Source organism: Rhizobium sp. USDA 3886 (assembly GCF_056279785.1).
Map to the genome: position 1 here is coordinate 2958547 of NZ_JBWCDC010000001.1, position 83954 is coordinate 3042500.

Below are 83954 nucleotides of genomic sequence, written 5' to 3' on the forward strand. Positions count from 1 at the left end.
AGGCAGCCGCGGCCGGCAAATGCGACAGCGCCACTAGCGCTACAGTCACGACGGCAAGGCGGCCGAAAATGCTCATACTCATCTCCCCTAAATCACTGTCCGCGCGCGAAGCGCTGCAGCCAAAGTCCCCTCGTCGAGGTAGTCGAGTTCGCCGCCGACCGGCACGCCATGCGCCAGCCGCGTGATCTTCACGTCCAACCCCGCCAGCTGGTCCGTTATATAGTGCGCTGTGGTTTGACCCTCGACGGTCGCGTTGACGGCGATGATGAGTTCGCCAATACCACCCTCCCCGACGCGATCGATCAGTCCGCGAATGTTCAGGTCATCCGGCCCGACGCCATCGAGCGGCGAAAGCGTGCCGCCGAGAACATGATATGCAGCGTTCATCACCCCGGCGCGTTCCAATGCCCAGAGATCGGAAACATCCTCGACGACGATGATGACGGACTGGTCGCGGCGCTCATCGGTGCAGACCGTGCAGGGATCGACTGTATCGACATTGCCGCAGCGCGAGCAGATTTTCACCTTCTCGTAGGCTTCGCCCATCGCGCTCGACAGCGGTCCGAGCAGCTGGTCCTTCTTCTTGATCAGGTGTAGCGCCGCGCGCCGGGCCGAGCGAGGCCCGAGACCCGGCACCTTCGCCAGAAGCTGGATGAGTTTTTCAATTTCGGGGCCGGTGACTCGCTTTGCCATTTGCCGTTCTTAGCTCATATGTTGCCAAAACGGAATCGCGGAAAGAATCGGCCTTATGCTGAAAATATGCGCCGTCTGCACCGGCAACCCCGAATGGCTGCCTGGCAATTAAGATCAGCGCATCGCGATTGCTACAGCGGCACCGGCCATGGTTCCGGCGCTGGCACGGTTCGCGATCCGAACCGCACGGCGGCTTTTCAGGAAGCCGCGGGCTTTTGCGGCAAGCAGTGCCCAGCTAACGTCGATCAGGATCAGCACGACGAACATGGTCGCGACGAGTTCTGCCCAACCAATAATCGTCACCGAATGGATATCGATGATCGATGGCAGCAGGGCGACGTAGAACATCATGATCTTCGGATTGCCAAGCGTCACCGTCATGCCCGCAAAGAAGAGTTTTGCGGCGGATTGCGCTTCAGGCAGCTTTTCCTCGCTCGTATCAGACGAGGCGAACCACATCTTCCAGGCGAGATAAAGTAGGTAGCAGACACCGAGCCATTTGATGGCGACGAAGGCCCAATGGAAGGTTTCGGCAACGGCAGCAAGGCCCGCCACCGCGCAAGTCAGCCAGATCGCCTCGCCGATCCACATGGCGGCGAGAAAGGGCAGAACATCGCGGGCACCCTTCGACAGCACGCGGGCGACAAGCGCCGCGACACTCGGCCCCGGCGAGCCGGCGGCCATGAAAAGAGCGCCGGCAAAAACAATGAGACTGGTCAGCGTCATCGCCGGTCTCCTCCGTGAAGATGGCTGCTAAGCTCAGAACGGCATCTTGAAGCCGGGCGGGATCGGCAGGCCGGCGGTGAGCGCCTTGGTCTTTTCGGCTGCGGCGGCCTCCGCCTTGTCCTTGGCGTCCTTATGAGCGGCAACGATCAGGTCTTCGAGGATCTCGACGTCGTCTTCTTTGAAGAGCGACGGGTCGATTTTCAGGCTCTTCAGTTCACCCTTGCCGCTGATGACAACGGTCACGAGACCGCCGCCCGCCTTGCCTTCGGCCTGAAGCTCGGCGATTTCCGCCTGCATCTGCTCCATCTTGGCCTGCATTTCCTTGACTTTGCCCATCATGCCCATGATGTCGCGCATCGCCTGCTCCCTTCTTCAACTCTTAGAATTCTATGTCGTCGCCCGGCAGAATGTCGCCCTCTTCGGATTCGGCGGCCGCGGGCGGCTTCGCCTCGCCCTCCTCTTCCGGTTCGGATGCTCTCACCCTAACATCGATGATCTTTGCGCCCGGGAACTGAGCGAGGATCGCTGCCACATCCGGATCCTGCCGGGCGTCGCTTACCTGCTGCTCCTTGGCCTTGGCTTCCGTCTCGACCATCGTCGGATCGCCGGCCTCGCGGCTGAGGCTGACGATCCAGTGGATGCCGGTCCACTCCTTCAGTTTGACAGCCAGTTCGTTGAGCAGCGTCGTCGGTGCGCCCTCAATGAGGTTCACGTCGAGGCGGCCTTTCTCGATCTTCACCGGCCGAACGAAATTGCGGACCAGCGCCTTCAGCTTCGGATCGCGCTTCTCGGTCGCGAGATTGACGATATCGGCGATCGAATTGACGGGAACAAGCGGCGTCGGCGCTTCCGTCGGCTTCGTCTCGATGCGGCCTGCCTGCATCGGCTGCGGATCGGAATTGGGTACAGCACGCAACATCGTGGCCGCTCCCCCCGAAGGCTGCGGCCTCGGCGTACTCTCCGTCGCGCGTGTGGCTATTGCCGATTGATATGGTACATGGGCGCCATTGCCGCCGTTACCCGACGGCGTAGGCGAGGGACGTGAGCCGCCATTCTCGGAGAGCTCGGCGAGCCGCCGTGCTGCATCTTCGGGTGCCGGCAAATGTGCTGCATGCGCAAGCCGGATCAGCACCATTTCCGCGGCACCGGCCGTGCGCGAAGAGTTTTCGGTTTCGGGAATGCCTTTCAACAGCATCTGCCAGATGCGCGACAGCGTCGTCACCGCAATTCCTTTAGCGAACTCGGAAGCCCTGGTGCGCTCGACTTCGCTAAGCGATGGGTCATTAGCGGCGTCCGGCACATATTTCAACCGGGTGACGAGATGGGTGAAATCGGCAAGATCGGTCAATACGACGACAGGATTTGCGCCGGCCTCATACTGCGCCTGGAATTCGGCAAGCGCTGCGGCGACATCGCCTCTGGCGACATGCTGGAAGAGATCAACGATACGGGCGCGGTCGGCAAGGCCGAGCATGCCGCGCACCGCTTCCGCCTGGACTGCGCCGCTGCCATGGGCAATTGCCTGGTCGAGCAGCGAAAGACCATCCCGTGCCGAGCCTTCGGCAGCGCGCGCGATCATCGCCAGCGCATCCGGCTCCGCATCGATGCCTTCCTTCGCCGCGATGACCGAGAACAGGCCGACGAGATCCGACGCACTGATACGGCGCAGATCGAAGCGCTGGCAGCGCGACAGAACGGTAATCGGAACCTTGCGGATTTCGGTGGTCGCGAAAATGAACTTCACATGCTCCGGCGGCTCTTCGAGAGTCTTCAGCAAGCCGTTGAAAGCCTGCGTCGAAAGCATGTGCACTTCATCGATGATATAGACCTTGTAGCGCGCAGACACCGGGCGGTAACGCACCTGCTCGATGATTTCGCGGATATCGTCGATACCGGTATGAGAAGCAGCGTCCATCTCGATCACATCGACATGACGGCCTTCCATGATCGCCTGGCAATGCTCGCCCGGCACGCGCAGGTCGATCGTCGGCTTGTCGATGTCCGGCGTCTTGTAATTCAGCGCGCGCGCCAGAATACGGGCCGTCGTCGTCTTGCCGACCCCGCGAACGCCGGTCAGCATGTAAGCCTGCGCAATCCGGCCGGTCTCGAAGGCATTGGTTAGCGTGCGGACCATCGGCTCCTGGCCGACCATGAGGTCCGTGAAATCCTTGGGGCGGTATTTGCGTGCCAGCACCCGGTATCCGGTGCCCGTCGAGGCGGCATCTTGTGACTGTCGCTCGGTGTCGCTCATCGCCCTGCTTATCGCCCGGAACGCCGGGCATTTTTGGAAGAGAGAAGGGTGGGAGGCTGGCACGATGACCCGTGCCGGGCTCGTTAGGGCTGCTTCCTTCCGGACCTGACCCGGTTGGCGAGTGGCTCGTCCACCACCAACCTCCCGAATGCACATATCGGCAATATCGCCATCAAAAGCAAGCCAAGCTCAAAAAAAACTGCTAATCATAGGAAAAACATGGAGGAATGCCTGTTGGACGATTTCATTCTCGACCGCCGGCTCGAGAGCGACAGCGACCGCGTCATGCAGACCGGTCTGTGCGATCTTCGACTGTCGAAAGACGCTCGCTGGCCGTGGTTGATCCTGGTGCCGCGCAGGGCCAACATCACGGAGCTCTTCGAACTCACGCCGCTCGATCAGGTGCTCCTCACCTTCGAAACGGAAATGACCGCCGCTGCGCTGAAGAAAATCACTGGTGCCACAAAAATCAATATCGGGGCCCTTGGCAATATCGTGCGTCAGCTTCATGTTCATGTCATTGCCCGCGTCGAAGGCGATGCCAACTGGCCAGGCCCTGTCTGGAGCTTCGGTAAGGCCGAACCCTACGAAGCCGGCAAGAGAGATGAATTCATAGCGAAGTTGCGGGAAGCCCTTTCATCATGAACCGTTCGCTTTTCGATTCGGATGTTCCACATCCGGAACCCAGCAATCTCACGGCCTTCGCCGCAAACGACCTCAACCGCGATTCCGAACATCGCGATGAGCAGTCCGTCGAAGGGGCGCTGGCGAAGGACGGCACGCATATCTTCGCCTTCGCCAAGGACAAGCTCGTCCTGAAGCATGATGGCCAAGTGCTCGATCCGCTGTTCGCCCGTTACGAACTGCAGGAGCTGCAGCCGCATTGGGACGAGACGATCTTGCTCGGCTACCGCAAGACAGGCGAACCGCGACTCGCCGTTCCTGTCGGGATTCCTGCTGAGGATCTCGAAAGCCACTACAAGCCTGCCGACGGCCGAACCCTCTACCGCGACCAACTCGTTGACGAAGTACTGTTGGGTGAATTCGCCCAGGCCGCAAGCCTCATCCGCTGGAACGGCGACAACCGCTTCTGCGGCCGCTGCGGCGGCACGATGGAGATGCGCATTGGCGGCTATAAGCGGGTGTGCACGGCCTGCGAACACATGATCTTCCCGCGCACCGACCCTGTGGTCATCATGCTGACGATCGACGAACAGCGCGACCTTTGCCTGCTCGGCCGCAGCCATCATTTTACACCGGGCATGTATTCCTGCCTCGCCGGTTTCGTCGAACCCGGCGAAACCATCGAAAATGCCGTGCGCCGCGAGACGCTGGAGGAATCCGGCATCAGGACTGGCCGGATTCGCTACCACGCTTCGCAACCGTGGCCGATGCCGCATACGCTGATGATCGGCTGCTATGCCGAAGCTAAATCGACGGAGGTCCATCGCGACGAATCGGAACTGGACGATTGCCGCTGGTTCACCCGCGAGGAAACACTTGAAATGCTCGAACGCCCCGGCGCCAACGGCCAGGCTTCGCCGCCCAAAGGCGCTATCGCGCACCGCCTGATGCGCGATTGGGTGGAGTGGAAAAAGCAATAGGCTGATGCGATGGCGCGCTCGGAACGCCTTCTGACCCTGCTTCAGACGTTGCGGCGCTACCGCCGTCCGGTGAGCGGTGCCGTCTTGGCGACGGAAACAGGCGTCAGCATCCGCACACTCTATCGCGATATCGCCAGCCTCCAGGGGCAGGGCGCCCTGATCGAAGGCGAACCGGGCATCGGCTACGTTTTGAAGCCCGGCTTCATGCTGCCGCCGATGATGTTTTCGCAGGACGAAATCGAGGCGCTAGTCCTCGGTTCGCGCTGGGTCGCCCGCGCCGCCGATCCGCGTCTTGCTGCCGCCGGCGCCGACGCGCTGGCGAAGATTGCGGACGTCCTGCCGCGCGAGATGCGCGACGAGATCGACACCTCGACGCTGCTGGTCAATTTCCGTCCTCGCTTTGAGGACAAGGCCGATCTCGGCATCATCCGCAAAGCGATCCGGGCCGAACGTATTCTTAAACTGACCTACACGGACGAAAGCGGCGCGGTCACCGTCCGCCGCGTCTGGCCTTTCGCGATCAGCTTTTTCGAGCAAGTCCGCGTCATGGTCGCCTGGTGCGAGTTGCGGCAGGATTACCGCCACTTCCGCACTGACCGCATTGTCGAAATAGCGCCCCAGGAGCTGCGCTATCCGCGACGGCGTGCCGTTCTTCTCAAGGAATGGCGCGAGCAGCAGGACGTTCCAGCAGAGACCTGAGGATACTGCCATAAACTGACAGTGGTCAGCGTTATTATCGGACCAATCCCAAACCGGAGGACCGATGATGACGAGCCTGAACCCCACCCGATCGACGCACAGAAATCGAGTTGCCGAGGACACATCCAGACAAGCGAGATATCCGCAATCTCTGATGCTGCGAATGATGCTCAACGCATCGCGCAGGATGGTGCGGAGCCGCTATCCTCAGCTCGATCTCGATGCGATGTCCGATTACATGAAGCGCGATATCGGTTTCATGGACTGGAACCACCCGCACCACGAGAGCAACTGAATTCACCACGCCGCCTAGCCGACGTAGCGCCGCCGCATCAACGGCGGGTTCAGCGCTTGCCATGGCCAATCGCCGGCAAGCGCTGAACCTGTCCAAACAATTCGAAATACGAGGGACAACGATATGACCAGCCCGAATCTCATCATTCTTTACGTCAAGGATCCCGCGGAAAGTGCGACCTTTTACCAGGATCTACTCGGCCGCGAACCCGGTGTCGCCGCACCGAATTTCGTCGCGTTTCCGCTCGACGGCGGCTTCACGCTCGGCCTCTGGCGGCGCAGCACGGTCGCGCCGCAACCTTCCGCGATCGGCAATCGCGGCGAGGTTGCCTTCATGGTGACCGGCGAGAATGCTGTTGCCAAACAATACGAGGATTGGCGAAGACGCGGCCTGCCGATTGCTCAGGAGCTGACCGATCTCGATTTCGGCCCGACCTTTGTCGCGCTCGATCCGGACGGCCACCGGTTGCGCGTTTGCGAACCGGACAAGTGAAAGACAGGAAGAAGGGCGCCCGCTGGCGCCCTTCTGTCACTTGTGCAGTTGGCCCCGCATCGGATGGCCCGTGTAGACGCCGAGAATGCGGACATTCTCCGAAAAGAACCGCAACTCTTCCAAAGCCCGGCGCACATGGGCATCGTTCGGATGGCCTTCGATATCTGCATAAAACTGCGTCGCCACGAATTTGCCGCCGAGCTGATAGCTTTCGAGCTTCGTCATGTTGATATTGTTCGTCGCGAAACCGCCGAGCGCCTTATAGAGTGCAGCCGGAATGTTTCGGACGTTGAAGACGAAGGTCGTGACGATCTTTTCTTCGTCGGAGCCGCGGTTTGCCCATTCTTCGTCGCGGGAGAGCACGACGAAGCGGGTAACATTGCTCTCCGTGTCCTCGACATTTTCGGCAACGATGTCAAGGTGATAGAGCTCGGCTGCAAGGCGCGGCGCAAGCGCCGCCATGGTCCGATCGCCGGTTTCCTTGACGAGCTTCGCGGCACCAGCCGTATCTCCTGCGATCACCGGCTTCCAGCCATTTGCGCGCACGATCTTCCGGCATTGGCCTAGCGCATGGATGTGGCTATGCACGGTGCGTATCTCGTCCTTCAAAACGCCGGGCAGCACCATCAGCTGAAAGCGGATCGGCATGAAGTATTCGGCGATGATGTGCAGCCGCGACTCGGGTAGGAGATGATGAATATCGGCGACCCGGCCCGCGATCGTGTTTTCGATCGGGATCATCGCAATATCGGCGTCGCCATTGTCGACCGCCATGAAGGCGTCTTCAAAAGTCTGGCAAGGCAACGGCTCCATTGTCGGAAACATGTCACGGCAGGCCATGTCGGAATTCGCGCCGAATTCGCCTTGAAAAGAGATTCGGTTGGTCTTGATGTTCATGACGATGTCCTTCATGCCTTCCTTGCCGAAAGAATGCGGCGGGCTTTCTCGAGATCGGCTGGCGTATCGACCCCAAGCGGAACGGTTTTAACGATCTCCACGTCGATGCGCATGCCTGCTTCCAGCGCGCGAAGCTGCTCCAGCGATTCGCGTTTTTCGAGGACCGACGGGCCAAGTGAAACATAGCGTTCGAGCGCTGCCCGGCGATAGGTATAGAGCCCGATATGGTGATAGAGGGGACCGTTGCCGTATGGCGCCGTTGCTCGGGTAAAATAGAGCGATCGTAGCCGCGTCTCGGAGATCGGCGATCCCACGACCTTGACAATATGCGGCGCAGTCTTGTCCGCTTCATCGTCTATGACCACCGCGAGCGTTGCGATGTCAGTCGTCTCGTTTTCCAATGGACGCAGCGACGCACGCACTGTCTCGCGATCGACGGTTGGCAGATCGCCCTGAACATTGACGATGAATTTCGCGCGGCCTTCAGGATCCACCTTCGTCAGAGCCTCATAGATACGATCGGACCCTACCTGATGGTCCTTGCTGGTCATGACGACTTCAAAACCGGCTTTCGCGACAACGTCAAATACCCGCTGATCATCGACCGCGACGACGACGCGTCCGATCTCCGCTTCCTTCGCCCGCAAAGCCACCTGGACGATCATCGGCAGTCCGCAAATATCGGCCAGCGGCTTGCCGGGAAGGCGGGTGGACGCCATGCGGGCGGGAATCAGAACCAGCACGTCATCTAAATTTGAACCAGTCATCGTTCGGACCTTCTATTCCAGGCAGGAAAGTGTCAAAAAGTCTCACGTACAAGACCATTTAGACAGTTGCAACGAATTGCCAAAAGACATAGGTTCCGCGCGATTTCAAGATGGTGCCTTTTTAGGGTCTGCCGACTGCACGGGGAGCATTGCAGATGAATTCTTATGTCAATATGGGCGTTGGGGCGCTGCTCGGAACGATTTTCGTCCTGATGTCAGTGTCGATCGCGTCCGAAGGGATCTTCCACTCCGAAGCGCCGGAGAAGGAAGGTTTCGCCATCGTCGCAGAAGAGGCGCCTGCTGCTGGCGGTGGCGGTGAGGCTGCACCCGCGGCTGTAACTCCGATCGCCAAGCTTCTTGCCAGCGCGGATGCCAAGGCTGGCGAAACGGTATTCAAGAAGTGTCAGTCCTGTCATGACGCGACGAAGGGAGGGCCGAACAAAGTCGGCCCGAACCTCTATGGTCTCGTCGATCGCCCGATCGCTTCGCATGAAGGCTTTGCCTTTTCTTCCGCCATGAAGGATTTCTCCAAGGGCGGCAGCGAAAAGTGGACCTTCGATCACCTGAACCACTTCCTGCTGGCACCGAAGAAGCAGGTTCCGGGCACGGCCATGGGCTTTGCCGGTCTGCCAAAGGAACAGGACCGCGCGAACGTGATCCTCTACCTGCAAACCCTTGCAGACGCACCCGTTGCGTTGCCGGATCCGAACGCGCCGGATACCGTTACGCAGTAGTCCTGCAAGCTTTCCGTCGGAATCGAGAGCCCGGCCGACGCCGGGCTTTTTTGTTGCAGTCAAGCGCCGAGCAGGTAGGCCCAGAGGGAAACCGAAATGGCGCCGAGTGCCGTCGTAACCGTAATTGTGGAGGCTGCAAGGCTGTGGCCAACGCCGAAACGATTGGCGATCAGCCAGGCATTGACACCGGTTGGAACAGCGGCGATCAACACCAGTGCAGCGGTCCAGCTGGCGGTCAGTCCAACCAGATGGCTTGCAGCCCAAACGCAGCATGGAAGCAACAGCAGTTTGAAGGCAGATGTGACGCTGGCAATGCCGACATTGCCGGAGACACCGTATCTTTCAAGCGCCATGCCCAGCGAGACCAGGGCGACAGGTCCAGCGACGCCCGCCAGCTGGTCGATAATGGATTCCACCGGAGCCGGCATTGGGAGGCCTGCAAGGTGCACCGCGGCACCTGCGGCGAGACCGATAACGAGCGGATTGCGGACAAGATTGAGACCGATCTGGCGAAAGAGGTTGAGTATGTTGCGTTCGCCCTTGCCCGCAATCTTGCGCTCTGCCCGCTCCATCATGATCGTGCCGATGATCATCATGACGGGCAGGTGCACGGCGATCAGAATGGAAAGCGGCACGAGGCCCTCATTGCCGACGGTGCGTTGAACAAGCGGCAGGCCGACAAAAATAGTATTGGCAAATGCCGACGAAACGCCGGCGAGCACGCCGATGCGATCATCACGGCCAAAAAAACGTGTCGCAGCGATGTGGCCCGCGGTCCAGGTCACCGCAACGCCGGAGAAATACGCGATCCAGAGGCGAAACGGCGAAGCGCCATGAAAATCCGCTTCGGCAATCGTGCGGAAAAGGAGCAGCGGGACGGCAATCTTGAAAACGAACTCGCTCAAGGCGTCGCCGACATCCGCCTTCATCAGTCCGGTTTTGACGATCAACCAGCCGATCAGGATCATGATGAAGATGGGAAGGACGTCGAAGATGATGGCTGTCATGCGGAGGGATGCCTTGCGCGGGGATACCCTGCTCTAGCAGCAAAACTTCTTCGTTGACAAATGGATTGGCAAAGAGATGTGCGGATGCTGGCGGCACAAACAAAAAAAGCGGGCACGGCCCGCTTTTTCGCATCCGGACTTGCCGGATACCCGGTTCCGGTGCTGCCAGTTCATCCGTGGTCAGCGCCTGCTCCGGTACAGTCGAAGGGCGTCATTCCCTTCTCATCCGGCTGCAACCCAAAGGTTGCTCATGCCGGCCTGCTTCTGAAGATATTTAGAAACCCAAAGTGACAGTGGCATGACGGATCGGCGCCATTTTTGCGAAGAAATAGGCCGCCGGCCTGCGTTTTTTCTTCCAAAGCCCGGAAATTCCGGTAAGACCGGACCCCGGCTATCATCTAATCCGGAACCTTCCCTTTCATGACCAAATTCGATGTTCTGACTGTCGGCAACGCCATCGTCGATATCATCGCGCGCTGCAACGACCAGTTCCTCATTGACAACAACATCACCAAGGCGGCGATGAACCTTATCGACGCCGAACGCGCCGAACTTCTCTATTCGCGTATGGGACCGGCACTCGAAGCTTCGGGCGGCAGCGCCGGCAATACGGCCGCGGGCGTTGCAAGCCTCGGCGGCAGGGCCGCCTATTTCGGCAAGGTCGCGGAAGATCAGCTCGGCGAGATTTTCGCCCACGACATCCGGGCGCAGGGCGTACACTACCAGACGAAACCAAAGGGCACGTTCCCGCCGACCGCCCGCTCAATGATCTTCGTCACCGACGATGGCGAACGCTCGATGAATACCTATCTCGGCGCCTGCGTCGAGCTCGGCCCGGAAGACGTCGAACCCGATGTCGTGGCGCAAGCCAAGGTGACATACTTCGAAGGCTACCTCTGGGATCCGCCGCGCGCCAAGGAAGCGATTCGCGAATGCGCCCGTATCGCACATGAGAACGGCCGCGAAGTCTCCATGACGCTTTCGGACAGCTTCTGCGTCGATCGCTACCGTGCCGAGTTCCTCGAACTTATGCGATCCGGCACCGTCGACATCGTGTTCGCCAACCGGCAAGAAGTGCTCGCACTCTACGAAACGGACGATTTCGAGGAAGCGCTCAACAAGATCACCAAGGATTGCAAGATCGCGGCCGTGACGATGAGCGAAAACGGCGCCGTTATGCTCAAGGGCAACGAGCGCTGGTATGTCGATGCAATCCGCATCAAGGAAGTGGTCGATACGACCGGTGCCGGCGATCTCTTCGCGTCAGGTTTCCTTTATGGCTATACACAGGGGCGGACGCTGGAAGATTGCGGCAAGCTTGGCTGCCTTGCAGCTGGGATCGTCATCCAGCAGATCGGACCGCGGCCGATGAAATCGCTTTCCGAAGCCGCCCGCGACGCGCAGCTTACTTGAAGGCTTCGCCCGGGTAAGCGCCCCAGATTTCCGACTGCGCCACCCAACCTTCGGCGCCGTCGGCTTCGGCATGACACCAATCGCCATTGCATTCGGCGATATGGATCATCACACCCGGCTCCAGCTTGGCGACGACCGTCGCCGACGACTGCGGCTCACGGCGCATGTTGACATAGACGAACTTGCCCTTGCCCTTCATCCACGGTGCAGCAACCGCCGCGCGCTGACCAGACAGCAGCGATTGGTTGACCCAGCCTTCCGTGCCATCCGCATCGCGGATACGGCGCCAGTTGTCGTATTCCTGGATAATCTCGACCGGCAGGCCTGCCTTCAGATACATCCACGACGCGGCGTAATCCGTGCCGGGGCCGATGCGCAGATTGACACGCTTCGACTTCAACGTGACGAACCGCGGAAGCGGTAAGCCGCTCGGGCCTTTTGCCACTTGCGCATACGCAGGTTCGACGGCTTCCGCCGCAAACATCAGACCAACCGCAAAGACGAGGCAGACCTTCAGATATTTTCCACGCATAGAGGCTTCCGTTCGCTCAAGTTCGCCAGCAGATCCAGCCTGCTTGCCCCCCGGTTTGACATTCACCTAACGCTACCCGCGAGTTTTGTTTGTCTTCGCGTGCGGGTCTGGTAGAAATTGCCCGAGACGGGAAAATTATCCCCCGTCTTGGTTAAGGACCTCTGAACAAGGCATGGCCGAGCCGCGATGACATCGAAGAAAAAACCGAAGGTTTACATCACCCGGAAACTGCCGGATGCGGTGGAAACCCGCATGCGGGAGCTTTTCGACGCCGAGCTCAATATCGACGATTCGCCGCGCTCCGTTGTCGAGCTTATCGAGGCTGTAAAAACAGCCGATGTTCTTGTGCCGACGGTAACGGACCGAATCGATGCGGCTCTTATCGAGCAGGCCGGGCCGCAGATGAAGCTCATCGCGAGCTTTTCGAATGGCACCGACCACATCGACGTCGAGGCGGCAGCCCGCAAGGGCATTACTGTCACCAACACGCCGAATGTTCTGACCGAGGACACGGCCGACATGACCATGGCGCTCATCCTCGCGGTACCGCGGCGTCTCGGTGAAGGTGCACGGGTGCTTACCGACAAACCCGGCGAATGGGCGGGATGGTCACCGACCTGGATGCTCGGCCGGCGCATTCACGGCAAGCGCATCGGCATTGTCGGCATGGGCCGGATAGGCACGGCTGTCGCGCGCCGCGCCAAGGCATTCGGCCTGTCGATCCACTATCACAACCGCAAGCGGGTGAGCCCGGCGACCGAGGACGAACTTGAGGCGACTTATTGGGAAAGCCTCGACCAGATGCTGGCGCGGGTCGATATCGTCTCCATCAATTGCCCTTCGACGCCGGCGACCTTCCATCTGATTTCCGCGCGGCGCCTCGCATTGCTGCAGCCAACGGCCTATATCGTCAACACGGCGCGCGGCGACGTCGTGGATGAAGCCGCCTTGATCAAATGCTTGAGGGAAGGAAAGATCGCCGGCGCCGGCCTCGACGTTTTCGAAAACGAACCTGCCGTTAACCTGAAGCTCGTCAAGCTTGCGAACGAGGGCAAGGTGGTGCTGCTCCCGCATATGAGTTCGGCGACGATTGAAGGCCGCATCGACATGGGCGACAAGGTGATCATCAACATCCGCGCCTTCATCGATGGCCACCGCCCGCCGAACCGCGTGCTGCCCGGCCGTTAAGTGCCGAGAACCTTGCGCATTTCGATATAGGTAACGCGATCGAAGCCCGGATGGGATTTTTCGGCCGTCTTCACAAAACCCCAGGCGGCAAAGACGGTATGGTTGTCGGTCAATTCGATACGCGTGTCGAGCCGCAGCGTGGGCAAACTGCGCTCTCTCGCAATAGCTTCTGCGAGCTGCAGCAGCTTCCTGCCAACGCTCTTACCTTGCGCCTTCGGCGCGACTGCGAGTTTGCCGAGGTAAAGACACTCCGGTTCAGGCCTCAGAAACATGCTGCCAAGCAAATCCTCATCTTCAAGCGCAACGTAGCCGATTTCGGTTGTCGCCTTTTCGGCAAGCGATTGCAGTGTCAGGCTGAGGGCCGAAGACGGCGGGTTGATACGGCCATTCATGTAGGCGAAGGACGAGAGGATCAGTTGCAGCAATTCGTTCCAGCGACTGAAACTCTCATCGATCCGGGCGATCTTCATGAAACGCCCGGCTCTTTCGTGCGGCGGCGTTTGTAACGGACGGTCTCGAAGCGGGCGGCAAGCGCATCATAGAGCAGCAATCGGCCAACCAGCGGCTCGCCAGCGCCGGTGACGAGCTTGATCGCCTCCATTGCCATCAGCGTTCCGATGACGCCGGTGAGAGCGCCGATGATGCCGGTTTCGGCGCAGGCGGGAATGAGACCCTCCGGCGGGATTTCGGGAAAGAGATCGCGATAGGTCGGGTTGAGCGCGCCATCTTCAGCTCGTTCGTAAGGTTTCAACACAGTCAAAGAACCGTCGAAACGGCCGACAGCGCCGCTGACGAGCGGAATTTCCGCCTTCTCGGCTGCATCGGCTGCAGCGTAGCGCGTTTCGAAATTGTCAGATGCATCGATGAGGAGATCGAAGCCTGAGAGATGGCGGCGGGCGGACTCCGGCGAAAAGCGCTCTTCGAAGCGGATGATCTTCACATGCGGGTTCAGCCGCGCAATTGCAAAGGCGGCACTCTGCGTCTTCAATTCGCCGATGGTGCCGGAATCATGGATGACCTGGCGCTGGAGGTTGGAAAGCGAAACGCGATCATCATCGGCAATGCCGAGCGTGCCGACCCCGGCGGCTGCCAGATACTGCAAAACTGGTGCGCCAAGACCGCCTGCACCTATCACCAGCACACGGGCGGCCTTCAGTCTTTGCTGGCCCGTCCCGCCGATTTCCGGCAGCAGGATATGGCGTTGGTATCGGGCGATTTCTTCCGGGCTCAGAGGTTCCATGGGCGCGATGCTATCATGGCCGGAAGGCGCGAGGAAAGCAGCATCGGTCATTCGAAAACCCGGCTATCGGCAACGGTGAAAAATTGTGCGCGGTCGCCAAGGACAGAAAACATCGAGCGATCGGTGCCGGTCATGAAGGCTTGGCCGCCAAGCGCATCGATGAGATCGAAGAGCGCGGCGCGGCGCCCCTCGTCGAGATGGGCAGCGATTTCGTCGAGAAGCAGAACCGGCGCATGCCCGGTGAGATTGGCGACAAGCTTGGCATGCGCGAGGATCAGGCCGACCAGCAGCGCCTTCTGTTCGCCGGTCGAGCAGCGCTCGGCTTCCATCTGTTTCTCGCGATGTCGGACGAGAAGGTCGGCCCGGTGCGGACCGTCAAGTGTGCGGCCAGCGCCGGCGTCGCGATAACGGCTCTCGGCAAGCATTGCAGCATATTCGTCTTCGAGATCGACGGAAGGCCGCCCGAGCTGGCCATCCATGAAGCCGGAAAGCTCGAGCGCGGCGGAGGGAAAGGGCGAGGTTTCGCGCGTTTCCTCGATGAGGCGGGCAATCAGGCCGAGCATTTCCTGACGTGCAAGCGCCATGGCGATACCGAGGCTCGCCATCTGCTCTTCGATGCCAGAGAGCCAGGAGGGGTCGAACCGACCTTCGTCCAGGAGCTTGTTGCGGCTGCGCATGGCGCGCTCGAAATCGCTGGCACGGCGCCCATGCGCCGGGTCAAGCGACAGCACGAGCCGGTCGAGAAAGCGGCGCCGGTCTGAAGATCCGCCGGTAAAAAGGCCATCCATGGCAGGCGTCAACCAGAGCACACGCAGGTGATCCGTCAGCTCGTCGACCGTTTTGGCTGGCGTGCCGTTGATGCGCAGCTTGCGGCCGGTATTCTCGTCACTGATGTCTGCCCCGGTGCCGATTTCGACCTGGCCTTCCATGCCATTAAGCTCAGCGAAGACCGAAAACCCGGACGAGGCCCCGACGCGGGTAACATCGGAATAAGTGGCGCGGCGAAGACCGCGCCCCGGCGAGAGGAAGGAAATCGCCTCCATGAGATTGGTCTTGCCGGCACCATTGTTCCCCGTCAGCACGACATGCCGCTCGTCGAGCACGAGCGAAGCTGCAGCATAATTGCGAAAATCGGTCAGCTTCAGGCGGGAAAGAGAGACCTTGTGGGGCATCGAATATCCGGATTCAGGGCGTCGGGGCAGAGCTATGCCGAAGTGGGGTGAATGGCAAGGGTTGGAGGTGACGGCCGCGTGCTTGACCGTTGCGAAGATCATCCGCCGAAGGCCACCGCCTGGACAGCCGGCCGATCATCTTGTGTCTCGGCACAGAACCTTAAATAGCGGCAATTTGAGAGCTGTTCAGTTGATGCTGAGGCTCGAACTCGAAAACTGAGCCCAAATCAAGCACAAGCGTCACCTGCGTCCAGTATACGGCTATTACCGCTACTAGTGGCGAGGCATCTGCTGCGGGCTACAGTCAGCAAAGGCACGTGTTCAGAAGTGTTAAATCGATTCGGTAGGAATTGGTGGAGCTAAGCGGGATCGAACCGCTGACCTCTTGCATGCCATGCAAGCGCTCTCCCAGCTGAGCTATAGCCCCATCAGGGTGGTCCGGCATTTTTCCGGTCCTGGGATACTTCGGAGGCGTTTGCCGTTCGAAGTGGCGGCTTCATACTTGCGGTTTTCGCAGATGGCAAGCCTAAAAAGCCGGCCCGGAGTTTTTTTGTCGTCCGGGCCGCGCATTACGATCAGACTTCGTCTTCGTCGCCGGTGACGCCGATGATGTCGCTCATGTCGTCATCTTCGTCATCTTCGTCGGCTTCGAGGAAGGTGTCGTCGTCATCGCCTTCGATTTCGACGTCGTCATCGCCGATATCGGGGATATCGTCGCCGGATGCGCCTTCATCAGCGTCCTCCAGTGATACGAGTTCGACTTCCGTGCTCTCGGTATCGACTTCCTGCACCTCGTCTTCTTCTGCGAGCTCGGCCGCCGCAGCCGAGGTTTCCTGGAAGAAGGACAACGGATAGGACTTGCCTGTATAAGGAGAAACGATCGGATCCCGGTTCAGGTCATAGAATTTCTTGCCGGTTTCCGGATCGGTACGCTTGGTTCCAAGTTCCGCTTTCGCCACTATAAGCCTCGTGAGAATGGCCGAATGCTAAATTCGGCAAATGCCGTTCAAACCGGCGTTCCATCGGAATTTATAAGCCGGTCCCCATAATCGTTGCTGCTAATGATGTCAAAGCCAAATTTCACACAGCAATCAGCATCGTGAAATGAACGTCCGATGACCGGCAAATAACATTGTGTTAGGTAGCGCCAGAAACGACAAGCCAGCGAGAAGCAGATGTATCAACCGTCCCATTTCAGGGAAGATGATCTGGCGACCCGGCACCAGCTGATCGGCAGCCTGAAAGGAAACCATTGAGCAGGACATTTACGATCGCCATCGACGGACCGGCAGCGGCGGGCAAAGGCACGCTTTCGCGGCAGATTGCGGATGAATACGGCTTCCACCATCTGGATACTGGACTGACGTATCGGGCGACAGCGAAGGCGTTGCTCGATGCGGGACTGGCGCTTGATGACGAACAGGTCGCAGAAAAGATGGCGCGCGAGGTTGAACTTGGCGGGCTGGATCGCGATATACTTTCGAAACACGAGATCGGCGAAGCCGCCTCGAAGATTGCCGTGATGCCTACAGTACGCCGGGCGCTGGTGGAGGCGCAGCGGCGTTTTTCGGAGAAGGCTCCGGGAACAGTGCTCGACGGACGGGATATCGGCACCGTCGTGTGCCCGGCTGCGACGGTGAAGCTCTATGTGACGGCTTCCCCGGAGGTGCGCGCCAAGCGCCGCTACGACGAGATCATCGGCAAGGGCGAAACGGCGGATTTCGATGCGATCTTCGAGGACGTGAAGCGGCGCGACGAACGCGATATGGGACGGGCTGACAGCCCCTTGAAACCAGCGGAAGACGCGCACTTGCTTGATACGTCGGAAATGAGTATAGAGGCCGCGTTTCAAGCTGCGAAATCGATCATCGACGCGGCATTGAGCCGAAATAACTGAATTCGAGCGATTTGCCGTGCTTTTGCCGGGAAGCGCTTTACTAAAAGCCTGAAATTCCGTCCAAGCGCCGGATTGCTTCCTTGCAGGGAAGCGGACTGGGTTCAGGCCCGTTCAACACGAACCAACCGGCGCATACGTGGGCCTTGTCAGTATCAAAGGTCACGCAGGAGATTTTATGTCAGTAGCTACTCCCTCTCGCGAGGATTTCGCGGCCCTTCTCGAAGAGTCCTTTGCCAAGAACGATCTGGCTGAAGGCTATGTCACCAAGGGCATCGTCACCGGCATCGAAAAGGATGTCGCCGTTGTCGACGTCGGCCTGAAGGTCGAAGGCCGCATCGCGCTCAAGGAATTCGGCGCGAAAGCCAAGGACGGTTCGCTGAAGGTCGGCGACGAAGTCGAAGTTTATGTCGAGCGCATCGAAAACGCGCTTGGCGAAGCGGTTCTGTCGCGCGAGAAGGCTCGCCGCGAAGAAAGCTGGATCAAGCTTGAAGCCAAGTTCGAAGCCGGCGAGCGCGTCGAAGGCGTGATCTTCAACCAGGTCAAGGGCGGCTTCACGGTCGACCTCGACGGTGCGATCGCCTTCCTGCCGCGTTCTCAGGTCGATATCCGCCCGATCCGCGACGTTTCCCCGCTGATGCACAATCCGCAGCCCTTCGAAATCCTCAAGATGGACAAGCGTCGCGGCAACATCGTGGTTTCGCGCCGTACGGTTCTGGAGGAATCCCGTGCCGAGCAGCGTTCTGAAATCGTTCAGAACCTTGAAGAAGGTCAGGTTGTCGACGGCGTCGTCAAGAACATCACCGATTACGGTGCATTCGTTGACCTCGGCGGCATCGACGGCCTGCTGCACGTCACCGACATGGCATGGCGCCGTGTGAACCATCCGTCGGAAATCCTGAACATTGGCCAGCAGGTCAAGGTTCAGATCATCCGCATCAACCAGGAAACCCACCGCATCTCGCTCGGCATGAAGCAGCTCGAGAGCGATCCGTGGGATGGCATCCAGGCCAAGTATCCGGAAGGCAAGAAGATTTCCGGCACCGTCACGAACATCACCGACTACGGTGCGTTCGTTGAGCTGGAGCCGGGTATCGAAGGCCTGATCCACATTTCGGAAATGTCCTGGACCAAGAAGAACGTACACCCCGGCAAGATCTTGTCCACGAGCCAGGAAGTCGAAGTCGTCGTTCTCGAGGTCGATCCGTCCAAGCGCCGTATTTCGCTCGGCCTCAAGCAGACGCTGGAAAATCCGTGGGCAGCATTCGCCCGTAACCATCCGGCTGGCACTGAAGTCGAAGGCGAAGTCAAGAACAAGACCGAATTTGGCCTGTTCATCGGCCTCGACGGCGACGTTGACGGCATGGTGCACCTCTCCGACCTCGACTGGAACCGTCCAGGCGAACAGGTCATCGAAGAGTTCAACAAGGGCGACGTCGTCAAGGCTGTCGTTCTCGATGTTGACGTCGAAAAGGAGCGCATCTCGCTCGGCATTAAGCAGCTCGGCAAGGATGCAGTTGGCGAAGCCGCGGCTTCTGGCGACTTGCGCAAGAATGCAGTCGTTTCCTGCGAAGTCATCGCGGTCAACGACGGTGGCATCGAAGTGAAGCTCGTCGACCACGAAGACATCACCTCGTTCATCCGCCGCGCAGACCTCTCGCGCGACCGCGACGAGCAGCGTCCGGAACGCTTCTCGGTTGGCCAGGTTGTTGACGCCCGCGTCACCAACTTCTCCAAGAAGGACCGCAAGATCATGCTGTCCATCAAGGCTTTGGAAATCGCAGAAGAGAAGGAAGCTGTCGCTCAGTTCGGTTCATCCGATAGCGGTGCTTCGCTCGGCGACATCCTTGGCGCGGCTCTGAAGAACCGCGGCGAGTAATCGCTACAAGCCTTTCGAAATGAAGGAACCCGCCGGAGCGATCCGGCGGGTTTTTTGTTTGTTTGAAGTGCTTACTATTCCCAGCCGGCCATGCGCTGGTAGAGTGCGTAAACCGGATCGGCAACGGTGTCGCCGGATGCTCTTGCATCGACCTCGGGCAAATCCTCCGGCGCGACGCCTTCCGCTCGTTGTTCGCGTTCGCCCTCCGCGTCCTGATGCTCGCTGCCGGTGTTGGCTTGCTGCTCGCCCTCGGAGCCACTGCCTTCGTAGTCGCGGCGATGCATTTCGCCGTCACGGCGTTCGTTGCCACTTTTGGCGAACTGGTAAGGATGCTGGGCGTACGGCATCCCGTCAATTGGCTTCAGCAAACCTGACTTCTGCGCGGCCTCGACAATATCGGCAGGAAGAACCTGCGGCTGCGCCACGATTTCTTTCTGTTGACGAATGGTCTGCGGGGCATCGGCAACCGGCAGCCGCGCAGTCACCTCTGTCTGATGCAGCTTCGCGGGGATCGCGGCCTCGGGAATATCCGCCTGCACCAGTTCTTCCCTTGCTGCCACTTCTGCGGCCACCGCCTCGATTGTCTCTGGCGCGGCTGCCAGATCTTCCAGGGGTGTCGACGTTTGCTGCTCGCCGATAATAGCGACGATGAGTTCCGACGCTTCTTCAGTCATCGAGGCAAGAACACCGGTCCAGACCCTCGGAATGACCGGTTCCGTATGATCGGAGTCCACCGCCGCCATGCGAGCTTCAATGTCTATTGGCTCGTCGATCAGCTTCGGCGTATCCGCCGAAGCCTGATCTTCGGCCTGCAGATCAACCGCGTCGCGGAATTCGAGAGGGTTGTGCTCTGCGCGCGCAGGCTCGTCAAACGCCGCCTCGACGATTTTGACCGGCTGCTCTGCCAATTCGGCAATGAGCACAGCTGGCGCAAGCGGCAGCACTCTCTTGGTTGGCAGGGACGCCTGAGCTTCCCGTGCGGGCGATTGCTGCGCCTTTGCGATTGGTAGCAGTTTTTCTTCCTGGATTGGAATGTTTGGCCGTGGGTCCGGGCGCAGAGGCGAAGCATCGTTCTGGCGATAGGAGCGAACGACGGCGCGAGCCGCCAGGTCACGATCCTTATAACGGTTCGTCTCCAGATAGGCGATCACGCGGGCTGCTTCCGGACCGGCCGGATTCTTCAGCGCCTCGGCAATCAACCGCAGCGGCAGGGTATGGCCCTCGTCCGCAAGTTGAGTTTCGATCTCGTTGATCCGGGCAGCCGGAAGCTTCTGGATGGCTTCTGCCAGGCGCGATGCAAAAACGAGGTTGCTTTCCTCTTCCCGGCGCGGCAGCGGCAGCGCGCGGGAGGCGGCATTGATGGCATCGAGCAGCGCATCGAACATGCGCTCGCGAGCGGCTGCGAGAAGGATATTGAGCTTGCCGGCAATCGCTGAATTGAGGTCTGTGGCTTCGACGGCCTGGACAGGGGTCGGCGCAACGACCGAGCGGCCGAGCCCGCTGGCAACGATCACCGCTGTCTGGCCGTGGGAGGAAAGGCTTGTGTTCGACGATGCACGAACCGGAGTCAACATGGCATGCTCCTTCTTTCACAAAGTGACGATGGAAGCAGATCACAAGAGAACCGCGCTCATCCGGCCCCTCGCATTCTCCCGCAGATCCTCCGGTCCGCATGGCGCATCATCGCGCCGTCGAATGCATAAAAATTAGCGATAATCTTACTTGAGACTCGTTAATAAAACGCTAACGGCCGGGCGGGGACAAAATCCCGGTCCAGCCGCCGCAGCCATGTTCTGGCTTTGAAGACTTCAGCTATGGGCAAAGATATCGGCCTCTTCCCAGCCGAGCAGATCGAGCTTCGCGCGGGTTGGCAGGAATTCGAAGCAGGCATTCGCATGGTCGATGCGGCCGTCGCGGATCAACCGCTCGGTCAGCTTGTCGCGCAACGCATGCAGGTAGAGCACATCGGAGGCGGCATATTCGAGTTGCGCCGGCGACAGGGTTGCCGCTGCCCAATCCGACGATTGCTGCGCCTTGGAGATGTCGACGTCGAGCATTTCCTTGAGATTGTCCTTCAGGCCGTGGCGATCCGTGTAGGTGCGGCATAGGCGCGATGCGATCTTGGTGCAGAAAACCGGCACCGTGGTGACGCCGAAGGTATGGAACAACACGGCGATATCGAAGCGGCCATAGTGAAAAATCTTCTGGCGAGCCGGATCCTTGAGCATGGCGACGAGGTTCGGCGCTTCCTTCTGTCCGGCAGCAACGCGGATGACATCGGCGGTGCCGTCACCCGGCGAAAGCTGCACGACGCAGAGCCGGTCTCGGCGCGGCACGAGGCCGAGCGTTTCGGTATCGATGGCGATCGCGCCGGTGTACCGGTCGGCATCCGCCGAGGAAATATCGCCTTCGTGGTAACGGATGGTGGCGGCCATGGCTGTCTCTATCGTTTCAATGTCTCACGTCGCGCTATAGCGCAAAGGGATGCGGGGCGATACCCGCTTCGGCCCGGCGGATGATCAGAATGTCGGCGGCGTGTTGATCCACAGAAGCACGGTCTCGCCATCATGGCGATTACGCCAGGAGTGATAACGACGGCTTTCGAAATAGAGCGAGTCGCCGGGTCCAAGATCGAAGAACTGGTCGGAATCGAGAACGAGTTCAAGGCGGCCGGAAAGCACATGCATGAATTCCTCGCCTTCATGCCGGTAGGCGCCTTCGCTGGCAGCCCCCGGTGCCAGCACGAAACGATGGCAATCCATCATCCGTCGGCCTTCCGCCAACAGTTGCACCGTGACACCGGGCGTCGTCTGCGGCCAGGTGCGCCATTCGCCGGAGCGGACGATTGCGGGAACGTCTTCGCTCTCCTCGCCGGAAAGGCGCGAGACAGTGGTGCCGTAATATTCCGCAAGGTCGTGCAGCGTCTTGAAGCTGACGCCTTGTGAGGTACGCTCCAGTGTCGAGAGCGTGGAAGAGGTAATGCCCATGTCGCCGGCAACTTGATCAAGCGTCTTGCCTGCGGCATGGCGAAGGCTTCGCAGCTTGCGGCCGATATCGGAAGTGCCGATACTCTCGGCGTTTTCGGCAAGCGGCTCTTCATTCTCGAGCGCCTCGCGGATTGCCGCCGGATTGAGGCCGCGCCCGACCCGATACCACGAAATCCGTTTCAGGCGAGCGACATCTTCGGCGCTATATTGCCTGTGACCCGTCTCCGAGCGACCGGGGACAAGCAGGCCCTGGCTTTCCCAAAGGCGCGCCGTGGAGGCGGAAATGCCTGCCAGCCTTGCCGCTTCGGCCACCTTGTAGCGCACCGGACCGTTATTGTTCATCAACCAATAAATCCCTGATTCCGTTTTGTTTTGGGCGCTCTGCGTCGTCAGGATCTTTTGGCGCGAGCATCCATCAAAAAGCGTGATGTTTGAAGCAAAAAATGCCGCTTGATTTCTTGCAGGAAAAATGTAGGACTTTTCTACATATCTTGCAGAAGTTATGCAAGATAATTCCTTGGCCCTTTCCAGCGCAGGAGCGCAATGATGAACGCGATCACCCTCACGGACCGGAAGAATGCCGCGATTTCGCGCGGCGTCGGCATGACCACGCAGATTTACGCCGACCGAGCGGAGAATGCCGAAATCTGGGACAAGGAGGGACGCCGCTACATCGATTTCGCAGCCGGTATCGCGGTCCTCAACACCGGCCACCGCCATCCGCGGGTGATCGCCGCGGTAAAGGATCAACTCGATCACTTCACTCACACCTGCCACCAGGTCGTGCCCTATGAAAGCTACGTGCATCTGGCCGAGCGTCTGAACGCATTGACCCCCGGCAACTTTACCAAGAAGACAATCTTCGTGACCACGGGTGCCGAGGCCGTCGAAAATGCCGTGAAGATAGCGCGTGCTGCGACCGGCCGCTCCGCCCTCATCGCCTTTGGCGGCGGTTTCCACGGCCGCACCTTCATGGGCATGGCGCTGACCGGCAAGGTGGTGCCTTACAAGGTCGGCTTCGGCGCGATGCCGGGCGATGTCTTCCACGTGCCCTTCCCGGTTGAACTGCATGGCGTGACCGGCGAGCAGTCGCTTGCCGCCCTGAAAAGGCTTTTCGCGGCCGATGTCGATCCGCAGCGCGTGGCGGCTATCATCATCGAGCCGGTTCAGGGCGAAGGCGGTTTCTATCCAGTACCGGTGGCCTTTATGAAGGCGCTGCGCGAGCTTTGCGACCAGCACGGCATTCTGCTGATTGCCGATGAAGTGCAGACCGGCTTTGCGCGTACCGGCAAGATGTTTGCGATGGACCATCATGAAGTTGCTCCCGACCTGATGACCATGGCGAAGAGCCTTGCCGGCGGCTTTCCGCTGGCTGCCGTCACCGGCCGCGCCGAAATCATGGATGCGCCAGGCCCTGGCGGCCTTGGCGGCACCTATGGTGGCAATCCAATCGGCATCGCGGCTGCGCATGCCGTGCTCGATGTCATCAAGGACGAGGATCTCTGTAACCGCGCCAACCAGCTCGGCAGCCGCCTGAAGCAACGGCTGGAATCGCTGCGCGACAAGGTGCCGGAAATCGCCGATATTCGCGGCCCTGGCTTCATGAACGCCGTCGAGTTCAACGACAAGGCGACGAAGCTGCCGAGCGCGGAGTTTGCGAATAAGGTTCGCCTGATCGCGCTTGAAAAAAGTCTCATTCTTTTGACCTGCGGCGTGCACGGAAACGTCATCCGTTTCCTTGCCCCGATTACCATCCAGGACAATATTTTCATCGAAGCGCTCGATATCCTCGAAGCCTCCATCCTTGAAGCAAGTGCGGGCAAGTAACCACCCTCGGAGTAAATGACATGGCATTCACGACTGCACTGACCAAGCATGTGCCCTTTTCCTCGCCGTTCCTCCGCGACTGCGGGTACATCAACGGCGAATGGACGAAGGGCGAAGCAACGAGAATTTTCGATGTCCTGAACCCGGCAACGGGCGAAGTGCTCGCCTCGCTGCCGGACATGGGTGCTGCCGACACCCGCAAAGCGATCGACGCTGCCTATGCTGCGCAGCCTGCATGGGCAGCACGCCCCGCGAAGGAGCGCAGCGCCATCCTGCGCAAATGGTTCGACCTGATGGTTGCCAATGCCGATGAGTTGGCGGCGATCCTGACGGCGGAAATGGGCAAGCCGTTTCCTGAAGCGCGCGGCGAAATCCTTTATGCCGCCGCCTATGTCGAATGGTATGCCGAGGAAGCCAAGCGTATCTATGGCGAAACGATCCCCGCGCCCTCCAATGACAAGCGGATGATCGTCATCAAACAGCCGGTCGGTGTCGTGGGCACCATCACGCCCTGGAATTTCCCGGCGGCGATGATCACCCGCAAGATCGCTCCGGCGCTTGCCGTCGGCTGCACGGTCGTTTCGAAGCCGGCCGAGCAAACCCCGCTTTCGGCGATCGCGCTTGCGGTTCTCGCAGAGCAGGCCGGTGTTCCAACCGGCGTCTTCAACGTCATTGTCGGTGAGGACGGTCCGGCGATCGGCAGGGAGCTCTGCAGCAACGACAAGGTGCGAAAGATCAGCTTCACCGGATCGACGGAAGTCGGCCGCATCCTGATGCGCCAGTGCGCCGATCAGATCAAGAAGGTGAGCCTCGAGCTTGGCGGCAACGCGCCGTTCATCGTTTTCGACGACGCTGATCTCGATGCCGCCGTCGAAGGCGCGATCGCCTCGAAATACCGCAATGCCGGCCAGACCTGCGTTTGCGCCAACCGGCTCTACGTCCAGTCAGGCGTCTATGACGCATTTGCGGCCAAGCTGGCGGCAAAGGTCGAAGCCATGTCCGTCGGGGACGGCTTCGAGGCGGGCGTCACGATCGGCCCGCTGATCGATGCGCAGGGCCTTGCGAAGGTCGAAGATCACGTCAGCGACGCGCTTTCCAAGGGCGCCAAGGTGCTGACCGGTGGCAAGCGTATCGAAGGTGCCGGCACCTTCTTCACGCCGACCGTTCTGACAGGCGTTGCCCGCGGCATGAAGGTGGCGCGTGAGGAGACCTTTGGTCCCGTAGCCCCACTCTTCCGCTTCGATACCGTCGAAGAGGTGATTCAACAGGCGAATGACACCGAGTTCGGCCTTGCGGCCTATTTCTTCGCCGGCGATCTGAAGAAAGTCTGGAAGGTTGCCGAAGCACTGGAATACGGCATGGTCGGCATCAATACCGGCCTGATGTCCACCGAGACGGCACCCTTCGGCGGCGTCAAGCAATCGGGGCACGGTCGCGAAGGTTCGCGGCACGGTGTGGATGACTACCTCGAAATGAAATATCTCTGCATCGGCAATCTCTGAGCCGAACGCAAAAGGGCGCCACGCGCGGCGCCCTTTTTTCTGCCGGTCAATAGTGCGGCGGGCGCGTAACCGGCGGGGCTTCGAGGGATTGCTCCTCGAGCGACAGAAAGCGCTCCGTCAGCCGGTCGAGCTTGGTGCGCATCTGCTCGACCACCTTCCATTGCTCCGCGAGTTGGTCGGAAAGCTCATCGATCGTCTTTGCCTGATGGGCGACCATTTCCTCAAGTTTGGTGATTTGACTCGCTTTGTCAGACATTGGTTTTCTCCCGGCATTTGCTGCCTTTCCAAAGCGGAAATAGGTCTTTGCGTCAATGCTTTCGAGGTTCGCGAATAACGATTCCGAAAGTGAACCGTTTAGTTACTAATAGGGCTTGCCGTCCTTGCTCAGGTGGGGTAGGCCCTGTGCTATCAGGGAGGAAATCTGATGGATGTAGGAAACGGCCTTCTTCATCCGGACCGGCTCTTTCCGGCCGATCCGGCAACGCGGACCATCGCACGCGACCTTTACGAGACGGTTCGCGATCTGCCGATCGTCAGCCCGCACGGACACACCGAACCCTCATGGTTTGCCGAGGACAAGCCTTTCGAGGATGCGGCTTCGTTGCTTGTCATTCCCGATCACTATCTTTTTCGCATGCTACACAGCGTCGGCGTCAAGCTCGACGATCTCGGCGTGCCGCGGCTCGACGGCAAGCCGGTGGCATCGGGTCGGGCGATCTGGCGGGCCTTTGCGGCGCAGTATCACCTTTTCCGCGGCACGCCATCGAGCCTCTGGGTCGATCATGCGATGTCGTCCGTTCTTGGCTGCGACGAACCGCTGACGCCGGAGAATGCCGATAAGCTTTACGACCACATCAACGCACAATTGGCGCTTCCCGAGTTCCGCCCGCGCGCGCTGCACAAGCGCTTCGGGATCGAAACGATTGCGACGACGGAAGGCGCGCTCGATCCGCTGACGCATCACCAGAAGATGGCGGCAGAGGGCTGGATCGGCCGCGTGCGCACCACGTATCGGCCGGACAGTGTCACCGATCCAGATGCCGTCGGCTTCCGCGCTAATCTCCTGCAATTCGGCGAGATCACCGGCGCCGATGTTACCCGGTGGGATGGGATGGTCGATGCGCACCGCAAGCGCCGCGCCTATTTCCGGCAGTTCGGCGCGACAGCCACGGACCATGGCGTGCCGACGGCCTTTACCGCCGATCTCCCGCTTGCCGACAAGCAGGCGCTGCTCGACACAGCGCTGAAAGGCCCTCTTTCTGCCGCAGATGCCGAGCTCTTCCGCGGCCTGATGATGACGGAGATGGCCGGACTCTCCGCCGAAGACGGCATGGTGATGCAAATTCATGCCGGCTCGCGCCGAAACACCGACAGCGGGCTTTTCCAGACGCGCGGCCCGAACATGGGCGCTGACATTCCGACACGCACCGATTGGGTCGGCGGCTTGAACGCCCTGCTTTCGAAATATGGCCACGCGCCGGGTCTCAGGGTTCTGCTCTTCACACTCGACGAGACGACCTATGCCCGGGAACTGGCGCCGATGGCCGGACACTGGGAGTGCCTAATGATCGGCCCGCCCTGGTGGTTCTATGACAGCCCGAACGGCATCCGCCGCTATCTCGACCAGGTCGTTGAAACGGCAGGCTTTGCCAATCTCGCCGGCTTCAACGACGATACGCGGGCACTGCTTTCAATCCCCGCCCGCCACGACGTCTGGCGCCGCGAGGTCTGCCGCTTCCTGGCGCAGCTCGCAGCGGAGTACCGGATTTCAAAGAAGGATGCCGAAATCGTGGCCCGCGAGCTTTCTTATGACAATGCGAAAAAGGCGTACAAGCTGTGACGGAGCGACTGCAAAACCTGACCGGCCTTGCGCCGACGGCAAAGCTTCCGGCCTATGACCGGAGCAAGCTGAAAAGCGGCATCCTGCATCTCGGCCCCGGCGCCTTCTTCCGCGCGCATTTTGCGCCCTTTACTGATAAGGCACTTGCAGCCACCGGCGGCGAATGGGGCATTGAAGTCGCAAGCCTGCGCACGGCAGATGTTGCGGATCACCTCAACGAGCAGAACGGCCTCTATACGATGCTGATCCGCGATACCTCGGGAACGACAGCGCAGGTGATCGGCCCCATCCTGAAGGCGCACGTCGCAACGCGTGATCCGGCAGGGCTGCTTGAGCGGTTGGAAGACCCGGCAATCCGCATCGTCAGCTTGACAGTGACGGAGAAGGCCTATGGTCTGGATACCCTTACTGGGGGTCTCGATCTCAACCATCCTGACATCGCCGCCGATCTTATCCATCCGCATACGCCGCGCGGCGTTGTCGGCTATCTTGTCGAAGGGCTGGCCCGGCGGCGGAAAAAGGGGATCGCACCCTTCACGTCGCTCAGCTGCGACAACCTGCCAAGCAACGGCGCAGTCCTCAAGCGTCTGGTTCTCGAATTCGCGAGCCGCGTCGATCCTTCGCTGCACGACTGGATCGAACAGAAGGTGCCCTTCCCCTCCACGATGGTGGATCGCATCACTCCGGCCAGTACAGACGTTACCTATGCCGATGCCGAGCGCCTGACTGGGCGCCAGGATCTCGCGGCAATCGAGACCGAACCCTTCACGCAATGGGTAATCGAGGACCATTTCGCCAATGGCCGCCCGACCTGGGAGAAGGCTGGTGTGTTGATGGTCGAGGAGGTTTCGGCCTACGAGAAGATGAAGCTTCGGATGCTGAACGGGGCGCATTCCCTGCTCGCTTATCTCGGATATATAGGCGGCTATGAATACGTCCGCGATGTTATGGAAGATGCCGGATTGTCAGCGCTTGCGCGACGGCACATGAGCGCGGCAGCTGCGACCCTCGATCCCGTTCCAGGGATCAATCTCGAGCACTATGCGGACGAACTCATAGCACGCTTTGCAAATAAGGCGATCGCGCACCGCACCTATCAGATCGCCATGGACGGGACGCAGAAACTGCCGCAGCGTCTGCTGGAGCCGGCAACGGAAGCCCTTGCTCAAGGCGGCAAAGCGGAGACTTATGCAATCGCAGTTGCTGCCTGGATGCGCTACGCGCTGGGCATCGACCGGAACGGCAAAGGCTACGAATTGCGTGATCCGCGCGCTGGTGAAATCGCAGCTCTGCTTGCAGATGTGCCACGAAACGGCGGCGCCGTGTCAGGGGCACTTTTCCACTTGCCAGGGCTCTTCCCGGCAGCATTGACGAAGAATGTCGCGTGGACCGAAGACGTGGCGAACAAGCTGGAAATTTTGATCCAGGACAATAGGCTGCCGTTGATTTGAGTGGTTGGCTCATCCGCAATACCTGATCCTCACCTGTGCTTGTCACAGGATGAGGAGCTTGTGGTAGACGTCCCGTCGACATTTGACGGACTGCTGAGTGGCAAGAGCTAAACCTTGATGCGCTTCATCTCCGGATCATAGAGCGGTTTCAGCGACACCGTGCAGGGGACGCGCTCCCTTGCAACGTCCAGTTCATAAGTTCCCGACAGCACGAAATCCTCAGTCACGCCGTCGGGATTGCGGATGTAGCCGTAGCCGATCGGCTTGCCGATCGTGTAGCCGAAGCCACCGCTGGAGAGCCAGCCGACGCGCTTTCCATTCCGATAAATGGTTTCGCGGCCGAGGAGGACGGTCTCCGGATCGTCCGGCACGACGCAGGCGAGCACCTTCTTTACGTCACCAGAGAGCTGGCGCTCAACGGCTTCACGGCCGCGAAAGGCCATATTCTTTTTCGTCTTGACGGCCCAGGCGAGTCCCGCCTCGACTGGCGTGTGATCGGGGCCAATATCCAAGCCCCAGGCACGATAACCTTTTTCTAATCGGCAGCTTTCGATGGCACGGTAGCCGGCATTGATAAGGCCGAAATCACGGCCTGCCGCCATCAAGGAATCATAGACTGTCGTTGCATATTCGACGGGGACATGGAGTTCATAGCCCAATTCGCCGACATAGGTGATCCGCAGCGCCCTGACGGGGCAGCCGGCGATGCCGATGGTCTTTACCCGGCTGAACGGAAAGGCGGTATTGGACACATCACTGGCAGTGATTTTCTCGAGGACAGCGCGCGAATTCGGCCCCATCAAGGAAAGAACCGAATAGGCTGATGTCACATCGACAAGCTCGGCCTGCATATCCGCCGGGATGCTGCGGGAAATCCAATCGAAATCGTGGGTAGCAAAGCCGGTGCCGGTGACGATGTAGAATTCGTTCTCGGCAATGCGAGCGACGGTGACGTCGCATTCGATGCCGCCTTTGTCGTTCAGCATCTGCGTGTAGGTGAGCGATCCGGCCGGCTTTGCGACGTCGTTCGAAGCGATCCACGAAAGGGCGGCCTCCGCATTCCTCCCCTTCAGAACAAACTTTGCAAAAGATGTTTGATCGAAGATGACAGCGGCTTCGCGAACGGCCTTGTGTTCGCGGCCGACGGCGTCGAACCAGTTCTGGCGGCCATAGGTGTAGACATCCTTCGACTCCTCGTTGGCAAAGAGATCGGCAAACCAGTTCGGCCGTTCCCAGCCGAGCTTTTCACCGAAGCAGGCGCCTTGCGCCTTGAGGCGATCGTAAAGCGGCGATTTCCGGCAGGGGCGGCCGCTCAAATGCTCCTCGAAAGGCCAGGCCATCGTATAATGCTTGCCATAGGCTTCGAGCGTCCGGGTGCGCACCCAGTCGGTATCGAAGTGGGGGCGGCCGAAGCGGCGGATGTCGACCGGCCAGAGATCGTAAGGCGGCTCACCTTTGGCCACCCACTCGGCAAGCGCCATGCCGGCACCGCCGCCGGAGGCGATGCCAAAGGCGTTGAAACCGGCGCCGACGAAGAAATTCTTTAGTTCCGGCGCTTCGCCGAGAATGAAATTTCCATCCGGCGTGAAACTCTCAGGCCCGTTCAAGAGTTGTTTGACCCCGGCCTTCTGCAGGCCCGGAACCCGCTCCAACGCCTGTTCCATGATCTGCTCGAAATGATCAAAGTTGCTGTTGAGCAGCGTGTAGTGGAAACCTTCCGGAATACCGTCCACGGCCCAAGGGATCGGGTTCGGCTCATAGCCGCCCATGACGAGGCCGCCGACCTCTTCCTTGTAATAGGTCAGACGATCAGGATCGCGCAGCGTCGGCAAATTCGACGGGACGCCGAAGGATTCGGTGATGATGTATTGGTGCTCGACGGATACGAGCGGCACGTTGACGCCAAAACGAGCAGCGAAAGCCCGGGTCCATTGGCCAGCGCAGACGACGACGCGCTCGCATTCGATGCGACCCTTTTCGGTGATGACGGCGCGGATCTTTCCCTTGTCGACGTCGAGGTCGAGGACTTCCGTATCTTCGAAGATCGAGACGCCGGACATGCGTGCGCCTTTCGCCAGCGCTTGCGTGATATCGGACGGGTTGGCCTGGCCGTCGGTCGGTAGATAGGCCGCGCCGACAAGGTCGTCGATCGTCATCAATGGCCAGAGTTCGAAGGCTTCCTGGGGAGTGAGCAACCGCATGTCGAGGCCGAAGGACTGCGCCGTCGTTGCCTGCCGCTTCACCTCCGTCCAGCGTTCCTCGTTGCAGGCAAGCCGCAAGCCGCCGTTCATCTTCCAGCCGGTGCCGAGACCTGTTTCAGCTTCCAGTTTCTTGTAGAGATCGACGGAATAGCCAAGCAGCTGGGTGATGTTGGCACTGGTGCGCAGCTGGCCGACAAGGCCTGCGGCATGGAAGGTGGTTCCCGAAGTGAGCTTCTTGCGCTCAAGCAGCACCGTATCCGTCCAGCCAAGCTTGCCCAGATGATAGGCAGTCGAGCAGCCGATGATGCCGCCGCCGATGACCACGGCCTTTGCTGTCTTCGGTAATTCCTTCGTCATATTACTGATCCCGTTCAAATGCCTTATAGGCGCGCTCGAAGCGCGCAAGGTTTTCGGCCGTATAGGCGGCGTAGTCGAAATCGATGGTGGAGTGGATTTCCGAGACCATGCTCCACAGCGTCTCGCGCAGCAGCGATGCACACTTCATGGCGTTATAGCGCCGCCAGAGATCCCCCGTCAGCGGCCGGTCGAAATAGGTCTCCAGCATTTGCCGCTCGGCAGCTTTCGAGAGTTCGTTGTTCGACGCGAGACCGCCGAGATCAAAGAGCGGCGTGTTGAAGCCCGCGTAGTCCCAATCGATCAGCCAGAGACGCTTGCCGTCATCGAGGAAGTTCGCAGCAAGAAGGTCGTTATGGCCGAAGGCGATATCGAAAGGCCCGGCGGCCTGCTCGAGCATTTCGGCCTTTTCGAGCAGCGCTGGCAGCATCTGCGCATAGCCGCTTTCGGCGGCAGCCAGAGTGGCGCCATAGTCGCGGATGACATGGAAAACCCAAAAGATCATCGCCTGGCCGCGGAAATGGCGGGCGACGTGCCGATGGCAGGCGCGGACCAGCGGCACGACGCGTGCGAGCACCCGCACATCCTGGATGTCTGCCGCCGTCAAAGCCCGCGCTTCGATGAAATTGAGGACCAGCACGCCGGGTTCATGATGAATAACTGCGGGTGAAAGTCCGGCGGCGTGGGCTGCCAAGCTCGCCGCAAGCTCGTTGCGGCGGCTAATGTGGTGGATCGGGATATCGTCACCGAGGCGCACGACGCGGCGGCAAGCGCGATCCGTTACGAGATAGTTCCGGTTGGTAATGCCGCCGGCAATCGGTGCAATTTCGATCGGGCCCTGCCAGATGCCAAGTGCATGAATCCTATCTTCAGGCGTCACGCTTTCCCCCTCGCAACCCGCCCTCGAAGGATGGGCCAGACCAGGCTTAGCTGTCAAGCAGCACAGGCTTTATATCGTGGCGCCCGAAGCCTCGAAGACGTGACAGCGAGCGGGGTCGAAGGACGCGGTCACATTCGCGCCGCGCTCGACCTTCTGCTGGCCATCCAGAGCCACCGTCATTTGCTGGCTGTCCGGTGTCTTCGTATAGAGCATGGTGGCTCCGCCGAGGTGTTCGACCAGGTCGATATTAACGGTCGCAAGTGCAATTCCACCACCGGCCACCGACAAGTGTTCCGGACGGATGCCGAAGGTAACCTCCTGACCGGCCGAACCTTTCAGGCGGCGCGGCAGGCGGATCGAACCGCCGCAGACGTTGATCGTCGTGTCGCTGTCATTGACCTGCTCGATCTTCGCCTTCAGGAAATTCATCTTTGGGCTGCCGATGAAGCCTGCGACAAAGCGATTTGCCGGATTGTTGTAGAGGTCGAGTGGAGCTCCGACCTGCTCGATACGGCCCGAATTCAGCACAACGATCTTGTCCGCCATGGTCATGGCTTCGACCTGGTCGTGCGTGACGTAGATCATCGTGTTGCCGAGATTGCGGTGCAGGCGGGAAATTTCGACGCGCATCTGGACGCGAAGTTCCGCATCAAGGTTCGACAGCGGCTCGTCGAAAAGGAAGATGCGCGGTTCACGCACGATAGCGCGGCCGATCGCGACGCGCTGGCGCTGACCGCCAGACAAAGCCTTCGGCTTGCGCTCCAAGAGCTTTTCGATCTGCAGGATTTCAGCGGCACGGCGCACCTTCGGCTCGATCTCAGCCTTCTTGTAGCCGGCCGTCTCCAAACCGAAGGCGAGATTTTTGTAGACCGACATATGCGGATAGAGCGCATAGGACTGGAAGACCATGGCGATGCCGCGCTTGGCAGGCGCCACTTCGTTCATGCGCTCGTTGTCGAGCAGCAGGCCGCCGCCGGAAATCTCCTCCAGGCCCGCAATCATACGCAGCAGCGTGGACTTGCCGCAGCCGGACGGGCCGACGAAGACCACGAACTCGCCGGGATCGATCGTGAGGTCGATGCCATGGATGACATCCAGCGACCCGTAGCGCTTTTCGACCTTCTGAAGAACGACACCTGTTGCCATCTTCTAAACCCTCCTGGTCCGTTATCTCGTTTTTGCACGCCAGTCGGCGTACTTCGGGCTGTCGGGTCCGATGGGCAGCGCAATGTCTGCGCCGCTATCGGACGATTGATAAATTGCAGTTACCAGTTCCAGCGCACGCCGCGCATCGGCGCTGGTGACCGGCAACGGACCCTTGCCGCTGAGGTGTTCATGAAAGTGGGCCATCTGCGTGTTGAACCGCGGCGCAACCGGCGGCAAGTCGCCAATGGCAGCGTCGATCCTTGCCTGCACTTCGTCATTCGCGGCGATGATCTGCCACGGCCCCTTGCCCGGCGCGTAGGGATCGTGGTTGCTTTCGAAAGTAACGTTTTCGAAATGCAGCCGCAGCCGGCTGATCTGCTGCTGCGAACCCAGCGTGCAGGAAAGTGAAACGAAAGCGCCATTCTGCATCAAAAGGCTGACGGAGGCGCAATCTTCCACCTCGATGTCATTGACACGAGTGGCAACCCTGCCAAAGACCCGGGCGGCGGGACCTGCGAGATGGAAGAGCATGTCATGCAGGTGCAGCGCATGGGTTACGAGCACGCCGCCGAGTTCAGTCGCCCATTTGCCGCGCCAGGGAACCGCGTAATATTCCGGCTTGCGCAGCCAGAAGGTTTCGACGGCGCCCATGTAGAACTTGCCGGCTATGCCGGCATCGATGATGTGTTTCGCCTTCTGAATGCCATCGCCGTAGCGATACTGAAAGATCGGCATCAGAGTGCCCTTGGCGCCCTTTTCCGCCTCCACGATCTCGTCGACAGCGGCAAGCGAGCCGGTCAGCGGCTTTTCGCAGACGACATGCTTTCCCGCGGCAAGGGCTGCCACCACCTGTTCACGATGGATGCCGGGAGGCGTGCAAATATCGATGATGTCGATACTCTCATCGGCCAGGAGCTCCGCAAAGGAGGTCGTCCGGCGCTCGATTCCAAACTCGTCGCCGACGGCTTTCAGGCGCTCCTCATTGAGATCGCAGACGGCTGCGACCCTGAACTTATCCGGATGCGGCAGATAGCCCTCGACTATATGAGAACGCCCGATACCGCAGCCGACAATGGCGACCGTCTTGATGCTCATCTCACTTCCCATCCGCATCAGCGCTTCATGCCGGTCGTGGCGATGCCTTCGATCAGCAGACGCTGGAAGAAGAGGAAGAAGAAGAAGACGGGCACCAGCGTGAGCGTCGACATGGCGAATAGGCCGCCCCAATCCGATGCACTGGTCGAATCAACGAATGTGCGCAGACCGAGCTGGATCGTGTAGGTGTTCATGTCATTCAGGTAGATCAGCGGGCCGAAGAAATCATCCCAGGTCCAGATGAAGGAGAAGATTGCGGCCGTCGCCAGCACCGGTAGGGAAAGCGGCAGCATGATCTTCCAATAGATGCGCCACGCGCTGCAGCCGTCCATCATCGCGGCCTCATCCAGTTCGCGCGGGATGCCGCGGAAGAACTGCACCATGAGGAAGATGAAAAAGGCGTCGCTTGCCAGGAACTTCGGCACGACTAGCGGCAGGATGGTGTTGACCCAGCCGAGGTTCAGGAAGAGCACATATTGCGGGATCAACGTCACATGATACGGGATCATCAGCGTGCCGAGCATGATCGCGAACCAGAAATTCCGTCCGGCAAAGCGAAGGCGCGCAAAAGCGAAGGCAGCGAGAGAACAGGCAATGACGTTGCCGATCACCGTCAGCACCGAGATCACCAGCGAGTTCCAGAAGAACCGGCCGAAGCTGACATCGAGACCGACCCAGCCACGAAGATAGGATGAGAAATCAATGGACGATGGAAAAATCGACGTTGACGTGAAGATTTCGTTTTCCGGGCGCACCGAAGCCGAAAGCATCCAAAGCAACGGATAAAGCATCAGCAGCGAGCCGCCGATCAGCAGGGCGTGAACCAGGATCGAACCCGGCAGGCTGCGCTTGTTGACGTCCGAGGGCGGCTGCGGGGCGGTGACAATGGCGGTCATCTCAGTCATCGTAGTGCACCCAGTAACGCGAAGACAGGAATGAGAAGGCGGTGAAGATCGCGATGATGATCACCAGGATCCAGGCAAGCGCCGAGGCATAGCCCATGCGGAAGTTGCCGAAGGCTTCCTGATAGAGATAGAGCGTATAGAAGAGTGTCGAATTGATCGGGCCACCGGTGCCGCCGGAAATGATGAAGGCTGGGGTGAAAGCCTTGAAGGCGTCGATCGTCTGCACGACGGCGTTGAAAAAGATGACCGGCGTCAGAAGCGGCAGCGTGATCTTGTAGAACTGCCGGAACTTCGAGGCGCCGTCGAGACTGGCGGCCTCGTACATGTCCTGCGGGATCTGGCGCAAACCGGCGAGGAAGATGATCATCGGCGAGCCGAACTGCCACACGCTGAGCGCAACCAGCGTATAGATCGAATAGCTCGGATGCGAAATCCAGCTCGGCCCCTGAATGCCGAATTGCGCAAGTGCCGCATTGACCAAGCCGTCACCGGCGAAGAGCTGGCGCCAGAGGACGGCGATCGCCACGCTCGCGCCAAGCAACGAGGGCAGGTAGAAGATGGCGCGGTAGATCGGTAGGCCTCGCACGCCGCGGTTCAAGGCCAGCGCGACCATCAGCGCAAAAGCAAGCTTGAAGGGCACCGATAGCATGACATAGGTCAAGGTGACCGACATCGCAGAGGCGAATTTCGGATCGGCGGTGGCGATGCGCACGTAGTTTGCCGCGCCTACCCAGCCCGGCGACCTCAGCATGTCGAAGTCGGTGAAGGATAGGTAGAGCGAGATCAGGGCAGGTCCGAGCGTCAGCCCGAAGAAGCCCAGAAGCCAGGGCAGCAGGAAGAGGTAACCCGGAGCATTGGCATTCCACAGCCGCTTGAACCGGCTGTCGGCCACCACACCCTGATACCGTTCTACCGTCGCTGCCTCTGCAGGCATCGTGCGCATCGCATTATTCATTTGGATCAGCCCCGCGCGAGAATGCGCGTAAGTTCGTCCACGAGCTGCTTGCCTCCATCTGCCGCTGTCAGCTGACCAAAGCCGACCTGCTCAGAGATGTTTCGAAGCGTGAGCTCGCCCTCACCGGCACCCGCAGGCGGCGGCGGCGGCAGCTTGCCGGCGAGATCGCCAAGACCAGAGACGTATTCCAGCGGCACTTTCCCAACAGCGTCGAGCTTGGCTGCTACGACCTCACGCATCGCCGCCGATTCCGGAATGCCGCGTTCAACACCCAGCGCCAGCGCGGCCTCAGGGTTTGTGACGAAGAAATTCACGTAATCGACTGCCTGATCGATCACCTTCGACTGGGATGAAACCGAGAAGAACATAGAAGGCTTGCGGTAATGCCCGCCCTTCGAGTCTTTTGTCACTCGCATGTGGTTTGCCAGAGTGAGCTTGTCCTTGTTCATCTGCTGATATGCCACGAATTGGTTCGAGTGTGCGAAACCAGCGGCTGACTTGCCAAGGGTCAGCGTATTGGTCTCGATGTCGTTCTTGTCCAAAGCCTGAATGTCAGGCGGAACGCATGCGCCGTTTTCACGGAATTTGTTCCACATATCGAACCACTCGGTCGCTTCTTCGACGCCAAAGCCAACTTTCGCATCGGCCGTGTAAAGCGCCTTTCCGCGTTGGCGAAGGTAGTTTTCGAAAAGCGGCTCACCACCACTGCCATCGGCCATTCCGAACAGGCCTTTACGCTTGCCGGCCTTGGTCAGCTCGGCGGCCATCTTGCCGAACTCCTCCCAGGTCGTTGCCTTCGTCGGAAGATCGATGCCCGCTTCCTCGAAGGCGATCGTGTTCAGCATGGTTGCTGCTGAATTTGCACCCAGACTCACGCCATAAAGATGCCCGTCGACGCTGCCGCCCTCGATCTGTGCCTTGTCGAAGTCAGCGAGACTAAGCTTCGAGGGCATATAGGAATCGAGAGGCGCAAGTGCGCCGCGGTGTGCATACTCGACGATGTAGCGGTAATCCATCTGGATAACATCGGGGGCATTCTTGCCAGCGACCTGCGTCGCCAGGCGAGGCCAATAATCACCCCAGCCGAGAAACTCGCCGGTAATCGAAGTACCCGGATTCTTCGCCTTGTAGAGTTCCGATACCTTGTTGGTGCGGTCAGCGCGCGGCTGGGATCCCCACCAGAGCAGTCGCAGGCGCGCATCCTGCGCAAAGGCACTGGAACCCAGTGCCGAAAGCGAGAGAAGCGTTGCCCCGCCCGCCATGAAATTACGTCTGCTTACCCGTAGTGTCATCTGTTTTTCCTCCTCCCTTGGGGAGCGCCTCCACACGCTCCTTGCTGGTTTCTCTTGCAACAAATAACTAATTGGTTACAAGTTATGGACAAGCATCGGGCCTGTCAAGCGGTGATAATTTCGCGAGGTTCTCCTCCCGGATTTTCGCTTTTACAATCTTGCACCGAAGCCTTATGAGCGCAACAGAGCGTCTGGGGAGATGAAGCGGATGGATACTCGCGGCAAAGGCACGGAGAAGAAAAGAATCGCACGGGCTTCCGGTGAACGCGTATTGCAGCGCGACCCCGAAAGAACCAAAGCAGCGATCCTGGAAGCCGCTACCCGCGAGTTTGCAGAAAACGGCATGGGCGGGGCACGCGTCGATGCAATTGCCGAGCGAGCGGGCACCAACAAGCGCATGCTCTATCACTATTTCGGTGACAAGGAGCAGCTCTACCTGCGGGTCCTGGAGGAGGCCTATGTCGGCATCCGTACAGCGGAGCGTGCCCTGCATATCGGCGACCGCAGCCCGGAGGAAGGAATCGGCGAACTCGCTCTCTTCACCTGGCACTATTTCCTCAAGCATCCGGAGTTTCTCAGCCTTCTCGGCACGGAAAACCTGCACCGCGCCCGCTGGCTCCGCCAGTCCGTCCGGCTCAAGGAACTGCATTCGCATCTGATCGGCGAGCTTGCGCAGGTTCTCGAGCGTGGCAAGAAAGCGGGCGTCTTCATCGAGAACGCCGACCCCCTTCACGTCTACCTGACGATCGCGTCGCTCGGCTATTTCTACCTTTCAAACCAGTACACACTTTCGACGATCTTCGGCCGCGAGCTGATCGAGCCCTCAAATCTCGACAGTTGGGAACAGCATATCGTCCACGTGACACTCGCCTCCATCAAGCGCTGAAAATCAGATTGACTATTGACAGCCCCGCTTCCGATCTGCCATCAAGTAACTGTTTAGTTACTGGTTTGGGAGGACCGGGCGACGCCCGCTCCGGCCGTTCGATAATTTGGCAGGGAGGAATGAGATGGCTCGTCTGGGGATCATTTTGCACGGCGTCACAGGCCGCATGGGATACAATCAGCACCTGGTGCGATCGATCCTCGCCATTCGCGATCAGGGCGGCTTGCTCCTGAAATCCGGCGAACGGCTGGAGATCGATCCGATCATCGTCGGACGCAACCGCGACAAGATGGAAGAGCTGGCGAAAAAGCACAGCATCAAGCGCTGGTCGACCGATCTCGATGCCGCACTCGCCAATCCGGACGACCAGATCTTTTTCGATGCCGGAACGACGCTGATGCGCGCTGAGCTGCTTTCCAAGGCGCTCGATGCCGGCAAGCACGTCTACTGCGAAAAGCCGATCTCCGACGACCTGCAGATAGCCGTCGATCTTGCAAGAAAGGCACGAGCCTCCGGCCTCAAGCACGGCGTCGTGCAGGATAAGCTCTTCCTGCCGGGGCTTCAAAAATTGGCCTTGCTGCGCGAATCCGGTTTCTTCGGCAAGATTCTCTCGGTGCGCGGCGAGTTCGGCTACTGGGTTTTCGAGGGCGATTGGGGCGTTCCGGCGCAGCGACCGTCCTGGAACTACCGCAAGGGCGACGGCGGCGGCATCATCCTCGATATGCTGTGCCACTGGCGCTATGTGCTCGACAACCTCTTCGGCGAAGTCAAAGCTGTCTCCTGCCTCGGCGCCACGCACATCGGCAGCCGCATCGACGAGCAGGGCAAGACTTACGACTGCGATACGGATGATGCGGCCTATGCAACCTTCGAGCTCGACGGCGGTGTGATCGCGCAGATCAACTCGTCCTGGGCCGTGCGCGTGCGTCGCGACGACCTCGTCACATTTCAGGTCGATGGCACACATGGTTCCGCTGTCGCCGGCCTTACGAAATGCTGGACTCAGCATCGCGTCAATACGCCGAAGCCAGTGTGGAATCCGGACCAGCCCCAGACGATCGACTTCTACAAGACCTGGGACGAGGTGCCGGATACGCAGGTATTCGACAACGGCTTCAAGGCGCAATGGGAGATGTTCCTGCGCCATGTCGCCGAAGACGCGCCATGGCCCTACGGCCTGGAAGCCGGCGCCAAAGGCGTCCAACTTGCGGAACTGGGCCTGAAATCCTGGGCCGAGCGGCGCTGGCTCGACGTTCCGGCATTGGAGTTCTGATATATGCAAACGATCAATCTCCCCCTCGACGGCAGGATCGCCCCCTATGCGCTGGCTGGGACGCCGATCGAGATCAAGAAGCGCGACGCAAAGGACTTTTCGCGCGTAGTCTTTGCCGCTGCCCATGTCGTTGCCGACCCGTTGGCTGACAACGATCCATGGCTGACGCCTGCCATCGATTGGGAACGGACGCTCGCTTTCCGCCACCGCCTTTGGGATCTCGGCCTCGGCGTTGCAGAAGCAATGGACACGGCACAGCGCGGCATGGGACTTGGCTGGCCGGAGGCCCGCGAGCTCATCCGCCGCGCACTTGCGGAGGCGCGCACTCGCAAGGATGCGCTGATCGCCTGCGGCGCCGGTACCGATCATCTGGCTCCTGGTCCCGACGTGACGATCGACACGATCATCAAGGCCTACGAAGAACAGATCGAAGCTGTCGAGGCAGAGGGCGGGCGGATCATCCTGATGGCAAGCCGCGCACTTGCGGTCGCTGCAAAAGGGCCTGATGATTACATTCGCGTTTATGACCGTATCCTGCGGCAAGTAAGAGAGCCGGTCGTCATCCATTGGCTGGGGGAAATGTTCGACCCGGCACTCGAAGGCTACTGGGGCAATCCGGATCACATCAAGGCCATGTCCACTTGCCTGCAGGTGATCGAAGCCAATGCCGCAAAGGTCGACGGCATCAAGGTGTCGCTGCTGTCGAAAGAAAAGGAAGTGGCAATGCGCCGGCAACTGCCGAAAGGCGTGCGCATGTATACCGGCGACGACTTCAACTATGCCGAATTGATAGCCGGCGACGAACAGGGGCATTCCGATGCGCTGCTCGGCATCTTCGATGCCATTGCTCCGGCGGCCTCCGCCGCCATGGAAGCCCTCGGCCGCAAGGACAACCGCGAGTTCTTCGACTTGCTCGATCCGACCGTTCCGCTTTCACGCCACATCTTCAAGGCGCCGACGCGCTTCTACAAGACCGGCGTCGTCTTCCTGGCTTATCTCAATGGCCTGCAGGACCATTTCACGATGGTCGGCGGCCAGCAGAGCACGCGTTCGCTGACGCATCTCGCCGAGCTTTTCCGGCTAGCGGACAAGGCGCGTGTTCTTGCCGATCCCGATATGGCGGTCAGCCGCATGAAGCAGGTGCTCGCCGTTCACGGCGTTCACTGACGCCGATCGGGAGTGGGAGGAATTTCTATGCAGGTCGAAGGACTTTCGATCAATCTTGCGACGATCCGCGAACAGTGCGGGTTTGCCGAAGCCGTCGACATCTGCCTGAAGCACGGCATCACCAGGATCGCGCCCTGGCGCGAGCAGGTCGCGAAAGCGGGACTCGGCGAGGCCGTTCGTATCGTCAAATCGAATGGATTGAAGCTGACCGGCCTTTGCCGCGGCGGCTTCTTTCCGGCAGCCGACGAGGTGGGATGGCAGAGGAACCTCGACGACAACAGGCGCGCAATCGATGAGGCGGCAGCACTCGGCGCCGATTGCCTTGTCCTTGTCGTGGGCGGCCTGCCGGGAAGCTCGAAGGACATTGGCGCAGCGCGCCAGATGGTGTCCAACGGTATCGAGGCGATATTGCCGCATGCAGAAGCCGCCGGCATGCCACTGGCAATTGAACCCCTGCATCCAATGTATGCCGCCGACCGGGCTTGCGTAAACACGCTCGCTCACGCGCTCGATATATGTGAGCAGCTGGGCGAGAACGTCGGCGTTGCAATCGATGTCTACCACGTCTGGTGGGATCCGGATCTCGCCAACCAGATTGCGCGCGCCGGCCGGATGAAGCGCATCTTCGCGCATCATATCTGCGACTGGCTGGTGCCGACCAAGGACATGCTAACCGACCGCGGCATGATGGGCGACGGCGTGATCGATCTCAAAGGTATCAGGCAAATGGTTGAGAAGGCAGGCTTCTTCGGCGCGCAGGAAGTTGAAATCTTTTCGACAGAGAATTGGTGGAAACGGCCAGCGGACGAGGTCATCGCAACCTGCGTCGAACGGTATCACAGCTGCTGCCGAGCATAATTCGATATATTTCAGGACGCATGAGGAGGATCATCGATGGAGAAACGCCGTTTTGCACTGATCGGGACGGGAAATCGCGGAACCACCATGTGGGGCAAGGACCTGCTCGCCGGTTGGCGCGAGCATGTCGATCTCGTCGCAATCGTTGAAAAGAATTCCCTGCGTGGTGAGCGCGCCCGCACGATGATCGGCAGCAATGCGCCGATCTACGAGGATATCGATGCGATGCTGGCCGAGATCAAACCGGACCTCGTCATCGTCTGCACACCAGATCACACGCATGATGCGATCGTCGTGCGGGCGCTGGAGGCCGGGATCGACGTCATCACCGAAAAACCGATGACGACTGCAGTCGACAAGATTCGCCGGATCATCGACGCGGAGAAGCGGACAGGCAGGCGCGTCGACGTGTCCTTCAACTACCGTTATGCGCCGACGGCCGCCAAAATTAAGGAACTGCTCAATTCCGGCGAGATCGGCCGCGTCATTTCGGTCGATTTCCACTGGTACCTGAACACGAAACACGGCGCAGACTACTTCCGCCGCTGGCACGCCTATACCGAGAATTCCGGCAGCCTCTTCGTCCATAAGGCAACACACCATTTCGATCTGCTGAACTGGTACCTCGACAGCGATCCGGAAGCTGTGACATCCTTCGCCGACTTACAGAATTACGGCCGTAAAGGCCCCTTCCGCGGCCCGCGCTGCAAGCTCTGTCCGCACACGGGTGAATGCGACTACTATCTCGATCTGGAAGCCGATCCCTTCCTGGATACGCTTTACGAGGAACCGTCGAAGATCGACGGATATTTTCGCGACGGGTGCGTCTTCCGTGAAGATATCGACATTCCAGACACCATGGTCGTCAGCATCCGCTACCGAAACAACGTGCATGTCTCCTATTCGCTGAACACCTTCCAGCCGATTGAAGGCCACCATCTGGCGTTCAACGGCACCAAAGGCCGCATCGAAATCCGCCAGCACGAAGCCCAACCTTGGGAGGTAAAAAAAGAGGATGAGATCCTGCTGATCCGGAATTTCCCCAATGGCAAGGAGGCGGTTGAGCGCATCATCGTGCCGCATTTCTCCGGCGGCCACTACGGCGGCGACGACCGGATGCGCAACATGATCTTCAAGCCGGACATGCAGGACAAACTGCATCAGCGCGCCGGAACGCGCGCCGGCGCCATGTCCGTTCTTTGCGGTATTGCAGCGCTGCAGAGTTCCCGCACCGGCAAGGTTGTCAATCTTGCCGATCTGATGCCTGAGCTTACCAATGACGGCTCACCGAATTCCCGCAGAGCCGAATAGGCTCAGGCGATCTTTTCGAGGTCCGCGAGCGTGACGCCGTAAAGCAGCGGCTCGCCCTTCAGGAAACGCTCGATCTCGTCCACCGCCATTTCGCCGAGGCGCATGCGCTCCAATCCGACGGCGCCTGCAATATGGGGCGTCAAGAACACATTCGGCAGATCGTAAAAGGCCGACGACGGCTCGGGGACTTCCGGGTCGGTGACATCGATGATCGCATCGATGCGGCCGGTTGCAAGTGCCGCCAGCAGGGCGGCTTCATCGATGATGGCACCTCGCGCCGTGTTGATGAGCGTTGCGCCATCCTTCATCAGAGCGAACCGGTCCGCATCAATCATATGCCGCGTGGAAGGCAGGGACGGGGCATGAATCGAAACGATGTCCGAGACCTTCATCAGCGTATCCAGATCGAGCTTCTCGGCTCCAAGCCCTCGCGCTTCGGCCATGCTGATCGTCGGGTCAAACAGCACGAGCTTATAGGCGAACGGCTTCAGCAGGTCGATGACGCGGCGGCCGATCCGCGATGCACCGATGATGCCGACAGTACGGCGGTAGTTGCCGATCGCCAGGCGCTGCATCGGATGGGTGCGGTGACGATTGCGGTCTGCTGCGTAGAGGTCGCGGAAGCGGAAAACTCGTTTGCCGGCAAAGAGAATGGCCGCAAGCGTAAACTCCGCGACCGGTATGGCATTGGCCTCCGCCGCGTGGCTGACGGCGATCCCGGCCTTGAAAATCTCTTCGCCGATTATGCCTTTAACCGTGCCTGCCGCATGAGCGACGATCTTCAGGCCACTTGCCGCAGCGAGCACCTCGCTGCCCACCTCGGGCACCCCCCAGCCTGTGATGAGGATTTCCGTCTCCGGAAGCACGCGCCGGGCGCGCTCGTCAGAAAAATTCTGCAGTGGCTCGCGGTCAAGCAGGCGACCGATGCCTTCCAGACGTTGAAGCAACTCATCCGAGACGACATGTTCCGTGCGCTCCGGATGCATGGCAAGCGCGATGCCGAGACGGCTCATGGCATCTGCCCTGGTGCTGCAATGGCGCTGACGGTGACACCGTTTTTCCTTACCTGTTCCTCCAAGGCGTCGATATCCGGCACGCTCGGCGGTTTCGTCCAGATCCCGGAAACGGCTTCCGGATCATCGATTGCAAGCACTGCCGTAACCAGCACCGTTTCGCCTGCCGGGATTTCGCCGCGCAACTGCGGCACCAATGTCTTTGCAACAATCAGGTTGGTATTCGGCAGAGCCTTCTGCGCAAGGCCGGTGCGCTTCACGGATGAACCGAGATCGGCGATGCCGGAAAAATCAGCTTCGCCGATAACATGCGCGGCACCTGCTTCCGCCGAAAGCATATCGAGGTCGAAATCCCGCTTGGCAATCGCGAAGCCGCCTTCAGCCGTCTGCAACACCCGTGGCGTATTGATCCTGTGAACGCGGATATGCCAAGGCGCGGCAGGCACGAGCCATGTCTGGACCGAGACATCTTTGAACGGCGACCACTTCGAGTAAAGCACATTGCCGGCAATCTTGGCTTCCGTATTCGTCTCGCGAACACGGTAGTGCAATCCGTCATCACTGAAAGCCAGCGCCGAATCAAAGGCACCGCCGGCAAAATTGCGCTCGTCGGCTTCAACGCTGAAACCGTATCGCGCTGAATAGGCGAATTTTGCGTATTTTTCCGTTCCAAATCGCATCTGGAGATTTTCCTGGCCAGAGGAAAGCGCCACAACATCGCTGCCTGTCCGCATCACGACCATGCCCGGGTGGCGCTGCGGAGAGACCGCGACCGCTTCCGGCACCTTTTCCTTTGCCGTCCAGAACGGATGATCCCCAGGAATTGCGAGCGGCAGAAAGGCCTTGAAAGCCCAATAGGGCGAGCCTGCGGAATTATAGCTTTCCGACATCAGCAGATTGGGATAGCCGAAACCGATCGACAGGACGCCGTCGCGGTTTGTTATCGGCCTATCCCCCCACCAGCGCAGATGGTGAAGGCAGAGATGCTTGACCTCGCCCCAAGGCAGGGCTTCGAGATCGGCGAAAGCAAGCGCCGACCAGAAACCGGCACAGGCGAAGCGGTATGTGAGGCTGCGGCCAAACGGTACTGTCGCCCCGTCGGCCGCAAACCAGTTCTTGAAATCCTTTGCAAAGAGGACTGCCCGTTCGCGATAGCGCTTGGCATAGTCATCATCGACAAGTTTCGAATAGATCAGGCCGTAAAAGTGCATCGCGAAGGGAATGTAGTGATCGACACGGCGGACATTGCCGTCGCGATACCAGCCGTCGCCAATATAGAAGCCTTCCAGCTCGTCCAGGTATTGCTTGGTGAGGCTGCGGTCGAAGTCCGCACCCAATCGGTTAAGCGCGATATCGACGAAGATGCGGAAGAACTTCCAGTTGTTGTCGGCATAATCGAACTGGCGCGCATGCTTGAAATAGGCGATGACATTGTTCCGGGCACGCGCATCGAGCGGCTCCCAGATCTTTTCCGGGACAAGCGCCAGCGCGAAACCGAGCGCGGCAAGCTCCACCATGCGCTGGTCGCGGCCGTTGACCGCGCCCCAATATTCCGGATGCTCCGGATCGGTGCCGTTGGCGAGGCCTTCAGCGAAGCGATCCCAATGCTCGAAGCGGCCGTTTCCCGCACCCAAAGGAGCAAGACCCCACAGAGGCCGGGCGAAGCCTTCCAAGTCGGCGGCGGCGCGATCGAAATGCGCACCGGCGCCATCTAGCCGCACGCGGGCATTGCCCTTCGAAAAATAAGGCAGCAGCGGATCGAAGAGATCGAGAAGCGCGCGGCTCATATCCTGACGCGTTTCAAGCGGATTGCCTGCAAGCGGATTGGCGCTGGCCGGATCATAAGTCATCGGAATCACTCAAGAGGTTACGACTTCGGGCACGGTACCCCCGGCAACGGGGATGACCGCATGGCATATATGACGGGCGGGGGCCGCCCGGTCGCGGAACCGGGACATCATCAAGCCGATCGCCTCCCGGCCAAGTGCTGCACGATCGACGCGCATGGTGGAAAGCGGCGGATTGGTCATCAGTGCGCAAGGCAGATCGTCAAAACCGACGATTGCGAAGTCTTTCGGCACACGAAGGCCGGCTTCCGTCACAGCCTCCAGCACGCCGACTGCGATAAAATCGTTCATGCAGAAGGCAGCGGTGAAACCGGCGTTCTCCGCGAGGACCGCCGCCGTCAGTTCATGCGCCTCGCGGCTGGCACTGCCGTGAAAGGTCATCGGCACGAGCCTGCTTTCTGCGCCTTGGACTGACGCCACCGCCGCCTCGAAACCGCGGACACGCTCGCGGATCGTATGGCGGTGGGAGCCGGTCAGATGCAGGATGCGCCGGTGACCGGCGTTCAGCAGCCGCTCGGTAGCCTGGAAGGCGCCGAAAAAATTGGAAGGCGAAACACCGTCGAGGCGAAGCTGCGGGTCCGTGCCATTGACGAGGACGACCGGAACCCTCTCATCCTCGATCCAGCCGCGCAAGCCTTCCTTCGGATCGATGCCGACGAGAAAGAGACCCTGGGCATGCGCCAACTTCAAATGGTCTCGAATGACTTCGGGCGTCGCGCGGTCTTCCCGGATCAGCCGAACCTCGAAGGGCATTCCGTTCTCCGCCGCCGCTGCTCGCAGCCCCTCGACGATGGACTCGTAGAAAACGCTCAGTCCGCCCGTGACGCCGTCGCTCGCAATCAGCGCAAGTCCGCCGGGAATCGCTTCTTGAGGGGATCTCACCTGGTATCCATGCTCGGCCGCCACCTTCAGAATATGCTCGCGCACGCTCCCGCTAATGCCGGGCTCGTTGGCAAGCACGCGTGAGACCGTCGAAACGGAGACGCCCGCCAAGGCTGCAATATCGGCCTGACGCGGCCGCCTGGGTTTGATTTCATTCATGACTCAAAATTATGCAAATTACGCAAATTTGCAAGTGAAAGATAAAATGTTGCAAACAGAAATTTTTTGCGTACTCTGCTCGTGACATGCCGGAGAACCGTTGGAGGACGGCGCTGGCAGCCGACAAAGGAGGATAATCATGCAGATCAATCGACGTTCATTTTTGAAGGGCTCGGCCGGTGTGGCTACGGGGCTCGCATTCGGCGCAGGCAGCGCCATTCCGGCTTTCGCCGAAGACACGCAGCTGCGCGCCATGTGGTGGGGCTCGAACGACCGCGCCAAGCGTACGCTGGAAGTCGCAAAACTCTATCAGGCCAAAACGCCGGGCGTCACGATCGTCGGCGAGTCGCTCAGCGGCGACGGTTATTGGACGAAACTCGCGACGCAGATGGCCGGCCGCGCGATCGCCGATGTGTTCCAGCTCGAGCCCAGCACGATCTCCGATTACTCCAAGCGCGGCGCCTGCATGCCCCTCGACGAGTTCGTTCCCTCGGCTCTCAAGGTGGACGCCTTCGGCAAGGACATGCTGAAGCTGACGACTGTCGACAGCAAGCTCTATGGCATCGGCCTCGGCCTGAACTCCTTCGCACTCTTTTTCGACCAGACGGCCTTCGAAAAGGCTGGGTTTGCCTTGCCGACGCCGGACCTCACCTGGGACGAATATGCCAAACTGGCCGTCGAGCTCACAAAGGCCGCCGGCAAGGACAATTACTGGGGTGGCCCCTACGGCGCGCGCTATGCCTATGTCTTCGATGCCTGGCTGCGCCAGCGCGGCAAGAGCCTCTACGCCAATGGCAGCCTGGGTTTCGACGTCGAAGACGCCAAGGAGTGGTACAGCTTCTGGGAGGAACTGCGCAAGAAGGGCGGCACGGTCGCGGCCGATGTCCAGACGCTCGACCAGAACACCATCGACACCAACTGCCTGGCGCTCGGCAAATCGGCGATCGGCATGGCCTACTCGAACCAGCTCGTCGGCTATCAGCTGATCTCGAAGAGCAAACTGGCGATCACCATGTTGCCGCGTGAAAGCAAGAGCGGTCCCTCCGGCCACTATTACCGCCCCGCGCTCATCTGGAGCATCGGGGCGACAACGAAGAACGCCGAAGCGGCCGCCAAGTTCATCGACTTCTTCGTCAACGATACCGAAGCCGGCAAGATCCTCGGCGTGGAACGCGGCGTGCCGATGTCGGCGACCGTCCGCGAAGCAATCCTGCCGAACCTCAACCCAACGGAGCAGGAAACCGTCAAATACGTTGAGCTGCTCAAGGATCAGGTCGGGGACTACCCGGCACCCGCCCCGCTCGGTGCGACGGAATTCGACCAGCGCGTCCTTCGCCCGATCGCGGACGAACTCGCCTTCGAACGCACGACGCCCGCAGACGCCGCGGCCCGCCTGGTGGAACAAGGCAAAGCAACGATCAGAAGCTGAATCGAACCTCTCTTCCTAGAAGGCCCGGTTTCGTGAACTGACCCGTAAAGTTGGACGGATTAAAAGGCTGGGCAGATTTAAGGGCTGGGTTCTGTATTGCACAGGACTCAGCCCGTGGAGTTTCTATGCCGTCCGTGAGGCTTGGATGGTATCAAAGCTGCTCGTGCTGCGGCTCGGGCAAGCTTTCCAAGCTGAGAGAGGAGGTCACCGAACGCTGGAAGTGACCCCGCGCCAGTGGAATCTATAACGGCCGCTGGATGAAAGATTAGTGGCAGGTCAATGTTGATCGGCTTGGTTGAGATCGAGACTTGCTATCACCAATACCGCCACACCATGTGAAAGAGATTCTATGGCAAAATCGCAGAGATGTACGGCGCGTTTATCAAAACGCCTGTGGCCACCGCTGATGTGCATGCATGACAGTTAGAATCTCGATGTCCAGGCTGACGCGGTACGGGATGATATAGGGAATATCCGCCAGTACGATTTCACGGGTGCCCTTGACGCGACCCGGCCGCCCGCTAGCAGGCAGTTCCGCCAACATATCCACGGCCGTCACGATCCGCGCCACCACGCGAGCCGCAGCATCGGGATTGTCTCTCTCGATATACGCGCCGATTTCATCAAGCCGCCGCAACGCCCGAAGCGTCCAGCGAATACGCTTTCCGCTCATGATTGACGGACGGACTTGACGTATTTTCCGACAACTTTCGCCACATCCGCATCGCTGGCGAATTCGCCACGATCGGCTTCGGCCAACCCGGCTTCGATCTCTGCAAGCTGCCATTCCTGTTGCTCAACGAAAGCCTCGATGGCTTCGGCAGCCATGTAGGAGCGGGAACGATCCAGCTTTGCTGCAAGCTGGTCCAGCTTGCTTGCGGTTTCATCCTTCACACGCACGGTAAACGCTGCGGTCATGGCATCTAACTTTCGTTGGTTCACATTGATTATTGGTGAACCAACGTGGTTCGTCAAGATTCTCCTCGTGTGGGACTTTCGTTCAGGTGAATAAATCCCGGCCACACCGCCACCGAACGCAAGTATTTGCGGATCGTAGCGCCAGAGCTGTTCGCGCAACCGATTGACAAGCCGGTTGCGTTCCTGCTGCAGGTCTTCGCTTATGCGCGACCACTCCCGCAACTCGATCACCAGCGGATCATCCAGCGACAAGCTGCGAAAAGCCGGCCGATCGGTGCGCAGGGCACTGGCCAGGACCTGCGCATCGCGCCGATCATCCTTGGCGCCGGCAACGCTGAAGCGATTGCGGAACCGACGATCTGCCACCGTTCCCGCCCCGCATGTTCACGGCAAAGCCGGAACTGGTCCTCGATAGATGCTTCGCGCTGATTGTCGGAGGAATGGGCGTAAAGAGCGGCGCGGCTCATGGGTTCAATCCTCTCTTTGTCGGCTCACTACCGCGACAATGCGGATTGAACATCGGTGAGCGCGAAGTCGTCGCCGACATACAGAAGCGGGGCCGAATGCCGTTTGGCGAGGGCATAGGCAAAGCAATCGCCGAAGTTCAGCCCGCTCCGTGTTCCGAACCCCTTGCCGTAGTCCAGACGCGCCCTAATGGCGGCACGCGCCAGATTTTCATCTGCAGGAGAAATAGCAATACGGAAGTCGGCCAGAAACGCATCCAGATCGGCAATCGCTTCGTGCCGGTCCCCGTCCTTGATCCTGCCCGCCATGACGGTGCCGGCCTCGACATAGTTCACCGCCGATATGAGGCGCGAAGCGTCTGTCTGGAGAGCGGCCATGCAGTCAGGCGCTTCCGCCTGCTCGAACATGATCGCAATGATGGCGGACGCATCGACGACCATCATCGGGAGAAACCAAGCTCTTCGGGCGTGTCGCCGACCGCTTCATCCCATTCCTGTTTCGTGACCGGGCGGCGATCATAGCGGCTGGCGCGTGCGCGGACGAAAGCCTTCATGCGCGAAACGTAGTCGCTCTGCGCCTCCTGTTCGGCGCGCAGCCGTTCCAGCCGCTCGCGTATGGCTTGGGTGATGGCGTCAGTCATGGTCTCGCCGGTCAGGCGGGACAATTCCCGCGCCAGCCGGTCTGCTTCCTCGGTCTTGATGCTCAAGGCCATGCCAGCCTCCTTCTAGATACACAATCTAGATGGCATTTCCATGCCGATCCTTCAATGGAGGAGATCGAAATCCCGCTGCTACAGATCGTCATCGTCGCCCTTCCGCTCACGGCTCACCCGCCAAAGAGGGAAATCCCCACGCCGATTCCGTGTTCAAGGGATGTGCTTTAGAAGCCCATGAACCCCTCGCAGTCGGCCAGTTTTGGAGCCGTCTTCAGCGCCTGCACGTCGACAATGGGAACCCCAAAAATCAGGTCGTCCGCAAAGATCTCCTCAATCGCGGCCGCCACCTGCAGAACGCCGGCGTCATCATGCCGCCTGCCGACGATCTGCAGACCGAAGGGCATGCCGAGCGCGTCTCGGCCGACGGGGATGGTGATCGACGGATGGCCGGCCAGCGTCGAAGCATAGGCCATGGCCAACCAGTGATAGTAGTTTTTCGTCGGCTGACCGTCGATCTCGGTCGGATAAAGCTCGTGCCAGTCGCGTGGGCTGATGGTCACGGCCGGGCAAAGCACATAGTCATGGTCTTCGAAAAACCGCTGCCAATCGCGATAGAACCGGCCCTGTTTCACCAGTGCATCGGCAATATCGAGCGGCCCATAGCTTAGGCCCTCCTCAACATTGGCGCGGACATTCGGGCCGATCTTGTCCGGGTGGGTCTGCAACAGCGTGTGGTGCATACCGAGAAACATCACGCCGCGAAGAACGGAGAAGATGCGATCGGCATCGGTACAATCGGGGTGGGTCTCATCGATCCTGCCGAGATGGTCAGACAGCCGCGCCACCACCCGGCCAAAAGTCTCGCGGATCATCATGGAAGTCGGCGCAAAGCCGAAATCCTCGGTCACGACAATCCGAAGGGCAGCCAGGTCCGGACGCCGGACCTGGCTGAAGCGGTCGGCCCGCCACGGAGTCTGCCCGTCGACGACCACCGTATAGGGGTCGAGCCGATCGGGCCGCGCCATGACCGACAGCATCAGCGCCACATCCGCGACGCTACGCCCCATCGGGCCGCTGGTCGACAGATGCATCAGCGCCATGGCGCGTGTATCGCCGGGAACAACACCGGGAGATGGGCGGAAGCCGACAACACCGCAGAAGGCGGCAGGATTGCGCAGACTGCCGCCAGTGTCCGAACCCGTGGCCAGCGGTGCCATTCGGGCCGCAAGAAGGGCTGCCGAACCGCCCGACGAGCCGGCTGCACTTTTCGTCGTGTCGTGAGGATTGGCCGTGACGCCATAAACGGCGTTGCGGGTATTGCCGCCGGCGCTCCAGTCCGGATTGTTGGTCTTGCCAAGAGGAATGCCGCCGGCCCGGCGCATGGCGGCAACGATGGCATCATCCTTCTCCGCGATATTGTCGCGAAAGATTTCCGAGCCGAAGGTGGTCGGCAGGCCCTGGACGTCGATCATGTCCTTGACGCCAAAAGGCAGGCCGTGCAACGGACCGAGCGCCTTATGACGCATCAAGCTTTGCTCGGCCTGCCGCGCCTCGTCCCGGATACGGTCGAAATCCTGCGCCACCACCGCATTGATCGCGGGATTGATCTGCGTGACGCGCTCGATACAGGCCTCTGCCAGTTCAACCGGAGACAGGCGGCGCTGCCCAATCAGCCGGCGAGCTTCCATAGCATCGAGATCGGCGGGATGGGTCTTGCTCATGGCGATACCTTCTTTACATCGAGAGAGCGACAAGGCCCTTGATCAGCATATTGAGGGCCAACAGCGAGATGAACACGGCGAAAATCCGCTTGAGCGCAGCGGCTGGCAGGTAATGCGCCAGCCGGACGCGAGGGAGACCGTGGTCATCGATATGGCAACGATGACGACCAGAGCCGGCAGGTTGACGAAACCGATCGTGTAGGACGGAAGACCCGGAAGGCCCCAGCCGGCGATCAGAAATCCGGCAAACGATGGCACGGAGATCAACAGCCCGAATCCCGAGGACGTGGCCACCGCCTTCTGCGCCGGCATGCCATAGAGCGTCATGGCCGGCACGCCGAAGGGGCCACCGCCGATGCCCATCATCGCCGAGAAAAAGCCGATGACCAACCCGTAGGCACTGGCCAGCACCCGGCCCGGCATCGTGTCCGACAGTTTCCAGTGCGGCCGGCTGATCAGCATGTAGAGCCCTAGCGCCATACCAATCACCCCGAAGATCACCGACAGATTGGCCGAGCGCAGCGAAGCGGCACCCACCACCCCGGCCAGCGCGCCGAGAGAAATCGAGGGTCCCCAGCGCTTGAGCACGGACCAGTCGACCGCATCACGCCGATGGTGCATGAGAACCGAACGCGCTGAATTGAAGATGATTGTGCCGCCAGACGTCGCGACACAGACCTGCATCAAGCGGTCACTCTCATAGCCGAGGAACTCGAAGACGTAATAGAGCGCTGGCACCAGGACGACACCGCCGCCGATCCCGAGCAGGCCGCCAATCAGGCCGGACAAGGCGCCCGTCGCGGCCAGAAAGACAACGAGCAGAACGAAATCCATCGATCAGGCAATCTCTTTCAGGCTTGCCGCATTCTCGGCGATATCGAGGAACAGCGCTGTCATCACCTGTATGCCTTCGCGTGCAATCGGCACGAGCGCATGCTCGTTCGGGCCGTGCTGGCCACATTCGGCATGGGAGTGCGGAATCCAGATCGTCGGCAGTCCGAGGATGTCGGTAAACGCATCGTTGGGCAGGGAGCCAGCCAGATTGGGCAGTACATGCGGCTGCTTTCCCGCCGACTGCGCCAGCGAGTTTTGGACGAAACGCACCCAGGGATGATCAGGCGAAAAGCGGGTGGCCCGGAAGGCCTCACCGTGCGCGGGACGAACCTCGACCATGGGAAAGCCATGGGCATCGAGATGGCGGCGCAGCGCCGGGATAATGTCCTCCATGTCAGTGCCGACGACGAAGCGCAGCTGGCAGGTGGCCTGCGCCGAGCCCGAGATGGCATTCTGCGGCGCGTCGATATTGCCGGAGGACATGGCGAGCACGGCAAAGGAATTCCAGCCGAAAACGCGTTCGCTCGGCGTCAGATCGCTCTCGCCCCATTCGGTATCGTGGCGACGCGGCGGCAAATCGCGGAGGGTGGCACGGATATCGGGCGTCAGGCTCGTCGGGCGCCATTCGGGGATCCGGATCTGACCCCGTGCATCCGTGATCGTCGTGATCGCGTGGGCCAGGATGATGGCGGGATCGGCCAGCAATCCGCCGAAGTTGCCAGAATGGTGGTCGCCGTCACGCAGATTGACCATCAGATTGATCGACATGCCGCCGCGCGACCCCATGAACATGGTCGGCGTGTCGACCGCCAAACGCGGGCCGTCCGACGCGATCAGCACATCGGCTGCCAGCCGCTCCCGGTTGGCGGTAAAGAATTCGCGCAGCCCGAAGGAGCCGGTCTCCTCGGCCATTTCGAGAATGATCCTGGCATTGAAACCGAGCCGGCCATTTTCGCGGATCAGCAATTCCAGCGCCCTGATGTTGATCAGATGCTGGATCTTGTTGTCGGCGGTGCCGCGGCCATAGAGCCTGTCACCCTCTTGGATCAGCGTGAAGGGCTCAAGTCCCTCCCGCCAGCGATGGGCCTCCCCGTTGCAGACATCGCCATGGCCATAGACCAGAACCGTCGGCAAGCTCTCGTCCTCAATGCGGCTGGCGATCAGCAGCGGAGCGCCGCCCTCGCGGGGATTGTCGAAAATCTCGACGGCAAAGCCCATGGCCGACAACAGGGGCTGCATTTCCTCCTGCAGATAGGCGTAGAGATCCTCGAGCCGCCCTTCCGACTGGCTGACGGAGCGGCGCGCCACCAGCGCGGCCAGATCCGCGACCAGCCCTCCGCCGTCGACATAGTGGGTGGCGGCTTCGATCAGGTGTGTTCTGTCCATGGGATGCATTTACCTCGCTGCGTCGGCAGGGCCAAGCGCTGCCATATCTGGCGCTTCCCAGCCGCGGCCGGGCATGGCGGCGAGCAGTTGGCGCGTATAGGAATGTTGCGGCTTGCCGAAAACGTCGTCGACCACGCCATATTCCACCACCTCGCCTTTCGACATGACGAGAATATGGTCGGAAATTTCGGCCGCCACCCGCAGATCGTGGGTGATGAAAATGACCGTCAGGCCGACGGCCTTGCGGATGTCGTCGAGCAGCTTCAGCACGTCCTTCTGCACGGAAACGTCGAGCGCCGACACCGCTTCATCGGCGATCAGGATTTTCGGCTCGACCATCAGGGCGCGGGCAATCGAAATGCGCTGGCGCTGGCCACCGGAAAACTGCGCCGGATACCGATCGAGCGCATCCTCCTCCAGTCGGACGATCTTCAGAAGCGCTCGTGCCTTCTCCATGGCCTGTTTGCGCGGCACGCCGAAATTGACCGGCCCCTCGACCAGCAGGTCGCCAATCTTGCGGCGCGGATTGAGCGACCCATAGGGGTCCTGAAAGACGATCTGGATATGTTTTCTGAAATTGCGCCGGCCGGCGGCCGTGGTCGTTTCCAACCTCAAATTGCCGATCCAGACGGACCCCTCGTCAGGCTCGACAAGCCCCATCAGGCAACGCACCAGCGTCGTCTTGCCGGAGCCGGATTCTCCGACGATGCCAAGCGTCTGGCCTTCCAGAACGGTAAAGTCCGTCGGCTTGACGGCATGCACCTTGCGGGCCGGCTTGAACAGCGTGCGGGCGGTCGAATAGGTCTTTTCAATGCCTGCGACCCTGAGCGCGATCGGCGCAGACGTATCAGGTTTGCCCTTGATGCCATGGCGTTTCGGCACGGCATCGATCAGCATGCGTGTATAGGGATGGGTCGGGCTGTTGAGCACCTGTTCGGCGGTGCCCTGCTCGACGACCACGCCCTTCTGCATAACCAATACACGATCGGCCAGTTCGGCCACCACGTCGAAATCATGGGTGACGAACAGGATGCCTGCCTTGCGGCTTTCCTTCAGCGCCTTGAACATGTCGAGGATCTGCGCCTGCGTCGTGACATCGAGCGCCGTCGTCGGTTCGTCGGCGATCAGCAGGCGCGGCTCCATGGCGAGCGCAATGGCGATGACGATGCGTTGGCGCTGGCCGCCCGACAGTTGATGCGGATAGGCATGATAGAGGCGTTCGGGGTCGGGAAGACGCACTTCCTTAAGAAGAGCCAATGTGCGAGCCCGGCGCTCGGCACTGGATATCTGCGTATGCGCCTCGAAGACTTCCTCGATCTGGTCGCCGACCGTGTAACACGGATTGAGCGCACTCATGGGCTCCTGGAAGATCATGCCCATGCGGCTGCCGCGCAGGCGGGCATGCTCGGCCTCGGAGAGCTTCAGCACATCGCGACCTTCAAAGAGAATTTCGCCTGACGACGGCTTCAGGATTTTTGGCAAGAGACCCATGGCGGCAAAGGATGTGATCGATTTTCCGGAACCGGATTCCCCGACGATGCAGAGGATTTCCTTCTCGTGGATATCGAGCGACAGGTTGCTGACGGCATGCGGGCGATCGCCGCCCTTCGGCAGGTCGATGGTCAGGTTGCGGATCGATAGGACGGGCGTGGCAGGGTGGGTCATCAGTTTCTGCCCTCCGGCGCGGTCACGTCGCGAATGCCGTCGCCCAGCATGTTGATTGAAAAGACCAGGATGAACAGGGCGACACCGGGAATGGTGATCAGCCAGCTCTCGAACAGCAGCATTTCCTTGCCTTCGGAGATCATCAGCCCCCAGGATGGGGTTGGCGGCTGAACGCCGAGCCCGAGGAAGGACAATGCCGCTTCCAGGATAATGGCATGGGCCATTTCGAGCGTGACGATGACGATCAGCGCATTCATCACATTCGGCAGCACATCCTTGAACAGGATGCGTGGCAGGCTGGCGCCCAGCACTTCAGCCGCCGCGATGTAGTCCATCTGCCGCACCTGCATGGTGGCGCTACGCAGCACCACCGCAAAACGGTCCCAGAGCAGCAGTCCGAGCACCGAAACGACGACGGTCAACGATCCGCCAAACAGCGCCACCACGGCCAGCGCCACCAGCGTTGCCGGCAAAGCCAGCCGCACCGAGACGATGAACATCACCACCGCGTCGACCTTGCCGCCGAAATAGCCACCAAGAACACCGAGTGTAGTGCCTATCACGGCGGAGATGAAAGCCGCGGTAAAGCCGATCAGCAGGGAGACGCGAGCGCCGTAGATCAGCCGCGACAGGTAGTCCCGGCCCAGCGCATCGGTGCCGAACAGGTGCTTCCAATCTCCGCCCAGAAAGACCGGCGGGGCGAGCCGCGCCAGAAGATCCTGCTTGTAAGGATCGTATGGAGCGATCAGCGGCGCGAAAAGCGCGACGAGGCCTACGAACAGCAAGATCAGGAAGCCGACCATGAAACCGCGATGTTTCAGGGCCTTGCGGGCAAGCACACGAGATGGCGCCGGCAAGGCCGCGGGAACACCAAGGCTGATTGTTTGGGACGTATCGCTCATGTCAGGCAGTCCTCAGACGGGGGTCGAGCCATGCGTTCAAGACATCGGCCAGGAAGGTGAAGACGATATAGAACATCGCGAAGATCAGGATGAGCGCTTGCATGGTCGGCAGATCGTTGCGGGAGATCGATTCCCAAGCCAGGAAGCCCGCTCCATGCAGCGCGAAAATGGTTTCCACCACGACCGACCCGCCGAACATGAAGCCTAGTTGCACGGCGGCCAGACTAACGACCGGGATGATGGCATTGCGCAGCGCATGCTTGAACAGAACCCGCCGAGGCTTGATGCCCTTGGCTCTTGCTGTACGGATGTAGTCGGCGGACAGCACTTCCAGCATGCCGGCCCGTGTCAACCGCATGATAGCCGGCGTCGCGTAGTAGCCGAGCACGATCATCGGCAGGATATAGCCGGTCCATTGCCGCGTTCCCGAGGCCGGCACCCATCCGAGATTGACCGAGAAGACAACGATCAGGATGAGGCCGAACCAGAAGCTCGGGATCGCCTGTCCGACAACAGCAATGCCGAGCGCCAGCCGGTCGATCAGCGTATTGGGAAAGGCGGCGGCAAGAACGCCCACGGGAATGGCCAGCAGCAGGGCGAAGCTCATGCCAAGGAAACCAATGGTCATGGTGACCGGTAGCCGTTCGGCGATCATGCCTGAGACTGGGGTCTTGAAATAATAGCTCATGCCGAAATCGCCGGAGAGTGCGCGCATCAGCCAGTCGACATATTGAATGAGCAACGGCCGGTCGAAACCGTATTGGCTGCGGATCGCCGCGATCACCTCTCCGGAAGCCCCCTCTCCGGCAATGGCGATGGCGGGATCGCCGGCCATGAACAGAAGAATGAAACTGATGAAAGAGACAGTCAGCGCAACCAGCGCCGCCATGCCAATCTTGGTCAGGACAAATTTCAACATCTGAAACCCTCAAGCAGGCGGTGTCGTGCCGTGGCGACACCCGGCCAATGCATGTCTCCCAAGGTGTGCAGCGGTTTTGCAATCACGACACGCCTCGAAAACAAGAAGCTCAAACCCAGGCCGGGCTGCCAGCAAGCGACGTTCCGGCCCGCGGATGCGGATGTCACTTCCAGCCGATCTCGTAGAAGCGGACCAGTTCGTCCGGCGTCGGCATGAAGGAAATGTCGCGGCTCATGACGTAGTTGGTGGAATAATTCCACAGCGGCACCCAATAGGCCTTGTCGGCGATCACTGAGAGCGCCTGCGTGTAGAGCCTCTTGCGCTCGGCCGAATCGATGGAGGAATCGGCCTTCTCCAGCAGATCGGACAGGTTCTTGTCGCGCGCGTCATCTTCGCCGCCCATGGTGAAGAATTCGCTGGTGATCGCCGAGACATCGGCAATCGAGTTGGAGCCCCAGGTCAAGAAGGAGATCGGGGCGCCTTCCTTGATGCGCTTTTCGCGCAGCGCCGCGTATTGCATATAGTTAAGGTTGGCCTTGATGCCGATTTCGGCCAACATGCCAATCATCGCTTCGGCCAGAGGCCGGTCACGATAGGCATAGAATTCAATCTCAAAACCGTCGGGATAGCTGGCTTCCGCCAGCAGCGCCTTGGCCTTTGCCGGATCGTAGGCATAGGTCGCGACGGCCTTGTCGCAGCCGAACTGGCTGGGCGAGCAGGCGCTGTTGATCACTTCCGTCGTGCCCTTCATCAGCGCCTCGACGATACCGTCGCGGTTGATCGCGTGGTAAATCGCCTGCCGCACCTTGACATCCGTCAACGGGTTCTTGTCGCCTGAGCGACCAGCCGCATCGAGCGACAGATAGCCGACGCGCATGGTCGGGGCATTGATCACCTGGAAGCTGTCCTGGCCGGCCATCTTGTCGGCCTGGTCGGAAGGCACCTGCCAGACGAGATCGATCGTGCCATTGAAAAGTTCCGCCATCTGCGTGTTGATGTCCGGAATGGTGCGTATATCGATGGTGCCGACCTTGGCTTTCGGTTTGGCGGCTGCAAAATAATCCTCGTTGCGCTTCAGCACGAAATGTTTGCCGGGTTCGACGGCCTCGAATTTGTAAGGACCTGTGCCGATCGGTTTGGTGGCAACGCCGGCCGGGCCGACGGCTTTGTAATATTCATCGGGATGGATGATGACCGGGCCGGCCAGATATTCGAGCGCAGCCGGGAACGGCCCATTGGTGATGATGCGTACCTTGAACTGATCGACCTTTTCGACCTGCTTGATCCATCCCGTCGCCACCTTGTTCTTCGTGCCATTCTTCGGATCGACGGTGAAATTCAGCGTATAGACGACGTCATCGGCATCAAAGGCCTCGCCATTGTGGAACTTGACGCCTTCGCGCAGCGTCAGGTCCAGCGTCGTGGAATCCACCCAGTTCCAACCGGTTGCCAGATTGCCGACATATTCGCCGGTTGCCGGATCGCGATAGAGAAGGCCGTCCCAGACGGCATTTCCGAGCAGGATGCCCTCGCGCGCCGTGTTGAAATAGGGATCGACATGTTCGAGTTCCTTCGCAAAAGCGATGGAGACCGTGTCGTCCGTCTTGCCGGCCCAGGCGGCGCTTGCAAACAGGAATGCGGGCAGGAGAGCGGCCACAGCCGCAGTCTTTGTCAGTTTCATTCTCGTTCCCTTTTTCGATTAGCCTATTTTTTAGGCTTTTGCAGTTAATGGCGTTATTGTACTCGTTTTCAGCTTTCTGTATACAACATTATCTAATTGCGTACTTATTCTAATGATTGCATACGTCTCACTTGCCAAATCCCGCACCTCGCACCAGAATGCGCGTGGAGGACCGATATGAATTTGCCCGCATCAAAACCGCCGACAGCCGATGTGCTGTATGAGCGCATCGAGACGCTGATCGCCGAAGGCCATTTCAAAGATGGCGAGCGGCTTGACGAAATGCGCCTCGCGCGCGACTTCGGTGTATCGCGCACGCCGCTGCGCGAAGCTCTGCGCCTTCTGTCCGCAACCGGACTGGTGGAACTCATTCCCAATCGTGGCGCCTTCGTGCGCCAGCCGGATTTCACCCGTCTTGTGGAAATGTTCGAAGTGATGGCCGAGGTCGAAGCCTGGTGTGCCCGGCTTGCCGCCGGCCGCATCACCAAGGCCCAACTGCTGCTTCTGCGTCAGGCCGCCTCTGCCTGCGAAGCAGCCCTTCAGGCGCAAGATTATAAGCGCTACTATGTCGAGAACGCCACGTTTCACACGATGATCTACGAAGCGTCCGGCAATGGCTTCCTGGCCGAAGAAGCCCGTAACCTGCACAGGCGCCTCAAGCCCTTCCGACAGGCCCAGCTTTCCTTCGGCGACCGCCTGTCGCAGTCGATGATCGAACATCGCGAAGTCCTGCTGGCGCTCGAAGCGGGCGATGCGGCGCGCGCCGATTCCGTGATGCGTGACCATATCCGTGTCCAGGGCAGTATCTACGAAGAATACCGCCAATCCATGAACGGTGCGCGAGATAGCGCCGGATGCCAGGCCTCGTGAGACTTGACGCCAAAGTCGGGGATCTACGCCATTGGACATCATGGGAATAGCAGAAGCTCGGACACTGCAGCACCCCGGGTCAGGCCGGATATCGTCCTGACGATCCCCGCCTTGTCGATGCCGTAGTCGCGATAGAGATCCTGCACCGTGCCGGTCTGCCCGAAATGCTCGACCCCGAGCGGTACAGTCCCATGGCCGTGAACGGCACCGAGCCAGGCAAGCCCTGCGGGATGTCCATCGGTGACAGTGACAAGGGTGCAATGGGAAGGAAGGCCGGCGAGCAAGGTCTCGACATGACCAGACGCTCGATTGACGCCCCGCCGTCGCGCCCTTTGGGCCGCAGTCCAGCCGGCGTTGAGACGATCGGCGGAGGTCACGGCCAGCACGCCGATATCCCGCCGGCTTTCGCCGAGCAGCCCGGCCGCCGCGATCACTTCCGGTGCGATGCAGCCTTGGTAGACCAGGACGACATCGGCATTCGGCCCGGGCGGCTTCAGCCAATAACCGCCATCGATGACGCCCTGACGGAAGCGCGGATCGCTGCGCGGCGCCGGCTGCTCGAGCGGCCGCGTCGTCAGCCGCAGATAGACGGAGCCGCCCGTCTCGTCGCGCAGCCAAGTGCGCTCATCCGGCTGTCCGTCGCCATCGCGCTGCATGTAATCGAAAGACCAGTCCATGATGATTGCGAGTTCATCGAGGAAGGCCGGCTCGAAACTCGCCAGCCCATCCTGGCTGATGCCGATCAGCGGCGTGGCGATCGACTGATGCGCGCCGCCCTCTGACGCCAACGTGATGCCGGACGGCGTGCCGACGATCATGAAACGGGCATCCTGGTAGCAGGCATAGTTCAGGGCATCGAGACCGCGGGAGATGAAGGGATCATAAACCGTGCCAACCGGCAGCAGGCGCTCGCCGAACAGGGAATGGGAGAGACCGCAGGCGGCCAGAAGCAGGAAGAGGTTCATCTCGGCAATGCCGAGTTCGATATGCTGGCCCTCCGGCGAGAAATGCCATTTCTGCGCGGACGGCACCCGCTCGTCGCGAAACGTATCGGCCCGCGCATCGCGCGCAAACAGGCCACGCCGGTTGACCCAGGGGCCGAGATTGGTGGAGACGGTGACATCCGGGGCGGTGGTCACGATGCGGGCGGCGAGTGCGGTGTGGGTTTTGGCCAATGCATCGAGGATCTTGCCGAAGCCGGCCTGGGTAGACAGAACGCGATCCTCCAGCTGAACCGGACCCTCTGTCGCGATGCGTTCCGCCTTGAAACGTCGCGGCCCCGCCTCGAAGAACGGCACATCGGCGAGGAAAGCCTTTACGCTACGGCTATCGACAATGGTCGAAAACGGGTCCCATTCCGTTCCGGGCGCAACCTGCATTGCCGCCTGGAAATCTGCCATCTGGCTCGTTGTCATCAGCCCGGCATGATTGTCCTTGTGGCCGGCGAGCGGTGTGCCCCAGCCTTTGATCGTATAAGCCAGGAAGACCGTCGGCCGGTCGTGATCGACACTGTCGAACACCTCGGTCAGCGTTTCCAGGCAATGGCCGCCCAGATCGTTCATCAGTTCGGCCAGTTCGGCATCGGACCGGCGCTCGATCAGCGCCGCCACATTGCGCCGGTCGCCGATCTCGTCGAGCAGCCGACGTCGCCAGGCGGCACCGCCCTGGAAGGTCAACGCCGCGTAGAGCTGGTTCGGGCAGGCGTCGATCCAGTCCTTCAGGCGCGATCCACCCGGCTCGCCAAAGGCGGCCTTCTGCAGCGCACCGTATTTGACGATGACGACATCCCAGCCGAAGGCCTTGAAAATGGCCTCGATGCGCTGCCATAGACCTTCGCGCACCACGCCATCGAGGCTCTGGCGATTGTAGTCGATGACCCACCAGGTATTGCGCAGATCGTGCTTCCAGCCTTCCTGCAGGCACTCGTAGACATTGCCTTCGTCCAGTTCGGCATCGCCGACCAGGGCGATCATCCGCCCGAGCGGACGCTTCTGCGCCCAGGGTCTGGCGGCGATGTAATCCTGCACCATCGAGGCAAAGGCCGTGACGGCCACGCCGAGACCGACCGAACCGGTGGAAAAATCGACATCGTCAATATCCTTGGTGCGGCTCGGATAGGATTGCGCGCCGCCGAAGCCACGGAAATTCTCGAGCTTGTCACGGTTCTGGTTGCCCATCAGATACTGGATGGCATGAAATACCGGCGAGGCATGCGGCTTGACTGCGACGCGATCTTCCGGCCGCAGCACATGACAATAGAGCGCCGTCAGGAGGGAGACCATCGAGGCCGAGGAGGCCTGATGTCCGCCGACCTTGACTTCGCCCTTTTCACGCAGGTGATTGGCACTGTGGATCATCCAGCAGGCAAGCCATAGGACCTGCTTCTCGATGGATTTCAGATTTGCGATATCGGCGCTTGCCACGGTCGTCTCCCAGTCACGCGTTCATGCCTGATGAGGATCCGCCGGCGGCTTCTCGCTTTGCTCTGGTCGGATCCTGTTCCCATGTCTGCTACACCCGGCCGGATGATCTTCCCGCCGGGTGGCTTTGGCAGGACGTCAGCCGTTGCGGAACGTGTAGGCATAGCCGTTGATGGCCGGTGCGCCGCCGAGATGGGCGTAAAGCACCTTGGAGCCTTCCGGGAAGTAACCCTTCTTGACCAGGTCGATCATGCCCTGCATCGACTTGCCCTCATAAACCGGGTCGGTGATCATGCCTTCGAGACGGGCGCAGAGCCGGATGGCATCCTTGGTCTCGTCGGAGGGCACGCCATAGACCGGGTAGGCATAATCCTCGATCAGGATGATATCGTCCAATGTCAGGTCCCGGCCAAGTTCGACTAGTTCGGCGGTGCGCTGGGCAATCTCCAGCACCTGGACCTTGGTCTGAGTCGGCGTGAAGGAAGCGTCGATGCCGATGACATTGCGCTCGCGGCCATCCTTGGCAAAGCCAACCGTCATGCCGGCATGGGTGGAACCCGTCACCGTGCAGACGACGATATAGTCGAACTTGAAGCCGAGTTCGGCTTCCTGGGCCCGGACTTCCTCGGCAAAGCCGACATAGCCGAGACCACCATATTTGTGCACTGAAGCGCCGGCCGGGATCGGATAAGGCTTGCCGCCCTTGGCCTTCACGTCCTCGATGGCCTCCTCCCAGCTCTGGCGGATGCCGATATCGAAGCCCTCGTCCACCATCTGCACATCCGCACCCATGATGCGGCTCAGCAGAATATTGCCGACGCGGTCATAGACGGCATCTTCGTGCGGTACCCAGCTTTCCTGCACCAGCCGGCACTTGAAGCCGATCTTGGCCGCGACCGCGGCGATCATGCGCGTATGGTTTGACTGCACGCCGCCGATCGAGACCAGCGTGTCGGCATTGGAAGCGATCGCATCGGGGATGATGTATTCGAGCTTGCGAAGTTTGTTGCCACCGAAGGCCAGACCTGAATTGCAATCCTCGCGCTTGGCATAAAGCTCGACCTTGCCGCCGAGATGTTCGGATAGCCGGTCCAGCTTTTCGATATGGGTTTGTCCGAATGTGAGCGGATAGCGCTCGAACTTCTCCAGCATGGGATCCCCTTTTGCTTGTTATGATACTGGGAAACGCTACCATCACATGCATGAAAGGTGCTCTCAAAGTTGCGTTCGATATTTCTGGTTTCGCACTAGAACATCGAATAGATAGAAGATACCTTTCATTCTTATATTAATTTTCGGATGATTCTTTCATGACATCGGAATTGGACCGGATCGACCTGAAAATGCTCCGCCTGCTGCAAAACAACGGCCGACTCAGCAATGCCGAATTGGCGCAGATGGTCGATGTCAGCGCCGCAACCTGCCATCGCCGCACGCAGCGGCTTTTCGAAGAGGGCTATATCCACTCGGTCAGAGCAATGGTCGAGCCGCAGAAGGTCGACCGCGGTGCGCTGGTTATGGTCGGCGTTGTGCTAGATCGCTCGACGCCGGAAAGCTTCGGCGCCTTTGAAAAGGCGGTCGCCAAGCTGAACTTCGTGCTGGATTGCAATCTGGTTGCGGGCGATTTCGATTACTTCCTGAAGATCCGCGTGCGCGACATGGCGGATTTTAACCGCATCCATGGCACGCAATTGATCGCCCTGCCCGGCGTGCGCCAGACCCGCACCTTCTTCGTGATGAAGGAAGTCGTGGACAATGCTCCGCTGAACTTTTGACAAATGCTTTCCCGCCCTCGACCAGGCCGGGAGAATGACGGGCTCACCGCTCGCATCCAGCAGACAAACCTGATGGCGCTCCGTCGCCCAATCGATACCGGCAAACCATCGAATCTCTCCTGTCATGGTCAAGACCTCCTTCGTCGGCCGGACCACCGCGACATACGTCGTTCCCTGTACTGGCGCTCGACGGCGCAACCTCTCACCGGACACCTGTCGCGGCCGTCCCGCCGGGCACCGGTCCGCAACAGGTGTAGCACAGCGGGCTTTGGGTTGCTCCCGACGGGATGGCCCGGTCACGCCAGTCTACAACTCCACACCGACGCGCCGACATGAAAAAGGTACAGGGGGCCCGACTGCACGGAGGCTTGTAAAATTCGTTGCTTTGAACAGCGTCAGACCATCTCAGGTTCACCCCGCCTGGATTGCCGGAGGAAATGAGGCACTCTCGTAAGCGATCCGTAAGCGCGCATATTCGACGGTCCAACCGTAAGTCATAAGCGCCACCATAGGCGCGTGACCTCTGTAGACGCCGGAGACGTCGCCATGCGAAGAAACCCCCCTGCAGTGGTCGCTGCGGATCTCGTCGGAGCTTGCCGGCCCCGGCGATGGTCCGTGCTGCCGGATCCTTCCGCCCGCCGGAACATCTCGAGGGCAGCGGCGGTATTTTTCAGCCTCCTGCCGACCTTGGGGTTCGCTGGAGAGCAGACCCCCGACTGGCGCCTGAGCGCCCGTGTCGTCGCGGTCGGGCTGTTCGACGTGGCCGGCGTGCGTGAAGTGGGGCGCTTTCATGTCGGCGGACCGATACCGGGAAATCCTGAATTCCTCATGACGACGCGCGAAGGGCGGGTTCTCGATCCACTGAGGGTTCTGGTGGCGGTGAGCAGCAATTTCGGCGCTCGCCCGAGCGACCCCAGAACCAGGACCGGCGCAATCCTGTCCATCGATCCCCGCGGGAGCAAGTCGGGCGGCACCATAGTTGTTTCGGAAGATCTCACCGGCGACACTGGAAAGACCCGGGTCCAGCTCTACACTGCGCAGAGCGACCAGTTCCTCAACCGCCACTACAATGCCGGGGCGCGAACGGCGCACCTAACAGCCGCATCCGGACCGCGATACATTTCCATCAACAACGCCTTCGGAAGGCCTTGGATCGCGAACGCGCCAAATGGGATGGACCGCGAGGGCAGCGTTAGCGTTGTCGACCCCGACGGAGTGCCGCTCGCCAACGCGCCGAGCCACGAGGCCGGCGGCGTATTTGTCGGCCGGCTAACCGATCGCGAACGTACGCCGAAAGGACAGCCCAGCGGATGGATCGCTAGGCTGCTGAACTATCAGGCGAGTGGCCAGTTGACGCCCGGCGGGCTGCAGACGGGCGCGCTCGGAACAGCGTTTCTCGGTCCGTCGCCGGACGGCAGCGGATTTGCCGTGTTCGCCGCAGTCACGGCGGATGGCGGCGTGGTTCAGATCCATGTCCAGGATGGCGTGGACGGCCTGGCCGCTCCCGGCACGGTGAGCGCCGGCCGCAGGATTAACTACGATCCCGGCGTCATCGGCATCGCCTTCAAGTGGAACCCGGATCGTGTCCTCTACATTGCCGATCCCGGCCGTGACCGGCTGGTGCTGCTCGAACTAGAGGACGACCGGCGGCATTTCACCGTCGCTCGGACCCGTACGATCTCGTTGCCGGAATTCGACCGCCCGGTCGACATCGTCGCCGCAATTCCCGAAATCGCCAACCCGCAATTCTCGAGCCACACGACGCTTGCCGGCGGATCCGATCTCCTCGTCGCTAACCGCGGCGACGGCTCGCTGCTGCGCGTTAGCCAGGACGGCCGGCTTCTCGCCCGAGCGACGATCGATGTTCCAGGCTTCGGACTCCTCGGCCCCGATCGTCTTCGTGCGATCGCGACGTCGGCGGACGCGCAGCGGATCTGGATAACAATTAGCGGCGAGGTTCCTGGATTCCCGGGCCGCGAGGGGGCGCTCCTCGAGGTCGCTGCCTTCGACGAAGCGTGGCGCGGCGGCGGCGAAGACGACTCAGGAGATGCAAAGCGCGGCTGCCGACACCAATCTCCCGGCACGCGGAAGGCAGTTGTTTCAATCCGACTTCACGCCGCAGACGGGCCTCGGCCCATTATTCAATGCACGATCTTGCGTGACCTGCCATCCCGGCGGCGGCGCTAGCACCGATGAAAGCCATTTTGCGCGCAGGATAGCCTCTATGGATCCGGAGTCGGGCCGAACGGTCGAAATCGATCATCCCAACAGTCCGGTCGCCAGACGCTATGCGCTGGGCGATGGCGTCGGCGCCATGACTGTCTCGGCGGCAATGCCGCACGAGGCCAATGTGATCTCGCTGCGCATGCCGCTTCCTCTCTATGGCATCGCCAAGATCGACGAGATACCCGACAGTGTCATCGAAGCACAGGCTGTCAGCAAGGGCGACGGAATCAAGGGCCGGGCGCATCATGTCATCGACGCCAACGGCGCGGCGCGGGTTGGCCGATACGGCTGGAAGGCCGACATTGCTCGCCTCGAGGAGATGGTGGCGGACGCCTTCGCAAAGGAACTCGGCGTCACCAGCGCAATCGTCGACCGACGCGACACGGACACGCAGCCGGTCGAGCAGGATACCGGCCAGATCCACGCGGTGACTTCGTATCTGCGAACACTCAGCCTATCCAAGGAGGCCAAGCCATGAGCCTCGCGCTGGCGCTCTCCCATGCACCGGAACGAGCGCGCCCGGTCTTGCCTGGCGTCATTGTGGCCGCTGCGCTAGCCCTTGCGGCCGGCTGGATCGCCGGCGGACTGGGCGAGCCCCTCTCGCGCAACCCCGTCCTTGTCGCCATGCTCTTCGGGCTCCTGATCGGCAACAGTTTCGCCTGTCCAGACGCATTGCGTCCGGGGCTCGACTTCACCAAGCGCTACCTGTTGCGGCTCGCTGTGGTGCTGGTCGGCTTCCGCATCACGATGCGGCTGTTTCTGGATCTGGGGTTGATGCCGCTCGGGGTGGCAGCCATCGAGTTGGCCCTAGTCGTGACCTTGCTCTACGCCATCGCGCGCAAGCTGTTCAGGCTCGACCCCGAGATCGCGCTGCTCGTCGCAGTCGGCAGCGCCGTATGCGGCGCCGCGGCTATTCTTTCCATGGCCGCGCTGATGCGTGCCCGCGACCAGAACGCCGGTGTCGCCATCGCCTTGATTACGCTCAGCGGCACCATGGCGCTGCTTGCCTATCCCGTCATGTTCCTGAATGGATGGCTGCCGCATCTCGACGACCGCCTCTACGGCGTGTTTGTCGGGGCGAGTATCTTCGAACTGGCGCAGGTCTACGGTGCCTCCTTCGCCGTCTCCGAAGGGGCGCTCAACACCGCGACGCTCGTCAAGCTCAGCAAGGTGCTGATGCTCGTCCCGCTTCTGCTTGCCGTCGGCCTGCTCTTTGGCGGCCGCAACAAGGCGCAAGAGGCAGCACCGATACGGTTCCCCTGGTTCATCGTTGCGTTCATTGGCGTGGTGATGGTCAATTCAGAGATCACCCTCAATCCGCAGCTGCGCCGCATCATCCTCGATCTCGACCAGTTCCTGTTCCTGATGGTGATGGTCGCGCTCGGCATCACCACCCACATCGCTCGCCTCGGAGAGGCTGGGGGCGCGTGGCGACTGATCGGGATGGGTTTCGTCGGGGTGGTCCTGTCGGCCGCAATAGCCTATGGCGCTCTGATACCCTTTTCGGCGGCCTTCCGGGCCGCATCGCCGTCGTCGAGCGCAAGCGCGATGCTTGGCAGCCACGGCGGAAGGCTCTTTGACTCGGTCGGTTGCGCCAAATGCCATGTGCCGGCGCTCGAGGGCGTCAGCGGCGAGGTCCGGCTCTATTCGGATCTGCTGCTGCACGACATGGGACCGGCGCTAGACGACAAGATTGTCCAGGGCGACGCCATCGGTGCGGAATGGCGGACCGCTCCACTCGTCGGCATCCGCCTGCGCGAGCGCTACCTGCATGACGGCCGCGCGATCACATTGCGCGATGCGGTCCTCGCCCATGGCGGGGCGGCACGGATCGTGCGCGACCGCTTCTTCGATCTTGGCGATGCCGACCGCCAGGCGATCCTCGACTTTGTGGCCAAGCTATGAACCGGCCGCGTCACGCCACCGCTATGGTTCACCGGTCGAATCGCCATCGCAGGGCTGAGCCATCTCGACGGACCCGACCTGCTGGCGCGGCTCTAGCGCTCGTATCCTCGTTTGGTGCGGAATCCGCGGTTTTGCCGCATATGGCGGCCTCGATCGACCGTTCACTCCTCGTCATTACGCTCGACACCGGAAAGCTGTTTGCGAAAACGATCGCCTATCGTACGCAACTGACAGCTCTGGTCGGCCTGACCGATCTGCGTGTCGTCACGGCCGACCTGGATGTCTTGCGGGTGCTCGACGGTGCCGGATCACACCGAAGCGATCCGGACGGTGCTGCCATGTCCGCAAGGTTCTGCCGCTCGAAGAAGCCCTAACCGATTTCGAGGCCTGGATTTCCGGTCGCAAGCGATATCATGGCGGGGTTCGCGCGGACGTTTCGACGCTCGAGGAACACGACGGACGCCTGAAGATCGACCCGCTTGCTCGCTTCACACGCCAGCAGATCGAGGCCTATCTCGATCGCTATCACCTGCCCCGGCATCCGCTCCTCGAAAAAGGGCTATCTTTTGATTGGCTGCGTCCCCTGCACGGTCGAATGTGGCAGCGAGGACAAGCCTCGCGCGGGCCGCTGGAGCGGATTGTCGAAAATGGAGTGCGGGATCCATCGGTCGCCCTTTCCTCTCGCAATTCGGTCGCCACCGCCTCCTGATTTCCGGTTGCGCAGCATACAGGGGAAGCGGCCTTGGCCGACCGGGCTAAGGGCACTAGGAATTGTAGCATAATTGGGCTACGCTCAATCCGGCGGCGGGACGGGTCACGGTGACATGACCGGCGTTCGAGGATGAGTGGAGCAGAGCCCCATGAACCCCCTAGACGCCGTCGAAGCCGACGCGATACGCCCGCTCTCGGGCCCCAACCGGATCGCCAAGCTGGCGGCGCCGCGCAGCGTCAGGATACTGAGGCGAAACCGCGTTCTCGAAGCGATCAACCGGACGCCGCGATCTGGCGTCTGCTGGCTGGCGGCGCCAGCCGGATACGGCAAGACGACCGCGATCATCGACTATCTCGAAAGCACCAAGGCGCCGCATGTGTGGTTCCGTATCGACGAGGGCGATCAGGACATTGCGCGATTCTTCCAGTATCTGGCGCACTCACTCAACCCGGCCGCTACGATTGGAGATATGCCGGTTTTCGGCGTGGAGTACGCCGAGCAGCCAAAGGAGTTCGCCAGACGCTTCTTCAGAGATTATTTCGCAAGGCTGAAGCCTGAGACAATTCTGGTCCTCGATGATCTGCACGACGTCGACACAGTTGAGTTCCGGACGATTCTTTCCGTGATGTTCCGGGAACTGCCGGACACGGTTCGGTGCATCTGTGCCTCACGAACGCTGCCGTGCGAAGACCTGGGCGAGCTCATCATCAAGGGCCAGATACAGGTCGTCGATAGGTCGGCGCTCGAATTCTCGATCGCGGAAGCGCGCGATCTCGTCAAGCTGCGTTCGAAAGACGCTGCCGCCCGGATCGATGTCGAGGCGGCGCGGGGTTGGGCGGTCGGGCTCGTGCTGCTTGCGGATCGCGGTTCGACATTCGGGCCGGACACAACTGCGTTAGGGTGGAGGTGGGATGTCGAGCTCTCTGATGTTCTCGGCCGTCATTTCTTCCTCACACTTCCCGCCGCCGACCAGGACATGCTCCTGAAGCTGAACTTGTTGCCCGAAATCAGCGCCGAGCTAGCGCATGTGATGATAGGTTCGAGCGAGGCGGGAAGGCTGCTCGACAGACTCTACAGGCGACAGTTGCTCGTCACGCGTACAGAAGGCAGCCGTGATATCTTTCACCTGCATGACCTTTTGCGGGAGTTCCTCGACCGGCGTTTCGCGCAGTGCGTCTCCAATGAGGAGCAGAAGTCGCTCAAACGGAGGGCAGCGAAGGTGCTGGTGGAAGCCGGCCGGCATGATGACGCGATGCCGCTCGCGCTGGACGCTGAGGACTTCGTCTGGGCAAGCGAGCTCATGCTGACCCGCGCGGAGTCCGTGCTAGCGCAAGGACGCCGCGCTACCTTCATCGAATGGTCCGGCCGGTTGCCAGAGACGTTGATGAATGGCTGGCATTTCTATTGGCTTGGTGTAGCCCACATGCCGGATGACGTTGCGGCGGAGCGCTGGCTTTCAAGGGCATGGCAGGCGTTTGGTCGGACCGACGATCTGCGCGGCCTTTGTCTCACGGTGTCACGTGCGGTGCTGGTCAAGACGGACAGTTGGCGGACCTACGAAGGTCTTTCCGTGTGGACCCGTCGAGCGTCCGAGATCATCGAACGCGGCCTTCCGGAACTTCCGCCGGTAGAAGCGATGCTCGTGCGCATCGGCATGGTGCGTGCGCTGAACTTCGCCGAAGAATACTATCGCGGCGGCACGGCCGGTCAGGTGCTTGAAGCCCAACTCCTGGAGCGGTTGACCAGAAATCCAGAGCAGGATCCGAGCGTATTGCGGTTGCTTGCGAGCGAATCGCTCATCGAGCATTCAGTGTCGACCATGGATGCCGATCTGTTCACAAAAGCTGTCGACAGCGTCGTTGATGATTTAAGCGACAAGAACGTGCTGCCATGGGTTCTCGGCATGTGGCTGGTCGCCTTTGGAGCCAAGAGCGGCCGCTATTTTTCCTACAAGAAAAGGGACTTTCCCTATCCGTCGGCCGAAGCCGCGCTGCGAGCGGCGATCGCGATCGGCGAGCGCGATTCCCTCAGAAGCGTGGAATTCGGGGGACTTTATCATCTTCAAATGCAGATGAAGTTCCGCAGCGACTTTGCCGAGTTCCACAAGGTGGTCGGGCGTCTGGCCGAGATCGCCGACAGCCGTTTCACCACGCAGGTAGCCGTTGTCGCCGACTGCCACGCCACCTTATACGCGAGGCAAGGCGACTTCAGGGCAGCCTACCGGGAGTGCGAACGCTTCATGGCGGCCATCGAGGCCGCGAACGAGCCGATGGTCGAGCGCTGGCCGCATTACATCACAAAGTTCCAGGTGCTCCTTGCGGACAGGAAGCCGCAGGACGCCGCTGCTCTGCTAGTGGACCTACTGCCGCGGCTGGACGGCGGTGCTCGCAAGCGGACCGAGATATGCATCTTGGCCGCGACGGCGCTGCAGAGTTTGTGGGACGACGATCCACACTATGGCGACCGGCTGAAGGCCTTCCTGGAAGAACTCCGCATCACGAACTGGCCGATGGTGTTTCTCAACCTTCCCGAGCTACTCGGCGAACTGCTCGGCGATGCGCTGGAGCGCGGCATCGAGCCCGAGCTCTGCCGGTCGCTGATCCGGGAACGCCTGCTGGAAGTGCCGCGGCGGCGGCCCGCGGCCTGGGCATGGCCGCTCAAGGTCCGCGTTCTCGGAGGCTTTCGGCTCGAACTCGATGGAAATCCACTCCATCTCGGTGCCAAGCCACCGACGAAAGCCCTCGACATTCTGCGGGCGCTGGCGATCTCGAAAAACAACACCTGCTCGCTGGAGACCCTTCAGGACTGGCTGTGGCCCGATCTCGACGGCGATCAGGCGCGTGCGGCATGCGAGCAGGCACTTCATCGGCTTCGCAAGCTGCTGGGACGGGTGGATCTCATCGTGCAGCGCGAAGGCAAGCTTCGCCTGGCATTGGACAAGGTCTGGGTCGACTTCACCGACTGGCAAGCACGGCTCAAGGCTGTCGCGACAGCCAATGGGGAGGCGCTTGGAATGCGCCCGGAGGCGGAGGCGCTCTTCCTGGCATTCCCCGGTCCTTTGTTCCTGCACGAGCGAGTCAGTTCTTGGTCGCTCGCTGCCGCTGAGAAAGTGCGTCGCGATCTGATCGATCTCGGGTTGAGGCTTGGCCAGCGGCTGGAGACGACCAACAACTCCCATGAGGCGCGTTCCGTATATCTAAGGACGTTGGACTTTTATCCGGATGCCGGTCCCATCTGCAAAGCGCTGATCAAGGAGCGACTCGCGCGTCATGATTTCGAAGGCGCGGTTGACGACTACGCACACTACGAGCGGGCACTGCGTGCTGCCGGAGAGACAGCGGCGGCCGAAATACGCGCCCTGGTCGAACCCTACTCCAGACGGCCGATAGGCTGAAAACGATGGGCTTCGCCTTTCAGCCAAACCCGACCTCATCTTTCTCTAGACCAGGATGTTTGCGGCCAGGAGAAGGGCTGCGAGGATCAGAACGATGCCCGCGATTGCGTCCATCCGTTTGCGGTAGATCGGGTGGTCGAAGCAGCGGGACAGGCTTACGCCGGCCAGGCTCCAGCCATAGAACTTGATCGCGGAAGCCGCGAGGAACCCGGCTCCGAATCCCGCCTGTTCCTCGCTGCCGTAGCTGAAAGAGAGAACGCCGACGAGAAACATCGCCTCGAGCCAGACCAACGGGTTGAGCCAGGTGACAACAAGCATCGAACCGATCGCTTGGAACCGCGACTTGCTATGTGCCGTGACAACCTGCGTCCTGGATGTCCGGCTAATTTTGTGCAGCGTTCTCGCCCCCGACCATGCGAGAAATCCGGCGCATACCGCCTGCAGAATACCGGAGAGCGTCGGATGGTGCGTCAGCAGTGTTCCAAACCCCCCAATGCCCATAGTAACAAGCGCGATTTCAGAGACGTAGCCGGTGGAAGCGACTGCAAAGGGGTGGCTGCGCGTTAAGCCCGCCCGGATAAGCATGAGGTTCTGCGGGCCGAGGGAAAAGATGAGCCCGAGGCCGAACACGAAGCCGGATGCCACTGCCGGCGACAACAAACCGTCGGCGGTCACCGCCCGGTATCCCTGCGCCACCGGACAGGCAGCCTGGTGTGCTGCCTCTTAACAGACCCCGGCCTTCCCGTTCGCGGACCCTTCTGCATCTCTTGCCTCCCACCCGTTCGGGTTTACCGAGGCTCGCGATCCGGCCGACGTTACAAACGCGGTCGGATCGCTCGCCTCACGACGCGGCGCAATGTGGAAGGCAAGCGCATATGGATCACTTACGGAACAAGCGGGCCCGTCCGGCGGACACATCGTCAATACACGAGCGCACTTAAATGGTCGCAGCGGCCTCAAAGGCGAAGGCTCTAACAATGCGGAAAGGAAGACCATATGAAAATGTCTCATATCATGACGGGTGCGCTGCTGATCGTTGGAAGCGGATTGGCGCTGCACGCGGCCAACGCGCAGCAACCGGGGATTCAACGCACCGACCTTGTGCAGCACGACCTCAGCATACCCGGGCGCGATCTCCATCAAGCACTCTCATCCGGGCGAAGAGGTGGCCTATGTCCTCGAAGGCTCGCTGGAATACCAGCTCGAGGGTAGAGCGCCGGTCACCCTTCATGCCGGCGAGGCCCTGTTCATTCCGACCGGGGTGGCTCATGTCGCGAAGAATGTCGGCAGCGGCAAGGCATCGGACCTCGCGACCTACATCGTCGAGAAAGGCAGCCCGCTTGTCGTTCCGGTCAAGTGAGCGTTTCGACATAGATCCCCAGAGCAGAGTAAAGCGGTGAAGCTACCCCATCTGGCGGGCGCATTGCGGCGAGTTTATTCGTAGCTGAGCAATGAATGAACTGATGAACTCGGGCGTGAACTGCTATGTCTGCTCCTATGTCTGAACATAGAACTTTCCACATGATTGGAACCGCGGGGATACGAAACAAGGTCTCTGCCACTAGAACGCAAAAAACCCCTGCCTATGGTAAGGCAGGGTTTCGCAAGTTTCATTGGTACAGGGGGCCTGAAACCACAGAGACTTGTATGGCCTTCTTCGGATGTAGGCACTGATAAGCAGCCCATGCATCGAAGCACTCTCGCGCCGGTGGTCAACGAGCAGATTCGCGTGTCAGAAAATGGAGATTGCCGCCTAACTCGGAAACGACGAGCCTCCGGTCGTCCCAAACGAGGACGGACACTGGTCGCGTCAGGCCGTCGAGAATGATCTTTCGGTCGGGTGTCATTTTATTGAGCTGGAGCAACCGCCCGCTACCCTTTTGAAAACCTTCTTTTTGGTTATAGGTGCCGTGTTCGAGGACAAGCATCTCTCCATCATTGTCGAAGGCGATACTCACTGGCGCATTGAGTCCTTCGACGTCAAGCTGCGGCTTCAACACATGGCCGGCTTCGGGAAGCGAAACGATCTTTCCAGCACCAGCAAGGAAAGGAAAGCCGCCGAACAACGCAATATAGAGGCGCCCGTCTCGAAGGGCGATGCCGGTCGGCACCGCGTCGACTTCGTAGCTGTTGCCTTCCGCGAACTCCGTCGGCGAAAGGCTGCGCAACCCCGTGGCCGCTTCCGCCATGCGGCGGAATGTCATGAGCGTGCTTTTCCGGCCGTCCGCCTGCAGGCGTTCGATACTGTTTCGAGCGGAGTCGATCACATAGTAGGTTCCGCCCGCCACGATGAAATCGAACGGATTCCAGAAATCGCTGCTGATGGTACGGGCCTGACCGGCGGTGTCGATCGCAACAAGAGCGTGGTCGAACGGACCCTCATCGGAATTGACCGGTGTCCATCCCTGGGCGACCACAAAGACATCGCCGGCCCGGACGACACGATAGGGACCGGTCGGGTCGCCGATAACGTCGAGGCCATGGGGAAATATCGGACCGAATGTGACAAGCTTGCCATCCACGCCACGCCGGTAAAGCCGGCCGCTGGCGAGGTCGCTGACGAGCAAGCCCCCGGCATCACGGGACAGGCCGGCGAAAGCGGCGCCCGGCATGTTAAAGGTCTCGAGCTTGTAGCCGGGCGCAACCGCCGGCTCGGCGCCAGCGCCGGCTGCTTGGGACAGAAGACCAGTGACGATAATCAAGGCGCAGAACGGACGCATCGGAAGCCACCATTGGCTGAGAATCGGAATTCGGGATCATAGGCGAGGCGATAGGTCGTGGTAAGGTGATTGGGATCGCTGTTCCATGAGCCGCCGCGAAGCACGCGGTATAGCCCGGTGCTTCTCGCGAAGGTCCCGCCTTCATACGGCGCATAGTAATCGTTGGTCCATTCCCAGACATTGCCGATCAGATTGAGTACGCCCTCTTGGCTCGCGCCTGCAGCAAAGGCCTCCGCAGGCGCAGTCATCACGTAGCCATCGCGCGCGTCGGCGGTGCAGCAGGCATCCGCTCCGGAATTTGCCCGCATATTGTCGGGGGGCGCGGCACCCCATGGAAACGCGCCGCCCTCCGTTCCTCGCGCTGCCCTCTCGTATTGCTGCTCCGACGGCAGAGCCAATCCGTAGTGGCGGCAAAAGGCATCGGCGTCTTCCCAGTTCACCCCGACGACCGGCCTGTCGTCCAATCCGAGGATCGGATGATTTGCGTAGAAGGCCGGACGGTGACCGCTGGCATGGATGAAGCGTCGATACTGCCGATTGGTGATCTCGGTACGATTAATCGCGAACGCTCGACCCTCCAGCGCGCGGCGCGGGCGTTCGTTTTCGGGGCCGCCGTTACGGCCAAAGACGAACGCGCCCGCAGGAATTTCAATCAGCGGATTTCCAATGATCGGGCCGACATCGGCAGCGGCCGCGCGGAATGCAAGGGTGACCGCCATCGCCGCCGCGCAAAGGCTAGAAGTCAACACGATATTGCGTCTCTCCATCGAACAGAAACACCCGATCCGTGGCAACCTTGACGCCGATCTGCTGGTCGATCTGACCGGTGAAATTCTTGTCGGCGCGCAAGGTCATGAGCTGGCCACCCAACCGCAGGCTGACAAGCGTGTTTTCACCGGTGAGTTCCACCGAATAGATCGGCGCAACCAGGTTGACGTCCGCATCCGCGGCTTCGGTCGGATGGACGTCTTCCGAGCGGACCCCGAGGACGGCGCGCGAGAGGTTTGCCTGGCCGATACCCCCCACCTTGAGGCCGGCACTAACGAATACACCGTTCCTCACTTCCCCCGGAATCAGGTTCATCGGCGGCGAGCCTATAAATCCGGCAACGAAGAGGGTGCGCGGATCGTTGTAGATTTCTCGCGGCGTCCCGAGCTGCTCGATCACACCCTTGTTCATCACGGCCACGCGGTGGGCAAGCGTCATGGCTTCTATCTGGTCGTGGGTGACGTAGATCGTCGTGACCTGCAGTTCATGTTGAAGGTGCTTCAGCTCGGCGCGCATCTGGGTGCGAAGCTTGGCATCGAGATTGGACAGCGGCTCGTCCATGAGAAAGACACGTGGCGTACGGACGATGGCGCGAGCGAGAGCTACTCGCTGGCGCTGACCGCCGGAAAGTTCCTTCGGCAGACGTGACAACATCGAGTCGAGCTCCACACGCCGTGCGACTTCGGCTATCCGTCGCTTGCATTCAGCGGGCGGCACTTTGCGGATCTTCAGCGGGTAGCCGATATTGTCCTCAACGGTGAGGTGCGGATACAAAGCATATGACTGGAAGACCATTGCAACGTCGCGATACTTGGGCAAAACACCATTGATGCGGTCCGCATCGATGTAGATATCGCCGAACGTCGCTTCCTCGAGACCCGCAACCATGCGCATAGTCGTTGTCTTGCCGCAACCGGAAGGTCCGAGCAGAACGAGAAACTCTTTGTCCCTGACCTCGAGGTTGAAATTTGTCACGGCGACGAATTCGCCGAACTTCTTGCAGACGTTTTTGAACGTGACGGACGCCATAGGCTTCAACCTTTGACGGCGCCCAGGGACAACCCCCGGACGAGATGCTTCTGGACGATGAAGGCGAAGATGACGATTGGCACACATGCCATGAACCCGGCCGCACTGATTTCGCCCCAATAGGTGCTGTACTGCGTTACGCGCCCGGCAATACCGATCGGCAGCGTCTGCGACTGCTCGGTCAGCGTAACGATGAGAGACAACAGAAACTCGTTCCAAGAGATGATCAGACAGAAGATTGCGGTAGCCGCCAGCCCTGGCCGGGCGAGAGGCAACGCCACGTGCAGGAATGCGCCCCATCGTGTGTCGCCGTCAACGATCGCTGCCTCCTCCAGCTCGACCGGAAGATCCTGGAAATAGCTCTTCATCATCCACGTCGCGAAGGGCAGATTGAACGCGGTGTAGGCGACAATGAGAGCCGACTTCGTGTTGAGCATGTCGAAATAGTTGAAGAACAGATAGAGCGGAATGATGCTGACGATGGGCGGCATCATGCGCGTCGACAGGATCCAGAACGAAATCTGCTTCCGCCACTGCCACGGATAGCTGAACCGTGCCAGGGCGTAGCCCGCCATGGTGCCGAAGGTCACGGAAACGATGGTCGTTCCTACGGCGACGAGAAAGCTGTTCAGGGCGTAGCGCAGAAACGGTCGTTGGATGAACGCCTGGTCGTAGTGTTTCAGCGTCGGGTTAAGGGGCAGCCACTCCGGCGGGACTGCGAAAATGTCGATATCAAACTTGAACGAGTTCGATGCAATCCAATAGATGGGAAAAAGTGTGACGACCAGCGCGACAAGGATCGTCAGATAGGCCGACAAGCGGATGAGCACCTCTCTGGTACGGCTGCGCGCGTGTATGGTTTTTGCCATTGTCATGGTTAGTCCGCCAGCCGCATGCGTTTCATGAACCAAGTGCTCAGAATGATCGTCACAAACAGCACGAAAAGCGACATCGCCGCCGCGTAGCCGGGATCGGCGAAGCGGTAGGCGACCTGATAGATGTAGAGGCTCAAGACCTTGGTCCGGTCGGCCGGGCCTCCTCCCGTCAGGATGAAGACTAGATCGAAAAGACGCAGTGCATCCATGACACGCAGGAGCAAGGCAATGGCGATAACCGGCTTGAGGAAGGGCAGCGTCAAGTCCCGGAACTGCTGCCAGGACGAGGCGCCGTCGAGCGCGGCGGCCTCGTAGGGCTCAACCGGCAGGCTGGCCAATCCCGCCAACATCAGAAGGAATATGAACGGCGTCCATTGCCAGACATCGGCGACGATGATCGAGAACATCGCGAGGTTCACGTCGCCCGCCCATGCCTGCAATGGCAGACCGAGGCGGAACATGATTTCGTTCAGGACGCCGAACTGAGGCTCATAGATGAGCTTCCATGTGATCGCGACCGCGATCGGTGGCAGCATCATGGGGATCATCAGGACGGTCTTCAGAAAAGTCAGCCTGCGGATGAATTTATCGAGGAGCAGCGCCAGACCGAGACCAAGCAGGAATTCGGTCGCCACCGCAGCGACTGTGAATATGATGGTGTTCCATAGCGCGATATGAAATTGCGCGTCGGAAAGAAGCCGCGCGAAATTGCCGGCACCGACGAACTCCCAGGGCAGATCGGGATTCGGGCTGATTTTGTGAACCGCCGCATAGAACATGTAGACGCTGGGAAAGATCGTCAGCCCCAGCAATATGAGGACCGTCGGTGCGAGCATGAGGAAGCGCAGGTGACGCTCTGCCCAGCGCTCCAGACCGCTACCCGGCGCGGAACTCTGCGGTCGATGTGCCGCTTTCGGACGTCAACATTGTCCTCTTCCGTAGAGCCCCATCCCGGCCTGGGTCCGCAAACCCGGCTCCGCCTGGCGGCTAAATAGAACGCCGCGCATCCGATTGGACACGCTAGAGACGCTCTATCCCTTTGAATCTGCGTATAACCTTTCCGAAATCGTTATGTGCTAGTAAATGTTCGTAATCCGTGAGACAGCCTCCTGAGCATTCTTCAGGGCCTCTTCTGGTGTGACCGTGCCCGCGACGGCTTTGGAAAGCTCTATGCCGAAGGCATTTTCGATCTCCGGCCACTTCGGGTGACGCGGACGGGGGGTCGAGGCCTGGATCGCCTCCATCAGCACTGGATAGTGTCGGAACTTCTCTTGCGAGGTCAGTTCCGGATCGGTGAAGACCGAGGTCCGGACAGGCGGATTGCCGCGTGTGGCGGAAATCTTTATCTGTTCGGCCGAGGTTGCCCACACCATGAAGTCGAAGGCTTCCTGCTTGTTCTTGGAAGCGGACATGATGCCCATGGTCCAGTGGCCGATTTCCGAGCTGCCCGGTTTGGTTCCAGCGGGAATAGAGCTGTAGGAGATCTTGCCAACCATCTTCGACTGGCTCGGATCTTCGAAGGTCGCAACCCAGTTCGGCCAGTTGATCGATGAAGCAGCAGTACCGGCGGCTAGCGCCGTGCCGACCTCGTTGGCATTGTAGCTCTCCACGCCTTTCGGCGAGACGGCGCGCAGCGCCATGAATGTCTTCATGGCAGCGGCCCCTTCCGGTGTGTCGATCGTTACCTTAGTTCGGTCGGAGTTGAACATATCAGCGCCATAAGACCAGAAGATCGGCATGAAGTCGGCAACCACGGGGTTGCCCTGACCGCCGCGGAAGACGTAGCCGAAATAACGGCCACCTCCGTTTTCGGTCAGCGTCTTGCTCGCCTTCAGTACGTCATCCCAGGTCTTCGGGGCATCGACGCCGGCTTCCTTGTACTTGGCAGCGTCATAAAAGAACATCTGCGCATTTCCCACATAGGGCAGGCATACATAGGGTCCCGTATCGTAAGGGTTGCGGCAGACCGCCAGCGACTTCGAAAGGAAATCGCTGTCCGGTCCTTCCATTCCGGCCTCCTTGAAGAAAGCCGTTAGATCCTCCAGATGTCCGTTCTCGGCGAAAAATGGAATCCACGGGTCGTCCATGAGGATGATATCGAAGACGCCGGACTTGGTGGCGCCGGCATTGGCGCCCTGCTCGAACACGTTGGCATAAGGCGCCTGAACGGCCTCTACCTTCGTGCCCTTCATCTTCGCGTAGTCTTCAGCGGCGGCTCTAAGGCCGTCGCCCTCGCTGCCCGAAGGTACGAGGATGGTGATGTCGGCCCATGCGGCTCCGTTGATCGCGAGTGCGGACGTCGCAATAGCCAAGGTGAGAAACAATTTGCGAAGCATTGTACACCTCCCATTCCGAGCTGTTATCCAAAGGCCTTTCATAGGGGCCTCGCCCTTTCCAGCATGGCGGAAAATGCTACTTCGACGCCTGTGCGAACCACTTTCCGACAAACCGAAACATCCCCCGCATCTCCTCCTGGAGCCGGGCGTATTCCCGGCGTTAATTTTATCACATCGAGAGCTATATTTAGAGAGCTTATATTAGCATTCTGTGGATTTTCGCCCTAGCTATTCGGGGAGATGAAGAAGCTGGGCCCGCTCGGAAGCGGGAGGTGGTGAAGGGCATGTGCCGCGACTGGGTGATCTCGATCCGACGTGCCTGCGGTCCTGCGGTGGCAACCGGGCGGTTACGATGTTCTATGTGCTTTTTGACGCAAAAAGGGCTCCGAGTTTCCTCGAAGCCCATTGAATTGGTTGTCAATTTTGGTTGCGGGGGCAGGATTTGAACCTGCGGCCTTCAGGTTATGAGCCTGACGAGCTACCGGGCTGCTCCACCCCGCGTTATATTTCTGTTCTGTGTTTAAAGCGCAACGGACCGCTTTGAGGGCGGCCCGTTTTGATTGGCTGAGGGCCGTTTGTTTCGTGTTGAGAAGATTGTTAGTTGCGTTTCGCAGACCTGGCAGCGACCGACTCTCCCGCGTCTTGAGACGAAGTACCATGGGCGCTGGGGCGTTTCACGGCCGTGTTCGGAATGGGAACGGGTGCAGCCACCCCGCCATAACCACCAGGTCAGCGAAGCGCAACTATTTGAGAAGCTGGTACAGGAGTGATTTGTCACTCGTGTTTTGTTTTGAACACGTATCGATGGTCATCAGCGCCTTTGGCGCCTTGATGAGCATGGTCAATGAGAACGATCAAGCCGATCGAGCTATTAGTACCGGTAAGCTTCATGCATTGCTGCACTTCCACACCCGGCCTATCAACGTGGTCGTCTTCCACGGCTCTGATAGGGAACACTCGTTTTCAGGTGGGTTTCCCGCTTAGATGCCTTCAGCGGTTATCCCTTCCATATGTAGCTACCCTGCTATGCCCTTGGCAGGACAACAGGTCCACCAGAGATATGTCCATCCCGGTCCTCTCGTACTAGGGACAGATCCTGTCAATATTCCTACACCCACGGCAGATAGGGACCGAACTGTCTCACGACGTTCTGAACCCAGCTCACGTACCGCTTTAATTGGCGAACAGCCAAACCCTTGGGACCTGCTCCAGCCCCAGGATGCGATGAGCCGACATCGAGGTGCCAAACAACCCCGTCGATATGGACTCTTGGGGGTCATCAGCCTGTTATCCCCGGCGTACCTTTTATCCGTTGAGCGATGGCCCTTCCACGCGGGACCACCGGATCACTATGACCGACTTTCGTCTCTGCTCGACTTGTCAGTCTCGCAGTCAGGCGGGCTTATGCCATTGCACTCGACGACCGATTTCCGACCGGTCTGAGCCCACCATCGCGCGCCTCCGTTACTCTTTCGGAGGCGACCGCCCCAGTCAAACTACCCACCATACACTGTCCCGGATCCGGATAACGGACCGCGGTTAGACATCCATGACGATAAGGGTGGTATTTCAAGGATGGCTCCACGGAAACTGGCGTCCCCGCTTCAAAGCCTACCACCTATCCTACACATGCCGACACGAATGCCAGTGTAAAGCTATAGTAAAGGTGCACGGGGTCTTTCCGTCTGACCGCAGGAACCCCGCATCTTCACGGGGAATTCAATTTCACTGAGTCTATGTTGGAGACAGCGGGGAAGTCGTTACGCCATTCGTGCAGGTCGGAACTTACCCGACAAGGAATTTCGCTACCTTAGGACCGTTATAGTTACGGCCGCCGTTTACTGGGGCTTCAGTTCAAAGCTTGCACCTCTCCCTTTAACCTTCCAGCACCGGGCAGGCGTCAGACCCTATACGTCGTCTTGCGACTTCGCAGAGCCCTGTGTTTTTGATAAACAGTCGCTACCCCCTGGTCTGTGCCACCCCATCATACTTGCGTAAAATGGGGTCACGCTTCTTCCGAAGTTACGCGTGCAATTTGCCGAGTTCCTTCAACATAGTTCTCTCAAGCGCCTTGGTATACTCTACCTGACCACCTGTGTCGGTTTCGGGTACGGTCTATACGGTGGAGCTGTTTCCTGGAACCGCGTCCCTGCAAGATCAATCCAATAAGACCTTACAAGTTGAGCAATCCGTCACTACCACCAGGCCCACGAATATTAACGTGGTTCCCATCGACTACGCGTGTCCGCCTCGTCTTAGGGGCCGGCTAACCCTGCTCAGATTAACTTTAAGCAGGAACCCTTGGTCTTTCGGCGAGAGGGTCTCTCACCCTCTTTATCGTTACTCATGTCAACATTCGCACTTCCGATACCTCCAGGATGTCTCACGACTGTCCCTTCACAGGCTTACGGAACGCTCCGCTACCACGTGTATTGCTACACATCCTCAGCTTCGGTGCATGGCTTCAGCCCCGTTACATTTTCGGCGCAAAGACCCTTATTTAGACCAGTGAGCTGTTACGCTTTCTTTAAATGATGGCTGCTTCTAAGCCAACATCCTGGTTGTTTTGGGATCCTCACATCCTTTCCCACTTAGCCATGACTTGGGGACCTTAGCTGGAGGTCAGGGTTGTTGCCCTTTTCACGACGGACGTTAGCACCCGCCGTGTGTCTGCCGATTAGTACTCCCCGGTATTCGGAGTTTGGTTAGGATCAGTAAGACGGTGAGTCCCCATAGCCCATCCAGTGCTCTACCCCCGGGGGTATTCGATCGACGCTCTACCTAAATAGATTTCGCGGAGAACCAGCTATTTCCGAGTTTGATTGGCCTTTCACCCCTAGCCACAAGTCATCCCAATCTATTGCAACAGATGCGGGTTCGGTCCTCCAGTTGGTGTTACCCAACCTTCAACCTGCTCATGGCTAGATCACTCGGTTTCGGGTCTAATGCAACAAACTAAATCGCCCTATTCAGACTCGCTTTCGCTGCGCCTACACCTACCGGCTTAAGCTTGCTTGTTACACTAAGTCGTTGAC

At 60.1% G+C, this 83954-nt stretch carries 74 protein-coding genes, 2 tRNA genes, 2 rRNA genes, 1 other RNA gene and 3 pseudogenes (2 of these 82 only partly in view); 29 read left to right on the forward strand and 53 right to left on the reverse strand.

Annotation, left to right across the window (positions count from 1 at the left end):
* From ACZ9BX_RS15160 to ffs, 6 genes and pseudogenes are all read right to left on the reverse strand, one after another.
* Positions 1-82: pseudogene (locus ACZ9BX_RS15160) on the reverse strand (lytic murein transglycosylase) (it extends 1173 nt beyond the left edge of the window).
* Between the two features lie 5 nt (positions 83-87).
* Positions 88-693, reverse strand: coding sequence for a recombination mediator RecR (gene recR / locus ACZ9BX_RS15165; RefSeq protein ID WP_476218733.1), 606 nt, complete (start codon positions 691-693; stop codon positions 88-90).
* Between the two features lie 114 nt (positions 694-807).
* Positions 808-1419, reverse strand: coding sequence for a LysE family translocator (locus tag ACZ9BX_RS15170; protein ID WP_476218734.1), 612 nt, complete (start codon positions 1417-1419; stop codon positions 808-810).
* 33 nt (positions 1420-1452) lie between these two features.
* A complete protein-coding gene (locus ACZ9BX_RS15175) occupies positions 1453-1776 on the reverse strand; it encodes a YbaB/EbfC family nucleoid-associated protein (protein ID WP_027513582.1) in 324 nt (107 codons plus the stop codon).
* A gap of 22 nt (positions 1777-1798) precedes the next feature.
* A complete protein-coding gene (locus ACZ9BX_RS15180; RefSeq protein WP_476218735.1) occupies positions 1799-3670 on the reverse strand; it encodes a DNA polymerase III subunit gamma/tau in 1872 nt (623 codons plus the stop codon).
* Positions 3671-3718: 48 nt separating this feature from the next.
* Positions 3719-3815, reverse strand: an RNA gene (gene ffs / locus ACZ9BX_RS15185) — signal recognition particle sRNA small type.
* An 89-nt stretch (positions 3816-3904) separates the two neighbouring features.
* Here ffs and ACZ9BX_RS15190 point away from each other — a divergent pair.
* The 5 genes from ACZ9BX_RS15190 (at position 3905) to ACZ9BX_RS15210 (ending at position 6760) form a co-directional block, all read left to right on the forward strand.
* The gene (locus ACZ9BX_RS15190) at positions 3905-4315 is read left to right on the forward strand and encodes an HIT domain-containing protein (RefSeq protein WP_179213732.1); all 411 of its coding nucleotides are present in this window, start codon (positions 3905-3907) and stop codon (positions 4313-4315) included.
* Positions 4312-5274, forward strand: coding sequence for an NAD(+) diphosphatase (nudC, locus tag ACZ9BX_RS15195; RefSeq protein WP_476218736.1), 963 nt, complete (start codon positions 4312-4314; stop codon positions 5272-5274). Before ACZ9BX_RS15190 ends, nudC begins: the two co-directional genes overlap by 4 nt.
* Before the next feature lie 9 nt (positions 5275-5283).
* Entirely contained in the window at positions 5284-5973 is a 690-nt protein-coding gene (locus tag ACZ9BX_RS15200; RefSeq protein ID WP_086993732.1) for a helix-turn-helix transcriptional regulator, read from the forward strand.
* 163 nt (positions 5974-6136) lie between these two features.
* Positions 6137-6268 carry a hypothetical protein gene (locus tag ACZ9BX_RS15205; RefSeq protein WP_281029320.1) on the forward strand — a complete coding sequence of 44 codons (132 nt, stop codon included), beginning with the start codon at positions 6137-6139 and terminating at the stop codon, positions 6266-6268.
* 123 nt (positions 6269-6391) lie between these two features.
* The gene (locus tag ACZ9BX_RS15210) at positions 6392-6760 is read left to right on the forward strand and encodes a VOC family protein (protein WP_476218737.1); all 369 of its coding nucleotides are present in this window, start codon (positions 6392-6394) and stop codon (positions 6758-6760) included.
* Between the two features lie 36 nt (positions 6761-6796).
* On the opposite strand, the gene ACZ9BX_RS15215 is transcribed toward ACZ9BX_RS15210, so the two are convergent.
* A complete protein-coding gene (locus tag ACZ9BX_RS15215; RefSeq protein ID WP_476220025.1) occupies positions 6797-7657 on the reverse strand; it encodes a prephenate dehydratase in 861 nt (286 codons plus the stop codon).
* 11 nt (positions 7658-7668) lie between these two features.
* Complete coding sequence (locus ACZ9BX_RS15220) at positions 7669-8424, reverse strand: 3-deoxy-manno-octulosonate cytidylyltransferase (protein ID WP_476218738.1); 756 nt, start codon at positions 8422-8424, stop codon at positions 7669-7671.
* Between the two features lie 155 nt (positions 8425-8579).
* Here ACZ9BX_RS15220 and ACZ9BX_RS15225 point away from each other — a divergent pair, with 155 nt between their 5' ends.
* Entirely contained in the window at positions 8580-9158 is a 579-nt protein-coding gene (locus ACZ9BX_RS15225; RefSeq protein ID WP_132560984.1) for a c-type cytochrome, read from the forward strand.
* A 59-nt stretch (positions 9159-9217) separates the two neighbouring features.
* Here ACZ9BX_RS15225 and ACZ9BX_RS15230 read toward each other — a convergent pair whose 3' ends face one another.
* On the reverse strand, positions 9218-10165 hold the full coding sequence (locus tag ACZ9BX_RS15230; protein WP_476218739.1) for an AEC family transporter: 948 nt from the start codon (positions 10163-10165) through the stop codon (positions 9218-9220).
* 420 nt (positions 10166-10585) lie between these two features.
* On the opposite strand from ACZ9BX_RS15230, the gene ACZ9BX_RS15235 reads away from it, so the two are divergent.
* Positions 10586-11578 carry an adenosine kinase gene (locus tag ACZ9BX_RS15235; protein WP_476218740.1) on the forward strand — a complete coding sequence of 331 codons (993 nt, stop codon included), beginning with the start codon at positions 10586-10588 and terminating at the stop codon, positions 11576-11578.
* Here ACZ9BX_RS15235 and ACZ9BX_RS15240 read toward each other — a convergent pair.
* Positions 11571-12110 carry an SH3 domain-containing protein gene (locus ACZ9BX_RS15240; RefSeq protein ID WP_027511935.1) on the reverse strand — a complete coding sequence of 180 codons (540 nt, stop codon included), beginning with the start codon at positions 12108-12110 and terminating at the stop codon, positions 11571-11573. The genes ACZ9BX_RS15235 and ACZ9BX_RS15240 overlap by 8 nt on opposite strands.
* A gap of 186 nt (positions 12111-12296) precedes the next feature.
* On the opposite strand from ACZ9BX_RS15240, the gene ACZ9BX_RS15245 reads away from it, so the two are divergent.
* Positions 12297-13298 (forward strand): 2-hydroxyacid dehydrogenase, encoded by a 1002-nt coding sequence (locus tag ACZ9BX_RS15245; RefSeq protein ID WP_132560989.1) that lies wholly within the window; start codon positions 12297-12299, stop codon positions 13296-13298.
* On the opposite strand, the gene ACZ9BX_RS15250 is transcribed toward ACZ9BX_RS15245, so the two are convergent.
* The 5 genes from ACZ9BX_RS15250 to ACZ9BX_RS15270 form a co-directional block, all read right to left on the reverse strand.
* Positions 13295-13768, reverse strand: coding sequence for a GNAT family N-acetyltransferase (locus ACZ9BX_RS15250; protein WP_476218741.1), 474 nt, complete (start codon positions 13766-13768; stop codon positions 13295-13297). The genes ACZ9BX_RS15245 and ACZ9BX_RS15250 overlap by 4 nt on opposite strands.
* Positions 13765-14589: a molybdopterin-synthase adenylyltransferase MoeB gene (locus tag ACZ9BX_RS15255; RefSeq protein WP_476218742.1), complete on the reverse strand. Its 825-nt coding sequence runs from the start codon at positions 14587-14589 to the stop codon at positions 13765-13767. Before ACZ9BX_RS15255 ends, ACZ9BX_RS15250 begins: the two co-directional genes overlap by 4 nt.
* A complete protein-coding gene (recF, locus tag ACZ9BX_RS15260) occupies positions 14586-15710 on the reverse strand; it encodes a DNA replication/repair protein RecF (protein ID WP_476218743.1) in 1125 nt (374 codons plus the stop codon). Before recF ends, ACZ9BX_RS15255 begins: the two co-directional genes overlap by 4 nt.
* Positions 15711-16061: 351 nt before the next feature.
* Positions 16062-16137: transfer RNA gene (locus ACZ9BX_RS15265), tRNA-Ala, on the reverse strand.
* 148 nt (positions 16138-16285) lie between these two features.
* Positions 16286-16669 carry a TIGR02300 family protein gene (locus ACZ9BX_RS15270; RefSeq protein ID WP_027511942.1) on the reverse strand — a complete coding sequence of 128 codons (384 nt, stop codon included), beginning with the start codon at positions 16667-16669 and terminating at the stop codon, positions 16286-16288.
* A 293-nt stretch (positions 16670-16962) separates the two neighbouring features.
* On the opposite strand from ACZ9BX_RS15270, the gene cmk reads away from it, so the two are divergent.
* A complete protein-coding gene (cmk, locus tag ACZ9BX_RS15275; protein WP_476218744.1) occupies positions 16963-17607 on the forward strand; it encodes a (d)CMP kinase in 645 nt (214 codons plus the stop codon).
* 175 nt (positions 17608-17782) lie between these two features.
* On the forward strand, positions 17783-19483 hold the full coding sequence (gene rpsA / locus ACZ9BX_RS15280; protein WP_022713201.1) for a 30S ribosomal protein S1: 1701 nt from the start codon (positions 17783-17785) through the stop codon (positions 19481-19483).
* Positions 19484-19557: 74 nt separating this feature from the next.
* On the opposite strand, the gene ACZ9BX_RS15285 is transcribed toward rpsA, so the two are convergent.
* The 3 genes from ACZ9BX_RS15285 to ACZ9BX_RS15295 all read right to left on the reverse strand — a co-directional run bounded on the left by ACZ9BX_RS15285 (position 19558) and on the right by ACZ9BX_RS15295 (position 22812).
* Positions 19558-21057, reverse strand: a complete 1500-nt coding sequence (locus ACZ9BX_RS15285; RefSeq protein WP_476218745.1) for a hypothetical protein — start codon at positions 21055-21057, stop codon at positions 19558-19560.
* 234 nt (positions 21058-21291) lie between these two features.
* Positions 21292-21918: a ribonuclease D gene (locus ACZ9BX_RS15290; RefSeq protein ID WP_476218746.1), complete on the reverse strand. Its 627-nt coding sequence runs from the start codon at positions 21916-21918 to the stop codon at positions 21292-21294.
* An 84-nt stretch (positions 21919-22002) separates the two neighbouring features.
* Positions 22003-22812, reverse strand: coding sequence for a MerR family transcriptional regulator (locus ACZ9BX_RS15295; RefSeq protein WP_476218747.1), 810 nt, complete (start codon positions 22810-22812; stop codon positions 22003-22005).
* A gap of 204 nt (positions 22813-23016) precedes the next feature.
* On the opposite strand from ACZ9BX_RS15295, the gene ACZ9BX_RS15300 reads away from it, so the two are divergent.
* Both ACZ9BX_RS15300 and ACZ9BX_RS15305 read left to right on the forward strand, forming a co-directional pair.
* The gene (locus ACZ9BX_RS15300) at positions 23017-24297 is read left to right on the forward strand and encodes a 4-aminobutyrate--2-oxoglutarate transaminase (protein ID WP_476218748.1); all 1281 of its coding nucleotides are present in this window, start codon (positions 23017-23019) and stop codon (positions 24295-24297) included.
* 20 nt (positions 24298-24317) lie between these two features.
* The gene (locus ACZ9BX_RS15305; RefSeq protein WP_086993750.1) at positions 24318-25799 is read left to right on the forward strand and encodes an NAD-dependent succinate-semialdehyde dehydrogenase; all 1482 of its coding nucleotides are present in this window, start codon (positions 24318-24320) and stop codon (positions 25797-25799) included.
* Between the two features lie 46 nt (positions 25800-25845).
* Here the strand turns inward: ACZ9BX_RS15305 and ACZ9BX_RS15310 are convergent, their stop codons facing one another.
* Positions 25846-26055 carry a SlyX family protein gene (locus tag ACZ9BX_RS15310; protein WP_476218749.1) on the reverse strand — a complete coding sequence of 70 codons (210 nt, stop codon included), beginning with the start codon at positions 26053-26055 and terminating at the stop codon, positions 25846-25848.
* Positions 26056-26223: 168 nt separating this feature from the next.
* Here ACZ9BX_RS15310 and uxaC point away from each other — a divergent pair, with 168 nt between their 5' ends.
* Together uxaC and ACZ9BX_RS15320 are read left to right on the forward strand one after the other, a co-directional pair.
* Positions 26224-27639 (forward strand): glucuronate isomerase, encoded by a 1416-nt coding sequence (gene uxaC, locus ACZ9BX_RS15315; RefSeq protein WP_476218750.1) that lies wholly within the window; start codon positions 26224-26226, stop codon positions 27637-27639.
* Positions 27636-29090: a mannitol dehydrogenase family protein gene (locus tag ACZ9BX_RS15320; RefSeq protein ID WP_476218751.1), complete on the forward strand. Its 1455-nt coding sequence runs from the start codon at positions 27636-27638 to the stop codon at positions 29088-29090. Before uxaC ends, ACZ9BX_RS15320 begins: the two co-directional genes overlap by 4 nt.
* A 107-nt stretch (positions 29091-29197) precedes the next feature.
* On the opposite strand, the gene ACZ9BX_RS15325 is transcribed toward ACZ9BX_RS15320, so the two are convergent.
* The 7 genes from ACZ9BX_RS15325 to ACZ9BX_RS15355 form a co-directional block, all read right to left on the reverse strand.
* A complete protein-coding gene (locus ACZ9BX_RS15325; protein ID WP_476218752.1) occupies positions 29198-31648 on the reverse strand; it encodes a GcvT family protein in 2451 nt (816 codons plus the stop codon).
* Between the two features lies 1 nt (position 31649).
* Positions 31650-32525 (reverse strand): phosphotransferase, encoded by an 876-nt coding sequence (locus tag ACZ9BX_RS15330; RefSeq protein WP_476218753.1) that lies wholly within the window; start codon positions 32523-32525, stop codon positions 31650-31652.
* 69 nt (positions 32526-32594) lie between these two features.
* Complete coding sequence (locus ACZ9BX_RS15335) at positions 32595-33671, reverse strand: ABC transporter ATP-binding protein (RefSeq protein ID WP_476218754.1); 1077 nt, start codon at positions 33669-33671, stop codon at positions 32595-32597.
* Between the two features lie 21 nt (positions 33672-33692).
* Positions 33693-34766: a Gfo/Idh/MocA family protein gene (locus ACZ9BX_RS15340; protein ID WP_476218755.1), complete on the reverse strand. Its 1074-nt coding sequence runs from the start codon at positions 34764-34766 to the stop codon at positions 33693-33695.
* Positions 34767-34783: 17 nt separating this feature from the next.
* On the reverse strand, positions 34784-35662 hold the full coding sequence (locus ACZ9BX_RS15345) for a carbohydrate ABC transporter permease (protein ID WP_425298947.1): 879 nt from the start codon (positions 35660-35662) through the stop codon (positions 34784-34786).
* A gap of 1 nt (position 35663) precedes the next feature.
* Positions 35664-36626, reverse strand: a complete 963-nt coding sequence (locus ACZ9BX_RS15350; protein WP_476218756.1) for a carbohydrate ABC transporter permease — start codon at positions 36624-36626, stop codon at positions 35664-35666.
* Positions 36627-36631: 5 nt separating this feature from the next.
* The gene (locus ACZ9BX_RS15355) at positions 36632-37918 is read right to left on the reverse strand and encodes an ABC transporter substrate-binding protein (protein WP_476218757.1); all 1287 of its coding nucleotides are present in this window, start codon (positions 37916-37918) and stop codon (positions 36632-36634) included.
* 208 nt (positions 37919-38126) lie between these two features.
* Here ACZ9BX_RS15355 and ACZ9BX_RS15360 point away from each other — a divergent pair, with 208 nt between their 5' ends.
* The 5 genes from ACZ9BX_RS15360 to ACZ9BX_RS15380 all read left to right on the forward strand — a co-directional run bounded on the left by ACZ9BX_RS15360 (position 38127) and on the right by ACZ9BX_RS15380 (position 43413).
* Positions 38127-38804: a TetR/AcrR family transcriptional regulator gene (locus tag ACZ9BX_RS15360; protein ID WP_476218758.1), complete on the forward strand. Its 678-nt coding sequence runs from the start codon at positions 38127-38129 to the stop codon at positions 38802-38804.
* 124 nt (positions 38805-38928) lie between these two features.
* Positions 38929-40077 (forward strand): Gfo/Idh/MocA family protein, encoded by a 1149-nt coding sequence (locus ACZ9BX_RS15365; RefSeq protein ID WP_476218759.1) that lies wholly within the window; start codon positions 38929-38931, stop codon positions 40075-40077.
* 3 nt (positions 40078-40080) lie between these two features.
* Positions 40081-41244 (forward strand): dihydrodipicolinate synthase family protein, encoded by a 1164-nt coding sequence (locus ACZ9BX_RS15370; protein ID WP_476218760.1) that lies wholly within the window; start codon positions 40081-40083, stop codon positions 41242-41244.
* A gap of 27 nt (positions 41245-41271) precedes the next feature.
* A complete protein-coding gene (locus ACZ9BX_RS15375; protein ID WP_132561031.1) occupies positions 41272-42102 on the forward strand; it encodes a sugar phosphate isomerase/epimerase family protein in 831 nt (276 codons plus the stop codon).
* A gap of 36 nt (positions 42103-42138) precedes the next feature.
* Complete coding sequence (locus ACZ9BX_RS15380; RefSeq protein ID WP_476218761.1) at positions 42139-43413, forward strand: Gfo/Idh/MocA family protein; 1275 nt, start codon at positions 42139-42141, stop codon at positions 43411-43413.
* Positions 43414-43415: 2 nt separating this feature from the next.
* Here ACZ9BX_RS15380 and ACZ9BX_RS15385 read toward each other — a convergent pair whose 3' ends face one another.
* From ACZ9BX_RS15385 to ACZ9BX_RS15395, 3 genes are read right to left on the reverse strand one after another with little or no spacing between them, the layout of a single operon-like run.
* Complete coding sequence (locus ACZ9BX_RS15385; RefSeq protein ID WP_476218762.1) at positions 43416-44426, reverse strand: hydroxyacid dehydrogenase; 1011 nt, start codon at positions 44424-44426, stop codon at positions 43416-43418.
* Positions 44423-46276, reverse strand: coding sequence for a DUF2264 domain-containing protein (locus ACZ9BX_RS15390; protein WP_476218763.1), 1854 nt, complete (start codon positions 46274-46276; stop codon positions 44423-44425). The genes ACZ9BX_RS15385 and ACZ9BX_RS15390 overlap by 4 nt, the downstream gene beginning before the upstream one ends.
* A gap of 9 nt (positions 46277-46285) precedes the next feature.
* Positions 46286-47314 carry a LacI family DNA-binding transcriptional regulator gene (locus ACZ9BX_RS15395; RefSeq protein WP_476218764.1) on the reverse strand — a complete coding sequence of 343 codons (1029 nt, stop codon included), beginning with the start codon at positions 47312-47314 and terminating at the stop codon, positions 46286-46288.
* A gap of 139 nt (positions 47315-47453) precedes the next feature.
* Here ACZ9BX_RS15395 and ACZ9BX_RS15400 point away from each other — a divergent pair, with 139 nt between their 5' ends.
* A complete protein-coding gene (locus tag ACZ9BX_RS15400) occupies positions 47454-48743 on the forward strand; it encodes an ABC transporter substrate-binding protein (RefSeq protein WP_086993792.1) in 1290 nt (429 codons plus the stop codon).
* Between the two features lie 382 nt (positions 48744-49125).
* Here ACZ9BX_RS15400 and ACZ9BX_RS15405 read toward each other — a convergent pair whose 3' ends face one another.
* From ACZ9BX_RS15405 to ACZ9BX_RS15460, 12 genes and pseudogenes are all read right to left on the reverse strand, one after another.
* Complete coding sequence (locus tag ACZ9BX_RS15405; RefSeq protein ID WP_476218765.1) at positions 49126-49416, reverse strand: type II toxin-antitoxin system RelE/ParE family toxin; 291 nt, start codon at positions 49414-49416, stop codon at positions 49126-49128.
* Positions 49413-49661 carry a CopG family ribbon-helix-helix protein gene (locus ACZ9BX_RS15410; RefSeq protein WP_476220027.1) on the reverse strand — a complete coding sequence of 83 codons (249 nt, stop codon included), beginning with the start codon at positions 49659-49661 and terminating at the stop codon, positions 49413-49415. The genes ACZ9BX_RS15405 and ACZ9BX_RS15410 overlap by 4 nt, the downstream gene beginning before the upstream one ends.
* A gap of 195 nt (positions 49662-49856) precedes the next feature.
* Positions 49857-50027, reverse strand: a pseudogene (locus ACZ9BX_RS15415) (IS110 family transposase); the annotation flags it as partial.
* Positions 50028-50155: 128 nt separating this feature from the next.
* Positions 50156-50569: a type II toxin-antitoxin system VapC family toxin gene (locus ACZ9BX_RS15420; protein WP_476218766.1), complete on the reverse strand. Its 414-nt coding sequence runs from the start codon at positions 50567-50569 to the stop codon at positions 50156-50158.
* Positions 50566-50838: a type II toxin-antitoxin system VapB family antitoxin gene (locus ACZ9BX_RS15425; RefSeq protein WP_476218767.1), complete on the reverse strand. Its 273-nt coding sequence runs from the start codon at positions 50836-50838 to the stop codon at positions 50566-50568. Before ACZ9BX_RS15425 ends, ACZ9BX_RS15420 begins: the two co-directional genes overlap by 4 nt.
* Before the next feature lie 167 nt (positions 50839-51005).
* Positions 51006-52502: an amidase gene (locus tag ACZ9BX_RS15430; RefSeq protein ID WP_476218768.1), complete on the reverse strand. Its 1497-nt coding sequence runs from the start codon at positions 52500-52502 to the stop codon at positions 51006-51008.
* Between the two features lie 42 nt (positions 52503-52544).
* Positions 52545-53336, reverse strand: a complete 792-nt coding sequence (locus ACZ9BX_RS15435; protein ID WP_476218769.1) for a sulfite exporter TauE/SafE family protein — start codon at positions 53334-53336, stop codon at positions 52545-52547.
* A 3-nt stretch (positions 53337-53339) separates the two neighbouring features.
* Positions 53340-54722, reverse strand: a complete 1383-nt coding sequence (locus ACZ9BX_RS15440) for a M20 family metallopeptidase (protein WP_476218770.1) — start codon at positions 54720-54722, stop codon at positions 53340-53342.
* Between the two features lie 9 nt (positions 54723-54731).
* Positions 54732-56387: a dipeptide ABC transporter ATP-binding protein gene (locus ACZ9BX_RS15445; RefSeq protein WP_476218771.1), complete on the reverse strand. Its 1656-nt coding sequence runs from the start codon at positions 56385-56387 to the stop codon at positions 54732-54734.
* A complete protein-coding gene (locus tag ACZ9BX_RS15450) occupies positions 56387-57289 on the reverse strand; it encodes an ABC transporter permease (RefSeq protein ID WP_476218772.1) in 903 nt (300 codons plus the stop codon). The genes ACZ9BX_RS15445 and ACZ9BX_RS15450 overlap by 1 nt, the downstream gene beginning before the upstream one ends.
* A 1-nt stretch (position 57290) precedes the next feature.
* The gene (locus tag ACZ9BX_RS15455; protein ID WP_476218773.1) at positions 57291-58208 is read right to left on the reverse strand and encodes an ABC transporter permease; all 918 of its coding nucleotides are present in this window, start codon (positions 58206-58208) and stop codon (positions 57291-57293) included.
* Positions 58209-58371: 163 nt separating this feature from the next.
* Positions 58372-59889 (reverse strand): ABC transporter substrate-binding protein, encoded by a 1518-nt coding sequence (locus ACZ9BX_RS15460; RefSeq protein WP_476218774.1) that lies wholly within the window; start codon positions 59887-59889, stop codon positions 58372-58374.
* A gap of 177 nt (positions 59890-60066) precedes the next feature.
* Here ACZ9BX_RS15460 and ACZ9BX_RS15465 point away from each other — a divergent pair, with 177 nt between their 5' ends.
* Positions 60067-60759 carry a GntR family transcriptional regulator gene (locus tag ACZ9BX_RS15465; RefSeq protein ID WP_476218775.1) on the forward strand — a complete coding sequence of 231 codons (693 nt, stop codon included), beginning with the start codon at positions 60067-60069 and terminating at the stop codon, positions 60757-60759.
* 38 nt (positions 60760-60797) lie between these two features.
* Here ACZ9BX_RS15465 and ACZ9BX_RS15470 read toward each other — a convergent pair whose 3' ends face one another.
* On the reverse strand, positions 60798-63116 hold the full coding sequence (locus ACZ9BX_RS15470) for a transketolase-like TK C-terminal-containing protein (protein ID WP_476220028.1): 2319 nt from the start codon (positions 63114-63116) through the stop codon (positions 60798-60800).
* A 201-nt stretch (positions 63117-63317) separates the two neighbouring features.
* Positions 63318-64331 (reverse strand): 1-aminocyclopropane-1-carboxylate deaminase, encoded by a 1014-nt coding sequence (locus ACZ9BX_RS15475; RefSeq protein WP_476218776.1) that lies wholly within the window; start codon positions 64329-64331, stop codon positions 63318-63320.
* 158 nt (positions 64332-64489) lie between these two features.
* On the opposite strand from ACZ9BX_RS15475, the gene ACZ9BX_RS15480 reads away from it, so the two are divergent.
* The 7 genes from ACZ9BX_RS15480 to ACZ9BX_RS15510 all read left to right on the forward strand — a co-directional run bounded on the left by ACZ9BX_RS15480 (position 64490) and on the right by ACZ9BX_RS15510 (position 73191).
* Positions 64490-64954: an Lrp/AsnC family transcriptional regulator gene (locus tag ACZ9BX_RS15480; RefSeq protein ID WP_476218777.1), complete on the forward strand. Its 465-nt coding sequence runs from the start codon at positions 64490-64492 to the stop codon at positions 64952-64954.
* A gap of 546 nt (positions 64955-65500) precedes the next feature.
* The gene (locus tag ACZ9BX_RS15485; RefSeq protein WP_476218778.1) at positions 65501-67141 is read left to right on the forward strand and encodes a hypothetical protein; all 1641 of its coding nucleotides are present in this window, start codon (positions 65501-65503) and stop codon (positions 67139-67141) included.
* A gap of 37 nt (positions 67142-67178) precedes the next feature.
* Positions 67179-67658: a hypothetical protein gene (locus tag ACZ9BX_RS15490; protein ID WP_476218779.1), complete on the forward strand. Its 480-nt coding sequence runs from the start codon at positions 67179-67181 to the stop codon at positions 67656-67658.
* Positions 67655-69085 carry a YeiH family protein gene (locus ACZ9BX_RS15495; RefSeq protein ID WP_476218780.1) on the forward strand — a complete coding sequence of 477 codons (1431 nt, stop codon included), beginning with the start codon at positions 67655-67657 and terminating at the stop codon, positions 69083-69085. Before ACZ9BX_RS15490 ends, ACZ9BX_RS15495 begins: the two co-directional genes overlap by 4 nt.
* A 140-nt stretch (positions 69086-69225) precedes the next feature.
* Positions 69226-69459, forward strand: coding sequence for a hypothetical protein (locus ACZ9BX_RS15500; protein WP_476220030.1), 234 nt, complete (start codon positions 69226-69228; stop codon positions 69457-69459).
* Positions 69438-69794, forward strand: a complete 357-nt coding sequence (locus ACZ9BX_RS15505; RefSeq protein WP_476220032.1) for a phosphoadenosine phosphosulfate reductase domain-containing protein — start codon at positions 69438-69440, stop codon at positions 69792-69794. Before ACZ9BX_RS15500 ends, ACZ9BX_RS15505 begins: the two co-directional genes overlap by 22 nt.
* A gap of 151 nt (positions 69795-69945) precedes the next feature.
* Positions 69946-73191 carry a winged helix-turn-helix domain-containing protein gene (locus ACZ9BX_RS15510; RefSeq protein ID WP_476218781.1) on the forward strand — a complete coding sequence of 1082 codons (3246 nt, stop codon included), beginning with the start codon at positions 69946-69948 and terminating at the stop codon, positions 73189-73191.
* A gap of 45 nt (positions 73192-73236) precedes the next feature.
* Here ACZ9BX_RS15510 and ACZ9BX_RS15515 read toward each other — a convergent pair whose 3' ends face one another.
* Positions 73237-73866 (reverse strand): LysE/ArgO family amino acid transporter, encoded by a 630-nt coding sequence (locus ACZ9BX_RS15515; RefSeq protein ID WP_476218782.1) that lies wholly within the window; start codon positions 73864-73866, stop codon positions 73237-73239.
* Positions 73867-74187: 321 nt separating this feature from the next.
* Between ACZ9BX_RS15515 and ACZ9BX_RS15520 the strand changes: the two are divergent.
* A pseudogene (locus ACZ9BX_RS15520) lies at positions 74188-74551 on the forward strand (cupin domain-containing protein).
* 352 nt (positions 74552-74903) lie between these two features.
* Here ACZ9BX_RS15520 and ACZ9BX_RS15525 read toward each other — a convergent pair.
* From ACZ9BX_RS15525 to ACZ9BX_RS15565, 9 genes are all read right to left on the reverse strand, one after another.
* Positions 74904-75911, reverse strand: a complete 1008-nt coding sequence (locus ACZ9BX_RS15525; RefSeq protein WP_476218783.1) for a ScyD/ScyE family protein — start codon at positions 75909-75911, stop codon at positions 74904-74906.
* Positions 75890-76630: a formylglycine-generating enzyme family protein gene (locus ACZ9BX_RS15530; protein ID WP_476220034.1), complete on the reverse strand. Its 741-nt coding sequence runs from the start codon at positions 76628-76630 to the stop codon at positions 75890-75892. Before ACZ9BX_RS15530 ends, ACZ9BX_RS15525 begins: the two co-directional genes overlap by 22 nt.
* A gap of 16 nt (positions 76631-76646) precedes the next feature.
* Entirely contained in the window at positions 76647-77708 is a 1062-nt protein-coding gene (locus ACZ9BX_RS15535; protein ID WP_476218784.1) for an ABC transporter ATP-binding protein, read from the reverse strand.
* Positions 77709-77713: 5 nt separating this feature from the next.
* Positions 77714-78583 (reverse strand): carbohydrate ABC transporter permease, encoded by an 870-nt coding sequence (locus ACZ9BX_RS15540; protein WP_476218785.1) that lies wholly within the window; start codon positions 78581-78583, stop codon positions 77714-77716.
* A 2-nt stretch (positions 78584-78585) separates the two neighbouring features.
* Positions 78586-79419 carry a carbohydrate ABC transporter permease gene (locus ACZ9BX_RS15545; RefSeq protein WP_476218786.1) on the reverse strand — a complete coding sequence of 278 codons (834 nt, stop codon included), beginning with the start codon at positions 79417-79419 and terminating at the stop codon, positions 78586-78588.
* Positions 79420-79659: 240 nt separating this feature from the next.
* The gene (locus ACZ9BX_RS15550) at positions 79660-80919 is read right to left on the reverse strand and encodes an ABC transporter substrate-binding protein (protein ID WP_476218787.1); all 1260 of its coding nucleotides are present in this window, start codon (positions 80917-80919) and stop codon (positions 79660-79662) included.
* A 424-nt stretch (positions 80920-81343) separates the two neighbouring features.
* Positions 81344-81420 (reverse strand) — tRNA-Met (locus tag ACZ9BX_RS15555).
* Between the two features lie 113 nt (positions 81421-81533).
* Positions 81534-81648, reverse strand: a 5S ribosomal RNA gene (gene rrf, locus ACZ9BX_RS15560).
* A gap of 121 nt (positions 81649-81769) precedes the next feature.
* Positions 81770-83954, reverse strand: a 23S ribosomal RNA gene (locus ACZ9BX_RS15565) (it continues 785 nt past the right edge of the window).

What these genes read in the sequence shown, in the direction of transcription:
- ACZ9BX_RS15425 (WP_476218767.1), bottom strand. Translation starts at nt 50,838, where the DNA reads ATGGCCTTGAGCATCAAGACCGAGGAAGCAGACCGGCTGGCGCGGGAA.
- ACZ9BX_RS15285 (WP_476218745.1), bottom strand. Translation starts at nt 21,057, where the DNA reads ATGTTGACTCCGGTTCGTGCATCGTCGAACACAAGCCTTTCCTCCCAC.
- ACZ9BX_RS15420 (WP_476218766.1), bottom strand. Translation starts at nt 50,569, where the DNA reads ATGATGGTCGTCGATGCGTCCGCCATCATTGCGATCATGTTCGAGCAG.
- ACZ9BX_RS15310 (WP_476218749.1), bottom strand. Translation starts at nt 26,055, where the DNA reads ATGTCTGACAAAGCGAGTCAAATCACCAAACTTGAGGAAATGGTCGCC.
- rpsA (WP_022713201.1), top strand. Translation starts at nt 17,783, where the DNA reads ATGTCAGTAGCTACTCCCTCTCGCGAGGATTTCGCGGCCCTTCTCGAA.
- ACZ9BX_RS15300 (WP_476218748.1), top strand. Translation starts at nt 23,017, where the DNA reads ATGAACGCGATCACCCTCACGGACCGGAAGAATGCCGCGATTTCGCGC.
- ACZ9BX_RS15325 (WP_476218752.1), bottom strand. Translation starts at nt 31,648, where the DNA reads ATGACGAAGGAATTACCGAAGACAGCAAAGGCCGTGGTCATCGGCGGC.
- ACZ9BX_RS15500 (WP_476220030.1), top strand. Translation starts at nt 69,226, where the DNA reads ATGGCGGCCTCGATCGACCGTTCACTCCTCGTCATTACGCTCGACACC.
- ACZ9BX_RS15530 (WP_476220034.1), bottom strand. Translation starts at nt 76,630, where the DNA reads ATGGCGGTCACCCTTGCATTCCGCGCGGCCGCTGCCGATGTCGGCCCG.
- ACZ9BX_RS15525 (WP_476218783.1), bottom strand. Translation starts at nt 75,911, where the DNA reads ATGCGTCCGTTCTGCGCCTTGATTATCGTCACTGGTCTTCTGTCCCAA.
- ACZ9BX_RS15440 (WP_476218770.1), bottom strand. Translation starts at nt 54,722, where the DNA reads ATGGACAGAACACACCTGATCGAAGCCGCCACCCACTATGTCGACGGC.
- ACZ9BX_RS15170 (WP_476218734.1), bottom strand. Translation starts at nt 1,419, where the DNA reads ATGACGCTGACCAGTCTCATTGTTTTTGCCGGCGCTCTTTTCATGGCC.
- ACZ9BX_RS15180 (WP_476218735.1), bottom strand. Translation starts at nt 3,670, where the DNA reads ATGAGCGACACCGAGCGACAGTCACAAGATGCCGCCTCGACGGGCACC.
- uxaC (WP_476218750.1), top strand. Translation starts at nt 26,224, where the DNA reads ATGGATGTAGGAAACGGCCTTCTTCATCCGGACCGGCTCTTTCCGGCC.
- ACZ9BX_RS15345 (WP_425298947.1), bottom strand. Translation starts at nt 35,662, where the DNA reads ATGACCGCCATTGTCACCGCCCCGCAGCCGCCCTCGGACGTCAACAAG.
- ACZ9BX_RS15355 (WP_476218757.1), bottom strand. Translation starts at nt 37,918, where the DNA reads ATGACACTACGGGTAAGCAGACGTAATTTCATGGCGGGCGGGGCAACG.
- ACZ9BX_RS15535 (WP_476218784.1), bottom strand. Translation starts at nt 77,708, where the DNA reads ATGGCGTCCGTCACGTTCAAAAACGTCTGCAAGAAGTTCGGCGAATTC.
- ACZ9BX_RS15250 (WP_476218741.1), bottom strand. Translation starts at nt 13,768, where the DNA reads ATGAAGATCGCCCGGATCGATGAGAGTTTCAGTCGCTGGAACGAATTG.
- ACZ9BX_RS15470 (WP_476220028.1), bottom strand. Translation starts at nt 63,116, where the DNA reads ATGATCCACAGTGCCAATCACCTGCGTGAAAAGGGCGAAGTCAAGGTC.
- ACZ9BX_RS15475 (WP_476218776.1), bottom strand. Translation starts at nt 64,331, where the DNA reads ATGCTGGAGAAGTTCGAGCGCTATCCGCTCACATTCGGACAAACCCAT.
- ACZ9BX_RS15290 (WP_476218746.1), bottom strand. Translation starts at nt 21,918, where the DNA reads ATGGCCGCCACCATCCGTTACCACGAAGGCGATATTTCCTCGGCGGAT.
- ACZ9BX_RS15510 (WP_476218781.1), top strand. Translation starts at nt 69,946, where the DNA reads ATGAACCCCCTAGACGCCGTCGAAGCCGACGCGATACGCCCGCTCTCG.
- nudC (WP_476218736.1), top strand. Translation starts at nt 4,312, where the DNA reads ATGAACCGTTCGCTTTTCGATTCGGATGTTCCACATCCGGAACCCAGC.
- ACZ9BX_RS15245 (WP_132560989.1), top strand. Translation starts at nt 12,297, where the DNA reads ATGACATCGAAGAAAAAACCGAAGGTTTACATCACCCGGAAACTGCCG.
- ACZ9BX_RS15230 (WP_476218739.1), bottom strand. Translation starts at nt 10,165, where the DNA reads ATGACAGCCATCATCTTCGACGTCCTTCCCATCTTCATCATGATCCTG.
- ACZ9BX_RS15225 (WP_132560984.1), top strand. Translation starts at nt 8,580, where the DNA reads ATGAATTCTTATGTCAATATGGGCGTTGGGGCGCTGCTCGGAACGATT.
- ACZ9BX_RS15295 (WP_476218747.1), bottom strand. Translation starts at nt 22,812, where the DNA reads ATGAACAATAACGGTCCGGTGCGCTACAAGGTGGCCGAAGCGGCAAGG.
- ACZ9BX_RS15405 (WP_476218765.1), bottom strand. Translation starts at nt 49,416, where the DNA reads ATGAGCGGAAAGCGTATTCGCTGGACGCTTCGGGCGTTGCGGCGGCTT.
- ACZ9BX_RS15480 (WP_476218777.1), top strand. Translation starts at nt 64,490, where the DNA reads ATGACATCGGAATTGGACCGGATCGACCTGAAAATGCTCCGCCTGCTG.
- ACZ9BX_RS15545 (WP_476218786.1), bottom strand. Translation starts at nt 79,419, where the DNA reads ATGCTCGCACCGACGGTCCTCATATTGCTGGGGCTGACGATCTTTCCC.
- ACZ9BX_RS15410 (WP_476220027.1), bottom strand. Translation starts at nt 49,661, where the DNA reads ATGACCGCAGCGTTTACCGTGCGTGTGAAGGATGAAACCGCAAGCAAG.
- ACZ9BX_RS15395 (WP_476218764.1), bottom strand. Translation starts at nt 47,314, where the DNA reads ATGAATGAAATCAAACCCAGGCGGCCGCGTCAGGCCGATATTGCAGCC.
- ACZ9BX_RS15465 (WP_476218775.1), top strand. Translation starts at nt 60,067, where the DNA reads ATGAATTTGCCCGCATCAAAACCGCCGACAGCCGATGTGCTGTATGAG.
- ACZ9BX_RS15255 (WP_476218742.1), bottom strand. Translation starts at nt 14,589, where the DNA reads ATGACCGATGCTGCTTTCCTCGCGCCTTCCGGCCATGATAGCATCGCG.
- ACZ9BX_RS15350 (WP_476218756.1), bottom strand. Translation starts at nt 36,626, where the DNA reads ATGAATAATGCGATGCGCACGATGCCTGCAGAGGCAGCGACGGTAGAA.
- ACZ9BX_RS15370 (WP_476218760.1), top strand. Translation starts at nt 40,081, where the DNA reads ATGCAAACGATCAATCTCCCCCTCGACGGCAGGATCGCCCCCTATGCG.
- ACZ9BX_RS15550 (WP_476218787.1), bottom strand. Translation starts at nt 80,919, where the DNA reads ATGCTTCGCAAATTGTTTCTCACCTTGGCTATTGCGACGTCCGCACTC.
- ACZ9BX_RS15540 (WP_476218785.1), bottom strand. Translation starts at nt 78,583, where the DNA reads ATGACAATGGCAAAAACCATACACGCGCGCAGCCGTACCAGAGAGGTG.
- ACZ9BX_RS15200 (WP_086993732.1), top strand. Translation starts at nt 5,284, where the DNA reads ATGGCGCGCTCGGAACGCCTTCTGACCCTGCTTCAGACGTTGCGGCGC.
- ACZ9BX_RS15205 (WP_281029320.1), top strand. Translation starts at nt 6,137, where the DNA reads ATGATGCTCAACGCATCGCGCAGGATGGTGCGGAGCCGCTATCCTCAG.
- ACZ9BX_RS15490 (WP_476218779.1), top strand. Translation starts at nt 67,179, where the DNA reads ATGGATCCGGAGTCGGGCCGAACGGTCGAAATCGATCATCCCAACAGT.
- ACZ9BX_RS15380 (WP_476218761.1), top strand. Translation starts at nt 42,139, where the DNA reads ATGGAGAAACGCCGTTTTGCACTGATCGGGACGGGAAATCGCGGAACC.
- ACZ9BX_RS15365 (WP_476218759.1), top strand. Translation starts at nt 38,929, where the DNA reads ATGGCTCGTCTGGGGATCATTTTGCACGGCGTCACAGGCCGCATGGGA.
- ACZ9BX_RS15485 (WP_476218778.1), top strand. Translation starts at nt 65,501, where the DNA reads ATGCGAAGAAACCCCCCTGCAGTGGTCGCTGCGGATCTCGTCGGAGCT.
- ACZ9BX_RS15340 (WP_476218755.1), bottom strand. Translation starts at nt 34,766, where the DNA reads ATGAGCATCAAGACGGTCGCCATTGTCGGCTGCGGTATCGGGCGTTCT.
- ACZ9BX_RS15430 (WP_476218768.1), bottom strand. Translation starts at nt 52,502, where the DNA reads ATGAGCAAGACCCATCCCGCCGATCTCGATGCTATGGAAGCTCGCCGG.
- ACZ9BX_RS15435 (WP_476218769.1), bottom strand. Translation starts at nt 53,336, where the DNA reads ATGGATTTCGTTCTGCTCGTTGTCTTTCTGGCCGCGACGGGCGCCTTG.
- ACZ9BX_RS15460 (WP_476218774.1), bottom strand. Translation starts at nt 59,889, where the DNA reads ATGAAACTGACAAAGACTGCGGCTGTGGCCGCTCTCCTGCCCGCATTC.
- recR (WP_476218733.1), bottom strand. Translation starts at nt 693, where the DNA reads ATGGCAAAGCGAGTCACCGGCCCCGAAATTGAAAAACTCATCCAGCTT.
- ACZ9BX_RS15455 (WP_476218773.1), bottom strand. Translation starts at nt 58,208, where the DNA reads ATGTTGAAATTTGTCCTGACCAAGATTGGCATGGCGGCGCTGGTTGCG.
- ACZ9BX_RS15390 (WP_476218763.1), bottom strand. Translation starts at nt 46,276, where the DNA reads ATGACTTATGATCCGGCCAGCGCCAATCCGCTTGCAGGCAATCCGCTT.
- ACZ9BX_RS15335 (WP_476218754.1), bottom strand. Translation starts at nt 33,671, where the DNA reads ATGGCAACAGGTGTCGTTCTTCAGAAGGTCGAAAAGCGCTACGGGTCG.
- ACZ9BX_RS15445 (WP_476218771.1), bottom strand. Translation starts at nt 56,387, where the DNA reads ATGACCCACCCTGCCACGCCCGTCCTATCGATCCGCAACCTGACCATC.
- recF (WP_476218743.1), bottom strand. Translation starts at nt 15,710, where the DNA reads ATGCCCCACAAGGTCTCTCTTTCCCGCCTGAAGCTGACCGATTTTCGC.
- ACZ9BX_RS15375 (WP_132561031.1), top strand. Translation starts at nt 41,272, where the DNA reads ATGCAGGTCGAAGGACTTTCGATCAATCTTGCGACGATCCGCGAACAG.
- ACZ9BX_RS15360 (WP_476218758.1), top strand. Translation starts at nt 38,127, where the DNA reads ATGGATACTCGCGGCAAAGGCACGGAGAAGAAAAGAATCGCACGGGCT.
- ACZ9BX_RS15235 (WP_476218740.1), top strand. Translation starts at nt 10,586, where the DNA reads ATGACCAAATTCGATGTTCTGACTGTCGGCAACGCCATCGTCGATATC.
- ACZ9BX_RS15240 (WP_027511935.1), bottom strand. Translation starts at nt 12,110, where the DNA reads ATGCGTGGAAAATATCTGAAGGTCTGCCTCGTCTTTGCGGTTGGTCTG.
- ACZ9BX_RS15215 (WP_476220025.1), bottom strand. Translation starts at nt 7,657, where the DNA reads ATGAACATCAAGACCAACCGAATCTCTTTTCAAGGCGAATTCGGCGCG.
- ACZ9BX_RS15220 (WP_476218738.1), bottom strand. Translation starts at nt 8,424, where the DNA reads ATGACTGGTTCAAATTTAGATGACGTGCTGGTTCTGATTCCCGCCCGC.
- ACZ9BX_RS15400 (WP_086993792.1), top strand. Translation starts at nt 47,454, where the DNA reads ATGCAGATCAATCGACGTTCATTTTTGAAGGGCTCGGCCGGTGTGGCT.
- ACZ9BX_RS15495 (WP_476218780.1), top strand. Translation starts at nt 67,655, where the DNA reads ATGAGCCTCGCGCTGGCGCTCTCCCATGCACCGGAACGAGCGCGCCCG.
- ACZ9BX_RS15305 (WP_086993750.1), top strand. Translation starts at nt 24,318, where the DNA reads ATGGCATTCACGACTGCACTGACCAAGCATGTGCCCTTTTCCTCGCCG.
- ACZ9BX_RS15450 (WP_476218772.1), bottom strand. Translation starts at nt 57,289, where the DNA reads ATGAGCGATACGTCCCAAACAATCAGCCTTGGTGTTCCCGCGGCCTTG.
- ACZ9BX_RS15175 (WP_027513582.1), bottom strand. Translation starts at nt 1,776, where the DNA reads ATGCGCGACATCATGGGCATGATGGGCAAAGTCAAGGAAATGCAGGCC.
- ACZ9BX_RS15385 (WP_476218762.1), bottom strand. Translation starts at nt 44,426, where the DNA reads ATGAGCCGTCTCGGCATCGCGCTTGCCATGCATCCGGAGCGCACGGAA.
- ACZ9BX_RS15210 (WP_476218737.1), top strand. Translation starts at nt 6,392, where the DNA reads ATGACCAGCCCGAATCTCATCATTCTTTACGTCAAGGATCCCGCGGAA.